This window comes from candidate division WOR-3 bacterium, assembly GCA_039803545.1.
Classification (GTDB): Bacteria; Hydrothermota; Hydrothermia; order UBA1063; family UBA1063; genus UBA1063.
In genome coordinates this window covers 1-115,343 of record JBDRYS010000001.1, presented here as the reverse complement: position 1 = coordinate 115,343, position 115,343 = coordinate 1, and the positions used below count along the sequence as shown (strand labels likewise).

The following is a 115,343-nucleotide window of genomic DNA, read 5'->3' as shown; positions in this document are numbered from 1 at the left end:
CACGATATCTTTTAAAACATAGTAAGTTTCGGTTTCACAGTTTGTCCCTGGGAAAATTACAACTCCTGCTCTCATTGCTCCTCAATCCTTATTTCAAAATCCTCAATAACAGGGTTGGAAAAAATCGATTTTGCCAGGTTCTCAACTACTTTTTTAACCTCTTCCTTACTTTCACCACTGGCATTAAACTCGATAACCTTTCCTACCCTTATTTCTCTTATCTTATCGTAGCCAAGGCGTTTAAGAACTTTTTCTAAGGCCATCCCCTGTGGTTCCGGCAAATCCTCCCTCATCCTCACTATTACCGACACCCTAAAATCCGGCATTAACTTATTCCTCCTTCTTCAGAACTCTTACTTTTAATTCCTTAATCCTCTGCTGCGTCGAATCAATTACCTCAAACTCAAGAGGACCTATAACAAATTTTTCCCCTACTTCCGGAACTCTCTCAAGATTTTCAATGATATATCCTCCAAGGGTATTCACCTCTTCGCTTTCGAGCTCAACCCCAAGTTTTTCCGAAGCCTCATACAGATCAACCTTCGCGTTAACTAAAAAACTCCCATCCTCCAGTTCCCTTATTAACACCTCTTCCTTATCAAACTCTTCGTAAATCTCTCCGACGATTTCCTCCAGTATGTCTTCTAAGGTCACAAGTCCTGCCACCGATCCAAACTCGTCGACCACTATGGCAATAGAAATGTGCTTCTTTTGCATTTCCTTTAAAGTGTCGAGAATTTTTTTAGAGTAAGGGATGTAGTGAACAGGTTTTGCCAAGTCGGCAACCTTTAAGGATTCAAGTTCGTCAAGGTGTTTTAGAAGTTCTTTAATGTAAAGAATTCCAATTACATTGTCAGTCCGCTCTTTTACTACAGGGAGCTTCGAAAAACCCCTCTTCCTGTAGACTTTCACTGCATCTTTCAAAGTGGCGTCGCTACTTATGTAAACCATATCTATCCTCGGAACCATAATCTCCTCAATCTGTCTATCACTTAACTCGAGAATTGACTGGATAATTTCCACAACGCTGCTTTGAAGAATCTCCTGTGCCTTCAATTCTTCGAACAGTTCAACCAGCTCTTCGATTTTTAGTTCTTGCCCTTTAATTTTTCTTATTAACCTTTTCAAATAAGCTCGCAAGCCCATTTTTTAATTTTTCACCTCCTTCACGATCTAAACCAATTCCTGCCGTCATTATGATTTTAAAGGCTTCATTAAAATCCATATCAAGAAAAGCCAACCTTTTCTCTTCCACAATCAAATAAAAACCCGTGGTTGGGTTGGGAACAGTTGGAGAGAACACCATGTAGTACCTTTTCCCATCCTTTTCAAAAGGCTCTTCTTTTGTTAAGAATCCCAGGAGAAATGGTCCTTCATCCCCAATAGTGAACAAAACAACCTTACCCGATGTAACTTTCCTTTCCTGCGAACTACCTATGAATTTCACTAACTCCCTCGAAGCATTGTAAATTGTTCTCACAAGGGGAATTCTACTCATCAGACGGTTGATATAATTCTCAAGTTCGAAGCCAAAAAAGAGTCTCACTGAAAGTCCGGCAAGGTATAGGAGAACTAACCCGATAAAAAGCCCAATCAGGGTCTTTAAAAAGGGTGGTATTTCGCGGACAAAGGGGAGAAGCAAAATAAGCTGGGCAAAAAAGTTCCCGAAAAGTGAGATCACAACCGAAAGAATATATAAAGTCAAAACCAGTGGTCCCAAAACGACAAGACCAGCGATAAAATCCTGCCTTAAGTTTTCCTTTGTGAAAGAATCTTTTAACCTTTGAAGAAATTTTTGGGGCATTTTTATACCTTCTTTAGAATAGAGTTGGCAACCAAAATCCCAGAAACTGCTGCTTGAGAAAGGCCTCTTGTAATCCCAGCCCCATCACCGGCGACAAACAGATTTTGAATGCCTTCAATCTCAAAATCCCTCGTAACCTTAATCCTTGCGGAATAAAACTTAACTTCAACTCCGTAAATGAGGTTCCCGTCGTCAGCCATTCCTGGAACAAGCTTGTCAAGCTGGTCAAGCATCTCCTTTATGCTGGAGAGATACCGGTAGGGCAATGCAAAGCTTAAATCCCCTGGGACAGCACCCAGATATGTGGGTTTTACGATGCTCCTTTTGATCCTCTCCTCCGTAGAACGCCTCCCGAGTTTTAGATCCCCATACCTCTGAATTATCACACTTCCGGTAAGGAGGTTGGCAAGCCGAGCAATGGACTTCCCATAACTTACAGGGTCGTTAAAGGGCTGAGTAAACTTTGTTGAGACAAGGATTGCCAGGTTTGTATTATTAGAAACGGGGTAAGAATAGCTATGGCCGTTCACAGTAACTACATCTTCTGTCATTTCAGGCACTACAACCCCGTAGGGATTTACACAAAAGGTTCTCACTTTGTCGTCAAAGCTTTTGGAATAATAAATAATCTTTGGCTCATAAAAAACATCTGTTAACTTTTTCAAAACTTCGGCAGGTACCTCAATACGTACTCCAATGTCTACAGGGTTTGTGTCTGTCTTAAAACCGTACTTTTTTGACATTTTGAATAGCCACTCTGCACCTGAACGCCCGGGGGCAAGGATTACAAACCTTCCATAATACTCATCCTTAACGGTCTTAACGCCCTCGATTTTTGAATCTTTTATAATCAAGTCCTCTACTGGTTCATTACAGTGAAATTCCACCTTTTCGCTTACTATAGCCTCCCTCATTGCCTTCAAAACGAGAAAGCCTTTATCGGTCCCCATATGGAGAACCTTGGACTTCACAATCTCAAGCCCATATCTCTGCGCCTCATAATAAATTTTATCTACCTGTTCAGAATCTAAACCATAAATCCTACGGGGCGCACCGAATTCTATTAGCTTCTCAATGACGCTCTGGAACAACCTGTCAAGCTCTTCCTGGGACAAAAAATCCTTAAGATTCCCGCCAACGTCTGCACTCAATGTAACTTTACCATCGGAAAAGGCACCAGCACCGCCAAAGCCGGAGGTGATAGAGCAACTTTTACATCTAACGCAGGGGATCTGCTTTTCCAGTGCTGGGCACTTTCGCCTTAAAAGATCATCCCCCTTTTCTAAAATCAAAACCTTCAAACCTTTTTTGGCCAACTCAAGGGCTGAGAAAGTTCCTGCAGGTCCACTACCAACAATAATTACGTCGTAAAATTTGTTTGTCAATTTAGTTTTACTCTCGTTAGTCCTTGTGCCAAATTACCCTTAAAAATTTTTCACTCTCAGAAAATACAAACTCAAGTTCCCCTTGATAGGCTCTATTAACCGCCTTTCCAATCCTTGTTGCTAAGCCCTCCGTAGTCGTTCTGATCTCAATCCTATCATCAAACCTATCTATTTTCATAATCCTTGCCAGTGGGTTACTCACCGACTCTTTTTCAACTTCATGTCTAATAAGATTCTGAACCTCGGCGAGTCTTTTTTCATCATTAATGATTCCACCCTTAATTACCAAAACACCCAAGGGATAATTGTCTTTTATCTTCCTGCACGCTGGGCAATCCTTATATTCAACTCCTTTTACGCTTCTTAATTGCTTGGATAGTTCTTCATCCTTTTTCCACATTTTATTATGGTACACAAGACCACAGGTAGGGCATATTGTTGGATCTTTGTATATATTCTTGTCCATGTAGGGGTCGTGTATCTTAACGTCCAGCATCTTATCTTTTCTCTCCATAGAACCTCCTTCGTGCTAAAGTATATTTTAAATTCAATGCCGCTTAAAGTCAAACCAAGGGCACTACGGCGAAGTCACCAAAGGTAATCGCAAAAGTTCCCTTTTCATGAAATTTTGATGTTGCGACAAATATAAGTTTAAAGACAGCAAATTACACAAATGACTCGATAAACCTTAATTTTTTGTTAGAACCACACTTTTCCCGTATAATTTTACATGGCTGGAGAGGTGGCCGAGCGGTCGAAGGCGGCGGCTTGCTAAGCCGTTGTACCCCGTTGAGGGGTACCGTGGGTTCGAATCCCACCCTCTCCGGTTAAAATTTAAAGATGAAATATCTAAACTCAATCTTAGAAGCGATAGGCAAAACTCCCTTAGTGAAGCTTAATAAAGTAGTGCCTGATAACGGTCAGAATAAGCTCCTCCTTGCTAAGGTTGAATATTTAAATCCCGGTGGAAGCATTAAAGACCGTATGGCTGTTTATGCCGTTGAAAGAGCAATAGAAAGAGGTGATTTAAAACCTGGTGGTACCATAATTGAGGCTACATCAGGAAATACCGGTGTTGCCCTTGCTATGTACGGTGCGATAAAGGGCTTTAAAGTCATCCTGACTGTTACTGAAAAGGTTTCAAGAGAAAAAATTGATCATCTTAGAGCCTTCGGCGCTGAAGTCATAATCTGTCCAGGGAGTGCAAAGCACGGGTCTCCAGAAAGTAGAAACGCAGTAGCCGAAAAGCTTGCTATGACAACACCAAACTCCTTCTATGTGAACCAGCACGATAACGAAGACAACTGGAAGGCCCATTACTACTCAACGGCTCAGGAGATATGGGAAGATACGGAGGGTAAAATAACCCATTTCGTAGCAGGCATTGGGACAGGGGGTACCTTTACAGGTGTCGCCAAATTTCTGAAAGAGAAAAATCCTAATATCAAGTGCATTGCAGTGGACCCAGTTGGGTCTGTATTTTATCCCTACTTTAAAGAAAAGGTGCTCGCTGAACCTAAGGAATATGAGTTGGAAGGACTTGGTGATGACGCGTTAATAAAGAATGTTGACTTTTCAGTGATTGACGATATGTATCAAATAACCGACAAAGATGCCTTTCTTATGGCGCGCAGGCTGGCAAGAGAAGAAGGATTATTTGTAGGAGGTTCCTCAGGCGCTAATGTCTGGGCGGCGCTGAAGGTTTATGAATCTGCACCCCTGGGGTCGGTAATAGTGACGATCTTACCAGATTCCGGTTTCAAATATCTCTCCAAATTTTATAATGACGACTGGATGCGTTCTAAAAACTTTCTATGATTCCCTTTCTCAAATTTAACTCCCAAGGTAACGACTTCGTCTTTATTGAGGAGGTGTTTATTTCTGATTTGGACATTAACAACTTTGCCAGAAAGGTCCTTAACAGACACTTTGGCGTCGGTGGAGATACCCTCGTAATTCACAACGACACAAAACACACCCTTAGATTTTTTAACGCCGATGGTTCTGAAGCCGAAATTTGTGTTAATTCTCTACTCTCCTACGGGCTATACCTTAAAAAATTTAAGAAAGAGAAAGGAAGCGTCAACGTCAAAACCATATCGGGCGAAAGGGTTATTAAAATTGAAGAAGACCAAATTTCGGTAATGATTGAGAAGGCACTTTTTGAATTTAAAGAACTGGAAATTGATTTAGAATCAGTAAGAGTCAAGGGTTATTTTACCCAATCGGCTGGGAATCCGCACTTTGTCCTTTTAGAGGAGGTCCCCTTCGAACTTGCCCCCAAAATTGAAATAAATAGTGCATTTCCAAACAGAACCAATGTGAATTTCTTAAAAATTACCCCGGAAGGCATTTTTTACCGCGTTTGGGAAAGGGGCGTAGGTGAAACACTCTCCTGTGCCTCTGGAGTAATCTCATCCTTTGGTGTTCTAAGGGGATTGAAGCTTGTAAACTCTCAAGCCCTTTTCATTTCAAAGGGCGGAAAAGTTAGCATAAAAGAGGAAGGGAACCACTTCCTTTTAAGTGGTAGCCCATCCTTCGTTTTCTACGGATATTTTAGCGCCACTTCTTTTTAGTCAATAAAAGGTATCCCCTTAAAAATGAAGTGATTAAAGTGACACCACCGAGCCCAACTAAGGCATACTTCCAGCTATGGGTTAATAAATAAAGCAAAAGCCCCAAGAAAACCCCAAAGAGGTCAAAGATCCTGATAAACCCTTCCGGAGTAAAATCTTTCAATTTCACCAAAAACCTCCTCGGGGGTAATTTCCCGCATGCATTTGAAATGCTCCATAGGGCATCTATCAAGCCCGTGTAAACTGCAAGGCCGACAAGGTAGTTTTTTCTCAAAGAGCTTGACAAACCCTTCACCGGCAGGCCTGAAACCGAACTCGGGGATCGTTGGTCCAAAAATAACGAAAAGAGGAGTGCCAATGGCCGCGGCCATGTGTGCAGGACCTGTGTCATTGGAAACGACAAACTTTGCGTTCTTCAAAATATAAAGAAGCTCCCTTAAACTCGTGTTCGCTTGCAAATTGATAAATCCAACGGGGGCTAACTCAATGAGCTTCTCCTTTCCAATAATAATCACAGATAATCCTAATTTCTCGACTATTCTCTTGCCAAGTTCCAGGTAATACCCCACTGGCCATCGTTTCGTCCATTTGCTGGCACCAGGGACGAGTACTGCATATTCCCTGGGCACGTCAAATTCTGGTTCTTTTGTTGCAATTAGTTTTGGCTTCGGTATTTCGTCGACGGGTACATATTTTTGAACTGAAGTTACAAATAGTTTGTAAAGAGGTGTTTCCTGGATTTCCTTCTTAAACAAAACAGCCATTCTCCGCTCCCAGGAATTCTTTCTCGCCCTCACGCGATATTTTGTCCTACTAAAAAGGGTTAAAAGAAAGGGGTAAAGCTTTCCATGGGCATCAACCACTAAGTCGTAGCTCTCTCTGCGAATAGTTTGTAAGCCTTTCCATTTACCTTTAAAAGTTCGTTTAATGGGGATTATCTTCTCAATCCTATTATCACCCTCATAAAGGTCTGCAAATTCTTCGTAAAGTGCAAGGTGTATCCTCTTCCCCTTTCTGTGAAGGAATTCTACAAGAGACGATAGAATAACAAGGTCACCAAGAGAGGAAAGCCTTATTACAAGAACCTTATTTACTTCTGCGGGCATCCTTAACTCCAATTTTGGGGCAGTATTTCTCTATAGGGCAAATATCACAACGGGGGGATACGGGCTTACAAATTGTCTGGCCAAAAGCGACCAGCAGATCATTGTAATCCCTGTGCCATTCCTCGGGCAGAATCTTCTGAAGGGCTTTTTCGGTCTCTTCCGGCGTCTTTGTTTTTACGATTCCCAATCTATTGGATATTCGGTGAACATGGGTATCCACTGCAATTGCAGGCTGTCCATAGGACCTGGAAAGAACAATATTTGCAACCTTCCTCCCTACACCTGGAAGTTTAAGCAATTCCTCCATTTTATCTGGAACTTTTGAATGGTAATCCTTTACAAGGATTTCCGCCAATTTCTTTAGGTTTTTCGCCTTTGTCTTATAAAAGCCGCAAGGGTAAATCAATTGTTCTATTTTCTCCACTGGCAATTTTGCTAAGTCCTCTGGGGTATTAATCTCTTTGAAAAGTCTTTCAACGGCCTCTGCCGTAACCTCATCCTTAGTACGTGTACTTATCACCGAAGCCACAAGAACTTTAAAGGGATCCGTTGTCCTTTTCTTTAATTTTTTAACGGGGGCTTCCCACTTATTGTGTTCTTCCCGTAAAATTTCGAGGATAGTTTGTAAGATGTTTTTATCCAATTTTAAAAGTAGATTTTTGGGGCGACACCCCGAAGGGGTGTCGCCCCATTAAATCAATGCCCGTCTCTATCAATTACCTCAACAAACATATTACTGAGCAGAGTTGGGGTTCCGCTTCCATTGGTACCGCTGTTTTCTGGCAAACTCTCAGGGCCATTCCAGTGGTCGCCACCAGCAACAACAGCTACAACTCTTATCTTTGCAAAGGGCAATACCCTGCTCTGTCCAAGATTGTAAAGAACATCGTAAGGTATCCTTACCTCCATAAACCTCGTTCTTCCCGTGGGATCCGTAGTATCTGGTACATCCGCAATGGAATAATCAGAGCTCGGCACTTCTTGAGTGGTTGAACCCGAAGTTATATGCCTTAAATAAGGGCCATAAGGCGTTGCTGATGCCCACTTGGCAATTATAAATTCTGCGGGTGTAGAATCCGGGAACTGGAAATTCCTGGGGAACCAATCAAGGTTATTTCCATCGAGGGTTCCATCGGTAGTGTCGCCGTTATTTACATTAATATAGATAATAACAGCATTATCCCTTGCAGCATAATGAAGACCTATGTAAAGATTCTGCGCATCATGTCCAACGTAAAGGGCACCGAGATCACCATAAAGGCCCCAGGGGCTGTCTCCAATAGTATCCATAACGGCAGCTGATGGCCAATCACTTAAATTGCCATCTACAGTTATGCTAACAAAGGGGCCGTCTGCAAAGGCATACTCCCCTACTGCCGAAGGAGTCAATACCACAGTACCAGCATTAACTTCATTCCATCCAGAGATCGTAACCGTGAGCGACTCAGGATTATAACCCGTCGCCTGGAAGAATAGTTTGTAAGTCCCATCGTCAAGATTCTTCACCTCATATTTACCGTTAAGGGTATCACTCTTGACCATAGCAACCTGCAAAGTGTCCTTGTAAACCCTCACAGTGGCTTCAGGATAAGGCGGAACCGTATCGTCAGCAAAGGCTACAACCCCATAAATTTTCCCCCGAGGGGTGGAGACTAAGGTGATTTGATATCTTAAGGTTTTTTCATTAAATTGAAATTTCCAGTATCCTGCCTGCCTCAGAGGTCCAGCCGTTATATGATCCCCCAGTCCATTGCAATTCGGTTGTGCATAACCGGAAAGGCCCGTGTCAGGACCCTGAGTCCCGAAGGCATAGTTCCAGTCTCTATTGGCAACAAACTTAAATCTAATGCTATCCTGCGGGGCATTAAAGTAAACGATTTGCTCCCACTGGTAATCAGCCACAAGGGTCATTTTTGTGTTCTCAAAGTCATTAAGGTTCCAACCCTGGAAATCTCCCACCACCTGCATGGAATTGTACTGTGTTCTATAAGCCTGCCCAGGAGGATTGATAAGTGGATTACCTTCCTCCTTGGCGCAGGAGATGATGAAAATTAAAATAGCCAAAGGCAAAAACCTCTTCATAGAAACCTCCTTAATTTCTCCCCTAAAATGGTCCCCTTAAATATTTTAAAAAACCAAGCATTTCGCCCCCTTCAAATCTTTATCAGCACAGGGTAATATCTTATAAGGTGATAGAGCCCTATTACAAAAAACAAGAGATACTCTCCGCCAGATTTCGCTCTATAGGCAAAGATGAACCCTCCAATAGGAATTATTATTGCAGGTAAAAGAGAAATAATCTGGACGAGAAAGGCGCCTATCGAGTCTCGGGCAATCCCTATAAATCTTAAAAAGTAGCGTGTCAAAATTACCATCATAGCACTTCCAATTAGCAAAGTGATCCTTAAAAAGGCGATGTGAACATCCTCCTCTACGCTTTCTCTAAGGTATAAAATTGAGTAAATAAGAAAAGAGATTTGCAAGAGCAATGCAAATCCCGCCATGTATTTTAGGATTGCCCTTTTCATTCCACCCTTAAAAGGGAATTGGTATATGGTCCTGATTGCACTGTCTCGGGGTTGGAAGGATCGAGATACCAGCTGGTTCCATTCACCACGTATTTGTACTGATAAGTTCCGGGTTTCAAAGGTAAAATTATAGTCCAGATCCCATCGCCCGCCTTCTTGTCACCGTTAGTACCATCGTCATACATTCTTCCAATATTTGGATTGAAGGGGCCATCTTGAGTTCCGCACCAGCGGTTGAAGTCACCAGCAAGGTTCACATACATAGCCGATGGAGCATAAAACTGAAAAACCACCCCCTCGGGGGTTTTATGAGGAGCGGGCACCCTTGGCTTGATCTGACTCACTATCACACAACTACTTACAAGCAATATTAGTGCTAAAAGGCTATTTTTAACCATAGTTGAATACCCCTTTCCTTTGATAAAGAAGTCTCAGCCAGGTCAAGAAAAGTACCGAGGCCCCTGAAATTGTTCACCAGCAAGGAGTAATCAACACCTTGCTCAATCAAGTACTCCCTCCTCGCAAAATACTCGTCTTCCAGATTCCACGGCATATAGCCATAATTCAAGGAGAGCATAGCATTTTTACCGATAGGATAAGCGATTTCAGCGAAGTGATCAACATAAGTCTTTGAAAGACCAAGGAAAGAACTCTTCACGGTATAGGTTCTCAACTCATAAGTCAAAATAGGCTTCCAAACTTTCAAATCCACATGGAAAAGGTTTTCAAGGGTATAAGGCTTCTGGTTCAAAGCATAGGCATTCCACTTCAAATCGTACTTAAATCCGATGGCCTTAAACCTATACTTCACGTATGGATTGAAAGTAAGATAATGGGAGTAAGAAATAAGCGGAAATTCGCCATACTCAAGCCTCTGGTTTTCTAAGTCCTCGAAAAGATACTTCCAGTTCATGAAAGAGTCGGCTTTCAAAATGGTATATTTAAAATTAATCCCAAAGTACCCATTGTAAGAGTTGCTATAGCCAAAGCGCCAGTACTTGAAAAACTGGCTTCCTCCCTTTACAAACAAATTGTCATAATAATGCTTTTCATAATTGACCCAGGCCGAATTTATCCACTTACCTGTAAATCCCTTAATCGAGAAAATACCTTTAATGATTTTTGACTTTGGCCAGCTCAGATGAACCGGATATGGCGTATCACCAATGTATTTTTCACCTGCTTCAAGAATCCTGTTTCCGAGTAAACCTCCAGCAGTGAGGACACACCTTTTCGCATCGAAACCCAGATAACCTCCATATAGATTTTCATTTTCATAGGTATTGAAATAGAGAAGGGTGTCATATGATTTCATACTATCGGGAGAAGGAACCCTGTAAAGTTTTTCAAGCCCCCTTTGTCCACGATAAACCATTCCAAGGCTGAAGTTACCCAGTCTTTTACCCATATTGGCATAGAAAAGGTCCCTATCTTGAAGGATATTGTTCGAGTAAGCAAGATGCAAATCGTCAAAAATGAGAAATTTGCTTAAGTTTAGCATCACGCCCTGCTCACCATCACCAAAGTCACGCCTAAACTCCCCTACTTCTCTGAGCAAAGAAAAAGGATCAGGACCAGCAATCTTGTCGGCATTATAGAAGGCATTGAAGTTAAAGGCTCCACCCTTCAAACTGAAAAATCCCCTTTCAAACTTTACAGGAATTAATTGAGTCTGTTGTTCTCTGTCAGTCTTCGTATTGTAACGGATCCTAATCCATAGATCTGCCTTATCCTCGAGGTTCGCATCCATATCAACCTTTACATCCTGCATGTAATCGAAAACCCTGTACCCTAACTTACCTCCATCAACCGTATCCCTGTCCGCCTTTAAGTACCCGCGGGCATCAATATTAAAGTTCACAATGGAGCTAACAGGGGTATTGGTTGCCATTTCAGGCGGTAGAATGGCGTAATTCTCTCCAACACGCACGAGGGAATTGCCATAAACACCTACAGTTACGGGGTTGTCAGGATCAGCAGTCCACTGTCCATCAACGACAAACTTATACTCATACTTGCCTGGTGCCAGTTTAACAACGATCCAGAAGGTACCGTCACTCTCTCGCCTCATAGGATGGGAAGTGGTAGACCAGTTATTGAAGTCGCCAGCTAAGTATACAGTTTTCGCCTGGGGGTTATAATACTCAAATTTGACCCCCTGAGGCGTTGAACTAACCCCTTGAAAAATGAGGGCAAGGATTAAAAGGTTTTGCATATCAATACTCCTTTTTCAGAACCAATATTTTACAAGTAACTTTGCCTTATCCTCTGTCCTGAGGTAAGGATTGTTGGAAAAATCCCAGTCGTTTACAAGGTCCCCGTCCGTGTGTCCAGGTTCCCCATATTCTAAGAATATTTCAGTGTTTTTAATGCCTCTGTAGCCCAATTGCAGGAAAAGGCTTTCCCAGGAACGACCAACTCCCATACCAACTGCAGCCCTGCTGTAAAAGAAGAGATTTTGAGTGAGATTTACCCTCAACTCAGCCCCTATCAAGTGCCTTTCCCCAATGGAATAGTAAACAGACTGGCCATTTCTATTAATGCCAAGGTCCATAATCTTATATTGAAGCCGCAGTTTCATCAGATTATTTTCGCCGCCGATTTCAAAGAAGAGGTGATTCCAGGTCTGGGCAGTATCCTTCAAGGATTCAACATAAAACTTAGAAGAGACCCCTCCGTAATATTCGATGTAAATCTCACCGTAGTTCCACCATTTATTGTACCTGTGGGGTAATAAGAATCCCGGGTATGTTTCATCAAATCTCGATTCCCAATAACGGGTCTTGTAGATCAGGTTAACCGCTTTGTAAGGGACGAGATAGACAAACTCGCCATAGACGCCACGCCTATCAAACTCCCTATCAAAATTAAGATTGAACTTATTAGAGAACTCGTCAATGAAATCGATACCGTAATTGAAGAAACTCCAGGCAATGGATAGATTTCTCAATCTTATTCTTCTAAACTCCAGTTCAAAGGCGTAATCATCACTTTTACGCGGGGTCAGTTGAGAAGGATGAATACTTCTTGCCACCTCGAACCTTAAGTTAAGAGGTCCTTTTATGTGAGTCTTTCCATTTATTGAATAGACACTGTTAAAGGAATTTCCTGGTCCTCTCCAATCCTTTTTTAAGTAGATACTTCCGATCTCGAATCGATCACCGAACTTCTTGGTCAAAGAAGCAAGGTAGGCCTCTCCATCCCAGGTCCTGAATTTTGATGCAATTCCCGTGGCGTAAAACCCCTTCCACTCCCACAAATCCATTCTCACACCTTCAGCCTTCGGACCCCAGGCATCATCCTTTACCCTGTCCGTATTCACTAAAAATAGAAGGGGACTGGATATCCAGAATCTATCCTCCCTTGAGAAAATGGTAGTCTCAGTATTGGAAGTCCTGTAGGAAAGGTGGCCCTGATTCATAAAAAACCGCATCCCATTAGAATTTGAAAGAGCCGAGAGGGAGAAAAAACCATTTAAACCGGGGGAAGGACTAACCGTGAATTTCATTTCAAAATAGTTCTTGGGATTCCACATATCCCAATTCACTGGAAGCCTTGACTTTTGCGCAAGATACTCCCCCTCGAAATACCCATTCAACACTATTGGAGATGAAACAAGCAAAAGTAACGTAACCATAGTGAAAAAAGATTAAAGCAAAACTGCAATAATGTCAAAGTTTAAAGACAAAGAATTAAGTTTCTAAACTAAATCTGGGGGAATCGGATGGGGAACTTGATGCCCTCTTCCTGGAATTTCGTGATAATCTCTTTTAAGAAGACATGCTTCAAAAGAAACTGATCCCTTGGATTAATAACCCTGAAAAAAACATTCACAACCAATCCCCACTCAGATAAACTACTGAAACGAACTATAGGCTCAAAGGTCTTCACAGCACCAGGGACCTCTTGAATTACTTCCTTACCAACTTCAACGCACAACCTTTCAACCTTATTAAGATCTGCCTCTACTGAAACCACAATAGGGACTCCCACAGACATCTCTGCATCCGGTAGGTAGTAATTCTTAAAAATTGACGTCGTCACGCGGGAATTGGGCACCACTATCATATTGTTAGAGAGGTCCCTGATTAAAGTATTACTCCAGGTTATATCTTCAACGTACCCCTCTTCTCCCGTTTCCAGCTTAACATAATCTCCTACCTTGAGCTTTCCACCTGCAATTATCTGAATCCCCGCAACCAAGTTTGTCAGTGTGCTTTGTAAGGCCAATGCTACAGCAACGCCTCCTATCCCAAGACCCGTAAGAATAGGAGCTATAGAAATCCCAAGAGTGTGTAAAAGAACAAGGCCACCAATAATATAAACTGTTATGCGAGCGAGGTTAGTAAGAAGACTAACCCCAGGTAGAGCAGTCTTAAGTTTCGAAATGGATATATCTACCAGTTTTCCCGATAGTCTGGCTAAAACTATAGTAAAGGAAATTATTGCAACTATGCAAAAGAATTGCCTAAAGCCTTTTACCGTAGAAGATTCAAGTTTGATCTGGCCTACAAGGATATCAGAGGCAATTAGAATAGCCCACAGGATCACCCAGTACCGTAGAGACCAAACGACTGCCTCTTCACCTTGCCTTTTCGATTTCTCAAAAACCCTGAGTAATTTCTTTAGAATTAACTGATCTATGAGAAGACCTGTTAAAGTACCAGCAGTCAGAAACAATGCAATTTTCAAGTAATTATGCATCGCAGTTCCCAGATTTTGTCCAATAATATAATGCCAAACAAAGGAAATTCAGAACTGAAGGAACATCAGTGCCAGAATTTACCTTTGAACATCCGCCGCAGCTTAATTAAAATTTTCCCAAAACAGGAGGCATCCAATGGAATGCAAAAAGGACTACAATTTAAAAAATCGTTGCACCTGTTCTTATCCTACCTGCCCGAGGAAGGGTATCTGTTGTGATTGCATAGCTTACCACAGGGCCCATGGAGAGCTTCCTGCTTGCTACTTCCCACCTGAGGCCGAAAGGACCTACGATAGGTCCATCGAGTACTTTATTGAAATCTACAACAAAAAGAAGGGCTAATTAAGCCTTAACTCTACTTTAGTAGCTTTTCAATCTTCTTGCTGAGAATTTCATCCATTTGGGGGAGAGACCCTACAATTCGAGAAGAAATAAACCCGTCTTTGTCTATTATCACGTGGGTAGGAACCGCAGTTACATTGTACTTCTGGTAAACACTATCCACGTCAAAGGCGACTTTATATTTAAACTCGTTACTACTCAGGAAGTTCGCCACTCTTTCTCTTAGGTCGTTGGTGATTGCTACAAAAACCACATCGGTATTATCTTTATATTTTTCAACTAATTTATTAAGTTCTGGAATCTCTCTCCTGCAAGGCCCACACCAGGTCGCCCAAAAGTTTAATACCACTACTTTACCCTTAAGGTTTTTCAAGCTCAATTTTTTGCCATCAATAGTTTCAACAATAAAGTCCGGCGCAGAGATCCGATTTTCATCAATGGTCTTCATCATATTTGAAATAAGAACCCGAGCGGAATCTTCGCCTATTTTAATAGATTTAAGTCTTTCCTCAAGACTTTTAACAATACGATCCTCTTCCGCACCCGTAATTATGGCATAGGCGTAATGCTTAATAGCCTTTTCAAGGTCTCGAGTAGCAAGGAGTAAGTCGCCCAGCTCTTCGTGATCACCATAGTCAGCATAGAGGTCACCCCCCTGAGCCTCTATGGCCTTTTCAAGCACCGCAATAGCCCTTGCTGTATCACCAATGTTTGTAAAGTACCGAGATTCAACCCTGTAAAGGTCAGTGAGATTTCTTCTTACAGCTTTATCCCTCGATTCGGTGTCATAAAAGGGGTAAGTGTAAGAATAAGCAATGGGATTAAAGCACTTTTCTGCAGTAGCAAGAAGACTGTCAATAGTCCTATAATTTATTGTTCCCATTTCCATTCTCAATGAGGCTTCAACCACGTATGGCGATGGATCCATCGGAAAAATTTGCTGTAACTTCCTCAAGTATTCTATCGCCTTTACTGTATCCCCTTGTACAATGTAGGCATAATAGAGGGAATAGTAGTAATTCCTCAAAATATTCTTAATTCTCGAGGATGGCTCCTTAATATAGTCTGCATACTTATTTAACCCTATCTCGAGCCATTTCGCACCTTCTTTGGGGTTTAAATTCCTTGCATACTGATATAAATAGCTCATCGCTACGTCGAGAGCGCCGGGAATGAAAGGATTTTCCGAAAGATACTTGAAGTAATCGTAAGTCTTAGCAGAGGAGAAGAAATAGGCAACGTTAAAAGCGGCTACTTGTGCCATTAAATCTCCTGTGTTGAAAAGGGAATCCGTAACATTTTCGAGCTCCGATAGATATTTTGCCTTGCTCCGTTCGTCCTTGAGCTTAAAGTACTGCAATATTTTTAGCCTTGCAAAACACATTGGACAAGAAGGATAATACTTTAAACCCTTCTTGTAAACTCTTTCGGCCCTTCTTATGATTTTCTTTTGCTCCTCAGGCTTCAATTCAACCAGATATGGAATAGCTTTCTCAGTATGCATGCCTTTATAGTAATAAGCGAGGGGCATCGGCTTCTTACCGTAATAAAACATCAGGCCCTCGCCATCGGGGAAATATACTACATTGCTGTCTACAACCCTCCATATCACATAAGAAGTTAAAGTATCAGGTGTTATAACGAAAGAAATGGCTTTTTGCTCTACCTTAGCGGGTATCACATCAAAGTCAAAGTCGAGATTTTCTTTGAGATAGACCACCTCCACCAGCGGCGACTTAAACTCTCCTCTTACAGTAACTTCAACCTTTTCTCCCATTTGGGGCTTCGTAGGCTTCACTTCATAGGACCTGCATGAAACAAAAAGTAAGAGCAACGACACCATCATAATGGATACACTCCTTTTGTTCTTCATTTTTTAACCCTCCCTCGTGCTAAAAAACCTTATTAACTCATTATCTAAGCCATTTTTTAAGCCCTCTGGCTTCAATTCCTTTACAATCCTACCTTCATGCAAAAGGAGTATTCTATCTGAAAGGGTTGAAGCCACCTCAAGATCGTGGGTCACAATTATGGAGGTGGCTTTTCTCTCTTCGTTTAACTTTTTTATAATATTTACAATCGATCTTCCTGTAGCAAGGTCCAAGCCAGCGGTTGGTTCATCATAGATAACCAGCTTAGGCTCTGTTACAAGGGCCCTTGCAATGGCAGCTCGTTTCTTCATGCCGCCAGAAAGTTCAGAAGGCATCAAATTTTCAGCTCCTTGCATCTCCACAAGTCGAAGAATTTCGAGGACCTTTTCCCTTAACTCCTCGGCTGGAATCTCCCTTTTTAAAAAAGGATAGGCTACATTTTCAAAGACCGTTAAAGAGTCAAACAGAGCAGAATTTTGAAAGACAAATCCTACATTTTCACGGAGTTTAAATAACTCCTCCCTCTTTATTTTAAAGATGTTCTTACCAAACAAATAAACGGTACCTTTGTCAGGCCTCAAAAGTCCGACTATTATTCTGAGCAAAACGGTTTTGCCTGCTCCACTTCTACCAAGAATGCAGACTGTCTCACCCTCATTCACGCTAAAGCTTACCGAGTTTAGAACTTTCTTGTTCATAAATGTTTTGACCACATTCTCGACCCTCACAACCTCAGCCATAAATCAAACTCCCAAGGATATAATCGAAAAACAGAACAAAAACAGAGGAGTAGATCACTGCCCTCATAGTCGCAAGGCCAACTCCCCTTGCACCCTCTCGGCTGGTAATCCCCATGTAGCAGCTGACCGTTGTAATTATAAAACCAAAAACAACCCCCTTTAATAGACCCCCGAGAAAGTCCTTAAGGTAAAAATAATCTTGAAAGGACCTCAAGAAAGTTGAATATTCGACATCGAGCATGACCTTTGAGACTATTGCAGAGCTCAATATCGCCATAAAATCGGCAAAAACCACAAGAAGGGGAGTAACTAAGGTACCTGCAACGACCTTCGGCAGAATTAAATACCTGTAGGGATCGATGCCCATAACTTCCATGGCATCAAGTTGGTCAGTAACATTCATCGTTGCAATTTCTGAAGCGATTGCGGCACCAGCCCTACCAGCGAGAATGAGCGCGGTCAATACAGGTCCAAGTTCAATGGTAACCATTTTACCTACCCCGGCACCAAGAAGGTCGAGGGGTAAAAGGTCCCTGATCTGATAAGCACTCTGAACACTGGTTACCATGCCTGTGAAAGATGCAGCGAGGGCAACGATGAAAAGAGAGCTAATCGCAAAAAACTCCAACTGTTTAAGAATTTCCTCTCTTTTTAAATAGGAAATGCCTAAAATCGAGTAATAAACCATCAAAAAATAGGAGCCTAAATTTCTTAAAATCTCTCTAAAAAAAGGAATTACCACTTGAATCGTTCCAGAAAATGGGTATCTACTTTACCTTGAACAAAATCCTCGTTTTCCAGCAATTTGAGGAAGAAAGGTATAGTAGTCTTTATCCCGTCAACAACTGTTTCTTCCAAGGCCCTCTTCATCCGGGAAATAGCAGAAAGCCTATCCCGGTCATGAACGATAATCTTCATTATCAATGAGTCGTAATAAGGGGGTATGGTATAACCCTGATAAATATGGGTATCGACCCTGACTCCCGGACCACCTGGCAAGTGTAAAAGTTCGATTTTACCAGGTGAAGGGGTGAAGCCCCGCTCCGGATCCTCAGCATTAACCCTAACCTCTATCGCATGCCCTGTAAAATTAATTTCTTCCTGTTTTAAGTTCAATTTCTCACCCATGGCTATTAAAATTTGAAGCTTTACAATATCAATTCCGGTTACCCATTCCGTGACTGGATGCTCCACCTGAATTCGAGTATTCATCTCCATAAAATAGAAATTACCATCCTGGTCAAGCAAAAATTCGAGGGTTCCAGCTGAATAATAACCGATGGAAAGGGCACCCTTAACAGCATATTCACCGATTTTCTTCCTCATCTCCGGCGTTACAGCAGGAGAAGGAGATTCTTCCAGCAATTTCTGATGCCTCCGTTGAATGGAGCATTCCCTTTCACCTAAATGAACCATATTCCCATAGCGATCACCAATTACTTGAACCTCAACATGCCTTGGCCTTTCGATATATTTTTCAATGTAAACCCTTGGGTCTCCAAAGGCAGCCTCCGCCTCCTTTTGAGCCATGTTAAAAGCCCTTTCGAGGGCATCCATATCCCTAACTACTCTCATCCCTTTTCCACCACCGCCCGCTGCAGCCTTGATAATCACAGGTAAACCTATCTCTTTGACTATTTTTATAGCCTCATCGAGGGAGGAAACAGGGGATTCAGTACCTGGAAGTATCGGGACACCAACTTTTTTCATACTCCTCTTTGCCTCAATTTTATCGCCCATAAGCCTGATGCTCGATGAAGAAGGCCCGATAAAAACAAAACCGCTCGCCTCTACAAGTTCCGCAAAGTCCGGATTTTCTGATAAAAATCCATAACCAGGATGGATGGCGTCAACTCCAGCGATCTCCGCAGCGCTAAGAATTCGAGAAAAATTGAGGTAACTCTCTTTGGAAGGAGCAGGACCTATGCAAATAGCATAATCAGCCATTTCCACATGCAGGGAATCCTTGTCTGCTTCGGAATAAACTGCAACAGATTCAATTCCCAGTTCCTTAAGTGCCCTTATTACCCTAACGGCAATCTCTCCCCTATTGGCAACAAGAACTCTCTTAAACATGTTGTTATTTTAAAGTTTTAATGGAAAACCAACAACATCAAGATTTTCTTTGATTTTGGAAATCTCTGCAAATCCAAACCAGGTATGGTTTTTAACCCCCTTTATTTCTATACCAAAATCTATTCCCTTTGCATCGTATTGGGTCCAACCCTCTCCCTTCTCATAAAATGCGAGGATCCTCTTCCCTATTAGCCCCCTCTGCACCTTTCCCATTACCTCATTAGCTACTTGGTAAGCAATTTCATAGCGTTCCTCTTTAATCTCTGGCTCAAGGTCTTTAAGCCTGTATGATGTAGCAGAAGGCTCATGAGAATACTTAAAAATTGCGATTCTTTCAGGCTTTTCCTTTTCCAAAAAGTCAAGCAATAATTCGAAGTCTTCATCCTTTTCTTCGGGATAACCCACCATAATATCGGTTCTAATAAAAAATCCGGGTAGATATTTTCTCACCAGTTCAATGGCTCGCTTTACCGCTCTCTCTCCGCCAGCTCTTTTCATAGATTTCAGAACTTTATCTGACACGTGTTGAATTGGGATGTGGAGATAGGAAAGAATCCCTGGAATGTCTTTTATGATTCCTATGAGCCTTTCATTAATGCCATGGGGATGCAGATACATGAGCCGGTAATAGGGACCTTCTGGAAGTCTCTTAAGAAGGGAACCAAGGTCAAGGCCGATATCTACTCCGTAAAGAGTCAAATCCTGAGCAATCAAAACAAATTCCTTTACCCCTTTGTCCATTAAAAGCCTTATCTCCCTTACAATATCATCAATGGGACGAGAGCGCAAGGGACCCCTTAATTTAGAGATTACACAGTAACTGCACCTTCGAGTGCAACCTTCCTGCACCTTTACATAATGAGATAAAGAAACCCTTGAAAAATCCTGGTTTTCGAAACTCGGTAAAAGTGTTTGTCTCGAAATATCCTTTATTTTCCCTTCTCCGGCGAGATTGTCTATTCTTACAAGTTCTAAATTTCCTCCTTTCAAAAAGCCAGTTCCATATCTCTCAACAGCGCAACCTGTGACAAGAACTTTTTTCCTTCTTTTCTGCCAGTAGGAAATCCTCTCTTTGAGCTCCTCGATCGCTTCTTCCAAAAAGCCACAACTGTTAATGATGATTACATCAGCCTCCTCAGGTTCAACAGGATTTTTCCCCTCGAGTTTAAGTCTTCTCAGGATTATTCTCGAATCTACCTCATTTTTGGGGCATCCTAAGGTCTCAATATAAAAGGAGCTAAAATCCATCGTAAAGTCTTTCAGCAAGAAGGGGATTTAATCCGGCCTTGATAACTTCGGATACAGTTTCAAAAACATCATACTCTACTCTATAGTTTCGATAAATTCCCTCCTCCATATCGAGGATGCCAAAACTGGCTTCAGGGTTTCCATCCCTGGGTTGTCCAACACTACCAGGGTTTATTAAGTAACGCTTCCCTTCTTTGAACCTCACGTATTTTTCAACAGTAATGACTCTATCTTTCTCCTCGTCATACTCGTAAATGACAGGAATGTGGGTATGTCCAAAAAATATCACCCTCTTTGAAGTTAGCCGGAGCTCACGCGCTGCTTGAACGCTGGAGTAAATGTATTCAAAGGCTTCAGGGTCTGAAGGGGTACCGTGCACAAACATAAAACCGTCCATCTCCGCAGTAAAAGGAAGGGATTTCAGAAACTCCAGGGTATTCTTTGAAATTATGCTGATATTGTAAAATAACGCCTCCCTCGCCAAATCGTTAAAGTAAAGGGTAATGGTTTGGGGATGCAAAAGCCCATGATCATGGTTTCCAATGACCGCTATGGCAAGATCTCCTCTCAATAGCTCCACCACCTCATTTGGGCTGGTATAGTATCCTACGAAGTCCCCGAGACAAATTATCTTGTCATAACCCACTCTTTTTGCCCTGGCAAGTACCGCTTTAAGGGCAGGCAAGTTCGAATGGATATCAGAAACCACTAAATATCTCATTGGGCCAATCCTAAGGTTTTAGCAATAGAATCCATTACTGCATTAACTAAAAGAGGCGCTCGATTTGAGGAGAATTTCTTTGCAAGGTTCACCGCTTCAGAAATAGTAACTTTGTAAGTTACATCGCCAATTCCAAGAAGTTCACATACACCCAGTTCGAGAATCGCCAGGTCAAGGTGGTTCATTCTCTCGATTTCCCATCTTTCTAAATGTTGACCTATAAGTTCCAGTGCTTTGTCTTTATGCTCTTCGTAGGCGTCAATAAGCTTTTTATAAAACCTCTTCGCCTCCTCATCCACTTTTGAAATTTGCAAATCTTCCTCATCGAGAAGGGACAACACTTCCTTTTCACAATCCTTTGCCTTTAACCTTTCCTTAACCTTGGAACAATAAACAACCATTAGGGCCAGTTCTCTTGCTACCCTTCGGGACTCAGCTATCCCCATGTCCAAGAAATTCTTTAATAGCCCTTATCAGTTTTTCATTTTGTTCCTGTGTCCCCACCGTTATTCTCAGAGAGGTAGGCAAACCGTAATTTTTCACAGGCCTCACTATAATTCCCTTCCTTAAAAGGTAATTGTAAGGGATGTCAGAGTCCATCCCGAAATCCACCAGTATGAAATTACAGGCAGATTCGTAATATCTTAAATTAAGGGCTTTAAACTCCCTGTAAAGGTATTCAAGACCCTTCCTGTTAACCTCTAAGGATTTTTCTACATGCTCCTTATCATCAAGAGCATAATAAGCTGCTACTTGAGAAAGGCTATTTACATTAAAAGGCAAGCGAGTTCTCCTTAATGCATCAATGATCTCCTTCTTCGCAAAGGCATAACCCACCCTGAGCCCTGCAAGCCCGTAGATCTTTGAAAAAGTCCTCAAAACAATAACATTCTTCCTATCCTTAACATACTCAATAGTCTCCTTGAACTTATCTCCCCTTATGTACTCATAGTAAGCCTCGTCCCAGACCACAATCACATCCTCCGGTACCCGCCTCATGAAATCTTCAACCTCACTCTTCTCACAAAAGGTACCTGTTGGATTGTTTGGGTTTGCGATAAAAATCACCTTAGTATCCTCTTTTATTGCCCTTAGAATCGCCTCAAGGTCGATCTTTCCATCCGACATGGGAGTTTCAATCACGTTGGCACCTATGAGTTCCCCCACTATTTTGTACATTATAAAGGACTTTTCTGATGTGATAATGCTCTCCCCTGGGTTTACAAAGGCAAGGCCTATCATCAGCATTATCTCCACAGAACCATTCCCAAGAATAACTTCATCAATTGTTAAGCCATTTATTCCGGAAAGCTTCTTAACCAGATTGTAAGCTGCATCATCGGGGTAAAGGTTAAGTTCACTGAGCTTTTTAGAGATGGCTTCCACAGCTTTCGGGGAAGGCCCAAGGGGATTCTCATTAGAAGCCAGTTTAATTATCTCGCCTGTAATTCCAAGTTCCCTTGCAAGCTCCTCAATCGGCTTGCCAGGGACATAAGGCTTAACACTTCTCAATTTCCATCGGGCAAGGTTATGCATTTCCCCTCCAAAGGTTTACTAATTAAAACTCTTTTTCCATTTTTCACTGCAATGACAATTTTTGAATCGGGTCTTGAGAATAAAAGCCTAACCCGATTCCTTGAAACAATGCTAATGGGAAAATCTTCCGAATATATTTCAGCTTTGGAAAGCAATTCCGCATCGACGTCATACTCTCGGTGGTAAATTCCCGAGAAGCCATGGTATTCAAGCAAACCTACAAATATTTTAAGTGCTATGAATTTAGAGGCGCTATCTTCCCCTTCAGTCTCTTTTTCAAAAACACCCCTTGAATTAATGGCAATTCGTGGACCAGACAGTTGAATTATGAAATAGTTACCGTAAGGCAAAACCGAGCCTTTAGGGTCATCCCTAAAGAGTTTAACCTTTGAGACATCCTCTGCAAGTTTTTTCGAATCCTCACTCCTTTCGTAGTAAAACACGTAAAAATCGTCCTTTACATGTAATTTTGAGTTGCTGATCTGGAGAGAAGCATCAACACCTTCTCTCACCGCCCTTTTTACTTTAACATAATCGTCGATCTCCTGCCAGGGATAGCTCCTTGTCAACACTGGGATACCACCTGCATGTTTTATAAGTAAAGCAAGATTTTCTGCAATTTTCCAGCTTCTTTTCAGAGAATAAGGTTCTAAGAAATCCCTGTTATCAATGTCAACGAGAATCCTTTTATTCAAAAGGACACCATTGTAAAGGGGCTTCATGTAAATTTTGTCAACGGTCTCTGAAGATAGTTCCGTCTCCAGGTCGTAATATCCATCCTTTTTAAAAACAACCTTCTCCTTTTCCTCTTCCTTGCTCCTCTCCAGTTCAAAAATCCCAAACTTCTCACTAAAGGTTACAAAATCTTCACCCTCAATGAGAACACCTTTCAAAGGCTCCCTGGTAATCTCGTCATAAACAAAACCTGTGATATTGGTCTTTCTCTTTGGCACATTTTCCACGGATAGCCTGCCATCCAGATTACCGATGGAAAAATTAAGCTTAATCTCGTCCTTAACACCTTTTAAAAGGATATAAAAAGAGCCAGTTTTGTCAGATATTTCCTTTTTCGCTTCCACAATCGTTTCCAGCTCACCAGGCCTATAAATTCCCCTCCTTACTGCTCTTACACTGGCCTCAATTTTTTCAACGCTTAAGCGAACACCTTCCGGAATGGGATTTAAATGCTTGTCATAAGCCCTAATTTTTAGGAGTTGATATCCCGCATACGGGAATATCGATGCAGTGAAATACTCGACCTTCGGTTCCAATTCAATAATTTCCATTACGTGAGGTAAACTTCTTCCTGATAAGGTTTCCCCTTTGATTTCTATTAAGTGTTTCCCGCCAAGGAGATACTCCCTGAGGAGGGCAACTTCCTTTCCCTTCACTGTAAAATATCGAAACTCCTCCTCATCTACCAGTACTTCGATTTTATCAACGGAAACTTCCTCGCTGAAAGTAAAAGTTATCGCTTCATCCCTCACCTCAAAGCCTGTATATCGGCAATAGCCAAGCTCACCAAACTTAACAAGCGAATCCGAAATTATCCCTGAAATTTCCTCCAGCCTCTTTTCTTCCACCAACCTCTGCTCTTCTTCAGGGTTTGTAATATAGGAGCATTCAATCAAAACCTTTACGGGTGTTTTTCCCCTCAACACCGTGTACCTCGATGGAATAGGTCCAATACACGGTATATCAAAGCGATTTCTGAACTCTTCACATATCGTTTCTCCGAGGTCCTTTGAAGGTCCACTTTCTTCAAAGGGGAAATAGATTTCCGTGCGATTCAAATTGGGATTTTTTAATGCATCGGCATTAAAATGAATGGAAACAAAAATGTCCGCATCTTTCGATTCCGCAAATTTTACCCTTTCTTCTAATGGGATATCAACATCTTCTTCCCGCGTTAGAAAAACTTGAAATTTAGACTCTAAACGGTCCTTTAAAAGTAAGGCTAATTTTAAATTCAGATCCTTTTCCAAAAGTCCAGATGGTCCGACCGCACCGGCGGATTGTCCACCGTGCCCAGGATCGATAACCACCCTTAGTTTATGAGAGCGCATGTGCTAATTTTAAATGATAAATTGCGAAAGTAAAAGCAAACATTGTCAAAACCCTTCTCGGCACCGTGCTCAAGGTACAGATGAGTAAACCCTTGAAAATCATTCTCCTGATCATAGGACTCCTTTTACTTATCACTGCCATCACAAGATACTGCGGACTTTACAAATTGTTTAACATTTCAACAATGTAAAAGGTCTGCCGTCCAGAGCAAATAAGCAGGGTAAATACTTAGATAGTCAAAATCACTTAAGTATACTCAAATTTTTTCCTTCGGCCGAAGAGAATCACCAAAAAACCTTGAAAGCGAAATATAGTAATTATGTGCGAGAAATTTACACCATTTTGTCTTTATAATTTTACCCATGCCGATACCGGAAAAACTTCTTGAGTTCATTTGTTGTCCAAAATGTAAAGGTGATTTGATTTACGATAAGGAACGAGACCTGCTTATCTGTCCAAGATGCAAGTTGCAGTACCCCGTAATCGATGATATTCCCGTGCTTATAGTGGAGGAGGCAAAGCCTATAAATGATCCTTCTACTCCTAACTCTTAGTTTCCTCTCGGACCTCTTCACGATCAAAAAAAAATTGGATGACAAACTAATATTAAGATTTAAAGGCCCCGACTTTTTCGCCACTTTCATTGACTCAAAGGAAGTTAGATACCTTTTTCCTGTAGGTGACCTTTTGCTCTCCAGCGCTCCCGACGCTCCCTTTTTGCCATACTATGAAGTCAAAGTGGCCCTAAATGCAACGGCAAAATTCACTTGTACCGTAAGACCAATTAGTATTGAAACCTACAGCAATTTCCTTCTACCTACAGTACCAAAGTTCAAAGATGATGGGCTGAGTTTGGAATTTTCAACCTACCAGGGTGAAAAAGTACCTTCAAAAAACATAGTTTACCAGGGCGAAACAGAGATTATCAATGGGGTTCCAACGGCACTCATCTTTTTTACGCCTTACTCCTACGACCCCTCTGCTAAAACTTTCCAGTACATTAAAGAAGCGGAAATAGTAATTTCCATTAACGAAAAAAAACAAACTTTTTCACTGACAAGGGGTTGGTACGATTCCTACCTGGAGCCCAATTTCCTGAACTATTCTGGAGTAATTGTCACTAAGCCAAAATTACAGAAAAGCAACCCCTTTGAAGAAGGCGTGCTCTGGTTCCAGTTTAAAATAGTGGAGGAAGGTTTTTACTCAGTGTCCTATGAAGACCTTGCCAAATCTGGCCTCTCCTATTCCTTTCCAATTCAGGAACTGTCGCTCTTCATAAGGGCGGTGGATACACTGCCATCGTCTCCCAATGATACCAACGAGTATTTCAGAAAAATCCCCTTTGAAATTCTTGATAAAAATGGGGACGGAATATTTAATAGCGGCGATGAGTTGAGATTTTTCTCTCCCGGTCCAAAAGGGTTGAGAAATTACTCAACAGGCAATGAACCCTCGTTAATTGAGATTGTGCGTAAGATAAAGTACTTCAAGAATCCCTACACCGATACGATTTCCGTCTGGTTAGCCTTCGGTATCCCAGGCGAAACCTATAGAGAAAAAAATCCAGTCTCTAACCGTGAAATTAGAGAGCTTTACACCTATTATCACTACGAAAGGGATCTAATAAACATTGCCTGGAAAGGCCTGCTATGGCTTGGGGAAGAAATCTTTAGGCCTTCTTCGTCCGTAGTAGCGGAAATCAGTTACAATTTTGACCTTCCATCGCCTTCTTCAAACTCTGGCTTTTTCAGAATCCAATACGCCGGTGCAACGCGTTCCATTCATCAATTTAAAGCCATCCTTAATGGCAAGGATACTTTAGGGGATATCTCTTCAAACTATGCATTGAGAGAGCTTTTCGGAATTGTCAGTACCATAAGGTCATCAAATACCCTTAAATGCCAGCTTTCCACTACTTCAACAAATACCGAGGACAGGGTTTACATTGACTATTTTACCCTCTACTACAAAAAAGAGACCTCAGCCCTCAGCAATGAAGTTGCTTTTTATGGTGCCCCCGATACAACAGTGGCACGGCTCTTTGTAGGGCAAAAGGTTTTGGCTATCTTCGATATTACAAATCCCTATCAACCCAAAAAGTTAAAAATTAATACCGATGGGCAAGGTCAATATTTTACCGATACCTTAATGCCGGGTAAAATTTACTACTTTGCCTCTTCCATGAAAAAGCCAGTGAAAATTGAACTTTCACCAAAGGCGGGAGCTTTGTACAACTTAAGGAACAACATTGACTACATAATAATCACGCCCAGGGCTTTTGTTTCTTCCCTTCTATCTTACAAAAACTACAGGGAAAAGAACTTACTAAAATACGTAGACGGAAGATGGCAAAAAACCTATGGAGTGGTCGAAATCTGCACCGTCGAAGACATAATGAGGGACTTTGGATATGGGGTTTATGACCCCGTTTCCATCAGAAACTTTTTGAAATACCAATACGAAAAGGAAAACGGCAACCTTATTTACGTTGGACTTTTTGGAGACGCCTGCTACGACTACAAAAACATTAACGGAGCCGGGGGCAACTTAGTCCCCGCCTTTGAGCCATTCCTCTCAACGGATATCGAAGAAGAAAAGGGCGCAAGGGACGATTTTTATGCAGACTTTGACGGAAATGGCTTTGCTGAACTCTTTATTGGGAGGATTCCCTTCAGAACAAAGGAACAGTTGGGAATTTTCTTAAACAAACTATACAAATACGAAAGTAACACTGTTTTTAACAACTGGCGCACCAGAGTCCTTTTCATAGCAGACGATGAATACGGTGAAAGTGGAACCCCAACCGAGATAGGGTTCCATATCCCTCTTGCAAACAGCATCAGAGCTGATACCTCTATAACACCACCTTTCTTAGAGGTAAAACTCCTTTACGAAACCTCTTATGGTGTGGTTGGAAACAGTGTTGACAGAAACAGAAGAGGGCAGGAGGCCAAGAAGGACTTCATCAGAAAATTCAACGAGGGCAACTTCTTGACAACCTTCTTCGGGCACGGCAATCCTGTTCAATTGACCCATGAGCAAATGCTTCTCCTTCAGGATCTGCCTTTACTCAATTCCAATTATAAAAATCCTATCAGCCTTTTCCTCTCCTGTAAGGTAGGGGCCTTTACCAGAGAAAATCCGCCCTTAGGGATTGCAGAGTATATGAGCGTCTACAATCAAAGCATAGGAACTGTCGGTTCGAGCATAGGTCAATTTGTATCCATTAATTACTTCTTCGGACGCAATATCCACAGCATCCTCTCCGACCGAAAGCTCCACCCTCTTGGGGAAATCGTAAACAGGGCAAAAGCCGGCAGTCAATCACTGACCTACTATCACCTATTTGGTGATCCCACTACCATTGTCTATCTTCCACTACCTGATTCTGTTACAAACCTGTTTCCACCTGATACACTCTGGATTGCGAGAAAAAATACCATTGGGTTGACAAACCTGCAAAACAACTCTGAATATTACGCCCTCCTGTTCCATAAGCCTTACATCGAAACCTACACGAACCCCCCAAACCCTACAGTCTCTGTTAGTTACTTAGGTGAAAACAAGGTACTTTACCGGGCGCCCTTCTCCCCAAAAGGCGAAAACGACTCCATTTCCTTTTTCATCGCTGGAACGGCCGACACTGGAACGGGCTTTTGCTTCTCAATCCTTAAAAAGGAAATTGATAATGAGATCTCTGCTCAATACATACCTAATTTAACCACCGCCCTCGGAAATGTTTCAACCCAGGACCGTACGGGACCAGATATTGAGGTATTCATTAATGGCAAAGAAGCAGCTAAAGTCACGGAAGCACCCCTTTCTTTCAACCTTAAAGTTGTCCTGGAAGACAGTTCCGGCATAAACCTATATAATGTTTTCGCTGAGGAGAAAGGGGTTATGCTTCTTATGGACAATAATTTCATCGATTTAACTCCCTACTTTGAATTTTATCCGAATTCCTACACCAAAGGTGAAGTCAATTACCCCTTTTCCGCGGAACAGCCTGGTAAAAGAGAATTCAAAGTTGTTGCCTACGACAATTTAAATAACATGAGCCAGAAAAGTTTTACCTTAGAACTTAAAAGTTCTGCCAACCTATGCAATGAATTTCTCATCTTCCCCAATCCCGTAAGCGAAGGAGATAGGGTTTACTTTACCTTTAGAATCAATAAAAACGCGAGGGCAAAGGTTGAAATCTATACCATATCCGGAAGGAAAATCTACCAAAGCGTTGAAACAGAATACCCCGAAGGTTTTAACCAGGTTACCTGGAACCTCAGGGACCTTTTTGGTGATAGAGTTTCGAATGGCCTTTACGTTGTTAAACTCTCTTTAAAAGCAGAAGATGATCAAAAGCAAGAGATAATAAAAGCCTTTGTCGTTGGAAAATAGGAGGTTAAAATGGCACCAGAAAAAAATTTAGAAGAAAAAATGGACACCATAATCGGCCAGGGGGCCGAAGTTACAGGTAACATATCGGTTCTTGGCAGTGCCAGAATAGATGGAAAATTCAAAGGGAACGTAAAGGTACAGGGAACACTGATAGTCGGAAAGGCAGGCCTTGTTGAAGGTGACGAAATTTCCGCAAAATCGGCAGTAATAGGAGGGACAATTCGTGGAAAACTCCACATTGAAGAAAAAGTGGTCTTTGAATCTACCGCCAGATTCACAGGGGAACTGACCTGTAAAACCTTAGTAGTGGAAGAAGGAGTAATTTTTGAGGGCACTTGCTCGATGCAAAAAGGTACACCTAAGGAGGTAAAATAGCAATAATTTTCGACTCTCACTGCCACCTAAACGACCCGCAATTTAAGAAAGATTTAGAAGAGGTATTATCAAGGGCAAAATCTTTTGGTGTTGAGAAGATCCTTATACCGGGCTATGATTTACCTTCTTCAATTAAAGCAGTAGAATTAGCAGAAAAATACAATCTTTACGCTTCCTGTGGACTTCACCCCCATGATGCAAAAAAGTTCACTCCTGCTACCCTCAAAGAGATAGAAAGGCTTGTAAAATCGAGCTCAAAGGTAGTTGCCATCGGTGAAATCGGCCTCGACTTTTACAAAAATTATTCTCCTCAGGAGGTCCAAAAGGAAGTATTCACACAATTCCTTCAACTTGCTGAAGGCTTAAAAAAGCCCGTTATACTTCACGTCAGGAATGCATACAAAGAGGTTTTTGATATCATTGAAGACTTTAGCTTAGTCTCTGTGATCTTCCACTGCTTTAGCGGTGGCCCCCAAGAAGCAGAAATCATTTTACAAAGGGAAAATTACTACATCTCCTTCTCAGGGACCATTACATACAAGAACGATGCATTAATTAGGGTTGCAAAGTTAGTCCCACCGGAAAAAATCCTCATCGAAACGGATTCCCCTTATTTGACGCCATCCTTAGAGAAAGGCCGAAATGAGCCTGCCTACGTACGACACGTACTCAAGAAGATAAGTGACATCAAGAAAATTGACTATGAGGAACTGGCAAGAATAACCTACGAGAATACCCTAAAAGCCTTTGGAATTTCAGAAAACTCTTAAAAATAAAGAGGCCCCCTTCTGCAAGAAGGGGGCCTCAAAATTTTAAGCTTTTAATACCTTCTCAATCCTCTCAAGTGCCCAGTCGATCTCTTCCTTTGTAATTACCAGTGGTGGTGCAAAACGAATCACCTGGTCGTGGGTCTCCTTCGCAAGGATTCCAAGTTCCATCAGCTTCTCGCAGAATGGCCGTGCAGTTCCATACTCTTTCTTAATTTCAACACCGATAAGAAGGCCTCTCCCCCTCACCTCTTTAACATAGGGACTATTAATCTCTCTAAGCCTCTTCATAAAGTAATTACCAAGTTCTTCGGCTCTTTCCGGCAATCTCTCTTCAATTATCACATCAATGGCTGCCATTCCCACTGCAGCAGCGAGGGGATTTCCACCAAAGGTGGAGCCATGGTCACCAGGCCTGAAGACATCCATCACATCGTTATTAGCAAGAATAGCAGAAACAGGGTAAACACCTCCACCAAGGGCCTTTCCGACAATGAGAATGTCCGGCTTCACCCCTTCCCTGTCCATTGCAAAAAGGGTTCCAGTTCTTCCAAATCCCGTTTGAATCTCGTCGGCCATAAGGAGAACATTATGTTTTTTCGTGATTTCTCTGATAGCCTTGTAGTACCCATCAGGAGGTACAATAACTCCTCCCTCCCCCTGAATAGGTTCCACAAGGAAACCTACAGTATTTGGGGTTATTGCCTTTTCAAGGGCTTCTGCATCTCCAAAGGGAATTACCTTAAATCCGGAAGTAAAGGGACCAAAACCGAACCGGTACTGGGGTTCGGTAGAAAAACTGATTATCGTTATGGTCCTGCCATGGAAATTGTTCTCACAAACTATTATTTCAGCCTTGTCTTCCTCAACCCTCTTTTTTAAATACCCCCATTTCCTCGCAGTCTTTATAGCGGTCTCTACCGCCTCTGCACCTGTATTCATAGGAAGCGCCTTATCAAAGCCAGCAACTTCGCACAACTTTTTCAAAAAAGCACCCATCTTATCATTGTGGAAAGCCCTCGAAGTGAGCGTTATTCTATTTGCCTGTTCAATGAGAGCATTGATAATCTTTGGATGCCTATGCCCCTGGTTCACAGCAGAATAAGCACTTAAGCAGTCAAGATACTTCTTTCCTTCAACGTCCCAAACCCAAACTCCTTCACCTTTGGACAGAACAACAGGAAGAGGATGATAATTATGAGCACTATACCTTTCAGCCTCTTTTATGAATTCTTCTGTAAGGCTCATTCGGTTACCTCCTTTTTTCTTAATTTTAAGCGATTGTGAAAGGAAAAACAAAGGGGCAAGACAACCTATAAGCTTAGGCAAGCCCTAAGGAGCTGACTCATGACCCACTTATATGACCCTATTTCCCACGCCCTAAATAAGGTCTACTCCCGGGTCCTGTTTGCCCCTTGATTTAATGAGGGCTTTAACTTATTATTATTTGAAGACTTAACAGGAGTGAGGTTTATGGTTGAGCGTTTTCTTTCCCGTGAAGAGGCAGAGAAGAGAATTAAGGAGTTAAGAGACCAAATCAATTACCACAATTATCGCTATTACGTTTTAAATAGTCCTGTTATTTCCGATGCCGAATATGATGAACTAATGAGAGAACTACAGGAACTGGAGAGTCTTTACCCTGACCTTGTCACCCCCGACTCACCTACCCAGAGAGTAGGGGCCCCACCTCAGGAAGAATTTGGGACAATTGAACACGAAATACCAATGCTTTCCATTCAGGACGCAAGAAATGAAGATGAAATAAGGGATTTTGATGTGCGTATAAAAAGATTTCTTGGTCTTCCCTTAACAGCGAGTATAGAATACGCTGTTGAACCTAAATTCGACGGACTTTCTTGTGAATTAACATACATAAACGGCACTTACACCACAGCTGCTACAAGGGGAGACGGCTTAAAGGGTGAAGATGTAACTCTCAACGCAAAAACCATAAAGTCAATACCCCTAAAACTCTTACCCCAGTTCCCAATTCCACCAAAGGTACAAATCCGTGGTGAGGTAATAATGAAAAAGAAAGACTTCGAGGCATTAAATGAAGAGCTGGCAAGGAGAGGTGAACCAACCTTTGCAAACCCAAGGAATGCAGCCGCCGGTTCCTTAAGACAGCTTGACCCGAATATCACCGCAAAGAGAAAGCTGGGCTTTATCGCCTGGGGCCTTGGTGTGGTGGAAGGGATCAAGTTCAAAACCCATTCAGAAGCCCTCGAGGCCATCGAGAAGTGGGGATTCAAAGCCTCCAGCCCAAGAAAGGTATGCAAAAATATTGAGGAAGTGATCGAATATTACCGCTATATGGAAAACATTAGGGATTCCTTAGAGTACGAACTGGATGGCATCGTTATAAAAGTCAATGATATGGAGTTGTGGGATAAGCTGGGAACAACGGCGAGGACCCCAAGATACTTCTTAGCGGGAAAATTCAAGCCGAGGCAAAAAACTACTAAAATCATTGACGTTGTATATCAGGTTGGAAGAACTGGACAAATTACACCTGTTGCAATTCTCGAACCTGTCGAGGTGGGAGGAGTCATTGTCCAGAGAGCAACACTCCACAACTTTGACGAAGTCCAGAGACTCGGCGTAAAGATAGGTGACAGGGTAGTCGTCCAGCGTGCAGGGGATGTCATTCCTGATATTGTTCAGGTTATAAAAGAAGCGAGGACCGGAGAGGAAAAGGAAATTCTCCCTCCAGAAAAGTGCCCCGTTTGTGGAGCAAAAGTGGTCAGGGAGGGAGCATATTACCGTTGTGTCAGTATGCAATGTCCTGCAAAGTTGAAGGCACATCTCCGCCACTTTGCCCAGAGAAGAGCGATGGATATTGAGGGACTTGGTGAAAAGGTAGCCGAGCAATTAGTGGATCGTGGATTGGTTAAAGATGTCGCGGACCTTTTCTATCTCAAAAAATCCCAACTCCTTACCCTTGAAGGTTTTGCAGACAAGTCGGCTCAGAATTTAATTGACCAGATCAACAAGGCAAGGAAAACAACGCTTGCTCGTTTCCTATACGCCCTTGGAATTCCCAATGTCGGTGAATTCACCGCGAAGGTTCTCGCCGAAAGATTTAAATCCTTAGACAAATTAATGAACGCAACCTATGACCAGCTTATTTCTATACCCGGCATAGGTCCCGAAACAGCAACCAGTATTATCGAATTTTTCCGGAATGAACAAAACAGGCAAATAATTAAAAAATTCCTGGATGCAGGCATCACCTTTGAAGAAGAAACAGCAAAACCCGTTGCCGAATCCCCCTTCAAGGGAAAAACCGTGGTATTCACCGGAGAGCTTGACAGCATGACCAGGGACGAGGCTAAGGAAAAGGTTGAAGCCCTTGGTGGAAGGGTCTCCAATTCTGTTTCCAGAAACACGGACTTTGTGGTTGTTGGTAGAAACCCCGGATCTAAGTACCAGAAGGCGCTGGAACTTAAAGTAAAAATTTTAAATGAAGAGGAATTTCTCAAACTCCTGAAGGAGGCTGGAGCATTATAAGGAAATACATCCGCTACTTTATCATAATTAACCTTTTCTGGACGCGTCCATCCCAGTGGGTTTATGTAACAAGTGGTAACAAGAATTACCTCTTTGAGGCCAAAGATGGCAAACTCCAGATGGGAGGATACACCTTCGAAGAATACAGAGTTGAGGACGCAAATACAAAATTTGTTAAAACAGCAGAGGATTCTGGATATTTCAACGGTGATCTGGTCTTAAAATGCATTGGAAACTCCATTTATCTTCAGAATATTGCAGAAGAAGAGGATTATGTCCTCTCCTGTACGCAGAATGTCGCAGGAAAAGACACCACAAAAGAGTACATAAAGGCCATAGCGGTGACAATTAGAACCTACCTTTATCACCTGCTTAGCGAAAATATCTATATGTTGCCAGATTCCCTCCCCTACTGGAAATATACCGGCATTGGAAACGTATCCAAAAACGTGAAAAATGCGGTAGAGGAGACAAAGGGAGAGATTTTGACTTACCTTGGCCTCCCAATCTACCCACTTATAACCTATTGCACGGGGGGCTTCACTGTACCATATGAGGAAATATTCGGTGATACTCTCACTTACAGCATTTCGGTGGAGGACACCTTATCCAAAACGTGCTCCTTTTCCCACTGGGAAACTAAAATTCCTTTGAGCGATATCAAATACATTCTGGGAATCGATAAGTTGGACTCTCTAAAAATTGTTAATTTCACAACCCATCTCATCCCTGACACAATAATCTTCAACGGTGAAAAATCCGTAATTTTGCGTGGTCCAGCCCTATACCAAAGCCTTTATCCCCGTCTTCTAAGCCCCTCTTTTCAGTTAGAAATCATGGGAGATACCCTTATATTCCAAGGAAGGGGAAGAGGCATTCTCATTGGATTGCCACTCTGGAGTGCAAAACTCATGGCCATTCAGGGAAAAACCTACAAAGAGATACTTAACTACTATTTCCCTGTATCCGAAATAGAAAAAATCCCATCTTCAAGGTAGTGGAGGGACTACCCGCTTACCGAGCCCTCCTCTTCCAGGGGTGTTGTCAAAGACTTCGACAACATAGTAAATTACCGCAATAAATTCCCTGTCAAAATGGCCATGGAAATAAGAATGAATAAGATTCGCATATTTGACGATATCTTTCTCATATTCACTAAGGATCGGGTCCTCCGGATGTAGAAGCCTCGCCAGGGCTCTCACCTCAAAACTTGGAATATCAAGGAAGACAATAGAAACAGCGGGATTTTCCATCTCATTTAAGAATGTGTGGGTCTCAAACCCAGGATTAGTATAAAGTTCGAGAGATACAAGCCCCTTCCGTGTAAAGTATTCATCTGCATTCTTGTAAAGATTTTCGAGAACATTGAGTTTATACTCATCAGAAGAATCTATCGTTGATTCAAGGAGAGTAATCAACTCCTTTACCTTTTCCGGTTTTGGCAAAAACCCCATACCTTTCACCGCATTATTAATAATAAATTTCGAATCCTTTCTCCTTATACCGTAAGAAGCAACCATCCCGTTGTGGGGACCTGAGAGGGAAGGAGGCTGATTACTTCTTACCCTATCAAGGGTTTCCAGTCTTCTATTGACACTCCAATTCACAAAGGCATCAGGAAGATCAACTATTTGGAAAGTCTGCCACTTGCCATCGACCTTTGCCCTTACCGTCCATTTATTCAAATCGATATCCTTTATCGTTTTCTGCACAAAATAACTTCCTTTCCAGTATTTTTTATTAGCATGTTCAAGATTTGAATGCATTTTGCTCTCCTTTTTACAACTCAGGACCGCCATAAGTAAAAAGAGAAGCAGTCCTAATGCGACATTTTTTGTTTTATTGAGCATACCGCACATACCTCCCCTGAAGTTGGCTCACCGCATATTTTGCAGGGCTTTACCCCTTGGTCCTCTACAACTTGAAGCAAAGGATAAATCTTTCTCAAAAACTCCGAATAGAATCTCAATTTGGTTCCAGGGCTGGTTTTTTCAAGATCCTCAATAAATTTTTTATACTCTAAGCTTGTTGCCCCCTTCGAATATGGGCACTTGTATTCCACATACTCTATCCCATTAACCTCCACATAAATCCTGTTCTCCATCTCCGTGGTTTTACAAAGAGGTTTTACTTTTCTTACAAAGCCATTTCCCTCTTTCAAAACGGGATATTGCCTCCTCAGGTATTCTAAATTCCAGGAGAGGGTGTTAACCAATAGAACCGCCACTTCATCGTCTAAGTTATGACCAGTTGCAACGATTTGATATCCCAGTTTCTTAGCGTAAAGGTTGATAAAATACCTCTTCACGGTGCCACAGAGGGAACAGATGGGCCTGCGGTCTTTTTTCTTAATCTCTTCAATGCTATAAAACTCTTTATTCAAATCCAAAATGTGGAGAGGCCTGTTCAACTTTTCTGCAAGTTTCTTAGAGACATTCAAAGAATCTTCAGAATACTGACCAAAACCAAGGTCAATTATAAAACCATCAGCTTCGTAGCCAAGAGAGACAAGGGCATGCCAGAGGGCAAGGCTATCTTTACCTCCGGACACCGCAACGAGAATGCGGTCTTCCTTTGAAAACATCTTAAACTCTTTGATAGTAGTATCAACCCTTTTTTGATACCATTCAATATAGTGCTCATTACAAAGGGAGAGTCGATGGTGTGGAATAAAAATTTCAGTAAGCCCCTTGCATTTTATACACTTTCTCATGGCCTTTAAGCTTTGCAAGGAACTATTCTCTTATTTCGTAGGAGTAGGTAATTTCCGATTTTCCTCTCAAATTGGCTGAAACACTACAATATTTATCCTGAGAAAGCTGGATGGCTTTCTGGATGTTTTCTTCCTTCAGGTTTTCACCTTTGAAGATATACTTAATGTGAATCTTTGTGTAATATTTTGGATGTTCAGGAGCTCTTTCACCTTCCACTTCAACACTGAACTCTTTCACCTTTTCTCTCATTTTATTCAAAATCGATATAACATCCATAGCTGTGCACCCACCAAGGGCGACCAAAAGAAGTTCCATAGGAGCAGGTCCGGCACTTTTTCCATCCTCTTTGTGAGCAGAATCAAGATAAAGCTCGTGACCCGAAGGGGTTTCAGCTTTAAATTTCAAGCCCTCTTCCCATTTCAAATTTACCTTCATTTTAGTACCTCCTTAATTCTTTTACTTTGACTTTTCGGTCTGCCCTCCCTTCTGGGTGTCAATGGAGGGCTTGAAGGCAACCATCCTTTCGGCGAACTTCTTTGGCATTTTTGGAACTTCAATGCGGAAAATCCTCATCACACTTTCGTTTCGGATCCTCTCCATAAGCTCATCAAACAGTTCAAGGCTCTCTTTTTTATACTCCACCAATGGATCTTTTTGAGCATATGCCCTCAAATAGACCCCCTCTCTCAAATGGTCAAGGGCATAAAGGTGTTCTCTCCAGAGATGATCCAGGGTCGTTAATAAGACAATCCTCTCCATCTCCCTCATCTTTTCATCACCAAAGGCCTCCTCCCGTTCTTTATAAAGGTCCTCAAGCTTATTGAAAACCAGTTCCTTTACTTCCTGTTTACTCTTCACATTCAACATCTCGGAAAAATCATAAAGGAAGAAGTAGGCAAGCTCGTTCCTCAAATCCTGAAGATTCCAGGAATCATCCCTCTCATTATTCCTTAAATATTTCTCTATAAGGTCTTCCGCAATACCCTTTGCGTAATCAAGGACCAATCCCCTTAAATCCTTACCGTCAAGGATGTCGTTTCTGAGGCCATAAATTACTTCCCTTTGCCTATTCATCACATCATCATACTCAAGGAGTCTCTTTCTAATCTGGAAATTCTGCATCTCAACCCGCTTCTGTGCCGTTTCAAGAGCCTTTGTCACCATAGGAGATTCGATAGGCCCCTCATCCTTGCTTCCAAATCTTTCCATAAGTTCCATCACCCTATCGGAACCAAAGAGTCTCAAAAGGTCGTCTTCCAAGGATAGGAAAAATCTCGAAGAGCCAGGATCACCCTGCCTTCCAGCCCTTCCCCTCAGCTGATTATCAATTCTACGGGCTTCGTGTTTCTCGGTGCCAATAATGTAAAGCCCACAGGGAACTCCTTCCTTAATACACTTCTTAGGATCCTCTGTACAGGTAAGACCAGGGGTTGGATTTGGCGTATTTATAGCACACTCCTTTGCCCGAACAACGTTTGGGCCCAATTTAATATCCGTTCCTCTACCTGCCATGTTGGTTGCAATGGTAACTGCCCCAAACTGACCAGCCCTCGCTATGATTTCCGCTTCCTTTTCGTGGTATTTGGCGTTCAAAACCTGATGAGGTATCCCCTTCCTCTTTAACAACCTGGACAGCAGCTCAGAAACTTCCACTGACGTGGTCCCCACGAGAATAGGCCTGCCAACCCTATGCCATTTTTCGATTTCATTTATAATGGCCTCATATTTTTCCTTCTTCGTCTTAAAAATTATATCGGGATAGTCCACCCTGCGAATGGGTTTGTTGGTAGGAATCTGAATCACATCGAGTTTGTAGATCTCCCAGAACTCCTGGGCCTCAGTCATTGCGGTACCTGTCATACCAGCCAGTTTTTCATACATCCTAAAGTAGTTCTGAATGGTAATGGTGGCAAGGGTCTGGGTTTCTCTCTGGATTGTCACGCCCTCTTTTGCTTCGACTGCCTCATGGAGTCCATCAGACCATCTTCTTCCTGGCATCAATCTTCCTGTGAATTCATCCACGATTATAACTTTCCCGTCCATCACCACATAGTCCACATCCTTCTCGAAAAGCATGTAAGCCTTGAGTAACTGTTTCAGGGCATGAATCTTATCACTCTTCTCCGCATATTCTCTGAGAATCCTCTCTTTTTCATAAAAGCGCTCGCGAGCAGATAGATTTTTGTCCTCATCAAGCTTATGAAGTTCTGTAGAAAGATCAGGAAGGGCAAAGAGGCCCTTTTCCCTCTTCTCCACCTCTTCCCTGCCCTTTTCTGTTATTTCAACAGAATGGGACTTCTCATCAACCCAGAAATAAAGTTCTTCCTTAAGCTCTTCAATTCTCTTCGTCTTTTCACCACCTATGTTAACTTCCTTCATCAACTCTAACTCAACCTTATCCACAAGCTTCATAATTCCAGGTTCCTGGAGCATTTTGAATAGCTTCTTTGCCTTAGGCATACCCATCCTCGCTTGAATAATCTTTTCCGCCGCCTCAAATTCCTTACCCTGTTTTAGTAGATTCTCAGCAACAAAGAGAAGCTGGGTAACCAGTTGAGTCTGTTTCCTCACTAAATTCTCTGCAAGGGGTTTCATTTCCCTGTAAATCTCTGCAGAAGAGTATTCGACAGGTCCAGAGATAATTAATGGGGTCCTCGCCTCATCGATCAAAATAGAGTCGACCTCATCCACAATGGCATAGTAGTGACCACGCTGGACCCTGTCCTCTGCCCTGTAAACCATGTTATCCCTCAGGTAGTCGAATCCAAATTCGTTGTTAGTTCCGTAGGTTATATCTTTCTGATATTCAATCTTCCTTCGAGCATTATCCATATCGTTCTGGATCACGCCAACACTTAAGCCAAGGCTTTCATAAACGGGTCCCATCCATTGCCTATCTCTGCGGGCAAGATAATCATTCACTGTGACCAGGTGCACCCCGGTCCCCTTAATCCTTCCTATGATCCCGTGAAGATAAAGGGGCATTGTCGCAACGAGGGTTTTACCTTCACCTGTCTTCATCTCCGCAATCTTTCCCTGGAAAAGTACGATAGCACCGAGTAATTGGACATCAAAGGGGATCATATCCCATTCCCACATATGGCCCGTAACTTCCCATTTCTTTCCGCACAATCTTCTCGTCGCCTCTTTAACAAGGGCAAAAGCCTCAGGCAGTATTTCAAAAGGATCTTCGCCATCCCTGATACGCTTTTCAAACTCCTCAGTTTTCTTTATTAGGTCTTCATCTTTCAATGAATGATAAGTTTCGTAAATCTCATTTATTTTCTCAACAATGGGCCAGAGTTTCTTTATTTCCCGGTCGTTCCTTGAGCCTATTATTTTTTCCATTAAAAATTTAAACATGGCTCCACTCCTCGTTGTAATTATAAACCCGCCAGTGTAAAATTAAAAGGAACAATGGTCTCTGCAATAATTGTAAATTATCGATCAGGGAAATTATTGAAACGCTGTTTGGACTCCATCTACAATCAGGTTGATGAAATAGTTATTGTCAATCACAGCCCCGAAGAGGACCTAAAGGAATTCACTCAAAAATTTCCAAACACCAAGGTAATAAACAGGCAAAACAAAGGCTACGCATCGGGCTGTAACTTTGGTGCCAGAGTGGCCAGGGGAGACTTTCTACTTTTTATGAATCCAGACACTGTTGCCTCTCCCGATACAGTAAGAATTCTCGAAGAAACCACAAGAAAATTTAACTCAGTGGCAGCCCCAAGGTTTTTAAATCCTGATCACTCATTTCAACCTTCCACAAGGATGTTCCCCTCTTTAAAGCACGTCTTAGTCAGCAGAACATCCCCCCTCCGTATTTTCTTCAAAAATTCTAAGATCAAGAAGGAATATTTTGGCTACGAACTGGAGAGGATAGAAGAGCCTATCTTCCTTAAGGAATCTTTTCCCCTCGGCGGTTTCTTTATGACACCACGGCAAATTTTCGAGAACCTGAAGGGATTTGATGAGCAATTTTTCCTCTTCTTCGAAGACGCCGACCTTTTCAAAAGGCTTATAGAATCGGGGTATTCAGTGATTTACGAACCAAGGGCAAAGATTATACACTTTCATGGATCTTCACGAAAAGAGGCACCTTTTAAGTCGGAATTTCAAAAACTCCGCTCCTTTTTTCTCTACACAAAAAAACACTCGAAGAATCCAATCGAAAAACTTATTGTTTTTATCCTATCCCTTACCTACAACTTGATTATCGCTTTTCGGTATTTTATAAATATTCCCGTAAAGGAAAGCCAATGGAAGGCATAAGAAAAGGGTCCATTAGGTTAATCTCTAAATTTATTCTTGTACTTCTGGATCTCTTTCTCATTGCCTTCTCCTTCTATGCGGGCTATTACATTAGAGTTAATGTAATTGGCACAACCAAATATACATTGCCTCCAGCACTGCCCATTGCCCACTATTCAAAATACTTTTTTGCCTTCTTAATCTGGGTCATCACTTTTTATTACGAAGGCCTCTACACAAAATACTTTACCAAAAGTGAAGAACTACTGAAAATAGCAAAAGGCACCACCATAGCCTCCGCCTTCTCAGCCCTTCTCCTTTATACCATTAAAGTAGAGCCGTCGTTCTCGAGGCTTGCTTTCCTAATCTCCTATATTTTAAGCATCTTCCTCCTCTGGGTCGGTAGAATTATCGTAAAAAGAATCCTCTACGAAATCGGACTACTTAGAGATAAAGCTCTCTTCTGGGGTGACTCGGTGGAACTGGAATGGTTCAAAAGGACCATCGAAAGGGAGAAAACCAGTGGCATCAATGTGGTAGCCCATATAAAAAATGGGTCTGCCGAAATAGTAAAACAAGCTATTTTGGAAAAAGAACCCGACCTCCTCATTGTAGGTGGTGTACCGCTTACGGAGGTTAAAAAGATAGAAAACTTAGCATGGGAAAAAAATGTTGAGATATTAATAAACGCCTTCAACCACGCTTTAAACCCTCAGGAGCTGGAAATCGTTGATTTCTTTGGTTTTAAAAGCCTCAAATTGAAATATAATCTTTTAATCCCGAAAAATGCCAAATTGAAAAGGCTACTGGATCTTCTCGCCACCGTTCCCTTAATTATAATTTTATTACCAGTTATTGCACTCATCTCCATCACCATCGTTGCTACATCGAAGGGACCTGTGATCTTCACTCAGCCAAGGCTTGGGAAGAATGGCAAGCTTATTAAAATCTTCAAGTTCCGCACCATGTATCTAAACTCCGAGGAAATCCTACAGGAATTTTTAAGAGAACACCCGGAGATTAAAGATGAATACGAAAAATTTAGAAAAATTGTGAGCGTAAAAGACCCAAGAGTCACTCCCATTGGCAAAATCTTAAGAAAAACCAGTCTTGACGAGCTTCCACAACTATTTAATGTTTTGTTGGGGGATATGAGTCTTGTGGGTCCAAGGCCTTATTTGCCCGAAGAACTAGAGGTCATTGAAGATGTTAAAGACATACTTTTAAGTGTTAAACCCGGTCTTACGGGTTTATGGCAGGTCTCGGGTAGGAACGCCCTGACCTTCGAAGAAAGGATTATGTTAGACCTCTATTACGTCAAAAACTGGAACATCTTTTTGGACTTAGCAATCTTTGTAAAAACAATTTTAGAGATCTTTAAGGGCGAAGGAGCCTACTGAATTTGCTCCACTTCTTCTTTTAAATATGGTAAAAGTTGTAAATCTTCAACGAACCCGTATTTTTTGTACATCTCTTCCAGCTTATCCAATATTTTATAGGCGCCTCTCTTCCTCTTTGTTAAAATGAAGAACTCAAGCAAACCTTCAAAGTAAGAGACTATGTAGTCTGGATCTTTTTTCAAGTTCGCTCTGACTTCTTCATGGGCAGAATGGAGGGCGCGCCCCGTTTCCCTCCTTTCGCCTCTTAAGGCGTAATATTCAGCCAATACAAAATGCGCCCAGAACCTGTAATTCTGGAATCTCTTCTCCTTTAAATGGGGTAATAACTCATTTAGAATTTTACCAGCTTTGTCCAAATCTCCTTTCAGGATGAATAGTTCCGCACCAATCAATAATGAGGCAAACTTTGTTGTATCAAGCTCTCTCTTCTCAAGCAACTTCTCTAACTCTCTGAAATATTCTTCAGCCTTTGCATAATCTTTAAAGCCGTCCTTATAGAGCCTCACAAAATTCCTGGTGATCACTATTTTATGCTCAACGGAATTTATCTCCTCGGCGATTTCCATTGCCCTCCGATAGAAGACCTCTGCCTCATTATATTTACGGGTAATCCTCAAGACTGAACCGATATTATTAAGAGCAAGGCACATGCTATCCTTACTACCTATTAAATGAGCCTCATGGTAGGCATTCTGGAAATTTCGCATTGCTTCGTCGTATTTCCTGCTGGAAAGGTAATACATCCCGATGTCAATGTAAGTTGTAATCAAACCACCTTTGTAGCCTATCTGCTTATAAATTTCTCTTGCCTTTTCATAATATTCAATGGCTTTCTGCATGTCACCGAGGTCATGGTAAACGATAGCAATATCAATATAACTGGCACCCAATCCCTTAAAGTCATTTATACCCTGCCTGATTTCAATTGCCTTTTCGTAATAAGCAATAGCATCCTGAGGCGAAGATACTTCAGCATGAAGCACCCCAAGGACATTATAAAGGGTACCTTCCCAGTATTTAGAGAGGTACTTCTTATTAATTAGTGCCTGTTCCAAAACCACCCTTGCGTCTTCATACTGACCGAGTTTGATTAAAATCCAACCTTTTTCGATATAATACTTATAAAGGGAGTGTTCGGCTAACTTATCACCCTGATTATTATTTTTTTCCTTCATTTCCTGCTGAAAGGCGAGTTCGATGGCTTTATCTATATACTTAAGAGCTTCACTATAGAGTCCTTGCTCACTCAAAACGTCCGAATACCTCGAGTAGAACTCAGCATCGATAAAATCTGAAAACTTCTGCTGCACCTCTTCTAAAAATTCTCTTGCATATCTCAAATCGCCCTTAATCATTAAGCACTCGACAAAATCAAGTGCTTCCTTAACGTACTTTTTCCCATCCTTTTCGTACTCAAAATAATACAACCAGAACTTCTTTGCCTCCTCATAGGCAAATTGTGACATCGCCTTCCTTGCAACTATTGGAGCATACTGCAATATCTTCTCTACATCTCCGCCGTGATACGCATGATAGGCTATAAGTTCCTCTGCATTTGCAATATAACCCTTATTCTCTTCTATCCACCTTGCAATTCTCTGATGATAAAATCTCCTTTTACTCTGAGAAATACCTTGAAGGATAAGCTCCCTCATCACGTCTTCTTTAAACGCAAATATATCTGGCCCACTCTCCTCAAGGATTCCCTTCTTTATAGCTTTCTCAATGGAATCGTAGATTTCTCCCATGTCCATATCAAGAACACCTTTAATTATCGAAGGTGAAAACTCATGCCCAATGCAGGACGCCACTTCAAGGACCTTATCTCCCTCCACCTCCTGAACCCTTTTCCTCATGATATGTTGAATGGTCTGAGGGATAGAGATATTCTCAACATCGGCAAGTACCCAGCGTTTCCCATTGTACAAAAGGTTCCCCTTATCGTAAAGTTCCTTAATTAGCTCCTCAATAAAGAAGGGGTTTCCGCCAGATTTGTTGTAGAGGAACCTAATCACCTCTTCCTCAGCCTCTTCCTGAAGAACGGCAGAAACGAATTCGGATGTTGCAGAATAATCAAAGGGCTTCAGATCCAATACAAAAATAAAACGTTCACGTAAAGCCTGAGATAGGAAGTTTTCAACATAATCGTAAATATGGTCCTCCGTTCTAAAAGTGGCGAAAAACTTTACATCGACGGGGGCATTTCTTATAACATAGTAAAGAAGCTCCATCGATGACTTGTCCGCCCACTGTATATCGTCAATGTAAATTAAAACCCTTTTATGAACTGCAAAATGCTTGAAGAACTTCAGTATAGTATCGTAGAGCTTGTACTTATCTATATTCTTTACACTGCCACTTTTACTTGCTTCTGGAAAAATAGAGTAAAAAGCGGCAAGTTCAAATTGGTCAAAATTAGAGAGAGCCTCCTTTGATTCTATTTTATAGTTGTCGTAACAGTACCGAATCAAATCCTTCAAAAGACTAAAGGGGACTTCGGAAAGGGCTCCGTATGCTACCCCCATAAAAAAGTAGACGCCTTCAACTCTTTTTAGAGTATCTTTCACAAGACGGGTTTTACCTATGCCGGCCCCTCCTCGGACGATTACCAGTTTTTGGTCCTGATTTATAAGATTTATAAGGGTTCTCTTCTCCTCTATTCTGTCAACAAACTGGGATGTTGGAATTACAGGAACCGCTTCTACTTCTTCAACCCAGGCAATACGACCCTTACCTCTCCTTTTCGCTCTGTAAAGGGCTATATCCGCCTTGTTAAAGAGTTCCTGCCACGTCTTGCCATCCCTTGGATATTCGGCGATACCCATGCTGAGGGAGATACTCCTTCCAGCTATCCTCTGAGATTTCACGCTGCTAAGGATTTTTTCGGCAACAAACTTGGCATCCTCAAAATCCGTATTAGGAAGGTAAATAATAAACTCGTCCCCACCATATCTAATGAGAACATCAGACTCTCTTAAAGATTTCATAATGAACTGAGAAAGTTCCTTGAGAACCTTATCACCCTCAAGATGCCCGTAAAGATCGTTAATTTCCTTGAAGTTATCGATATCAAAAAGAATTATGGAAAAATTTGTGCGATATCGCTGGGCCCGTCGTATCTCAAGGTCGGCGAAGGTACTAAGGAACTTTCTATTTCGTGCTCCAGTTAAATCATCAGTATATTGCTCTACTTTCTCCTGTATCATTTGGATAATTTTAAAAGCCTCCCTTTGTTCTGTCAAATATTTAAGCTACCTTTTCCAATGCGAGATGCAAGCTTTAAAATAAAGTTCAATGGAAAAACGATTTGAAGAAGTTTTAAAAACCGTTGAGCTTTTATCAAAGACGGAAAGTGATAAAATAATCCTCTCTGCAGAAATAATTTCCAACGCACTTAAAAAGGGGAAAAAAGTTCTATGGTGCGGAAACGGCGGTAGTGCCGCTCAGGCGATGCATTTCAGCACCGAATTAATGGTAAAATATAAAACCCAAAGAACCCCGCTCCCATCTGTCTCCCTATCCGCCGATACGTCTCTTATTACTGCCACAGGGAACGATTTCGGCTTTGAGGAAATCTTTTCAAGGCAGGTAGAAGGGCTCGGAAAGGAAGGCGATGTTTTGGTAGCCCTTTCTACATCAGGAAGCTCAAAAAATGTGATTAAGGCAATCAAAACGGCAATAGCTAAGAAAATGGCCGTTATCTTCTTAACGGGCGCAGACCCGACAGAAGTAGAAGACCAGGTGGACGTAGTTATCCATGTACCATCAAAAAATACTCCGATAATCCAGGAGTGCCACCAAATTATAGGGCATATAATAATAGAAGAACTGGAGAAAAAACTGGAGGTTTAAAGTGATAAGGAAAATTGCCACTTTCTTACTTTTAACGTTGTCTATCACCCCAACACTTCAAGGCAAGGATGTGTCCATCGCAACCGTTGATATGAATCGCATCTTCTATGAATACATTGAGTTCCAGGATGCAAAGAGAGAACTGGACAGGTTTGTTTTAGAATGGGAAAGGCAGAAGGACAGTCTCAAACAGTATATAGATTCGCTTAAAAATCTTTTAGAAATAGAAAAGCCTGGACTTACAGAGAAAGGCAGAGAAAAAAGAGAACTGGAAATACAGAAGGCCCAAGAAGCATACTCAAATTTTATCAAAAACATCTGGGGAGACAATGGGCTCTTTTATAAAAAATCTTCTGAGCTTTTAGAGCCCTATTACAAGAAAATTCAGGAAACCATCAAAAATGTGGCAGTGGCAAACGGTTTTGACTTAGTGTTAAACAACGATGCAAAGGTGATCCTTTACGTTTCAAATTCTCAGGACATAACGGACAAAGTACTTCAGGAGTTAAACAAAACCTATGCTCAGCAAACAACATCCGGAGGAAAAAGATATAGAATTGCCGTCTTTCCTCTTATGGAAACCGAGCCTGGGGCCCAAAAACTCCAGCTTGGCAATCGCCTTCAAAAGTCCCTTTACCAGGGAATTACCGGTAACGTACTCCTTGAGGTAATTCCTACCGATAATGTAAACAAAGAGATATCCCGAAGCAATCTCACCAACAATAAACTGTTCCCGGAAACCTGCAAACAGATCGCTCTGAGTCTCAACGCAGATTATTTTGTGTGTGGAACTGTTGAAACCTCGGGTGAAAATGTTAACTTTGTTTACCAGTTGTACCGTACCGCAACGGGCGAGAAGCTACAAGAAATAACGGGCTCCGCTACAAACCCAAGAGAAAGTCTCGATGTTGAGTCACTTCAAAAGGCACGACTCTTATCACAACAATTCAAACCTTAGAGGCAATAGCAAAACCATCGATCTTAGAAGGATAATTCTTAAAAGCCTTTGCTAAGTTCTCCATTGTAGCGCCAGTGGTATAAACATCATCCACGAGGAGAATCCTCTTTCCTCTGAACCTTTCCGGATGACTCACGAAAAAAGCCCCGGAGAGATTCTCTAAGCGCTCACTCCTGGTCAAATTCGCCTGCTTAAGGGTATATTTTCTCCTCCTTATGCCCTTTTTCGTTACAGGAATTCCGCATTCCTTTGCCAGCCTTTTCGCTATTACTTCACTCTGGTTGAATCCCCTTTCCCTTAGTCTTGTGGCGTGAAGAGGAACGGGCACAATAAAATCGTAGTCAAGAGGAAGCCCAGAAAAATATTGAGAAAAATAACGTGCAATCTCCTTTCTCTTCCCGTACTTGAATTCTTCAATGAGCCTTCTCACCTCTCCTTCGTACTCAAAAACAATGTAAACTTTAGAGAGGTGATCGGCGTCAGGGAAAAAGATTTTGTTAACCCTCTTTTCCTCAAAATTTTTCTTGCATCCATCACAAAGGATGCCCTTAGAAGGCTTTCCACAAATATAACAGAAAGAAGGGAAAATCGCCTCTAAGAGAAATCTGAACACAGCTACTAATGTTTCTTAAAGGCTTTCCTGCGCAAAATAAAATAAATAACAACGGATGTAACCATTATAGCAATGGAAATCCACTGGTTTATTGTGAGAATATACACATTTTCGGGCTCGTAATACCTGGTGAAATCCACGAGAAACCTTATCAAAGAGGCGAAAAACATGTAGAATAGGAAAATAAACCCATCAAAGGGTTTTTTCTGTTCAATTTTCAGTAAGATAAAAAAGAGTATCAAGTTTGCAAAGGACTCGTAAAGCTGGGAAGGATGAATAGGAAGAGAATCCATTACTTCATAAGCGGGTGAGCCTGGTGGAAATACCACAGCCCAAGGGAGATGGGTCTCTTTACCAAAACAACACCCGTTGAAGAAGCACCCCCACCTTCCAAAAAACATACCAAGGGCAAGGGCTTCAGAAGCAAAATCAGCAATAGGCCAGAAAGGCAAATATTTCTTATTTTTTATCAAATAAACAATCCCGGTAATTAGGGCAAACAAAAAACCGCCAAAAAAGACCGCTCCGCCTTCCCAGAACTTAATAATCTCTGATGGATGTTCTTTAAAATAGGGAATGTGATAAAGGACGTAAAAAATCCTTGCCCCAACAATTCCTGCTAATCCCACCCAGAAGCCAAAATCCCATATCTTTTCAGTACTAACACCTATCACGCGGGCCCTCTTAGCCACATAGCTAATTCCAGCAATAAAACCTATTAACACAAGTACACCCCATGTGCGTACTTCAAGAGGCCCTATCCTGAAAAGAATCGGATGCATCAATCACCTCCTGATTTTCGGCTTATTATAAAATAAAAAAGGGGGAACTCAAAGTTCCCCCTTCTTGTTTTCGGGCTATAAGGCTTTTATGCCTTTTCTACGTGAACAGCCTTCGGTCCCTTATTGGTCTTTTCCACATCGAACTTCACGCGCTGCCCTTCTTCCAGTGTCTTATATCCTTCTCCTTCTATATCGGAGAAGTGGACGAACACATCACCAGATCCATCCTCGAGCTGGATGAATCCATAGCCTTTCCGCGAGTCGAACCACTTGACCCGCCCGTACTTCTTAGTGTTACCCATTTGAAACAACCTCCGTTAAAAATTGTTTGTAAAGAATGGTTTAATTATGCTCCTAAAGGGGGGTCGTGTCAAGTTAATGTGCTCTGACGATATCTTTAATCTTCATCAGGCGTGTAATATCAGATCTTTCCATCTCAGAAAGTTTCATCGAAATAAACTTAATAGTGGATTCAAGCTCCGGAATTAAAATGTACTCGAGGGCATTTACCCTCCTCCTCGTCTTCTCTACCTCGATGGCCAATAGTTCAAGGGACTTTTCCTTTTCCGCAAGTTCAATTAAATCTTTGTACGCCCTCGTTAGAGATTCTAAAGACACATCAAGCTCCGGCGAGGTTCCCGCAAACCCATAACTTAAATAATTGCCCTCAATTCTTGCTTTAAAGGTTGGAACGACAACGGTCATTATCTTCTTCTCACCAATCTCAATACCTGAGGAAACAGAAGGAATCAAGAAAAGCTCCTCCACCTCTTCAGGCTCCATAAAGGCCCTGGCGAGGACGAACCTCCTTACCGACTCCGACAACTCCTCTTCTACCTTCTTCCTAAGCTCTTTAAGGCCCTCAAGAAGCTCAAAGAGAATCCTTACCAGCTCATCCTGCTTGTCTTTGAGAAGTTTGTGGCCCTTTCTTGCAATGGCAATACGCCTTTTGAGCCTCAAGAGCTCCATCCGAGTTGGACTGGCACTTATAAGTGGCATGTTTATATTATACCAGAAAATTCATATTACTCCAAATAGGCTTGCGAGGTGCTAACTAATTTGTTTGACAATGCGTCCCAATGTATATAAAATTAAACAATGTTTCAACATAAAGATTTTTCAGCTGTACTTCAAATCATCTCAAAACCAACCCCGAAGAGCTTCATTAGTTTTCTAAACATATTTTGTAGGAATCTTCACTTTGACGGCGCTGTGATATACCTCAATGTGGGAAACCCAGAAAAATTAATGTTTTTTACAGGAGTTTACAAAGGCAATCCCGTCCGAGAGATTCCACAAAAATTTCCCTATTTGACTCCACAATGTATCGGTTCCAACATCTTTCAAGAAGCCCAAAACAAATTTTTTGAATGTCAAAGGGAAAACCTTCCGGAAGAAGTAAACCAATTCCTTGCAAAATTCAATATAAACAAGGTATTCTTAATGCCCATCCTCACTTCCACCCAAAATTATGGTATTTTAGTGGCCGGCACCGAATCGAGACGTCAACTAACACCCGAGGAGACGGAGAGCTTAAAGGCCCACACTGCTATGTTTTCAATCCTCATCGATATCTATCATACAAAATGGGTTTATGATGTCGTTAGAAATAACCTCAGAGAACATGTAAATCCTTCAAGACCTTGACCACAGAATTTTGGAAGCAAATAGAGCTGCAGCTTTATCCATTGGAATTGAAAATCCAGATGAACTAAAAGGAAAATTCTGCTATGAATTGTGGCATCAGCGTAATACCCCTTGTCCTTTCTGCCCCCTCGAGGTAACAAGAAAGACATTAAAACCTGAAGAAAAGGAGGTTACGACGCCCGACGGTCGATGGTTTTTAATTAGATCCAACCCTATTTTAAACGAGGCAGGGGAACTCGTAGGATTTGTCGAACTAACTCTGGAAACAACGGAAAGGAAAAAAGCAGAACAAGAGGCAAGGCGCTTTCAAGAAATAGTGAAGCATCTCTTTGAACAACCCCTCGTGGGTGTCACCCTTTCAGATTACGATGGAAACACATTAGAGGTCAATGAAACAAGGGCAAAGATGCTCGGTTACACAAGAGAAGAACTATTGAAAATGAACTGGAAGGATTATACCCACCCCGATGATGTCCCCGCGATTCTCGAAAAGGTGAAAGAACTGAAGGACAAAAAGACAGAAAACTTTATAATGGACGTAAGGTGCATAAGTAAAGATGGAAAGATTGTCTGGCAAAGGCTTTTCGTAATGCCCCTCGAGTTCGAAAAGGAAAATCTATTAATTGCTATGATTATGGATATTTCCGAGGATGTCGCCCTTAAAGAGGAGCTGCAAAAACTTCTTAAAGAGAGAACCGCCATCTTAGAAGCAATACCGCAAAGGATTTATAAAGTAACAAAGAATGGTAATGTTTTTCAGGTAATTAAGAAATCGGAAGAGGCTGAAAAACTCTCCGATATAATCCGTAGAACAGATAAAGACGCAAAAGAGTTGATAAAAACTGTACTTGAAAGTGGAGAACCTCATAAAATTTTCTACAACAGGAAGACCGAAAGGGAAGACAGGTACCTTTCCTCTACCCTCACTAAACTGGACGAAGAAACCACTATCCTCGTGGAAAACGACATTACCGAGATAAAAAGACAGGAAATCGAAGCGTTAAAGCAGAGGAACCGTTTTAGAATACTCACAGAGGGCATTATAAAAACCCTCTCCCATATCATTGAACTTAAAGAACCCTATACCGCAGGCCACCAGTCAAGGGTTGCGGAAATTGCTTACTTAGTAGGAAAAGAAATGGGGCTTGATGAGGATAGATTAACAACCCTAAGATACGCAGGGCTTCTCCACGACATCGGAAAGCTAATCATACCCATTGAGATACTCAATAAACCATCTAAATTAACAGAATCGGAATTTAATTTAATAAAGCAACACCCATCTTTCAGCTACGAAATCCTCAAAGATATTGAATTTGAAGGGCCGGTTGCCGAAATCGTTCTTCAGCACCACGAAAGACTCGACGGCAGCGGATATCCAAAAGGGCTAAAAAATGGCGAAATACTCTTAGAGGCAAGGGTCATAGCCTGTGCTGATGTTTACGAAGCAATGACCCCCCACAGGCCCTATAGACCCGCCTTATCACCGGAAGAGGCACTGCGGGAACTCAAAGAAAAGGCAGGAATCCTTTATGACCCGGAAGTCGTAAGAATAATGGAAAAACTCTATTTAGAAGGAAAATTGCCTAAGGCAACTTCAGAAAAATGAGTTAAGCAAAAGGCTAAACAGTTTTTTCACCTAAAAGGTATATTTGTTAATTTTCCTTGAGCGTATTGCATTAAAGCAAGGGGAAATTGTCAATATCAAGCTACATAAGTCATTGCACATCAAAGATTTCCGCACTCTTGACCGTTCAAAGAGACTTACTATTATATAAATGAAGACAAATCAAAAACTTAAAAAGGAGGTGAGAGTATGGTAAGGGATTTAATGAGATGGGATCCTTTCAGAGAAGTCTCTTCCCTAAGGGAAGAGGTTGATAGACTCTTTGATGCCTTCTTCGGCAGACAGGCTGAGAAGATGTTAAGGGAAAGGGAGGCCTTCTGGGTTCCTGCCGTCGACATCGAAGAGACCGAGAATGAATTCATCGTGAAGGCTGAACTCCCAGGGCTCAAAAAGGACGAGGTAAAACTCTCCATCTCCGAGGATACCCTTACCATCAGCGGTGAAAGGAAGATGGAGAAAGAGGAGAAAGGGAAAACCTACCACCGCGTCGAGATGAACTACGGTAAGTTCGAGAGAACCATAAGGTTCCCAACGGAAGTAGTTCCTGATAAGGCAAAGGCCTCCTATAAAGACGGTATCCTGACTATCACCGTACCAAAGAGTGAGAAGGCTAAGGGTAAAGAGATTGAAATAGAAATTGAATAGTTTTATAGCCCTGGGCGCCCCGAAGGGGCGCCCAGTTCTTTTTATTTTAAAAAACTTCCACTTACCTACTTAGAATATCCACTAATTGGAACAGCGGAGCCCCTTAAGTTTTTTTATTTTAACAAACTTCCACTTACTCCTATACCAATCCATTCAGAAAAGTAAATTTTCAACTCTTATAATTTTGAACCTATCTGGGAAGTTTCCGCCCGAACTCCTCTTAAGCGCAATTTTTGGCTCTTAAAATTTTGAACCCAAAAGTTGATTAGTTTTTCTTCGCTCAAAACACGAAAAATAACGCGTTTTCACCCTATAACTTAACAGCAACGCAAAAAATTCTCCGAAATCCCATTTCAAAACCAGCATACCCACTATACCCGTTAAAAACCAAAGAGTTTAAATAAAAGCCTTTATTCTCGAGGTTCAGAGAAAACTTTGAACCCAAAGCGTTCCCTCAAAAATCCTTCGATTCACTTCTCCCACTTCACCTCGACCTTTTTCCCCTGCATTTTCTTGAAGTAGTCCTCGATTTTCTCCCTTAACTCTCCGCTGATCCTTCTCTCCAAAGGGAAAATTACACTATTATCAAGTCTTTCAACAATATTAACCGCCATTTCCAGAACGGGGCTTAGACCGCTTACCCCCGTATAGTTGACCCTGTCATCATGGGAATGGATGTAAAAACTGCCCTTCCCACCAAAACGAGCAAGGTTAATGGAAGGCACCCCATAGAGGGCAAAGGGCATAGAATCGCTGGAATAGATGTCAAGCCTTACCTTGAAGGGGATACCCTTTTCCTTTGAGAGGATGGAAACAAAATTTACCGTGTCTTTATCGGAAATGCACATTGCTCCGTTTTCACCGATGGGGTCTCCAGCCACATCAAGGTTAATAACCATCTTGATCTTCTTTAATTCGTCCTTTATCTCCTCCACATAGGCCTGACTACCCAGAAGCCCCAACTCCTCACCGGAAAACCATACAAATCTGAGTGTCCTTCTTGGTCTTCTTTTGGAAAAATATTTTGCGAGAGCGACCAAAATGGCACTTCCTCCACCGTTATCCGTGGCCCCTGGTGAAATGGCAACGGAGTCATAGTGTCCGCAAAGAAGGATAATCTCATCGGGCTTTTCCGTTCCCTTTATTTCCGTAATTATGTTAACCGCTGTACCCTTGTAATATTCCGTATTTCCCTGAATCCTGACCCTCTTGCCTTCTGACTCCTTCAACTTTAGCCCAGTGTCATAGTCAACTATAAGGGCAGGAATCACTTTTCCCTCTTCCACAAACCGCTGGGATATGGAAGAGAAGGAAAATCCCCTCTCCGGAGGTGAGATGGAAATAAGTCCCTTTACCCCTTTTTCAATGAGTCTTTCGTAGCCTTCGCCCCTAACCCTTCCGTAGGTTACAACAATCTTACCTTTAACCTCCTGAGAGAGGTAATCTACATCCTCCCCATAGATCACTTCGCCTTCCTCATCAAAGGGCTTTGTATTGCCGTAGGGAACAGCCTTGAACACCCTATTTTTGAGAACTACTCTACCATCACCGGGCTTGAAGGTCCAAAGATAAAAAGATTGTTGTGATACAGAAAGTCCGAGTTTTGAGAGTTCGTCAACGATGATTTCCCTGGCCCTTTCTTCTTCGATACTTCCTGCCAGCCGGGGAAAGGCGATCCTCCTCAAAATTTTGTAAGCATAATTGGAAAGGCTTCTCATAAGAAAAATTATAATACCAAGAACGAGAACTAACCTTATTTTAATGGAAGCAAGATGGCGGCCTTATTAAAAACCCTTGACTTCGTACTTTTTTTGGATCGGCGTGGTGCAACTTTTCAGGGAATTGTTCCTCCATAATACTCTGTACAACTATCGATGAGTGAATGCTTTGTAAATAGATAGCCGACATTGAGGTTGTAGTTTACTCAAACATAGAAAAAAACAAGAGAAAAGAGTTCATTGAAGCTCAAAAACTCTCCTAAAAAACTGCCCCCTCCCAAAGGGAGGGGGCAGTTTTTTAGGTCGAAGTCGGACTTGCTACTTCGTGAGTATTATCCTTTCTGTGAAGTTCTTCTTCGGTGTAACCATCTTCACGATGTAAACACCAGAACCAACCTTAGAGCCTCTGTCATCGGTGCCATTCCATCTCACCGTGTAGTAACCAGCATCCTTCGCACCTTTGACAAGGGTAGCAACCCTCTGACCCGTCACAGAGTAAATGGCAATTTCCACATCTGATTTCTCAGGAAGCGCATAGGCAAACTCCATAGCCTTTCCGCTTACATTAGAACCTTTAATATTAAAGGCGTACATACTGGGCTTCTCGCCGGTCACAGAGGTAACAAGGAAGGTGATGTATCCCGTTTCAGGATACCTTGACAGGTTATGCCATGGAGAGTTGTCAAGGGCAACGAAGTAGAGGTCTACATTGTCACCCACATTGAGGCCTGGTATAGTGTAGAAATAGGTGGAACCAACCACACTGTCATGCATTGCAAAAGCGAAATTACCGCCATTGATGGAATAGTAGAGAGTATCGCCATTAATCCCCGATGGATCGGTGATGGCAACACTAACCCAGATATTATTAACACCGCCAGTGTCGTAGGCAAAGGAGGAAAATTCAGGTCCAACCAAATCGGTGGTGATGCTCGCCTCATCGCCATAGGTCATCGTATCGGGTGAGAGGTAGTCCATTCTAACCACATAGTAATATGTATTGCCTGTAGCAAGAGTGAAATCTTCGTAAGTTGTGACTGTTGAAACTCCAATGGAGTCATAAGGTCCACCAGAGGTGGTTGACCTTAAGATCGTGTACTTCTGGATGTACTTTGAGCCCTCGTCTCTCTCTTCTTTGACCGCAACTTGCGGCAGTTCAACTCTCTTCAGATTATGTTCTTTAAGGAGTTTTGCTGTGCTGTAACTTCCTGCATAGGCCTTGCTCTGAGGCAGGTAGGTAACCGCACTTATTATAAACCAGTCGTATCCGGCAGCATACCATTGGGCACTGTTTGCATCATAGTAAAGGCTCCTATTTGTATTTGCACCAGCATCACTAATCGGATAGGGTTGGTCAGCAACGGTCCACTCAAAGCCAATGTGGTACTGCCCGTTAACAACGATGTTCTTATTGGAAAGATTAAGCCTTAGAAGTGTAGGATAAACAGGAACGGTAATAAGGGTATCGAATATTACATTACCGGGAACACCGTTGTTGTCATTGTAAATCTTAAGGTGCATCTGATTGGAAGTTCCGTAGAAGAGGGCAACTACACTATCTATCCTGGCAGGTGTGTATTGAGGTGTGAATCTCACTGAAATGATATCGCCCGGATTAAGGCCTGTGAAGTAATAGGCCTCACCGCCATCGTATCTCAAGATCTGTCTTGGACTGGACCAGGAGAGTCTCACTCCCTTCTGCGGCGTTGTAATCGGTGTAAGGGCAGGGGTGCTGGGCGTATAGGCATAGAGTTTCCACCATGTACCCTGGGTCATCCAGCTGTTTTGATTAGCATCTTCAACATAAATGTAACCATCGTAAACGGTTCCCTGAGGCCTACCAGGAATTTCTACCACCACTGTATCAATCCCTGGACCAAAATCAATGGTCGTGTCTTTGATAATCGTATCATTAACTACGACAAAGGCGTTAACGGAGAAGGGTGAGATGTCACCTACTTCGAAGATCACGGTATCGGGACCGGTATTGTAAGAATCATGGACATCCCTGATCAAATTAACTACAGGTGGCGTAATATCGGGAGCAAAGGTCACAGAGAAGTCGTCAACATACCAGTAGAATTCATCCCTTGCACCGTAATGGAAGGCTATTCTAAAGTATTGAACAGTTCCAACCCTTGGTGCAATGTATGGCGTAAGGTCTATAGACCTCGAGCCACTATCACTCGCATTGGAATACCTTGTAAGTTCAATCCAGGTTGCACCATCGTCAAAGGAAATCAAAACCTGTCCAGAGTCGGGAGATGAGGTCGAGTAGTCCCTATAGTAATGCCAGTAGTTCAATGTATAAGTTCCATAGCCCATTATTTTGAGCCTCGGTGAAATCAGCCAGTCATCCTGATTTTCTATAGGTGAGTAGTAAACCCTGGCCACCGTCCTTGCGGGAGTAGTTACCACATACCTGTGCCAGTCATTGGTATTAACAGCAGGTACTGCCTCATCTCCACCGTCGATAATCTTCCAGCCACCGTAAGGAGGGTTGGTGGAATTGGTCCAGTTCTCATCAAAGTTCTCACTGTAAGGAAGTGCTTGCATATAGGGCCAGACATGAATCGCTGTGGAAATCGTATCATTGTCAGGGTTTGCATCACCAGTGAGTTTCACTCCGGCGTAAAGAGTAAACTCGCCGGTATCGGCAGGCGTAAACGGAGTAGCGAAGGTGTAGACCTGCGAACTTCCACCCGGCAGGTTCCCAGTCCAGGTCTCCCAGGTAGTATCAGCACCGCCAAGGGTATAGTAGAGCTGAATAGAGGTAATGGGGTCAAGGCCACTGTTCTTGAAGGTTATGGTCACGGGACTTCCCTCGTTCTGTATTACCGGCTTAGGAACAGAGACACTTAGAATCTGGGCGTCATTGGCAGGTGCAGTGGGGGTAGTAGTAAATGTTCTTACCGAGTCTATAAACATGTTGTTACCATATCCACTTTGTGCCCTTATGGCCACATAAAGTTCAGTGCCACCAGAAAAATCACCGATCTCTACTTCATGGGGTGTCCAGGTAGGGGTCGTCGCAGCCGAATCATAGCGCTGAAATCCTGCAAGGGTGTAGAAATTGACTCCATCAAGGGAGTATTCAACATAAAGGGAATCGTAGCTTGTCGAATACCCATTGTCATGAACCATATAGAATCTCAGTTTCACCTTCCTCGCTACACTGCCCACATTGATCTTCGGGGATATGAGCCTTGCACCAGAGCCGGAAGTGGCCGAGTAGGATTGATACATCGCCATTGCCGGGGCATCAAGGGGTGAAACGGTAGGGTAAGAGCCGGATGTGACCCTGGTCCAGTTATAACTACCAGAGAGAATTACCCTGTTCCAACCTAAGGGGAATGGAGATTCGGAGAAAGAGGTTGCAGCAACCGTTGAATCATCCCAGATTTCTACATAAAGTTTAGCCGGACCGTTGTTGGCTGTGTTATCATCGGCATCGGCAAGGGAAACAAACAGCGTATCGATGCCGAGGCTTGTACCTATCTGGTAAGGAACTTTAACAAGTGCTATATCACCGGGATTGAGTGTAACCGGCACATTGACTGTCTGGGTAGGTACACGTCCATTGGTGGAAGAAATGTTAAAATTAACAGAAGATACTGGTGTCGTTCCAGGGTTGGAAATTTCCACATTAAGGGTATCATAAACCCCTGCCTTCAAAAGGGAAAGGGTTCTTGTAGCAGAAAGAAGGGCAACATCGTTGGCAAGGATCCTCTGCTCCATCTCCACCAGATTTCCACCGGCGGACATCACCAGTTCGTTACCAGTTCTCCACCTGTTCACATCGGCAATTAGAACACCGTAATCCGCATAAGCTCCAAGCTTTCGCAAAGCTCCTGCATACACTCTACCGTTCGGACTGATGTTAAACCATATAGAGGGGTTCGTAGTAGTAGTACCGGTGTTGGACAATACCACCTCGTTTCCGGGTGTTTCCCTGAGGAAGTCACCAATAGTTATGTCGTTGTTTCCGCTCGTTCCCCAGGAGCTTCCAAGGATATTCCACGCTCTTCCATAAAAGGTTTGTGAGTTCGAATCATAATTCCATACACTAATTTGATAGGATGTAGATCCATGAACAATGGCAATTTCATTACCGGGTAGAGTGGGGTCTATGTCTCCAATCACAAGGTCCCAGCAGGAAGAGAGAGCGGTGGTGATCACTTGAGTTACCCATTGGGTACCGTTCCAGTATGCCATCGCAAAATCTGTCCCACCACAAATGTAAACCTCATTACCAGGAATTTCGGGAATTACATCGCCCACCGCTACGCCTCTATATCTTTGGGTCCTGCCAAAGGTAATCCTGGTCGTATCCCAGCCACTCGATAGGGGATTCCATTTGGCGACCATTATAGCAGAATTAGTATTATTGGCGAGGTTGAAAAGCACCTCTGAAGCGCCATCGTTATCAGCATCGGCAATAACTATATCATTTATGTAATCTGAAGAACCAACCCCAATACTATCAACCCTAACCCAGTTTGTACCATCCCATTTGAACCTTCTGAGCCAGACCTTACCACTTACAGCAGCATTATCACCCGTTAGAATATCCGTTACTCCATCACCATCCACATCCCCAACGGCAATGGACGCTTCAGTGGCACCGGTAGGGAAGGTAATCGTGGTATCGATTCTAAACTTCCTCGTCCCAAACCCAGTAGTTGTGGTATCGGTGGCAATCACTAAGTACCTCGTTCCACCGCTTTGGACAGTCAAAACTCTGAGCGTGTCATCACTTGGGCCCTTGAAATACTTTCCAACGGCAACCTTTCGTGTGAGGTTTGCAGTAGAGCCCGAGTATATCCAGTTTGTATCGATCACCGGAGCGGGAGCCTTCGATTCGCCACCAATCCACATAGGCGTCTCCACAGGTATTGGTGGCATTTCTTCCACTTTTGCCTTCTGGGCCCAAACCATACCCAGCAAGGCGGATATTAGGAGCACACGTTTTAACATAAATACCTCCTGTGTTTAAAAATTATAACCTTAAAAGGATGTGCAAGTCAAGTACTTGTAAAACACTAATTCTCAAGGAGTTAAGAGCGCAACCTTAAAGCCTGAAATACTTTGAGGTAAATTCGAAAATTTTATCTTTTCAAATAGACCAAATTTTCCACATGGAAAGTCTGAGGGAACATATCAAAGGGCTGAACAAACTCAATTTTGTATCCCACATCCACCATCTTTTTCAAATCCCTCGCAAGGGTAGCTGGATTGCAAGAGAAGTAGAGAATATGTGATGGCTTTGAATGAGCGAGAAAGTTCACGATGCCATCACCTACCCCTCTCCTGGGAGGGTCTAAAATAAGGACATCAACCCTATCAAGAGTCGGAAGCAGCGTTTCTGCATCGCCGTTAATTATTTCGATGTTGGGCTTATTATTCACAGCGATGTTCTTATGGGCACAACTTACCGATTCGGGGGAAATTTCAAGGGCGTAGACCTTTCTTGCGTACTTCGCCGACGCAACGGCAAAAAGCCCTACTCCTGAGTAGGCATCGGCAATAACATCCACCTCCCCTATCTCCTGCATAACCTTATCCAGAACCTCCACCATCTTCTCCGCAATCCAGGTGTTCACCTGGAAGAAGGAGGTAGCCGAAATTACAAAGGTATAATTTTTAATCCTCTCATGGAAGAGATGGGTTCCCACAAGAGTCCTGCTCTCCCTACCAAAGATGGTGTTGCCCTTCTCGGGGTTTATGTTTTCCACCACTCCTATAACATTATTACCCATCTTCATTAAATCCATTGCGGTGCCCTTATGGAGATACTCATCCCTGGAAACAATAACGATGAGAGTTTCCTGCATTCGTTCCGAACCCCTCAGGGTAAAATTCCTTATAAATCCCGTATGCTTCGTCTCATCGTAAATAGAAAGACCCTTTTCACCAATGTGCCTTTTTGCCCTTTTGAAAATTTCATTAAACTGAACAAGGTGTAGAGGGCACTCAACCACATCGATGATGTAATGGGTATCCTGCTTGTAAAAGCCCATAATCACCGTATTAGGGGAAACTCTCTTGAGAGGAAAATGGACCTTATTCCTGTAATTAAAGGGCTTCGGAGATGGAATGGTATCCAGCACATCTACCTCATTAAAACCTGATAAATGGCTCAGCGTATCCATCACCAGTTCCTTCTTAAGCTGAGGTTGATACTTGTAATCGATCATCTGCCACTGACACCCACCACATTTTCCAAAGTAGGGACATTTGGGAACAGTCCTCATCGGGCTCGGGGTGATCACCTTTTTAATTGCGCCTATCCAGTAATCCTTTTTCTTCTTAACAATTCGGATTTCTACTTCGTCGCCTTTCACGGCGTAGGGGACCATTACCTTTATGCCCTGCCCCAGCTTTCCGAGGGACAGGCCTTCATGGATCATTTTATCGATGTGAACAATATAGGTTTCCGGCATTTCTACTGAGAAACAGTATTCAAAAATTCCTGAATAATCTTGGTTCCGAGATCATCGGAAAGCTTTTTAAGTCCATCCTCTTCCCTTTCGTTATAAGCATAGGCGCCCCAGGCGGAAATTAACTTATCCTCAAGCACAACTTTTCCTTCTTTGGCATTTGTAATCTTCAAATACCCCATAACGATAATTCGATAGCTCAAAACGGTTCCATCAGGTTTATATTGATAGGGCTCTACCTTGTAGCCCGAAATTGTGAATTTCAATATATACTCAGCCTTTGCCTTTGAAACTACCTTAAAACGGAGATCGGAGTCAAACTGGTCGGTAATCCACCGGGTGAGGTCAATTTCGATCCCCGCCCTTTCCGAAGTATTCTCAAAATTTTCAATGTAAACTTCATAGACCTTCCCTGCTGTGAAACCCTTGAAACTGTATACGCAACTTAAAAACAGAAGGGCAAAAAGGAAGACTAAAATCTTGAAGGTTCTCATTTACTTAAATTTTAAGGGAAATTCCGCGAAACTGGAATCTTATGGCCTTTGGGCCATTGTATTAGTGTCTACACGCAGGCGCAGTGGCGAATTTACCGGGTTTGCCATAAAATTAGAGCGTGAAAAAGGTTGTTTTATTCACCTTGATCCTTGAGTTCTCCCTTGTAGTTATTGTCATTTTTGCAATGGAAAAGTTTTCCTCCCTCGACACCGCTTTCCGAGACTTAGGCCCCTTCTCTGGTGAATTTCCAACATCGCTGCCGAAATGGGTTGAAGACGAAAACTGGAAAGGCTACACCTTTAAAGAAGGGTTGAGACTCTTTTACCATTGCCAAGAAAATCCGATTCAAAACCTTGAAGATATAAAATTTTACAACTTCAGAGGGAACCGATTAATACTCGACTATGTCCCCCTCGGTGACTCTGCCTTTATAGCCTTTAAACCGCTGAGGAAAGGCTATTCAGTAGCCGCGGTAATCGCCCTTGACACCCTCCTTCTGTGGATTGACATCACATCAAGGGATGGTACCATTGACACTAAATTCCAGTACTTTATAAGTTTGCTGGAAAGCCTCAAATATGGGGATAAAAAGGTAGCGAGGCCAGAGTTTTCACACAATATTTCTAACTTTCGCAAAAAGATTTCCCCACTGCAATTGCAAAGCAAAAGGGTGTTTTTCGCTTTTATTCTTGGAGCAATTCTCATTGCAAATCTCCTTACCTTCTTTGCCCTACTTGGGGGAGGTCGCTGTCCAAAGGTTCCTGGAGTTGATTGGGAGATTGTGACACCCAATGTGATGGTTTACGAAAAATTACCCTTTGGTCAGAGGTCCTACTCGGCTTGCCTTGTAAAACGGGGCAATGAAATCCTTATACTTGCCTTTGGAAAAGTGAGAAAAATGTTAAACATCGATGAGATACGGGACTCATTGCGGTTCTTAGGTAAAACCTTAATTGCAGGGAATTCTCTTCGCTTTGAACTCCCCGATGAGGATGCCCTCACTAAGTGGCAGGCTATTTTGTAGTATTTCCTTTTATTGAAAAAACGCCCGCATTATACTAATATAACAATATGACGCTGAAGATTGTGCTTGTAATTCTCATTTTACTTATCCTCTTTGTCCTTTTCGCTTACAACACCTTAGTGAGATGGCGGATAAGGGTCAAAGAGGCCTTTTCCCAACTGGATGTCCAGCTCAAAAGAAGACATGACCTCATTCCTAACCTTGTGGAGGCTGTAAAAGGTTATATGAAACACGAAAGAGAGCTCTTAGAGAGGATAACAGAGTTGCGGAGTAGGGCAATTAGTACCAGCGACCTAAAAGAGAGGGGGGAGATCGAAGGTTCAATCTCAGACAACATAAAGAGATTGCTTCTACTTGTCGAAAATTATCCAGACCTTAAGGCCTCTGAGAACTTCAAAATCCTCCAGGAGGAGATCATAAGCACCGAGAATAGAATCGCCTACGCCAGGCAATTTTTTAACGACACTGTAAGAGAATATAACACCCTTTGCCAGATGTTTCCTTTGAATATTATCGCAGGACTCTTCGGCTTCAAGCCCGCAGAATTTCTCGAATTTCCAGGAGAAAGAGAAAGGGTTGAAATCAAATTTTAAGGAGGCAGGATGAGTGCTTTAGATTTTGTGAAAATCGCTTCCAGAAATAAGAGGAGGACCTTTTTCTTGGTCCTTTTCCTCGTTTTAATGCTCTACTTCATCGGAAGATTGATCGATTATGCTACTGGGGCTGGCGGCTTCTTTACCTTCTTAGCGCTACTCATCGCCCTCCTTCAGAGCCTCATTTCTTACTACTGGGGTGATAAAATTGTCCTCGCTTCTGTAGGAGCAAGAAAGCCCAATTTATCCGATTATGAAGAGAGACAATTCGTAAATGTCGTTGAGGAACTTAGCATAGCTGCAGGTCTTCCAACACCCAAATGTTACATAATGGATGATCCATCACCCAACGCCTTTGCAACGGGCAGAGATCCAAAACACGCGTCGGTTTGTGCCACTACAGGGCTTTTAAAGCTCTTAAATAGGGAAGAACTGGAAGGCGTTATCGGGCATGAGCTTTCCCATATTAAAAACAGGGATATTCTCACGATGACGATGGTGGCAGTCCTTGTGGGTGCCATTGTAATCATTGCTGACCTCTTGAGATTTCAGTTATATTTTGGAGGAGCAAGAAGACGGAGGGATGAGAAAGACAGCGGGGGAGAGCTTCTGGTAATACTTATCCTCTTCTTAATTGTACTATTGGCATCCATCATCGGAAAATTAATGGCCCTTGCCATTTCCCGTGCCAGAGAATATATGGCCGATGCGGGATCTGTTGCCATAACGAGGAATCCCCTTGCCCTTGCCTCAGCCCTTGAAAAGATCGCTACCTACTCAAGACCCATGCAAGTAAGTGATGCGGTTTCTCACCTTTTCATCAGTGACCCCAAGAAGCGCGGACTTTCGGAAAAAGACTCTTTATGGGCAAACCTCTGGAGCACCCATCCACCTATTTGGAAGAGGATTGCCATTTTGAAACAAATGGCAGGCCTTTCTGCGTAGTTGATGGAACTTAGTAGTAAATTCTTGGATTGGCAAACCATAATTAATTTCGGGGTGAGAAAGTGAAATTTCTTTTGCTCCTCTTCCTTACTGAGCCTTTCCCACCTTCCATTCACGAGATAGAATATTACTCCCATCTGAACGAGGCGGCCTTTTCGCCTGTAAGTGACACGCCCATTGTAGTTGAACCTCTAATTGAAGAAAAGGGGCTTAGAAACATCTTTTACGGCTACTGCCCATATTGGATAGACACCACCGAGTACAGTTACATCGACTTTTCTCTCCTTACCCATGTAGCCTATTTTTCCGTTGGAATTGACACCCTGGGGGCGCTTGGAGCTATTCCCTACTCTAACAACTTTATTTCTCTAATAAACAGAGCCCATAAGCGAGGGGTACGAGTCCACATGACCTTTACCATCTTTGGAAGTACTAAAGTTTCTGCGTTCCTAAACAATCGCACAGCCCGATTAAATGCCATTAACAACATTGTACAATTTGTTGAAAACTATGGCATCGAAGGTGTCAACATAGACTTTGAGTTTGTATCCTCTACTGTGAAAGACAGCTTTTCTCGCTTTATAAACGACCTTTACTATGCCCTTCAAAACAACACCTCAAGGAGAAAGGACCTTTTTATTGCAATGCCTGCCGTTCCCGAGTGGTCCCCAGGGTACGATTACACCTACCTTTCCACCCACAGTGATGGACTTTTCATTATGGGATACGACTTTCACTATTCTGGCTCTGACTATGCAGGACCTGTAGCACCAGCGGTTCCTTCTTCAGTTTGGGGGCAATATTGCATCGCAAAAACCATTGGAAGTTATAAGGCCCTTTGCTCACCTTCAAAACTCATCCTCGGTATGCCTTACTATGGGTACCGCTGGCCAACCCAATCGGGAAACCTTAACAGTCCTGCTACGGGCAATGGTTCATCGGTCGTGGCTCCCACCGCAATGCAAGAGGCAGTGAGTTACGGTAGGCTCTGGGATAACTACTCCCTTACCCCCTGGTACCGCTATACTGTCGATTCTCTATGGTATCAGGTCTGGTATGATGACACCGCCTCTATCAGAATTAAAATACAAATGGCTATGGATAGTTCATTAAAAGGAGTTGGATGCTGGGCACTAACCTACGACCGTGGGATCTTTAACAATCTAATTAGGGAAAAATTGAACATCCCAGTTCCTCGTGAACATTTCGTCGTAAGAGTAATCGCTTCCGAACTCAACATAAGAGAAGGGCCTTCAACTTCATACCCCGTCATAACTACTGCATCTTACGGAAGCAAGCTCGTCGCCTTTTACTATGAGGGGAATTGGTACAAGATCTACTTCCCTTCCGCCAGTGGTGGCTATTATGGCTATATTTATGCTGGTGATGGGATTAGTGTAAGATATTTGGAAGGTTCATCAGGAGACACCGTCGCCCTTTGCACCACCGACCTTTTGAACGTACGAACGGGCCCATCCACATCCTACTCCATTATCACGCAAATTACCAGAGGACAGGTTTTTGTTGTCGATTCCATCGTCAACGGATGGGCAAGAATCTACCTTCCCAACATCCAGGGTAATACAAGGGGCTGGATATCCCTCAATTATGCAACCCTCTATTATAACCTTGAAAACTATAATCCACTGTCGGGCGAACTTTTAGAAGTCATATATCCCGATTCCACTCTCACGCCCTATGACACCTTTACCCTTAGTTTAAAAGTAAAAAACACCTCCTACTCCTCCTTTGATTCCCTCACCTCTTTAGTAAGTAGTCGAAACCCCTCAAATTTCTATTATCCTGAATACTGGGCAGGTACTAATAGAGCCAAGCCCCTCGGACATTTTGGCCTTCCTGGCCAGACCTTCTACTTCGACTTCAAAATGAGGGTTTCCACCTATGAAGAAGGACCACTGAGCGAAACCTTCTACCTCGTTAGAAACAACGATACTATTTTGGGACCCATTGTAATAAATGTAACACTGCCCGTTAAGGAACAAAAGGCCTCACCATCTTTGACCCTAAGTGGTAAACTCCTAACAATAAATGGTATCGGGCCTGAAACCGCAACTTTGGAAATCTACGATGCAGCGGGAAGAAGAATAAAAACAAAGGAGGTTGCCGACGGTGTTAAAGTTGAATTAGATTGCCCCCATGGCGTCTATTTTGCAGTGCTTAAAAGGGACAATACAATTTTACTCAGGAAGAAGGTGGCTCTGTTCTACTAAAGGAGGAGATATGGAAAAGGATAGAGAGAAGTTCTTAGAAGCGCTGGTAAATGCAATGAGCCCATCGGGCTTTGAAGAAGAGGCGGTGAAGGTATGGGTAGAAAGGGCAAAACCATACGCTGATAAGGTCTACACCGACTACCATGGAAATGCCATTGCTGTTATCAATGAGGGTAAAGAACCGAGAATTATGCTGGCAGGCCATATCGACGAGATAGGCTATATGATTACCTATGTCGATGAGCAGGGCTACCTCTACTTCAACACCATTGGCGGGGTTGACCCTCAGATTGCCCAGGGACAGAGGGTCTGGATCAAAGGAAAGGATGGCTCAAGGATCCTTGGTGTAATAGGCAAGAAGGCCATTCATCTACTTGATGAAGAGGAAAGGAAAAGGGTTCCGAAATTTAAGGAGATGTGGATCGATATCGGTGCAAAAAATAGGGATGAAGTTTTTGAAAAGATTGACATTGGTACCTGTGCCGTGAACGCTCAATCCTACGAGAAATTGTATAACAACAATGTAGTAGCCCGCGGTTTCGATGACAGAGTTGGTGCCTTTATCGTCCTTGAAACTCTTATCGAACTTTCTAAAATAAAGGACAAACTGAATGCTTCAATCTACGCAGTGGCAACCGTCCAGGAGGAAATTGGTCTGAGGGGGGCCCATACCAGCGCCTTCGGAATAGATCCCCATGTGGGCATTGCCGTTGATGTCACCCATACCGCAGACCAACCCGGTGTGGAAAAGAAGGTCATTGGGGATATTAAACTGGGTGGCGGTCCAGTTATTGCAAGGGGACCCAACATCAGCCCGAAGGTTTTTGAAAAACTGGTAACAACGGCGAAGGAATTGAACCTTCCTTACCAGGTGGAACCTGCCCCAAGGGCCACAGGCACCGACGCCAACGCCATCCAGTTAACAAGGGCAGGAGTGGCCACCGGACTTGTATCCGTCCCTAACCGATACATGCATACACCCTGCGAGGTCGTAAACCTCGATGATTTGGACAACATCATCAAACTCCTCGCAGGCTTCTGCGAAAGGGTAAAGAGCAAGGAAGAGTTTATCCTCTACCAGATTTAAAAACAATGAAAAAATTTACGATAGTTGACTTCTTCAAGCTAAAAGAACGGAAAGAACCCATAGTAATGGTAACTGCTTACGACTACGTTTCGGCAAGGATGGCCGACGAGGCTGGCGTAGACGCCATCCTCGTCGGCGATTCCCTTTCCATGGTGATTCAAGGAAATGAGAACACTCTACCTTGCACCATCGATGATGTAATTTATCACACTAAAATAGTAAAAAAGGGCGTTAAAAACGCCTTTTTGATTGCTGACATGCCCTTCCTTTCCTATCAGGTTAGCGAGGCTGAAGCTATAAGAAACGCCGGCCTTTTGATCAAAGCGGGCGCCGAGGCCGTTAAAATAGAAGGAGGAAGGGAAGTGGCAGAGCTTGTGAAAAAACTAACCGACTATGGCATACCTGTAATGGGTCATCTCGGTATGACGCCCCAACATGTTCACTCCTACGGGGGATACAAACTGCAGGCAAAAACGGAAAAAGAGATAGAGCGTCTACTTGAAAACGCAAAAATTTTGGAAGAAGCGGGGGTGTTTTCCATCGTCCTCGAAATGGTACCTGCTGAGGCAGCAAAAATGGTGACAGATTCTGTTAGAGTTCCCACCATTGGCATAGGAGCAGGACCCTATTGCGATGGTCAAGTTCTTGTTTTCCACGATTTGCTCGGTCTTTACCCCGACTTCAGGCCATCCTTCGCTAAGGCATACAGAGAACTTTATCGGGAAGGCGTAGAAGGGCTAAAGGCCTTCAGGGAAGAGGTAAAAGCAAAGAAATTCCCCGACGAATCCCATTACTTTAAGTTGAAGAGGGAAGAGTAATGGAAGTATTGAAAAAACCGTTAGAAGTTCAAAAAATATCCCAGAAACTCAAAAAAGAAGGGAAAAGGATAGGCTTTGTGCCCACTATGGGCTACCTTCATGAGGGACATCTTTCACTGGTTAGAAGGTCAAAATCAGAATGCGATGTCACCTTTGTTTCCATTTTTGTAAATCCCATTCAGTTTGGTCCCGGTGAGGATTACGAGAGATACCCGCGTGATGAAAAAAGGGACCTTAGTCTCCTGGAAAGAGAAGGGGTTGACTACGTTTTTATTCCCGAAGTGAAGGATATGTATCCAGAAGACTATTCTACCTATGTCGAAGAAACAGAGTTATCTAAATACCTCTGTGGAGCGAAAAGACCGGGACACTTTAAAGGTGTCTGCACCGTTGTTACTAAACTTTTTAACATCGTGATGCCCGATAGGGCCTATTTCGGGAAGAAAGATTACCAACAATTCAGAATCATTGAGCGAATGGCAAGGGATCTGAACATGACCGTCGAGATTGTACCCTGCCCCATTGTAAGAGAACCCGATGGTCTTGCAATGAGTTCCAGAAATGTATACCTTAACCCCGAAGAGAGGAGGGATGCCCTCTGTCTTTACAATGCCCTCCAGCTGGCTTCCAAGATGATAAAAAATGGCGAGAGAAGGGCCGAAAAAATAAAGGCCGAAATGGAAAAATTTATCCTTCAGCACAAATCCGTCAGAAAAATCGATTACATAGAAGTTGTCGATAAATACACATTAACCCCCGTTGAAGAAATAAAGGGGAAAGAGCTCATCGCCTTGGCAGTCTTCGTAGGCAAAGCAAGACTCATAGACAACATGGAAACCTCGGAAATACTGCCGGAATGGAATAATTTGTAATCGAAAGCACCTCACAGAGCAAATTTAGTGAGAATTGACGCTCAAATATGAAACAAAAATAAGTTAATGTCTAAAAATCTCCAGTTAACCTTAATCTTCTCCGAATCTCAAAGATAATCCTAAGCCTTCTTTAAAAACTCTAATGATAGCGACTTAGCTCCAGCGCTCCTTCTTATACCTTTCAAGCACGCTCAAAACATAGTCAATGTCTTCCGGTGTGTGGTCCGCATTGATCTGGAATCTAATAGTTTCATCCCCCTTTGGAACGACAGGGTAATTGAGCCCCGTTGCAAGGATACCGTTCTCAATGAGATATTTAACAATGTCAGAAGTTCTCCAGGTATCCCTTACTAAGAGAGGTACTATGGGATGTTCGCTAACGATAGTTTCATAACCAAGCTTTAAAAGACCATTCCTGAAACGATTAGCAAGGTCTCTGAGATACTTTAACCTTTCCCTGCCCCTCGGACTGTCAAGGATTTCCATCACCTTGAGCACGCAGGCTGCTTCAGCCGGTGTAATGGGGTTTGAATAGATGTAAGTTATAGCCTTTTCCCTCAGGTAAGTTATAACAGCCTCGTTAGAAACCACATATCCACCGTTTACACCGTAAGCCTTACCCATAGTTCCAATAAGAAGGTCAGCCCTTCCACCTGTTACCTCTTCTGTACCGCGACCTGTCTCTCCAAAAGCACCAACGCCATGGGAATCATCAACGATGGTAATGATGTTCTCCTCAAATTCCTTGTCATACTTTTCTGCTATCCTCTGAATCTCTTTAAGGTCAGCATAGTCACCCCTCATACTGAAAACACCGTCGGTAACCACAATTACCCTCTTCGCCTTTCCAATAGCGTCCTTAATTTTATTTTCGAGATCCTTCATATCAAGATGTTTATAAACGGCCTTGTCCTTGGGCCTCGAAAGCCTTATAGCATTGATGATACAGTTGTGGTTCAACTCATCACTAATTATAATGGTTTCCGGTGTAGTAAGGGAGGAAATTACACCGATGACCGTGACATAAGCGGCGCTGTAAATCATTGCATCTTCTCGACCATGGAACTGGGCCAATTTCTTTTCTAACTCCCTATGAGGTGCATAGGTACCACTTATAAACCTTACTGCACCTGGACCAACCCCAAATTTCCTCGCTGTTTCTTCTTCAACCTTAATGATCTCTTCCTCAAATTGCATCCCGAGGTAGGAGTTGGAATTCATTCTTATGAATTCTTTATCGCCAAAGCCCTTAAGGTAGAACCTCGGACCTTTACCGTTCTGGGGTTTTTTCACATCAACTATGATAAACTCCTTACCCTTTGCACGTCCCTCATTTCTTAGCTGTTCCAGCTCATTATTCAAAACCTTTGTTAATCTATCAAGGGCCATGATACCCTCCTTACTTCTTTAAAAGTTTGGCACTTAATTTTTCAATCATATCTTTCACCATAGTTGGAAAATCATAATCCGGCTTCCAGCCCCATTCCTCCCGTGCACAAGAATCGTCAAGACTGTCAGGCCAAGAGTCCGCTATTGCCTGCCTAACCGGGTCAATTTCATACTCTATGACAAAATCCGGGATGTGCTTCTTTATTTCTGCCGCAAGCATCTCAGGATCAAAACTGAAAGCAGTCACATTGAAGGCGTTTCGATGTTTTAGCTTAGATGAATCAGCCTCCATAAGCTGGACTGCCGCCTTAAGGGCATCGGGCATATACATCATATCGAGCATGGTGCCCGGCTTCAAAAAGCACACATATTTTTTCTTAAGGATCGCTTCGTAGAAAATCTCCACTGCGTAATCTGTAGTTCCACCGCCCGGTGGTGTCACATAAGATATAATTCCAGGGTACCTCACACCCCGGGTATCCACACCGTACTTTAGCCAGTAATAATCCGCAAGAAGCTCACCTGCAACCTTAGTTATACCGTATATTGAAGTGGGTCTTTGAATAGTATCCTGAGGTGTTTTTACCTTCGGGGTATTGGGGCCAAAGGCGGCAATGGAACTGGGTATAAATACTGCGAGCTTAAATTCCCTTGCAACTTCAAGAACATTGTAAAGCCCATTAATGTTTATATCCCAAGCAAGTTGGGGATTTTTCTCACCAGCGGCAGAGAGGATCGCCGCAAGATGGTATATGGTACCAACTTCATATTTTTTCACCTTTTCTGCCAAAGCTCTGGCATCTCTAACATCCACATAATCGGATGGACCGGAGCTAACTATCTCCTCAGGTAGCGGCTTGGAATGGCCACAAGCAACCACATTGTCATTCCCGTAGACACTTCTCAAAAAGGGTACAAGCTCTGATCCAATTTGACCCGCCGCTCCTGTAACAAGGATCCTTTTTGCCATTGAACTCCTCCTATTTAAAAGCTCTCATTTTTAAAAGATACCTTTGCGTCTCCTTCTAAAACCATTAAAAGTTCATCCATCCTGTTTATAACAAAATCTGCTCCACTCTTTACAAGGTCTTCAAAGGTGTAGATACTCGTTGCCACGCCGATAGTTTTAAAACCCGCCTTTTTTCCTGCTTCTATATCCAATGGGGTATCACCAACTACATAGACATTAGAAAAAACTTCCCCAGTATACTCCAGGCACCTTTCCCAGGCCTTCCTCACAATTTGCCACCTTTCCCTGTGATCGGAGCCAAACCCTCCACATTTGAAATATTTATTAAGATCACCCCTCTCCAATTTTATCCTTGCGCCTTCTTCAATGTTCCCTGTGGCTAAACCGAGGAAAAAATCCTTTGAAGAGGCGAGAGCTTCAAGAGTTTCGACGACCCCATCGAGAACTTTGTACTTCTCTGCCTTCCAAACCTCCTCCCTCAAATATAAAAGGTAAAATTCAAGAATTTCCTTTACTTCGTCAAAAGTTGGGGTTCTGCCAAGTTTCTTTTGAAAGATTTCTTCAACTATGGCAATATCCGTTTGACCATGGGGATTTACAACAGACATCGCTTCATCAATACTGTACTTTTCCTTAAAGGCAAGGTTTAAAGCCCTCGCACCCGCCCCGCCAGAATATATAAGGGTGCCATCGATATCGAAAAGGACTAAATTCATTGTCTTGATTTCTTAGCTATCCCCCTTAATGGAGAAGGGGCTTTGATGTAATCAGTAAAGGCCTCTGGAGCGTTTTGCAGAACCTCTATTTTTAGCAAAGAGGATTCTGGTACATCTTCTCGCATTCGCAGAGTAAAATCTTCGTGAGGATAATAAAGAGGCTCTACCCCTTCAGTGTCAACCTCTTTGAGTTTTTCAACCATATCGAGAACTTTCTTAAAATGCTCCACTAAGGCTTTCTCTTCCTCTTCTGGGAGTTGAAGTTTTGCAAGATGTAAGACCTTTTTAACAACTTCCTTCATTCTTTAGTTTTCCTCAAGGTCTGAAAGGGAAAAGATTATCGAATTTGCCTTAACCTGTTTGTCCTTGAGGACAATTCCCGGTCCTATAACGGAATTGTCACCGATTTCAGTTTTGCCCAGTAGTGCAACAAAGGGATACAAAGTAACATCCCTTCCGATTTTGACCTCAGCCTCGATATAAACCTTATCGGGGTCAACCATTGAAACTCCATTCTCAAGCATATAGTTGATAATTCTTTTAAGCATTATCCGATTCACAATCCCAAGCTGTTCCCGTGTATTTACTCCGAGAATTTCCTCCCAGTCCTCGATTTTGTGAGCAAAGACATTCCCCATCCTTCTTTGCAGAATTTCGATAATATCTGTTAAATAATACTCACCCTGCCTGTTGTCGGGCCTGATTTCATGAATATACTGGAAGAGAACAGGGACGTAAAAAACATACATTCCTGAATTTACCTCTTTAATGGCCTTTTCTTCTGGGAAGGCATCTGCCTCTTCTACGATCATCAAAATCCGATCTCCGACAGACCTCACTATACGGCCATATCCCGTAGGATCAGGAACCTCGGCAGTTAAAACGGTGGCGTAAGCTCCACGAGACCGGTGAAATTCCACCAATTCCTTTGCGGTTTTCTCAGTAAGGAGGGGCGCATCACCCGGCATCACAAAGAGATCCGCCTCTTCACCACCAATGTGTTTCTCCAATCTTTTTACCGCGTCACCAGTACCTTTCGGCTCCTCCTGGACTACAATCTCCACAGGCTCGTCCTTGAGAAACTCAACGATTTGATCCATAAAGGGACCACCAACAATCACAAAGATCTTTTCAGGGTTAAGGCTCTTAGCAACCTTAATAGGGAAGAAAAGAAGGGGTTTCCCTGCAACCTCGTGCAATACCTTACTCCGGTTTGAATTCATCCTCTTCGCTTTACCCGCCGCAAGGATAGCAACATACAACTTTCTTTGCTCACCCCGTCTCATAACACAGCCTCTTTAGCAAAATCAAATATATCATCGGGCTCAAAAATCTCGCAATCATAGCGGTTCAAAGGAAAGACTTTTTCAGGCCCTAAAATTTCCGAAACCACATGAACATATTGCCCCATATTCATTTCAGGCACGATAACCTTCTTTGCTCTTTCCCTTAGGGTGCTAATTGCCTTTTGGGGTTCAGGCCACAGAATTTTAGGTCTCAAAAGGCCCGCTTTGATACCCTTCTCGTTCAACCTATCAACAACCTCCTTCACTGCCCTCGACACAATTCCGTAAGCAACAAAGAATACGTCCCCTTCCGCCTCACCATAAAATTCAACAGCCTCTTCAGAGATATCCGAAGCCTTCTGCATCTTAACGTGGAACCGTTCAAGCTTCCATTTCATTAGTTCATTTTTATTAGTTGGGAAACCATCAGGACCATGGAATAACCCTGTGATATGATATCTCTTCCCTTCACCAAAGGGTAAAAGGTAAAAACCATATTCTTGACCATCCATAAAGGGTAGAAAATCCTTTGGCTCAACCTTAGCGAGTTCGACTTCCTTAACATCGTCTGGTATGTTAATCTTCTCTCTCATATGAGAAGTAATTTCATCGGTAAGAAGGACCACCGGCACCCTCAAATACTCGGAAATATTTACCCCCTCAACTACAAGATCAAACACCTCCTGAACCGAAGCAGGAGCAAGGACAACCACAGGATGATCACCATGAGTTCCCCATCTCGACTGCATCACGTCACCCTGCATAGGCATGGTTGGAGCACCAGTGGACGGTCCACCCCTCATGGAATTCACAATCAAAACGGGAACTTCAGCCATTGCAGCAAATCCCAAGTGTTCCTGCATTAAAGAAAATCCAGGGCCACTGGTTGCAGTCATCGATTTTAACCCGCCGAGTCTGGCTCCAATACAAGCTGCAAGACTCGCAATCTCGTCCTCAAACTGGATGAAAATGCCTCCGACCTTCGGCAATTCCTTAGCCATTACCTCAGCAATTTCCGAAGACGGTGTTATTGGATACCCTCCGTAGAATCTTACTCCAGCCTTGATCGCTCCTATCGCCGCTGCTTCGTTCCCCTGAAGCAATTCTATACCCATTATAGGTACCCCTCCTCTACCGAAAGGCCAAGGACATCTGTCAAAACAAGTATTGCCCTGTCTACGAGTTCCTCCCTAATAACAATGGATATGGAATCAATGGATGTGCCGATCATTTCAATGTTCACTCCAGCTTCCGCTAGCAAATTAAAAATCTTTGCTGCAACGCCGGGGGTTTTCGAAATTTCCTTTGATCCATAGAAAACCAGCAATGCTACCTTTGGATCGTAAGCAATCCCGCTGGCATCAGATATCTCAATCAATTCATCTTCCATCTCCTGAATTTGAGGCAATTGGCTTTCAAGGACAAGAAAAGCAATATCGGATCTCCCTTTGCTGGAAGGTCCCGAAACGATTAGCTCCACATTTATCCCTTTTGAGGCAAGCTTTTCAAAGATCTCCGCAGCAATTCCAGGCTTATCCTTAACGGCTCTCAAAATAACTTTTACAACCTTCCTATTTACCCAGAGTTCTTCTATTGGAAATGCCATTTTTTACTCCTTTAAAATATTTGAAATAACCTTTACATAATCATCCAGGTCAGAGGCTGAAAGCTTTTCCGTTGTAGCAATACTCATCCAGTTTTCAGGGTAGCCGAACTGCCCGAGTGCCACTCCCGCTAAGATGCCACTATCCATTGCCCTATCAATTAATTTCTCAGCCTTTAAAGGCAACGCTACTACGAACTCATTGAAAATAGGTCCGTCAAAAACCTTCTTTACAGGCGTCTCTTTAACTAATTTATCGAGTAAATAGTGGGCCCGCACCGTATTCTGAAAGGCAATCTCCTTTATGCCATTTTTACCAAGGAGGCTCAAATATATAAGGGCCATGAGGGCGCATAGGTTCTGATTACTACATATGTTGGAAGTAGCCTTTTCTCGCTTAATGTGCTGTTCCCTCGTTTGCAGAGTCATCACAAAACCGCGCTTCCCTTCGAGGTCTCTTGTTTCTCCTATTATTCTACCAGGCATTTGCCTTATGTGTTCCATCCGTGCTGAAAAGAGACCAAGGTATGGACCACCGAAAGAAAGGGGAATTCCAAGGGGTTGTCCCTCTCCTACGGCAATGTCAGCCCCATATTCTCCAGGAGCAGCCAGGAGGCCAAGAGAAATCGGATTATAGACAGATATTAAAAGGGATCCTTTTTCATCAAGGATCTTCCTTATCTCAAAACCATCCTCAATAACACCAAAGAAATTAGGAGTCTGAAAGGCAAAACAGGCAGTGTTTTCATCAATCTTTGACTTGAGATCATTCAAATCAACCTGACCAGTTTTTTGATCATATTTCACCTCTACTAAGGAAACTCCTTCGAGATTCACATAAGTTTTCACCACCGCAAGGTAATTGGGATGTATACTTTCTGCATAGAGAACCTTTTTCCGCTCCGGTTTCAATCTCAAGGCCATTAAAATAGCCTCTGCCAAGGCCGTTGCCCCATCATACATGGATGCGTTAGTCACTTCCATTTTAGTAAGTTCGCAAATTGCAGATTGATACTCAAAAATCGCTTGCAAAGTTCCTTGGGAGACCTCCGCTTGATAAGGTGTATAAGCGGTATAAAATTCAGACCTGCTTATAATGAATGGGATCACCTTCGGTACGTAATGGTCATAGGCACCAGCACCTGCGAAAATTTTGAGGTTATGTAAATTTTCATTAGACAAACTTTCCAATAATTCAACAGCTTCCTCTTCTGAAATTGCAGAGGGGATTTTTAGCTCTCCTTTGTAAAAGTATTCTTCAGGGATATCCTTCAGTAACTCCCTGTAAGATTTAACACCAAGAAAATTTAACATCTCCTCCCTATCTTTATCAGTCAAAGGGAGGAAGGGATGACCCATGATTATTCCTCCGCGATCAGTTTCTTATACTCTTCGGCGCTGAGACACTCATTTAATTCTTCAGGCTTGCTCATTTTAATCTTACAAATCCAACCTTCACCATACGGGTCTTTGTTTATAAGGGAGGGGTCATCTTTAAGCTTTTCATTTACCTCAATTACTTCCCCTGACACGGGTGTATAAACGCTGGCTACAGTCTTTACCGCCTCAACCGAAGCCACCTCTTCTCCTTTATTCACATGTTTTCCCACTGCAGGAAGCTCAACGTAAACCACGTCAGAAAGCTCTGACTGTGCAAAATCGGTAATTCCAATCACCGCAATATTACCATTCTCAACCTTAACCCATTCGTGCTCGCGGGTATATTTCAAATCATCAGGTACAAGCATTTAAAAACCTCCTTTTAAGTTAAGTTTTGGTATAATTTTAAATGCTCACTTTCAATCAGTCAATAAAACAAAGGCTTGACTTTTCAAATTAATGCTCTTATAAGTATAACTGGTGAGGGAGGTCGGGAAGTCGCGTCCCCGTTTTGGGGATGAGGAAAGTCCGAGCTCCAAAGGGCAGGGTGCCACCTAACAGGTGGGCGCGGTAACGCGACGGATAGGGCCACAGAAACCAAACAGCCGATGGCCCGAAAGGGCTCAGGCTAAGGTGAAACCGTGGGGTAAGAGCCCACGATGGTGTCACGCAAGTGGCACCATGGCAACCCCCACCCGGAGCAAGGTCAAGCAGGGGCGATGGAGTGGCCCGCTCCTAGCCACCCGAATGGGTGACTAAGCCCCGGGTAGACCGCTGAAATCCACCGGTGACGGTGGATTAAGAGAAATGACTTCCCTCGACAGAACTCGGCTTACAGACCTCCCTCACCCTTTTCTTTTTGAAGCTTCAAGGGTTAAGCATTATATTTTTAAAAATGTTAACAAAACGCTATTACACCCAAAAAGAGGTCGCTGATCTTGTCGGTGTAAATCCTGGCATAATTTCTTACTGGGAGGAGAAGCTAAGGATTTTTAGACCTAAAAAAAGAGGTGGCAGGAAGCTTTTTACTTCTTCTGACCTCAAGAAGGCTTTACTGGTTAAGAAACTGCTCGATAGCGGAATTTCCTTAAAAGGTGTGAAAAAAAGGCTGGAGGAAGAGTCTGTTGAGGAACTTATGCCCGAAGTTCTCTCTGAAGTGGTACAGGAAATTAAAGAAACGATTGATCAGACATTAAGTGAATTAGAAGAATTAAGGAGGTATCTTGATGAAAAACTTTCTAATTGGCGTAATCCAGGGGATCACTGAATTTTTACCCATCTCCAGTTCAGGACACCTTGTATTAGCGCAAAAACTCTTGGGAATTGAGAAACCGGGCATTGAACTGGAACTCACCTTGCACCTTGCTACGCTCTTTGCGGTACTTTTATTCTTCTGGAACGACATCAAGAAACTTTTTGTAAGAGAAAAACTTATTCGTCACCCAATTTTTTTGCTTTTTATCGGCTCTATTCCGGCAGGATTTGTAGGTATCCTGTTTAAAGATAAGATTGAAACCTATTTCGAAACCGTCGAATATCTTCCGTATTTCTTCATCCTCAACAGTTTTATTTTGCTCTCTACCACCTTAAGAAAAAAATTTGATAAGGAGATTATTACGCCTCTCACCGCATTTATAATCGGCATTGCCCAGGCAATTGCCATCTTGCCAGGGGTTTCCCGCTCGGGAAGCACCGTGAGTGCCGCCCTCCTCTTTGGAATAGTTCCACAAACCGCCTTCTCCTTTTCTTTTTTATTGTCTATCCCTGCCATTGGGGGGGCATTTCTTCTGAACCTAAAAGAGTTTGCAGCTAAAGACTTAAGTACTTTAATTCTACCCTTTTTGAGTGCCTTCCTAACGGGACTTGGAAGTCTTACTATACTTCGAAAAATCGTGAAAATGAAAAAGATCTACTATTTCGGGATCTACACGCTTTTATTAGCGATATCAATCCTCCTCTTCCTTCATTAAAGGGCGGAAAACCTTCACAGGTTTCGACTCACCCGTATTATCCCATATGTCCACTGCCCTTACCTTAATTATTGCTACAGAATCCTGAATATCCTCTAACTTGAGGGGGAGAGTAAAGGGAGGGGCTGAATCCACTCTCACTGCCTTTTCATTTATAATTAAGGCAACCCTCTTGATCTGGGATTCATCATTTATCAGAAAACTTACAGAAGTATCTGTATAAACCGTGTCGCCCTCCTGAGGGTAAGTTATTCGTACCTGGGGAGGATTGATGTCTGGTTTACCCGGTGGGGGAGCTTTATATCCGCAGGAAAGAAGCAGAAAGGCAGAGAAAATAAAAACTAAGCGCTTCATCTTTTACCCTTCCTCTCTTTCAACACCTCTTTTAATAATTTCTCGTAATCACCTTTATCTCTGAGATCGTTGAACCCATCTTTATTCTCGTCTTTAAATTTTTTCTTTTCTATTTTAACCTGGGAATTTTGGGCCTTGGAAGGAGGAGAGGGGATAGTATCCCCTTCTCCCCCGTAGGAAAAGCCTTGTGTAAAGAGAATAAAAATCAAAATTAACACCCGTCTCATTTCTCATCCTCCCCTTTGACATTTTTATGATTATCATCCTCTTCGGCTTTCTTTTCAACTCTCTTTTTAAGTTCCGGTTTATTCTGGGGAATATTATCGGAGGGACTAAGTGCTTTGACTTCAGGAATAACACGACCCTTAGCCTTGTCCTCTACCTTGACCTTTTCCGCCTCCTTGTATCGATACCAACTCCTTCCATCTGAGCCCTCTTCTTTAAAAGTCTTTCTTTCAATAGCAGGGGGCGTATAAGGCCTTACCTCTGTTCTTCTCTCCTCTTTAACGCTACTCTCCCTACGGGTCGGTGTCTCTCCCCTCGGCCTTTCATAATCTTCTTTTTCGAGAAGCTTAGACTTGTAGTCTCTATAAGAAGGCCTTTCTGGATATATTTCGGGCTTCGATTCCTCCTCTTCTACCCTCTTAACAGGTTTTTCAGGTATTACGTTTGTACCTGACTCCTTCTCCAAGGTCTTCTCCTTCGTTAAAGGTTTTTCAACCTCCTTTTCCTTTGGTTTCAACTTTTCCTCTACTTGCACCTCTTTTTCTATCCTCACATCGGCCTTCTTCTCCACCACTGGCCTTTCCGGGTATAACTGGCCCCCTCTATTTTCTCCAAGGTCTTTTTCCACTGTCTTTACCTTTATTAGCTCGCCTTTCCCATGTATTATTGGCTTTTCCTCTTCCTTTACCACATCCACTTTCTTAAAGTAAATCGGCTTTTCCAGCTCCGTCGCCTTATACCTAACAACTTCTTTCACATCAACGCCTTTGTAAGGCTTATAAACCTCTTTATAGACGCCAGATTTTGGTGGCTTATAGCGATAGATAGGTTTATGGAAGTCTTCCTTGCTAACAATATTTACCACCGTTATGTTGTTCACTACAATAATCGGCTTTCCATAATAGTCAATGGGAGCCCACCCTACCCAATCGGGTCCATAATACCACTCTACCCAGGCACCAGCAAAGGTTTCACCTGGGATCCATACCCACCCATAGCCAACAATGTAAGTCCAGCTACCGTATCTATATGGAATCCAACCCCATGGCTCATAAGAAACCCAAACCCAACCGAGCCCCGGTCTATAAACCCAGTATCCATCGTAGTAAGGTCTCCAGGATCTTGGCACCCTCGGAACCCAAACCCAACCATAAGGGCGGATGAAGACCCATCTACCATGTCTATGAAGATGATAAATGCCTATATAGCAACGTACAGGAACATATTCGACCCTCGTAATTACATAATAATTCCTTTCCCTCTCCTCTGCCCATCTGTCTAACCGATCATAACTTCCAGCCCTCCCTGAGTAATACCTACCTCTATCTATAATTACCTCAGACCCCGCATAAATTTTCTTCTTGTCAACTTCGGCACTACCCCTATATACCCTTGCGAGGAAGTAATCACTATCAGATTCCACCCGCACAATAGAACCTTCCTCTACGTAAACTGCATGATCACCGGCAAAAACTCCGAAAACTCTCTCACGAGCATAAACTCTCGCGACCCCTTTGTTCAATGTAAAGTAAGTCCTGTCATCCTCAATGCGATCAAAGTAGACACTGGTGTTATTCCCAAGGGTTAAAACAGAACCGTCACTGAACTCTATTTCAAGGTAAGAATCATCGTAGGTGAGTAATTCATCGCCTTCACCGATTATGTTATTTATGGTTAACCATTCGGAACCTTCTTCACCATATCTCCAAATCTTTGCATCGCCTCTGAGGTCGCCCACCCGGGCGAACTCAGCCCCAGAGTACATCAAAGAGATTAACATCAAAAGCTTAATCATGGGACACCCCCTTGTTTTCTATTAAATTTTTCTTCACCAATTCCCTGTTCCCTACCGCCACCTGATACGCCCAATCAAATACAAGGAAAGTATTATCCAGAACCTTTATTCGAAATTTAGCAAAGTGATTATCCCTTGTCCAAACTACATAGACATGCCCTTGAATTGCATCCAGCACTCCATCGGAATCCCACCCCGTCAAGGGCGCATAGGAGATATCATCCATATTGTAAGCTCCCATATCCTGAATCAAAGTCCCAACACTGGCTACAATCCTGGCAGTACCACTCTGAACATCAAAGTAAAAATCGGCATCTGCAGAGTTATAAGGGACAGGGCTATATTTGTTAAAACAATATCCAGAAAAGGATGGTAAGTAGTCTTTTTCGTAGATTTTCATATTGTACCCCTCGGGGCGCGGGGTATCGAAACAATCTTTTTGAGAAAGTTCACTTTCATTTCCTGCAGAATCATAGGCACTTACTGCGTAATAATAAGTGATGCCATTTTCCACATCCCTGTCCACATAACTATTTTCCCTTACATCTGCAATCATCATAAAGTAACCCGATGGGGCAGTGTTTCTGTAAACCCGATAACCAGCAAGGTCCTTTTCTTTATTAGGATTCCAGTAAAGATATACCGCTCTATCGCCGGTGACACTGGTAAGGCCTGTGGGCGCAGCTGGCGGTGTAGTATCAACATTTTGACAGGAGAGAGCTAAAATTGAGAAAAGAAAAGCTGACTTTAAAAGTAACCTTTGATGGATTCTAAACCTCATTTTGCACCTCCTTTACAATAAAGTGCAAAAAGTGTGCCAAAAGTAAAAGGTGCTTTTGAACAAAAATTATGCAAAAGGGATCTATATTGCACAAAAATTGTGCAAATTAAGGAATCATTATCCTTGGCCCCACCTGTTTAAAATTTCCCCTGAAGACATCCTCTTTTAGCAGAAGGTGGGAATCTAAGTCGTGAAAATCAAAGGCACCAGTACCAAGGGCAAACATAACGCTCTGATTTATTCCGAGACTTGATTCCCCCATACAACCAATCATAAGCCTTATTCCGCTACTTCTCGCCATCTCGACGATTGCCATCGCATCAGAAATCCCCGATTTCATAAGTTTTATATTAACATAATCTACCACTTCATTTTTAAGGAGCCTGTATACATCGAACTTAGTCTTTGCTGACTCGTCGGCTGCGACGGGAAAGGGGGAATGGAACCTGACAAATTTAAGCCCATCCAGATCCTGGTAATGTACTGGTTGCTCAAATACCGCCACATTAACGCCTTCCTGGTAGAGCTTCTTCGCAAAATCAATAGCCTGCTTTGGTGTGTAACCCATATTGGCATCAACGATATAAGTTGCGCCTCTGGTCCTTTCACTTATTTTAAGCACCGCTTCAATGTCTTCCTTGAAATTTTCACCAACCTTTATCTTAATAACTCTGAAACCTTCAGAAAAAATTGTCTCTGCCTCTTTAACTCGATTTTCAACGGTATCAATTCCTACCGTCTTGTCAGTTTCAATTTCCTTTTTTGCACCGCCAAAAAACTCAAAGGGGGTTATTCCGTGTTCAGTGCAAAAAATTGAGATTACCGCCCACTGAAGGGCTGCCTTTAAGCTGGGAGAAGCGATTAATTTATCAGTAAAATCAAAAATTTCTCTCCACCTATCTGTGTTCTTAGAGTTTAAATTTTCGTTTACAAAGGACTCCATTGCCACAAGGGCTTCGGGTTTCTCTCCGTTAACTCTGAAAGAGGGAGAAGCCTCTCCATAACCCTTTATACCTTCTTGGGTCTCTATCAAGACTTCGACATTGGTGGAAGCTGATGATACACTACCCGTTATGTGAAAGGGTTTTTCATAGTAATAGACCCTACTCTCTAAGGAAATTTTTGTTATTTTCGCCATAACTAAACCTCCTCAAAACTTAACACCTCAATACCATGCTCTCCCAAAGCCTTCTCATCCTCATACTCTGCCTCACCCACCTGATTATCGAAAGGGTCCTCCCTTATGAATTTTGTCGGTGGGTCAAAATCTTCCTGAAACTCATCATTGGCAATCATCCTAAAACCATCGAGATTGCCGAAATAGAATGCCTTTCTATTTATGTCAGCCTTATCCTTTCCGCCAAAGGAAAGATCAACGGGCACAAAACCGAATTCAGGGAGATAGATAATTGCCCAGTCATGGGGTGAGGCCCCATAGGGAGTTATATACCAACCCGATTGCCAATGAGCAGGAATACCCGCCATCCGACAAAGGGTAATGAAAAGAAGGGCCTGAAAACCGCAATCGCCCCTCAAATTTTCCACAACAAAATGGGGAATATGGTCATAATAAATGTAAGGCTTCACGTATGAATACCATACCCTCGAGGTCACAAAATCATAAATTGCAAAAACCTTTTCGAAGATACTATCCTTACCCTGAATTATTTCACCAAGAAGACACCTGAGGAGGGGTGTGAAGGTGATGTGGGGTGGTTTCTCTTTCAGGAAGTCAGTAAGATTTTGAATCCCACTCTTTGTCTTCAGCCCTTTAAAAGCATTGAGAGTACCTTCAAAGAGTTTGCGGTTCCAAACTTCTTTTATCACATACTCAAAAGATACAGAAAATTCCTCGGTATCCTTCCCCTCCATATAAATTGTTCTTTGTCCTACCTTTTCCGGGGCGATGTAGGAGGAAGGATGGCTAAAATTCAAAACCTTGACTTTCTCCTGGTAATAAGACTCCTTTGGAATAGGTAGCCAGACCTTCACCCTTTTACCCTTTGGTTCCCTAACGCGAAAAGTTATCTTTGCCTTGACCTTATAGTTTTTAGGCGTATCTCCCTGAATCAGCGCCTTTAATCTTCCCTCAAGGATCTCCCTTTTCTTCTTTTGCCCTTCCTCTTCTTTCATGCGGCGCTTTATATCTGGAAATCTGAATCCCAAATTGTAAGCGAATCTTCTTTCAAAATACCTGACTCCATCAAATTCAATAAAGTCAATTGCGCCTTCCTCTATGTAATTTTTAAACTCATCTTCGGTGAAATTATTTATCAATTTCTTTGCCTCCTCTAAAGCCTCGTTGTAAGTAAACGGATAATAAAGATGCAATCTTTGAAGCCTGATGCCCTCGAACTCGAGCCTTTTCCTATGGATTTCTGGAATGTCTTTAGAAAGCCAGTAGGCAATAAGCTTTCTTGCCAAATTTATATTACCTGAAATTTCGGCCTTTTTAATTTCTTCCGGTAATCCTGCAAGCAAAAATTCTAAGCTCATAAAGAATGTTCTTTTTCATCACCCAATCCAGCCCTGTAGATTCTCTCCCTGATTAAATGGGCATATTTAAGCACTGGCTCCGGGACCAGTGGAGAAATATCCCCTCCAAGGGTCGCTATCTCCTTAACAAGGGTTGATGAAAGGTAGGTATATTCTTCAGAAGGCAAGAGAAAAACCACCTCAATCTCGGGAAACAGTTTTCTGTTCATCCAGGCCATTTTAAACTCGTATTCAAAATCAGAAACCGCCCTCATACCCCTAATCACAATTCCAATATTGTTATCCTTACAGAAATCCATAAGGAGCTTCGATTCCAAGGTTCTAACCTCAACATTGGGGAGATTTGCAACACTTTCTTCCACCATTCTAACCCTTTCTTCGAGGCTAAAGAGAGATTTTTTGTGAACAGGATTTGCAACCACTACAATGACCCTTTCAAAGAGACGGGATGCCCGCTTAACAATATCCACATGCCCAAGGGTTATGGGATCAAAGGTCCCCGGATAGCATGCGGTAGTATACAACTTTTGTCTGTCCAAAGTTTACCTCCTTAACTTTTGAGAGGCCCTCCCAATTATCAGGTAATAAGGTCTTGTTCCTGACTTCCACCAAATAGAGACCGCCAGGCTTTAAAAGCAAAACAACTCTTTTAAAAAGCTCTTCATGATTTGAAAAATCGTAAGGCGGATCTGCAAAGATGAGATCGAATTTCCTTTGCTCCCTTATTAGGTCGTTCAATCCACGGACAAAGTCTGCTTTAATAACCCTTATTTTATTCAAAACGCCGAGCTTTTTTGCATTTTCAATAATAGTTAGCATACCTTCTCTTGACTTTTCTATAAATACACAAGAGGTGGCGCCACGAGAGAGGGCTTCAAAACCAACTGCCCCCGACCCTGCGAAAACTTCGAGTACTTCGCTATCAACCACGTAGTCTCTAAGGGTATCAAATATCGATCGCTTAACAATCGCCCTTGTTGGCCTTATTCCCTTAGGGATTTTCAGCTTTTGTCTTTTGTTTTCACCACCAGTAAGACTTATCTTCCCCATGTTTCAAAACCCGATTTATGCTCAGTCTCTCCTTATCGATAAAAGCAAAGAATTCTTCCCAGAACCTGTTTTCTGATGTGAGATTCTCGGTGTAAAAAGTTACTTTGATCTCGACTTCGTTGATTGCGACGGAAACAAACTCGATGGCAAAACTGGGGGAAACCAACACATAGGTTGAATCTTTAAGAAACTCCTCTAATTTTCTCACGAATTGCAAATAAAGTTCAACCGGAAAGAAAATTGAAAACACAACCTTTCTCGGTAAAACCTTTCTCAACTTTTTAAAACCGCTTTTACTTAAAAGTTCAAGGGGGATGTTTACTTCGCCTTTCTCTGAAACCGCTCTTACAAATTTCTTCCCAAGGTTCCTGACCTCATAAATTTCACCATTCCATTCGATTAGGTCCCTTTCTTTTAGGTCAAGATTATAGTGCTCCATCTCTTCTTTTTTCTTAGCAAGATAAGAAATACCAACGACCTGGGATGATACAACGGTTCCAAAAAGTATAACAACTACCCACGCCGGCAGCCCGATAATGAGCAAAGCCGCACATAAGAAAACCAAGGTAATAAACAAATCAAAATGAAAACGAAATTGTTTTAAGTTTCCGCTTTTCGATATCAAAACCGGTTCAGCAAGAAGCCAGAACATAATATAAAACAGTAAAAGTAAGAGGATAGCCACTACTTTCCAGAGCATTCTACTGCCTCCAATTCAGCATTTCGAAGTCTTTCTTAAGTTGCCTCTTGCGCCCGAGCAACTGGGCGTTTTCCTCTCCAGAACCAACATTTAGACCATCCTCGTAAAAGGGCTTGGCCGTAAAGTAGAGACTTAACTCGTTGCCCTTTTCAACACATTCAACGATTTCTGAAACTATCAGGTTTTTGTGAATATACCAGTCCAGCTGGTAAGCTTCAAGGGGAAGACCCTTAAGGGCCACTATCTTTTTCTCCTGACTCCTCAACCTTATAGGAATATAGTAATAGTAATCATTAAAGGGAGAAAAGTCTGGGGTTACAGAAATGGTGTAGTAGAAATCATCTTCTGGAAAATAATGAGCCTTATAGCCTTTCTTAAGCGGGACCGGGCTCACATGAAAATTTAAATAAACAGGACCCTGCTTTATGACTACCTCTACAGATGGAGGAATAGGGACAAATAATAATTCTCGAAAATTAGGCGAAATAATTATCTCTTCCTCAAAATTAACGAGGAGTGGGAGGTCATACCCGGTGGCTTTCAACTTAACATCGTCTTCCTTTAACTCTCCATAAACAATTGCTTCTTTGACCACAGTTCTATCATACAAAAGAGTAATTTCGCTTTTCGATGAGAAGGCGGAAACCAGAAGCTCAAACTTGCCCAATCTCTTTTCAAATTTCATCGCAATATTATTATAACGCAATCATTAAAGTGTAGGAAATCCAGGCCTTATAATTAAAGCACTATGTTTAAGGACCCAGCCCTTGAGGAACTTTACGGAAGATTTGAAGATGTGAAAAAATATCTCGATGTAACCGAAATGGAAAAAAGAATTTCAGAAATTGAGAAAATGCAGGAAAGTACAGATTTTTGGGCCAATCCAGAAAAGGCACAATCCCTTTTGCAGGAACTTTCCTCTTTAAAGAAACAGCTGGAAGAAGTTGATGAAATTGAAAAAAAGTTCGCCTATTTAGCAGAACTTGAGCCCTTAAAGGATGAAGACCCCGAATTCCTTCAAGAATTTGAGAAAGAAAAGAGGCTGATCAGAGAAGAGATTGAAGATTTAGAGATAAAAACCGTTTTAAAATCTCCGGAGGATAGGAAAAACGCAATAATGACCATTCACCCTGGAGCCGGTGGAACGGAATCTCAAGACTGGGCTGAGATGCTTCTCAGGATGTACCTGAGATTCTTCGAAAGGAAAAAATTCAAATACAAAATCGTTGACCTACAACCCGGGGAAGAGGCAGGGATCAAGGATGCCACTATTCTCGTAGAAGGAGACTACGCCTATGGGCTTCTAAAGGCGGAAAGGGGGGTCCACAGGCTGGTGAGGATTTCTCCCTTTGATGCTTCAAAACGAAGGCACACCTCCTTTGCCTCGGTTTTTGTTTACCCAGAACAGGAAGATGTTGAAATAAACATCTCCGAAGAAGATCTAAAGATAGAGACTTTCAGGTCCTCCGGCCCCGGAGGGCAGCATATGCAAAAAAATGAAACAGCAGTCAGAATAACCCATATTCCCACTGGAATTGTAGTTGCCTGTCAATCGGAAAGATCCCAATACCAAAACAAATTAACTGCTATGAGAATTTTAAAGGCAAGATTATACCAGTATTACAAGGAGAAAGAGAAAGAAAAACTTAGCGATATCGAAAAGGAGAAATCGGAAATCGGCTGGGGAAGGCAGATAAGGTCATACATTTTGCACCCTTACAAACTGGTGAAGGACCACAGGACCGATTACGAAGAACCAAACGCTGATGCAGTCTTAGACGGAGAAATTGATGAGTTTATAAGAAAATTTCTCCTGTCAAAGAAGTAGATTCAATCAAAGAAATACCTGAAGGTTAAGTAAAACTCCAAGGCTACAAGCAAAATTAAAAGGCCCAATATTAAATACCTTATTGTGTTAACCGTTTTGACTACTTCCGGAAGAGGCAAATAGTGGGAACTCAAGCTAACTTCCTGAGCTCGAGAAGTATTTGTCTGTAAAGTGTCAGGCAAAAACAGCGTATCGTTCAAAATTTTCCCTGCCCTTTCTTTTGTAGTAGTATAAGCTATTACAGGCTTAATATTTAGTAGTTGCAAGAAGTAACTCCAGAAATCCGGGCAATATACTGCATCGTTTTTCTCAATGTCCGGAACAAGGCCGACGAACACATACGTAACTCCATTTAAGTTTAACTTAAGAGTGGCTCTCTGTAAGAAACTTCTAACATCGGTAAAACCTTTTGAGGTATCTGACAAAAAAACTTTTCCAAAGTTCCACCCCGAAATTTTAAAAGGACCCGACTCCTTTAAGGAATCGTCAATTACCGATTTTATACCTTCCACGGGCTTATCAAAAAATATTATGACTTCCTTTGTCTTTTTTCCAGGCTTAAGAACCCTGTTAAAGGATATTAGAACGTCAGCACTGTCCAAAGAGGTTTTGATTCCAACAATTTGCATAAAGTTTTCTACACAGAGGTTGAGAGAAGCGAGGTAATATTTCAGTTTCTCAGGGGCTGAGAGTTCAAGGCAGTTATCCAGTAAAATGTCATCCTCTGGCATAAGGCAAATCTTAAGAAGCCTTCCACCTTCAGGTATCTCTTGTTTCCACAAAATTGTTTTAGTCTTAGGTAGAATAAAACTACTTTCCGAAAGTTTTCTGGAGTTCATATAAACTACGATATGAAAAACCGAGTCCTTCTTGTTGTAATTGGTAATTTTCAAGTAGTAAGCTTTGCTCACCGGGTCAAAATTTACGGAATTTATCCCTGCATTTGATATCGAAAGGGTATCAAAGTAAAAACCACCCGAAAATCGTTGATATATGCCAGGATCAGAAAAGTCAGATACTATATAAATTTTCCCATTTAGTTTCTGTTCTGGCTTCAGAGGATCACAAAAGGCATCCACCCTCCCCCCAAAATAACCCATTAGGGAGCGCAAATATTTACGGTTCTTTGCCTCTGCTTTTTGGGAAAAAATACCCGTCTCAAAATAAATCTTCCTAAAGGCATACCGAGAAGGTATGGGCTTTGCCAAAAAAATTAGTAGAAGCGCCAAAATGAGACACCTTAAGATAATGATCAAGTTTCTATGAAATTTTCTTTTCCTGGCAAATTCACTATCTTTTAGTAAAAAGAGCCAGGAGACGAACTTAATTCTTGAACTACGTTTTTTAAGAAAAAGTGAAATTAGGGGTAGAAGGGAAAGTGGCAAAAAATACAAAAAAACCGGGCTCAGGAAGTTCATCCTTCCAAAAAGCTCCTTAATTGCAATGTTAAATCCATCTCCGCCTGGAATTCAAAAAAAGGGATGCCGAAATTTCTTAAGAGAACTTTAAGCTCGGTATAATGCTGATTGATCATTTCTCCATATCGAAAACTCTCGACTCTACTCAAACTGAGCTCATAGCCTGTCTCAATATCTTTTAATCTCGCCTCGTGCATTGACAAACTTTTTTCCCGTTGAGATGAAACTATCAAAGGTATAATTTCATGCCCTTTGCCCTTAAAAAACCTCACGAACTTTTTTATACTTTCAATCTCACTCAAAAAATCGGATATTACCACCAGTAGACTTCTCTTCCTAACCCTCTCATCGAGGCCAAGCATCGCTAAAACAAAATTGGTCCTCCCAGAATCCTCGAATTTATCAAGGCTTTCAAGAAGAAGGAATAGATTTTTATAGGTGGTTGAAGGAGGCAAGAAGAAAACTTCTCCTTCGTTAAAAAGATAAAGGCCAATGGCGTCCCTCGAGTAGTAAGACAAAAGGGCAATCGCCGCCGCGACACCCCTCGCCATCTTTCCTTTATCATATAGAGACATAGAACGAGAAATATCGAGAGCGATAAAAACTCTAACATTGGTTTCCTCTTCAAACTTTTTTACAAAAAATTTTTCACTCCTTCCGTAGAGTCTCCAATCGATGAACTTTAAATCGTCACCCTTTTCATAAGGTCTGAGGTCTTTAAATTCCAGGCTATGGCCATAAAAGGGGCTCCTGTGTCTTCCGCGAAGATACCCTTCCAAAAGGGTCTCTAAGGAGATACCTTTCTTTTTGAGAATTTCGACAATCTTTGCATCAAAAGGGAGGACCACTTTAAGAAATCTTTTCCTCTTTAAGCAACCTGATGATATCAGGAATATACTTTAAAACTACAGAGCGCACTTCCTGAATAGGTGTGTCCCTCGATACAAGGATAAAAACGGCAAAATTGTTTACTGGAAGCGGGAAAAGTACCACGTGATCATTCTTATCAGTGATAATAATTTCCGAGAGCTCCTCCCGCTTCTCTTTTCCCTCTGTCACTATCTCCATTGCTTCCTGGGCAGCCTTTAAAATGGCTCCGTATAAAGTTGCAGAAGCCTGAAAAGTTTTTCCAGGAAGAATTGTATCAAAGGCGATAGGAGTAGCTTCCTCGTAGTCAAAGACCATACCAGCAATAAAACCTGGAATTTCTGCATGAAAGAACCTGACAACGTCATTAAGCGTGAGGGAAGATACTCCAGCTTTCTCCTCCATTGCTTCATCTCTAAGACGGGCAAAATTTAAAAGCAACAAATCCACCGGTGCATTAATTGTCCTCTCAGGCTCTTCTGTATATTTTTTAGTTTCAAAAACCCCGTCTTTCCAACTCAAAATTTCAAAAAGAGCTTCCTCTCCTCGCTTAGAACCAGTTTTAGCATCTACAATCTCCCCATTTTTAAAAACAATTACTCCCTCTTTCCGAGTTTTCAAATCCCTACAGCTTAGCATAACGGATTTACCCATAAGGGCGAGGGCCTGAACCATATCGATAATGTCCACTCCTGTGACGGTGCCCTTAAATCCCTCGACGGCCTCAACCTGCTCCCTTGGTTCTTCTTTCGGAGGAGCAAAGAATATATTTTTAAAATCCTCTCTGAAATTGCCAGTCTTGTTAATGAAAGCATCAGCACCCTTTTTGAGAACCGAACGCTCTATAGTAGCACCCTTTACATCTGTATAGACATAAACCTTGATGGAAGGATTGAGCTGCTTTGTATAAATCAAAAGGTCGATTCCATTCTTGTCCGGTAATATAAGGTCCATGATCATGTAATCAATTTTGTAGAAACTTAAAAAAGATTGCGCCTCATCGTAGGACCCTGCAGTGTAGACTGTCAGACCTATGTCACCAAGGGCATCCTGAATTTCTCTTGCTACCTTTGTATCAGGATCTACAACTAAGACCCTACCTTCCATTTAGCACTCCCATTTCTGTAAAAATTTTAAACCAAAATAAAAAACCTGTAAAGTAAAAGCCAAAATACTCCGTTAAAAATATTGATAAGTAGGCAAAATCTCTTTCAAGCTATATCCCTTATTGTAAGTTGAGGAGTCTTCCAATTACCTCGGAAATTGAAGAAAATCCCTTTGAGAACAAATAATTTTCTAAGTCTGCCTTAATCTTGCAAACAATGTTTGGGTCTATAAAGTTTCCCGAGCCAATTTCTATCAATTTTGCACCCACAAGGAAGTACTGGATTGCTTCTACATAACTTACCACGCCACCCGAGGCTATGATGTTAATCTCCTTATATTTCCTTGCAATTTCATACACAAGTCTCAAAGTTAAAGGAAATATGGCTGGGCCAGAAAGTCCTCCTGATTTTCTAACAAAGTAAAAGTCTAAATTTTCAATGTCCAGCACCATCGCCGGGTAAGTATTCGCAACAGTGATATTCCTGAATCCTTCCGAAAGAAGCAAATCGACCAACTCCTCATAGTTAAAAATATCAGGGGGAATTTTAACTATGTTAACTTTTTCTGAAATTTCTGCTATTTTTCTTAGAAGGGATTTTAAAACCTTTTTATCCTTGAAAAATTCCAAGCCGCCTTTTGACACATTAGGGCAAGAGATATTAATCTCATAGGCAACGATCTCCTTAAAGGGGTTTAATCTTTCGGTCATCAAAAGGAATTCTCTTTCATCGTGCCCTGCCAAATTTACTATTATTGGCTTACCAAAAGAAATCATCTCTGGAAGTATCGATTCGATAAACTCTTCGATTCCAGGATTTTCAAGTCCAATCGAGTTTATTAGCCCACAGGGTGTTTCCTTTATTCGCGGTGGAGGATTTCCTTCCCTTTTTTTATAAGAAAGTCCCTTAGTCACGAGGCCACCAAAACATTGAACTGCCTTAAAGTTCCCGGGTTCAGCTCCATAACCAAAGGTACCGGATGCGGGCAAAAAAGGAGTTTCAAATTCTATACCAGAAAAATTTACCCTTAGAAGACCCCTATTAGCTTCCTTCAAGGGATAATGCCTTTTTTAAAACATACTCCGAGACAAAAATGGGGGCCTTGGCACGGAGTGCAATTGCTATGGAGTCTGACGGTCGGGCATCAATGCTATAAAGAGTCTTATGTTCCTCATCAAAAAGGATAAGCCTTGCATAATAGGTGTTTTCTCTCAAATCATTTATTACAACCCTCTCTAACCTTAATCCGAGGGCTTTGAAAATATCTACAATCAAATCGTGGGTAAGGGGCCTCGGCGTTTTAAAATTACTGAGAGCCATGTTGATCGATTGAGCTTCGTTAATTCCAATCACTATGGGAAGTTCACGATCACCTTCTTTTTCTTTTAAATACACAATAGGGCTCTCTTCTGCAGTTTCCGGGAATTGCACCCTAACCACAACTAATTCAACGACTTGCAATTTCCTTAGGTACTACTCTAATTTTTAAATTTGCCTCAACACCCGGGTATAATTTGATTTTCACATTGTGAGCTCCGATTTCTTTGATATGTTCCATTTGAATCATCTGCTTTTCAACGTGAATTCCGTGCTTTTTGAGTTCTTCCATAACTTCGATACTGCTAACGGAGCCAAAAATTTTCCCCTCCTTAGAGGAGGACTTCTCAAAGACTATCTCGGGAATGCTTTCTATCTTTCTCTTAATTTCCTCAGCCTTAGTTTTCTGATGTTCGACTTTCGATTTTGCGAGCCTTTTCTCGCTTTCGAGTTTTCTTATCAGTGATTCCGTTGCGATTTCGGCTAATCCATTCTTAATGAGGTAATTCCTTGCAAACCCATCACTTACTTCTACGATTTCACCTGCCTTTCCTACCTTAGGCACATCCTTCAGCAAATAAACTTTCATGAAAGATAATAACTTTCAACAAAGGGCAGGAGGGCAATAATCCTGGCTCTTTTTATAGCCTTTGCCAGCTTTCTCTGGTGGAAAGCGCAAGTCCCAGTAGTTTTACGGGGTAATATTTTCCCCTTCTTTGATATATACTTAGACAAAACTTCAACGTTTTTATAATCAATTTCTCTCACCCCGTCCTTACAAAACTCACAGGTACTCTCTCTAACTCTCATCTTTTTGGTCATTTACAAACCTCCTCTCCTAATTTAATTTAAAATGGTAAATCTTCCTCTTCTTCATTAGGCTCTTCCCCAGGTACATCACCGGGTAAAGCCGGTTCTTCAACAATTTCCTCTTCCTCAGGTACGTAAATGGTTTCTTCCTCAGCCTTTTCAAGTAAATGGAGCTTTCTAACAACAATCTCGTATACTGTTCTTCTCTGCCCTTCTCTACTTTCGTAAGTCCTTGACCTCAATGCACCTTCAACAATCAAAGGTGTACCCTTTTTCAACCTTCCCGCACTTCTTTCTGCAATTTCCCTAAATAGAACTAAATTGATGAAAAGAGGCTCTTTTACCCACTGTCCTTGGGCATTTTTAAAGTTTCTATCGCTGGCAAAGCGAACCGTACACACAGCGGTACCCTGAGGAGTATATCTTACAACTCCATCCTCTACAAGGCGACCAGAAAGAACGATCAGATTTATATTGGGAAATCTTAGCTCAGCCATTATTTCCTCACAATCAACTCTCTGAGGTAAGATTTATTCATCCTTATTTCCTGCTTTAACTCATTGATAGTCTCTGGTGGGGCTTCAAAATTGAAAATTACGTAAAATCCTTCCTTCCGATGATTTATCTCGTAAGCCAATTCACGTTTTCCCCAAACTTCCATTGCCTGCAGTTTGCCTTTCTTCTCAATTATGTTTTTCAATTTTCCAATAAGAGAATCCCTGTCTGTGTCTGCAAGAGCAGTATCCAAAATTACCACCATTTCGTAATTCCTCATATTGCCTCCTTAACTTTTTGAGTTTATTAGTATAAAATAAACCCGCGGTATTTTCAAGATTTAGCTTGATTCAGAAATTCTAATAGCTCCTCGTATGTATCGATTGAGAAATAGGGCACTTCTCCAAGGGTTTCCTTAAGAAGTCTACCAAGAACCCGTTTTGGACCGATCTCTACAAAGGTTGCATTCTTAATTCTACTGGCTACCTTTAGGGATTCAACCCATCTTACAGTACCACACAGTTGTTTAATCAGCAATTCCTTTAGCATAATGGGATTTGATTCCAGACCGGGCTCCACATTGGGAATTACTGGAACCCTCGGGGCTTCAAACTTTATGTCCCTTAGAAACTCTGCAAACTCTTCCTGTGCAGGCCGCATCAAAGGAGAATGAAAGGCATTGGAAACCTTAAGTCTGATTATCCTCTTAGCACCTGCCTCTTTGAGTTTCTCTTCAACAAGTTCAAGGTCATCTAAGTAACCGGATATGACAACCTGGGAAGGCGAATTAATATTAGCTATAACCACCCTATTTTTGAATCCTTCAAGAATTTCCTTAATTTTCTCCAATTCGAGACCAATTACGGCTGACATACCACCTCGCTCATACACCCTATCCATTAGTTCTGCCCGTTTCGCAACCACTTTTGCTGCATCATGGAAATTGAGTGCACCTGCTGCAAAGAGGGCTGTTATTTCACCTAAACTGTGTCCCATCGTTACAAAAGGTTCAATTCCATTCTCTCTCAAAATATGAACTATCGCTGCACTATGCGTAAAAATAGCGGGTTGGGTATATAAAGTCCTTGTGAGGACTTCATCAGGTCCATTGAACATTGTATAACCGAGAGGAAACCCGAGGATATCTTCCACTTCCCGCAGAAGATACTTTACCTTATCAAACTTATTATAGATATCCTGCATCATGCCCACATACTGTGAGCCTTGGCCTGGAAACATAAAAATGTAATTTGCCATCTACAAATCCTCCTCTAAAAGAAAACCCCTTAAATATTCTGCTTCGGGAAAATTCACAGGTACTATATGATCCCTGAAATCCTGATTTAAAAGCCTCACTACTCTGAAATTCCTCTGGCTTAACCCAGTGCTTCTCTGGGCTACAGAGTATAAATGCTCCCATTTAATATGATTACTGCAAGAAAAAACAGCTACAACACCACCCTTTTCTAACATGCTAAAAACTCCATTTAGTAGCGTTATATATGATTTTAAGGCATTTTCAAGGTCCGATGCACGCCTAACAACGGAAGGCGGATCAACGATGACAAAGTCAAACTTCATCTTTAAAGTGGCAATTTCTTTATAGAATTCAAAGGCATCCTTCACCTCACAAACTAAATTTTCCTCGGGGAGCCCGTTCAGCTTTACGTTCTCTTTTAATAAAGCGATCGACTCCTCTGAAATATCAATGGCAAATACCTTTTTACCCTTTCTTAGAGCCCTTAGAGAAAAGGCACCTATGTATGAAAAGAGATCCAGAACATAATTTCCCTTCAAACTATCTTCAATTAAGGCGCGATTGTATCTCTGGTCGTAAAAGAAACCAGTCTTTTGACCATTTATAAGGTCTACATAGAATTTAAGGCCGTCCTCCTCCACAATAATTCTTGACAAATTATAAGATGCCTTATTTACAACAACTTCTGTCTTCTCCTTTAGACCTTCGACTTTTCTTGCGTGCCCCTCGCTCTTTTCTACAATGAAAGAAGGGGAAAAGGCATCAAAGATGGCCTTAATAACCTCTTCCCGCCTTACCTCCATCCCGTAAGAATTTATTTGAAAAACAAAGCCATCTCCATATCGATCAACTATTAGACCGGGCAAATCATCGCTCTCACTGAAGGCAACTCTATAATAAGGCTTATTAAAGTGCTTTCTCCGTTTTTTATCAGCCACTATGAGTTTTTCCTTAATGAACAAATAACTGAGTTCTTCCCTTTCCCGGGAATAAAACCTTAGAGCGATAGAAGAATCAGGATTGTAAATAGCCGATCCCAGAAATACACCCTTTCTTGAATAAACCTCCACACAGGCGCCCTTGGGTGCGTTGCATGATAAGATATTGCCTGAGTATACCCACGGATGATTGGACATTTGGATGGGGTTCCCCTTAACTATCGCCCTTTCCATCTTCAATTCCATATAACTTCATTTTATACCTTAGAACACGTTCTGAAATCCCAAGTTTCTTCGCTGCCCTTAATTTTACAAAATTTTCCTCCTTTAGAGCTTCAAGGATCATATTCTTTTCGATCTCCTTTAAGACCTCTGGCAAAGTAGTTACACCGCCTGAAACAAATTTGCTATGAGCAGCACTACTTCTCACAACTTCTTCAGGTAAATCACTCACGTCTATTACGTTTTTGGTAGCCATTACGGTTGCTCTCTCCACAATATTGCTCAACTCTCTAACATTGCCAGGGTAGTGATACCTTAAAAGGTATTTTAGCGCCTCCTTTGAAAAGCCCTTTATTTCTTTTCCTTCTGATTTACTGTATTTCTTGAGAAAATAATCCAATAAAACAGGAATATCCTCCCTCCGCTCCCTTAGGGGTGGAACAGCAATTTCAATCACATTGATTCGATAGTAAAGATCCTCTCGAAAAGTGCCCTGTTTGACTTCTTTTTTAATATCCCTGTTAGTTGCAGTAATTAAACGAAAATCCACCTTTTTGGGCTGCGTTCCACCTACCGGTCTAACCATTTTTTCTTCAATCACCTTAAGCAATTTTACCTGCATTTCTCTTTTGAGCTCCCCGATTTCATCAAGGAAAAGGGTGCCTCCTTGAGCCCTTACTATAAGCCCCTCGTAGCTCTTATCGGCACCGGTAAAGGCTCCCTTTTCATATCCGAAAAGTTCACTTTCAATGAGGGTCTCAGGTATAGATTGTAAATGAACATCCACAAAGGGGCCGTCTCTCCTCGAAGAAAGGGAATGGATAATTCGTGCAAGGGCAGTCTTTCCTGTACCCGTTTCACCTGTTATCAAACAGGGCGCATTGGATCGGGCTGCTCTCACTACATAATAAAGCACTTTCTTCATCTTGTCAGATGCGTATACAAACTCAGGGAGGTGAAGTTCAGAGATATCTTTGATAGCCTTTAATTCCACTTCCTCAATATGTTTGGGCTTTATCTCCTCGATTTTTGCTAACAGTTTTTCAAGGTTTACGGGTTTAACCACGTAATCTGAAGCGCCCATAGACATAGCCCTTACAACCAAATCTACATCACCAAGGGCAGTAACCATTATGACCTTTATAAGGGGATTTGTTTCCTTAAGCTTTGGAATGAGATCTATCCCGCTCACTCCGGGTAGCCTTATATCGAGCAGTGCAAAATCGACAAAATTTTCCCTGCAAAATTGAAGTGCCTCCTCGCCGGTGGCACAGCCAAAAACTTTATATCCGTTATTCCCTAAATATTCCAGAAGGAGTTTACGCGCATTTTCTTCGTCTTCGACGACTAAAATTGTATATTCCTCAGCCATGGGTAAGAATTAACTCCACCTTCGTCCCTTCGCCTTTCTTGCTCACCAACCTGACTTCTCCACCAAGGGCATCCATAATTCTTCGCACCACACTTAAACCCAGTCCCATACCCTGAGATTTGGTCGAGTAAAATAAGTCAAAGGCCCTCTTTACCTCCTCATCAGTCATTCCCGAACCATTATCTTCAATGGATATAATAACCTTCCTTTTTTCTTTTTTGAGGTTGACTTTTACCACTTTCTCTTCTCTAAAAACTCCTTCAAAGGCCTCGATGGCATTTTTAATTATATTAAAAAGAGCCTGTTTTAGCAATAAGGGGTCCGTTTTAACCTTTTGAGAAAACCCATTTGCATTAAATTCTATTTTAACCCCATATGCCGTGGCAAAGACCTTTGCATCAGTGATAACATCACTTACCACTTTCGTCAAATCTACCTCTTCCAAGTGCATCTCTATCCCTTTGGAAACAGAAGAAAAGCGTTTAACTATCGAATTTAACCTGTTTGTTTCATCTTCTATAATTTTCAGCAAATCTCCTGACAAACCTTTCTGTTTGGCAAGCTGTATAGCCATACTTATTGAATTTAAAGGGTTCTTTATCTCATGAGCAACCTGGCTTGAAAATCCTGCAAGTTCCCTGAAATACTTTGCCTTTTCTTCCTCTTTGACGAGGACCAGCTCCCTCTCTTTGAGCTTCCGATTTAAAAAATAAAAGGAAAACGTAGTAATGCCGAATATTATCAACAACACTACCACTAAAAATGCCATACCATACACAGTGATCCTCGTTAATTTGGAAAAAGGTTCATCGGAAAAGCCACAAACAACTATAGTGGAATCTAAATAAAAAGAAAATTCGACTATCGAATAATCTGGAAGTTTAATCAACCTCACTCGACCCGGTTTTATCTCTTCAAAACTCTCGACGGGTAAAAAACCTTCATATTTCGAAGCCCAGTGAAGAAGTTTTCTTCCTCCCAGGAGGGCAACATAATCAAGGTTTGTAGAATCTACTACAACTTTCAAGAGTGAGTCGTCTATTTCTTTTCCACTCTTTACCAGGTGGGAAAACATCTGGCGTACAAGCACAGATCGAAGTTGAGCGTCTCTTTTGCTTTCTTCCCTAAAAATCCTTTGCTGTTCTTGGACTAAATAGACGAAAAAAGAAACTACTAACACAATATCAATGAAGAAAACAAGAACAAGTTTTCTAAAATTCATTAATTACCTTTGCCTTTGCCTCTGCCTATTCTGCCCCCCTTCAGCCCGATCCATAAACCTTTCAGAAGCTCTTTGTCTATACCAGAGAGGAAATCCACTTTCTGTCCTCAGTGACATAGAGGTCTTTGTTCTGCTGTTAAACAGTTTTCTCGCGATTAAGTATATTCCATTTTCTGTCCTAAAAACAGACCCACTTACCACACAGGAATCACCTCTCCTCGGTATCTCCTCAATGAACCAGGCTGGTCCCAATACCACTTTTAAAGTGGTGTCAACGCTTTTAAAAGATAACACAACATGATAAACTTCACTTCCTTCTATCTGCTCCCTTTCAACACTGAGTACTTCTCCCTTAACCGTTGCAGTATCACTAACATTGTAAAAATACTTTGGGATCACCGTTAAAACAACTAAAAGCAAAAAGTGCATAAACACCTCCTATAAGCCCATATAAAGCCCAACGCCACCCTCTTTTCGTGTATAGGAAAATCCTTGCATTGTTGAGGTATTGGATTCGTAACGGAAAAAGCCGGATAAACCAACCTCAAATCTCTTTTTAAAAAGGGAAATACTGCCAGTAATGCTGTGAACCAACACATTGTCATGGCGTGAAACAGGTGATTGGGTAGTATCGACAATACTATAATCCTTAGAACTCAACGCAAAGGTATAATCAATTGCTACCTTGCTAACTATTAAACTTACATTAAAGGTATTGGAAATTCCACTGTACGCAAACTCTTCCTCGTTAAGTGGATCAAGCCTTTGTTTTAGATTATCCACACTTACTAAGTTGCTGGTGGGCAAAAAGTGATAATCAAATTCATAGAATATACCCAGAAGGCCACCAAACCTTTTTCCCAATCTGATACCGGCATTTCCCGCAGAAAGACTTTTTGTAACCCAGGTATAACGGGCCGCGTAAGGCGAATATCCTATCCCTGTTGAAGAGACAACATAGGTTGCACCGTACCTCCATTTTAACATCCCTGTTAGTGCCGCTGAAATTCCAAAGAAATTGCCATTAAGCCTCAATTTTGGAATATTGTCGAAATTATAACTTTCGTCAGCTAACAAGAGATTTAAATCCCAGCTCGGGATAATATTAAACATCTTCTTTTCCCCAAGATAAATTTTAGATGCAACACCGGGCGTTATAGTTAAAGATTTGTACGGTGATATAACATCCCATGTAAAATCGACCCCGCTTTCCATGTAGTTTCCCGCTTCTCCAAAATCCTTAAAATAAGACAGGTTGCCACGAAAAGTTAAAAAGTTCATGCTTGTGTAATTGTCAAAAAAGCTACCACCAAGAGCCAATTCATATCCCCATGGTTTCTCAATGGGGTAGTGACCAAAGGTAAGATCCAGCCCGTTGTAATAATCATGAAGATAACTGGTGTCCAGCATCAAATTCGTATCGAATCCCCTATGGAAACTAAGGTTTAGCTGAGTTAACTGAAACAATATGAAAATTAACATTTGAACCTCCTGTTAAAATTATAAGGGGGCGCACACGGTCTTTGACCGTGTGCGCCCCAAAGAGTTGGCTATTAATTACTTCTTCTACTTCTTCTCTGCGTCGCGCCGGATCCTAAACCAGTCCCAATTCCTTCGCTTCCTGAGGAGCTACCATCCCTTAATCTCAAGTGTTCTCTTTCCCTAATCCTTAACGTGTCTGGAGTTCCATCACAACCAGAATCGTTCCTTATCCTCTGGCGTTCCCTTGTCCTCACAGTATCTCTGCTCGCTGAACCCACTTCCTTTTGAATGGTAATAGTATCCTTTGGCGTGATAACTGTTTTTTCAATCTGAATGAGAGTGTTTCCATCTTTGGATATAGTTTTTTCAACGGTCATTTCACTCTGTACTGCAGGATTTTTAACAGATTTCGTAGTCCGAATTTGTATCGTATCCCCCTGATTCATTATCCTCTCACCCGACATTACCTTAATCGTATCCCCTTGATTCCTGACGTGTTCCTGATACCTGTACTGTTCCCGGTAGCGGTAATTGTTTGTTGAGTCCTTTTGTGTACCTGTATTCTCCTGGGCAAAGGCCAAGCCCAGAAGGAGAGGGAGCCATGCTATTTTTATTATGTTGGTGTACCTCATTTCGCACCTCCTGTTTTGTGCTAAAAATTATTCTGCAAATTTTGTGCCAAACACTTTTTTAGTTCTTCAAAGGCATCTTCCTTGTCCATTCTCGACAAAATTGTCGAAATGGAAAATTTTGTCGAAGCCTTAAAAATCCGTCCGTTTGAAAGATTACAGGAAAAGATTTATCCTTTTAGCAAATGGAAAACCCTGATTTTGCATTGGCTTTTAATTTTTTTGATTTTTTAACTCACTTAGCCCACTTTTCAACAAAAGATTCTCATGTCCACCTTCTCTACTTAGAATACCCACTCATTGGAACAGCCGAGCTCCTTAAACCTTTAATGCAAGTCAGCACATCTTCAGGAAAGGAAGCTATTTTCATCTTCAGCAATTCCTCACTTCTTATATTGACAAGAGATCCTAAAAGTTTTTTAATGAAATTGAGGCAACAGGAAATCTACAAAAAGTTTCTAAGAGGAAAACTAAACAGCGCAACTCTTAACTTGAAAAAGTTTGAAAGCCCTCCTGCCCTTCTGTTTCAAAAGTTTTACGAAAAAATTAGCAATAACAGGAGGCATCTCCATATTCCAAATATTGAAGGTTACAAAAAGGTTGCGGAATTAATAGATTCGGATAATAAGGAGATTTTTGTTGATTTACCTGAAGAAAATCCATTCCTTGCAGTGGAGGCTATACAGATATTTACAAATGGCAAAGTAACCCTTGCTGAAGAAGAAAAGGGGAATTTTTTAACAATACGGAACGAAAAAGGATTCAAAAAAATCAGACTCATAAGCGACCCCAATTCCTCCATTAAAATAGACTCAATAACCATCGAAGATGTCCAGAAGACCTTACAGTCTTTCTTCATAAGTCCCAATGTTAATCGGGAGATTTTAGAACTTCTTTACTACCGAAGTATGAAGAGTTATTCGAAACTCATCTGGATATTAAAAGTCCTCAACTCTAAGAACTTTTTTAGATGGGACGAGAACTCGGGTTGGGTTTTAAACGAGAATTCAGAGTTTCCCTATGAAGAATATTACCCTGAAAAATCGCAAAAATTTTTCGAATCAATGAGCAAAGACGAAAAATTAGTAACTTATGTAATTCTATCTTCCGCAGGGCCGGTGGACAATATAGACCTCATAAAACTATTTCCAAAAGTAAAAACTCAAAACATAGAAAAAATTATCGAAAATTTAAGCAGCAAAGGAATTATTAGAATAATAAAGAACAAAATTCACTCTAACCATCCGGTCGTAGAATTTCATCCTCTCCTGAATTTACCTGAGAGAGAAGTTAAAAAAATCCACGGCCATTATGCCCAGTTACTTCATACTAAAAAAATGAACGGTTTTCCAGTTGCTACCTGGGAAATAGCAAGGCACTTCGAACTTTCGGGAGATTACAAAAACGCCTTTAAATTCTATTACGAGGCCATAAACGAAGAATTAAAGAAAGAACAATACGAGAAAGCATATCAACATGCAAAAAAAGCAAAATTATTTGCAAAAACAAAAAGGCAAAAAACATCCATAAACGAAACCATTATAAATCTTTTTATTAGCATGGGTGAGTACCAAAAGGCACTTGACTACATTAACGGCCTTAAAACAGAGGCAAAGGAACAAAAGCGATTAATTCCAAAAGTAATTGAACTTTTAACTGAGCTTGGAGAAACGAAGACTGTCTCAAGATTTCTCAAGGAATATCTTGCACAACAAAAAAGGCTATCAAAGGAACTACTATTGCTTAAACTCAAAATTGATTACAACGCAGATAAACTTGAATGCAACACTCAGATGGTTCTTGAAAAATTCAAATCTAAGTCTAGTGGCCCTTTTCAAAATGGAAAGGTAAATATTTTTGAAACCTTGGGCGATTGTGAATTTTACAAAAACAAAATTAGCAAAGCTATAGAATATTACACGAAGGCTCTGAAGGCATCCAAAAGTATAGAAAAAACGACATTCCTCGAATTAAAATTGGCGGAAATGTTGCTCCTCGCTTTTAAATTCCACGATGCACTAACCCACATCGAAAACGTGTTGTGGTCGCTGAATGAAATCAAAAACAAGCACTTAAAAGAAACATTGCTCGAAGAGATAGGGAAAATATACCTCTACCTACTGCCACCGCGTAGTGCTGAAAGCTTTATAAGGTTTTCAATCGATGATATTCTAAACATAAACCCCAAAACGAACTACCCCTACCGTTTTTACCTTGGGCTTTTGCAGGTCAAGTCTGGTTCTACAAAAGAGGGCCTAATCTTTACAAAACAAGAGATTAACAACGAAAAAAAGAGAGGGAATATTTACAAAGCCAATTTGATGTTGCTTGCATTAATTCAAAATCTTTTGAAAAACAATGAGGTTGATGAGGCCAGAACCCTTCTGGAAGCAGTTGAGACGAAGAGCGAATATATTTTCACACGGAAGAGGCTATTTGAGATACTACTCAAAATGCTACAAAATGATAATTACCAAGCAGACACAAAAGAGATTAAGGAGTTAGTCAGTATGAATGCCCTCAATGCTTTGGCTTTTTACGAGATTACAAAGAACATAAAAAACAGTGAAATTGGGCACATAAGGAACTCTCTTTTAAGCAAATACGAAGATTTTAAAAACGCCTTGGCAGAAGTCGACCTCTGGAGTTACTACCCCAACTGAAGATGCAGGAATATATTTATACTCTGTATTCGATTCAAGGAGTGGGACCTGTTTATTACAAAAAACTGGTTTCCCATTTTGGATCAGCGAAGAAGGTCTTCGAGGCAAGCCTTAAGGAACTCAAAGAGATAGTTCCGGAAAAATTAGCAGTCCAAATTAAAAGCGCTAATCTCCAACTCTCATTAAAAATTGCTTCACAGCTTAAAGATAGGGGCATAAAATGTATCGATTTCACCTTTCAAGAGTATCCTGAAGAGTTTAAAATAAAAGAAATTTTTCCACCCGTTATATTTTACAAAGGGACTCTCCCACCCCCAAAGGAGAAAAAGATTGCAATCGTTGGAACACGAAACCCTACAAACTACGGAATTCAGGTTACCAGAAAACTATGCGAAGAACTCATAGAAAATAAATTTCACATAGTTTCAGGTGGAGCAAGGGGAATCGATACAGTAGCACACCAAACTGCAATAAAAAAGGACGGTAAGACCACTTCTATCCTCGGCTGTGGAATTGATGTGACATACCCTCCTGAAAATAGCAAACTTTTCGAGAAGATCGCTCAAACGGGGGCTTTAATTTCTGAATTTTTCCCAGGAACAAGACCCTTAAAGGAGAACTTTCCAAAAAGGAACAGGCTAATTGCGGGAATGTCTGACTGCGTCGTTATTGTTGAGGCCGGTGAAAAAAGCGGGGCCTTAATTACGGCCAGATGGGCTGTAGAATTGGGCAAAGAGGTATATGCGGTACCTGGACCCATTAATTCCCCAGCTTCAGCGGGGACCAATAAATTGATTAAAGATGGCGCAAAGCCTGTTACATGCGTTGAAGACATTTTAGAGGACTTTGGAATAGAGTCAACAAAAAAGGCAAAGTCCGAGAGGGGAGACTCCCTTACAGACCTTGAAAAAATTGTTTTTGAGAAGATATATCACGAACCCAAGCACTTCGATGAACTAATTGCTGAAACAGGGCTTTTAGTATCCGATCTTTTATCCATTCTATTCCAGCTCGAAATCAAGGGGCTAATTCAAGAATTACCAGGAAAATTTTATTCGAAGGCTTAAAAGAATTTCATTCCCCTCTAAAATAATTTTTGGCGATTTTATAATTTTGAACATATGACGTTTAAAAAAACATAGAGTTCAAGCATGAAAGAAGTTTTTGCGAAGCAAAAATTGGGTGAGTGCTGCAAATTATTCTAATCAATAGCTTTATCAGGGCAGAGCAGTTTCCAAGATAAAAAAGGCATTCTCAAATCTTTTTCCTTTTATCACTTCTGTGCAAACAAATCCATCGGTTAAACCATACAAACCAATTTACAAAGTTTTAAGTGGAAATTTTTAAGCAACCGCCTATTCGAAAAATAATTAGTCCTTAATTAGCTTATCTACCTTAATCCCATTGATTTCAAGGAAAGTTTTTGAAGTTTCTTTAAATCTTTTATCTTCATAATCCTCTATGTATACAACCCTTTTTATCCCCGACGCCACGATCAACTTGGCACATTCCATACAGGGTAAAAGGGACGAATAAAGGGTAGCCCCCGTGATATTGGTACCTGCCTTAAGAGAAAAGGCGATAGCATTCTGCTCCGCATGGATCTCATATCGTGAGTGTATAAAATTTAAATTGTAGAAATCTTCTGAGCCGGCTTCTCCTTCTACAATCCTCCTTAGCACTTCTTCCAGTTTTTTACCAAAGAATTTGATAAAATCCTTAGAATATTTGTAAAAGTACTTAAATCTGTCAAAGTATTCCCTTGCGAAGGATTCAATCCCCCCACTTTCCAAGCAATTTCTTACACTTTCTTTGTTGTTATAAGCAAATTCAAGGACTTCCTGAAGCTCATCACACTGAGGAAAGCCCGAAGGAGAGCCGTTATAACCCATAGAAACTATACGGTTTTCCTTAACGACCAAGGCGCCTGTTTTGTAATAAACACAGGAACTCTGCCTTTTTATAATATCAAGAATTTCAATGAAGGTTGAATCGTGGAGCATAACGCTATTCTATTCTTATGGTTCTTCCCGAAGACCACAAGCTGTAATTCCCTTCAAAATCCTTAGCCTGAACCGTTACGTAATAATCACCAGGCGCAGTGTATGTCTTTTGGAAGATCACAATCGTTCCCGACTTCACCCATTCCGAGAAATCTGAGACCCTTCCATCCCCAAAGTCCACCCTTACGCTGACATAATCGCCATCGGGATCGGTCGCCCTTACTTTAATAGAAATGGTCTCCTTCGGATGTGCAGAGTCTGGAATTTCTACGATCTCGGGAATAGGAGCGGAATTCTTTTTTAAATTGCAACTACAAAGAATAAACACCACGAGAAAAATCATTTTTTTCATGCGTTAATTATAACCTCTTTTTAAACGAAACTCCACCCTCCACTTTTGTAGGGCTTAAATTGTGGAGTAAAATTTAACTATGAAATTTTACCCTTTTACCGTACGTGATTTTGCTGATATTGTCCTTGTCACGATCATCATTTATTATATCCTGAAGCTATTCAAGGGCACCAGAACAATTTACATTATCATGGGTCTTATTGCAGTCATTGGACTTTCTGCCATATCTACCTTTTTCAACCTGAAAGGGTTGATGTGGTTACTTTCAGCCTTTACAAGATATGGTCTATTAGCGCTAATTGTCATCTTCCAACCCGAGATTCGAAAGGGGCTGGCGGTAATTGGAACTGGCACCTTTATCGGGGAAAGGAAGAGGATCGGAATTGTAGAAATACAAGAGTTAGAGAGGGCAATACGGCAGATGGTTCAAAGGGGAATTGGTGGCCTAATAGTTATAGAAAGGAATATGAGGCTGGATGAGCTGATTACGGAAAGCGGAGTTAAAATATACGCAACTCTCTCAGCACCTCTTATTCTTTCCATCTTCCTCCCTGACAGCCCTTTACACGATGGTGCAATAATAATAAGAGGTAATCACATAATCGGCGCCAGAACCATTTTGCCCCTTTCTCAGGTGGGAATTATCGAAGGAAGCTTAGGTACAAGACACAGGGCTGCTCTTGGCGTCACTGAACACTTTGATTGCTTAGCAATAGTAATTTCAGAGGAAAGAAGATCGATAAGAATAGCACACAAGGGTGTTTTGTCGGAGAGCTTAACTTTTGAAAATCTTAGGAAATACTTAGAAGAGCTATTGATTAAGCAGGCATGAAAAAGCTCAATTTTTTGAAAGAAAACCTTGACCTAAAGATAATTTCTCTAATCCTGGGCATCCTCGTGTGGTTTAATGCAACTACTGATGAAATTTCAGTTTACACCATCCCTTTTAAGGTCTCCTACACCGTTCAAGGACTGGGGGATTCGTTAGTAATTATAAGTGAACTACCTGAATACCTAAACGCTTCCATTAAAACTTCAGGAAAAACTTTCCTCAGAATCAAATTTTCTGAAAAAGTCCTTCACAAAAATCTTTCTAATCTGCGATACGGAGTTAATGAGGTAAAATTTGATTACGATGACCTGCCAATTTCACTAAAAGACATAGAGATTTTTGACGTTAACCCAAGAACGTTTCTTGTTCAGGTGGATAGAATTCAGAGGAGAAAAGTGCCAGTTAAGGCTGTCTCGATTTTACTACAAAATAATGCCCTCTTCGTTAAATCGATTAACGTCATTCCAGAATCAACAAACATAATTGGACCCGCCTCTATAGTAAGTAAAATTCAATTCGTACCTTTAGAGCCCATAAAAATCAAGAAATCCAGCGATACTCTTTTAGTAGCAAGAATAGAAAACCTTAGAAGCAATTTTTTAAAAATCGAGAATAATGTCGATTTCACAGTCAAACTTACTTTGGATACATTGTATCCAGACTCTATCTGGTTGAGAAGCAGGAAGTTCGAGCAGAGAATTAAAATCGCCTTCCTGCGGCCTGCTGATTACAAAATTTCATCAAAAACCTTTATCATAAGAGCAATTCCCGTTGACAGCACAGAAAATCTTTCCTTTTATAAGTTGGAAGTGGATGCACCCCCACCGATAAAAATTGTATCCGTTGAGCCCGAGATGATCCCAATTAAAAAATCAGATTAAACCACCGTCAATGGTTAGAACCTGGCCTGTAATGTAGTTAGCCTCTTCACTCACAAGGAAGGCTACCAACTTTGCCACATCTTCAGGCTTTCCAAATCTTTTTAGAGAAATTTTAGAAAGATAATCCTTCTTTATCTCCTCTGAAAGTTTATCGGTCATTGAAGTTTCAATGAAACCCGGTGCTACGGCGACCACCCGAATGCCCCAGCCTCCAACTTCCTTTGCAAGGGACCTGGTAAAGGCTATAACTCCCGCTTTGGAGGCAGAATAGTTGGTCTGTCCTGCATTTCCAGTTATGCCCACAACGGAGGAAATATTGATTATCACACCTGCTTTAGCATTAACCATATATTTGAGAACAGCGTGGGTCATATTGAAGGTCCCAAAAAGGTTTATTCTTATAACCTCTTCCCAATCAGTGGGAGCCATCCGTATAAACAACTTATCTTTAGTAATTCCCGCATTATTCACAAGGATGTCTATTCTGCCGTATCGATTGTAAATCTCATCCGCCAAATCCCTACAGGCCTTATAATCCGTTACATCCAATACCTTATAACTACTCTCGATGCCCTTGGATTTCAACTCCTCTTGCGCCTTTGCAAGTTCCTCTTCTTTCCTGGCTGTAATAATCGGAATATAGCCTTTCTTCCCGAGTTCCTCGGCTATAGCAAATCCAATACCCCTTGATCCACCTGTCACAACTGCAACTTTACTCATAAGACCTCCTATTTTCTCTTTGGGTGTAATGATGAGCCACCCTCAAGGGCTCTGGAATCTTATAATGCAAAGTGTTTTCAAGAACGACCCTTATGGCCGTGTCAAGGTCAACTAAGTGACCAATGGAGACGTATATTGGTTTAGACCTATCCTTAGTGACAAGGCAAGCCCCAATAATGTTGTTATTTTCATCTCGCAGGTAAGTAAAGTTTCCGCGCACAGGTTCGGGCATTTCACAATGGCCATATAGCCTGCTTTTTGCTACCCCAATTGTGGGGATGTTCAGCAAGACACCAAAATGCGAAGCTACACCAAATCCCCGTGGGTGAGCAATACCCTGCCCATCAACGAGTACTATATCCGGTTTCAACTGAAGCCTATTATAAGAATCAATGAGGAACGGAACCTCTCTGAAGGCCAAATAGCCGGGTATATAGGGAAAATCCACCTTCCTCTTTACGATGGCCACATCGAGCAATTTAAACTGCCTATTAAACACCACGAAAACCCCAACACCTTCATCTCCCCTGTAAGAGACGTCACATCCTCCAATATATTTATAGTCCTGGAGTTTATTTACAGTAATTACAAGATTTCTGAGTTCCTCCTGAACTTTTTTAAGTAGTTGGATTTCTTGAAATTTCTCTTTCATAAATTGCCTTCAATTCATTTTCATCTACCTCAACCTCTTCGCCTGTCTCCATATTTCTGACTCTTACCTTTCCCCGCATTATTTCGTCTTCACCCACAATTACTGCCCTTTGAGCCCTTATCCTATCCGCAATCTTTAACTGCGCCTTCAAACTCTTGAGCTCGTAGCACATGTCCGAAGGAATGTACCACTCCCTCAATTTCTTCAATAGCCTTATTCCGTACCCCCTTTCCATCTCCCCTACCGTGGCGACAAAATAAAATGGCCCTTTAAGCTTTGGAATTTTGTTTTCCATTGCAACCACAACCCTATCAAGGCCTATGGCAAATCCCATTGCAGGAGTTGCAGGACCCCCAAGCTCTTCAACCAGTCTGTCATACCTCCCACCGCCGCAAACAGTATCCTGCGCCCCCAGTTCCTTAACTTTAATTTCAAATACGGTGTGGGTATAGTAATCGAGGCCTCTGACAAGTTTCGGATTTATCGTATATTCAATTCCCCAGCTATTTAAATAGGATTGTACCTCTTCAAAATAACGATAGGATTCACGGGAGAGGAATTCCAGAATCACTGGTGCATCATAAAGTTTTGGAGCATCGATTTCACAATCCAAAATCCTCAAAACATTGGTCGTTTTTCTCCGGTTACACGATTCACACAAGGTGAATTCCTTCATAAGCTCTTTCTCCTCGATATAATCGAGGAGGGTTCTCTTATAGATTTCCCTTTCCTCGGGAGTACCAATGGAATTTATTTCCAGTTGAAAATTCTCAAGGCCCATTTCTTTAAGAACTCTAACAGCCATTTCAATTACTTCTGCATCGAGTAGCGGGTCCCTGATGCCAAGTGCCTCAGCACCAATTTGCCAGAACTCCCTGTACCTTCCCCTTTGAGGTCTCTCGGCTCTAAACATATTCATAACATAAGCAAGCTTCGCAGGAGGATGTATTTGATTCTCCAGAAAGGCCCTGATAATGGAAGCAGTACCTTCAGGTCTTAAAGCCAATAGTCTATCACCCCGATCCTGAAAAACAAACATCTCCTTTTCAACGATATCGGTAGTGGTACCAATACTTCTGGAAAACAGTTCAGCATATTCGAAGGTGGGAGTGATCATGAAGGTATAACCATAACTTTCAAGAACTCTCCTGGCTTTTATAATTAATCCCTCCCTGAACTTTTCCTCCTCAGGGAGGATATCCCTTGTTCCCCTTGGCCTCTGATATTTAATACTCATTTTGCTATCACCACCCTTTTTGTTGAGTTTAAAATTCTAACAAAATAAATCCCATTTTTAACCCCAGTGAGGGGTAAAATCCACTCATTTAAGCCTTCCTTTAAAGCCAGGTTATAACCCTTAACTTCCCTTCCTCCTGCATCAAAAAATTCAACCGTTAAAATTCCAGACCTCTTTGACAATGCAAGCAGCTTTAAGGTTTCACCCCTTAGTGTGTTAGGAAAGTTTAGTACCTTAACCCCTTCAAAGGCAATTTCTTCCCTACTGAAACTGTTGTTATTCACACTATTAACTCTTAAATTGTCAAGCCCCCAATAGGTCTCCGAAGAGCTATCCTTCGTGAAGTTTATTAAGAGTCTCACCGAGTCAGGATCATCATCAATCTCCCCTTCATACTCGTAATAGGCCCAATTCCCATAAATGGACTTTTCGTTAAGGGCTCCACCTGCACCGAGAAAGACAACATCCTGAATTTCACTTCTATAAACTGCACCGCCCCTAAACCACTCCTTCAATAACGAGATCTTAACTCCAGTGGTACCATAGGTCGGGAATCGGTAAGTGAACCATAGGCCAAGATTAAACTTTCCGTTGAGTTTAAACCTCCTCGAGAAAAGCCTTGCCTGTAAGGGAAATGGAGCATATTCGCTTTTATAAGTCAAATATTTTCCATAAGGTCCCGCTGAATCGTAAAGGCAAAAGTAGGACGTGTCTCCTGACCATCCTGAAAGTGTTTCAAAATCACTGCTGAAAAGTGCAGAGTCGAAAGCCAAAGCAATGCTTAACTGTAGGTAAGTGCCACCGAAATCCAGAAATACTCGCAGATTCTTACTGTCTGGTATATCAGTCTTCAAAGTAAACTCGGACCCGCTTTTGGCTAAAATTGAATCAGAATAAAACCTCAATGGCAAAAGCCCTGGTAATTCAAAAACCCCGAGTACTCGGCCTTTAAGGTCCATAAAGGAATTGTTCTGGAAACGTAATATCAACAGGCTATCCTCCACCGTATAAGAAGCAAAATATACCGAAGGCCAGGCAATTTTAAGAGGATAGGAGCCTTTTCCTATTTTCGAACCAATTTCCAAAACCTTTATGGTGTTTGTCTTCAAACTCTCAGGTACTGTACATACTACGTCGAAACTTAAACTTTCTCCAGGTGGAACATCTACGGGAATTCGATTAGGGGCAAAGAGGAGCTCCTTCGACGACAATTGGATCGTATCTACAAACTCCGATCGCCCTTTGTTAAAAACAAGGATACTAACCACGTTGTTCTCGCCCGCCTTAACCCAATCCCTAAACCCACTATCTCCCTTTACTTTTACATTAAAAACTACATTCTTCTCCTTCAGCGGTATCCACTCCCAGTAAAGGTTAAAACCGGGCTTCCACAAGGTGAGAAGAACAGAATCGTAAAGGGTATCCACATTAAAGGAGATAATCCCTGAAATATCGGATTTTTGAATACCGAGAACCGAATCGCCCATCATCAATGTTGCCGTAATACCACTTAAAGGAAGCCCTTCATAGCCTACAGACAGTTTAATGCTACCCCTCTTAACATCCTTTGAGAAAATATCGAAATCTTTTGGCACCCCTCGCCAGGGGTAGAGGGCTGGGTCTCCAAGTAGGTTTATTTCATAGTAACACCAGCGATAAACGTTGGTATCCCTTGCCAGAGGTGCAAAGCCTGCCTTATGGTTCCAGAAAACCTTTCCCAGCTCATCATCTTTGTCTCTAAAAAGTAACTTAAAGAATTCATTATCAAAGAGGTCAGAGTATCCAAATCCAGGATTCCCAGGTGCACCCCAACCGTAACGGGAGTTGGCAACAACTCCAATCGCCCCGCCTCGGGTCTTAATAAGCTCTTCTGCCAGTGAGTTGTAATCCAACGCCCCAACCCAGCAACCGATAGAATAAAGGAAGAAGGGGGCATATATATTGTTTAAATCCTGAGCATCAGAGATCCCAATATAGTCATTTCCAAACCACATGCCTGTGTACCATCCATGCCCATCGTGGTTTACCAGATTCGCGCCGTCATTCAGGGCCCTTATAATGTCGGTTTTTACAGCATTACCATAGCTTTCATAGAACCCCTTAACGGTGAAATCAGCGGGGAGAAATCTTTTGCGGATATATTCCTTGTGTACCGATTGGTCAGTATAAGGCACTTTCCACAAAATTTGAGCCAGAAAGATCGCCTTGTGCAGGGAGGCAGTGTCCGGAAGCATTTCATAATTAAGCAATTTATAAAGGTATCTTTGTAATTCCAAGGTATCCCTTACCGGCAATCTACCGACATAAAAATCGGGGTAAAGTTCAACGGAATCAGCCACTTCACCATAAACTGAGTTTCCATTGGCATCATAGTCACCGTTAATATCTGCATAATAAAGGTCCGAAGGGATGTTATTTTCATTAGGGGCAAAACCTGCCTCACAATCAAAGGCATAAAGATAAACAATGGGGATTACCGTTTCGTCACCCACAAGAAGAAGGAACTTTTCCTTTTCCAACCCCGCATAAGTCTTCAGAAAATTCCTAATCTTTTCCGCATTATTCCTGCCCTGATAATGTGAGTAAATTTCTTCGAGAGATTTAAACTGAACAAAATAACCCTTTTGCTTTCTTAACTTTATGAGAGGGGCAAGGGTATTTCTGAAATCCTGAGGCGCAATTACAAGGTAGAGAGGCTGAGAAGAATCCTGCTTTGCTACCTCACTATCTACGGTTACTATAAACTTTGTAACATACTCTACCAGAGAATCACCGGGATTATAACGTAAAGGGAAGAGCTGAAGTTCAAGGGTAGTATCAGGGCCACTGTGCACCAATCTATATGTATAGTATGAATCAGGGTAAAACGCCTTTCCTTTGTAAAATGTTGTATCAAAAGGCGCTTCCTTTTTCACGGTGCTTAGAGAAAGGATCTGAGGCGGAATGGAGGGGGGAATTAAGCCGTCCACTCTCAGGCTTTCCCTTTCTAAAGGTTTTACTTCAATTCCCTTAAAACCTTTAACAGGAAGAGATAAGGGCTTCACCGGTATATTGGGCCTTCCCTCGAAGTAGAGAGAGGGCAAATCCTGTAAAAGTTGATTAAAAAGGAAATTGGGATTCTTCTGCTCAACACGAGGAAAAATGATCTGCAAAGAGAAGGCAATTATTAAGTTGAGAATCATCGATGTATTCTAAAGCTTCCCTTTCGTATTTTCAAATCTAAATCTCTTTATATCAATAAGATACGTTGAATCGTTAAAGGAAATTAAAGATCTGTGGGAAATCCAATGGCATAACTTTATAATTTACCTATGAAGGCAATAATTGTCCATGGTGGTGTTGGAAAGGTAAAACTAGAAAAATTGGAGCGCGTTAAGGCAGGTTTGAAAAGGGCAGTGGAAGCAGGTTTTAAGGTCCTTCAAGAAAAAAACGATGCCCTTTCTGCCTGCGAAGCCGCAGTCAACGTCCTCGAAGATGACCCCGTCTTTAACGCCGGAACTGGTGCGGTCCTTACCCTCGATGGAAGATGTGAACTTGACGCAGCGATTATGAAAGGTTCAACCCTTGAAGCAGGTGCCGTAGCGGGTGTTGAAAAGGTAAAAAATCCTATTAGCCTTGCTCGTCTTGTAATGGAAAAGACGGACCATGTCCTCCTTATCGGCGACGGTGCGGAAAATTTTGCAAGGATAATGGGATTTCCTGAATACAACCCCATAACTGAAGAGAGACTTGAAGAATGGAAGAACTTAAAGGAAAAACTCTTAAAAGGGGAACCATTGCACTGGAAGAAAATTTACGCACTAATTAAACAGCATCCTGAGCTTCTAAAGGGTACTGTAGGGTGTGTGGCTATCGATGACAACGGAGAAATAGTGGCAGGAACATCGACCGGCGGAGTCTTTCTAAAACTTTTTGGACGCGTAGGAGACACTCCACTCCTCGGTGCTGGAACCTATGCCACCACCTTTGGAGGTGCCTCCTGCACCGGTATTGGAGAGGGAATAATGCGCACCCTTCTTGCCAAAACGGCCTGCGATTTTATGAGGATGGGCATCTCCGCTCAAAAAACGGCAGAGGCTTGTATCGACCTTATAAACAACACGGTAAAAACGGAAACAGGTATCATAACCCTCGATAAGTACGGAAATATTGGCTTTGCTTACAACACAGAAAACATGCCCGTTGCCTTTGTATCATCAAAGGATCCCGAAATAAAAATCAAAGGACTTCCTGAGTAAAAGCATAATTTTTTGAAAATAAAAAGGGGCCCTTGCGGGCCCCTTTTTGTTTTGAGACTATCCCCTTTTATTTCACCAGCAGGAATTTACTCACTTCATCCTTTCCATCCACCCTTAGTCTCACAAAGTAGATTCCTTGAGGTAGCGATTCGCCATCGACCTTGACCCTGTAGTATCCCCTGTCGTATTCGCCCTTCGCGAGGGTCTTCACCACTCTACCCTGAATGTCCAGAACATCAAGGGTTACATTGGATCTCTTCGCAACCTCAAAGGCTACAAAGCCCACTCCCTTAAGTGGATTACTGGATAAACCGAGAAGCCTCGTCCTTTGAGGCAGGTTTTCACTCACGCCGGAGACAAGACCCGTAGTGTCCGTAGTAAAGAGTATCGCCCTTCCCCCCACAATAGAATCGGCACTCTGAGCATAGGTTCCATCGTAGTAGTATTGAATTCCATCGTCACCCGTTGAGTTCTCAATACCACAGGTATAATCCGTCTGGCCAGGTGTTATAAGGAACTGGATCACTATATTACCATCACCCGTAGGTGTCGGATAGTAGGCAGGATCGTAAAGAATTACTTGAGCCTTGGTCGGCGAAGTAGTTCCATAATGATAAACACTGTCATACTCTACTATGAAGATGTGGTTCGCTGCATCATAGTAGTAGTAAATCTTTCCGCTTCCTGTGGCACTTGGATCAAGGTCATCCCATACGATGGCTATGATGTCATTAGGGGCTGAAGAGTTGGGAATACCCACATTGGAAAAGTAAGAGGATGTATAACTTCCAAAACCAACCCATCCATTGGATGAAACCGTTATTGAACTCTTGTTCCGACCAAAGAATTTGAAGGTGAAGGGCAAGGATACCGATTGATATACATCATCACTACTGCTTGCTATCTGGGTACCAATGTTCTTAATCTCAATCCAGTTAAAGGTAGGTCTTATGGAGTATGGTGAAAGGTCTGAAAAGGCCCTGTATCCGTAATTACATGGTCCTACATACCTCCCCGCCACAGGGATGACCACCTCAAGACTCTCAGAATACCCTGTACCTGTTATCCTCAAAAGGTACCTCAAACTTGTGATAGAAGCAGAAGGATGGATATAGACCTGGAATCCGTCTCCACTGGATGAGGTGTATGCCCCTATGTTTCCATAATTCGAGACACTATCGATAACATCCGAATTCCCATCCAACGCCCTTAAGCAACCTACAACATTGTCAACACCCCTCAACCCACCAGTAAGGGTAAGATAGAGGTTTACAAGCTCACCAGGGTCCTGATATCCATTGCCATTGCCGTAAACCTCACTCACACTGTAACCGGTGTAGGAAAGTTGAGGCATAAAGACTACAGGCCCCAGCTTCAAAGAATCGATATACCAGCCATCATAAGTTACAGAACCATCGGAAGTTGCCCTAAATCTTATCCTCAAAGTATCACCTGGATTGCCACTTATTACATACTGGGTCCTCTGCCAGCTTCTCCTGTCTCCCGTCCTGCTTCCAAGCTGGACCCATGAACCACCATTCAAACGGTATTCCACATAACCGTAATCGTAATTATTCTCAAGATAACTCCATTCGTAAAAGCTCAAAGTGCAT

The 115,343-nt window shown here is 41.9% G+C and carries 111 protein-coding genes, 1 tRNA gene and 1 other RNA gene (1 of these 113 running past the window's edge); 34 read left to right on the top strand and 79 right to left on the bottom strand.

The window, feature by feature from the left end; genetic code table 11:
* The 6 genes in view from purQ to ABIM45_00540 are tightly spaced (at most 16 nt apart) and all read right to left on the bottom strand, a layout consistent with a single transcriptional unit that may run on beyond the window.
* On the bottom strand, positions 1-75 hold the 5' end (the start) of the coding sequence (gene purQ / locus ABIM45_00565) for a phosphoribosylformylglycinamidine synthase subunit PurQ (GenBank protein ID MEO0238408.1). The gene continues 600 nt to the left of window position 1, outside the view; only the first 75 of its 675 coding nucleotides appear in the window; its start codon is at positions 73-75; its stop codon lies off the left edge, out of view.
* A complete protein-coding gene (gene purS, locus ABIM45_00560) occupies positions 72-326 on the bottom strand; it encodes a phosphoribosylformylglycinamidine synthase subunit PurS (GenBank protein MEO0238407.1) in 255 nt (84 codons plus the stop codon). The genes purQ and purS overlap by 4 nt, the downstream gene beginning before the upstream one ends.
* A 4-nt stretch (positions 327-330) precedes the next feature.
* A complete protein-coding gene (locus tag ABIM45_00555; protein MEO0238406.1) occupies positions 331-1,146 on the bottom strand; it encodes a hemolysin family protein in 816 nt (271 codons plus the stop codon).
* The gene (locus tag ABIM45_00550; protein ID MEO0238405.1) at positions 1,103-1,804 is read right to left on the bottom strand and encodes a DUF502 domain-containing protein; all 702 of its coding nucleotides are present in this window, start codon (positions 1,802-1,804) and stop codon (positions 1,103-1,105) included. The genes ABIM45_00555 and ABIM45_00550 overlap by 44 nt, the downstream gene beginning before the upstream one ends.
* 2 nt (positions 1,805-1,806) lie before the next feature.
* Positions 1,807-3,189 (bottom strand): NAD(P)/FAD-dependent oxidoreductase, encoded by a 1,383-nt coding sequence (locus ABIM45_00545; GenBank protein MEO0238404.1) that lies wholly within the window; start codon positions 3,187-3,189, stop codon positions 1,807-1,809.
* A gap of 16 nt (positions 3,190-3,205) precedes the next feature.
* Positions 3,206-3,703, bottom strand: a complete 498-nt coding sequence (locus ABIM45_00540) for a BCAM0308 family protein (protein MEO0238403.1) — start codon at positions 3,701-3,703, stop codon at positions 3,206-3,208.
* A 222-nt stretch (positions 3,704-3,925) separates the two neighbouring features.
* Here ABIM45_00540 and ABIM45_00535 point away from each other — a divergent pair.
* From ABIM45_00535 to dapF, 3 genes are all read left to right on the top strand, one after another.
* Positions 3,926-4,015, top strand: a tRNA-Ser gene (locus tag ABIM45_00535).
* Between the two features lie 14 nt (positions 4,016-4,029).
* Positions 4,030-5,007, top strand: coding sequence for a cysteine synthase family protein (locus tag ABIM45_00530; GenBank protein MEO0238402.1), 978 nt, complete (start codon positions 4,030-4,032; stop codon positions 5,005-5,007).
* Entirely contained in the window at positions 5,004-5,765 is a 762-nt protein-coding gene (gene dapF, locus ABIM45_00525; GenBank protein MEO0238401.1) for a diaminopimelate epimerase, read from the top strand. Before ABIM45_00530 ends, dapF begins: the two co-directional genes overlap by 4 nt.
* A 122-nt stretch (positions 5,766-5,887) precedes the next feature.
* On the opposite strand, the gene ABIM45_00520 is transcribed toward dapF, so the two are convergent.
* The 8 genes from ABIM45_00520 to ABIM45_00485 form a co-directional block, all read right to left on the bottom strand.
* Positions 5,888-6,871 carry a glycosyltransferase family 9 protein gene (locus tag ABIM45_00520; protein ID MEO0238400.1) on the bottom strand — a complete coding sequence of 328 codons (984 nt, stop codon included), beginning with the start codon at positions 6,869-6,871 and terminating at the stop codon, positions 5,888-5,890.
* Complete coding sequence (gene nth / locus ABIM45_00515; GenBank protein MEO0238399.1) at positions 6,852-7,514, bottom strand: endonuclease III; 663 nt, start codon at positions 7,512-7,514, stop codon at positions 6,852-6,854. Before nth ends, ABIM45_00520 begins: the two co-directional genes overlap by 20 nt.
* 53 nt (positions 7,515-7,567) lie before the next feature.
* Positions 7,568-8,953, bottom strand: coding sequence for a hypothetical protein (locus ABIM45_00510; GenBank protein MEO0238398.1), 1,386 nt, complete (start codon positions 8,951-8,953; stop codon positions 7,568-7,570).
* Between the two features lie 71 nt (positions 8,954-9,024).
* Positions 9,025-9,399: a hypothetical protein gene (locus ABIM45_00505; GenBank protein ID MEO0238397.1), complete on the bottom strand. Its 375-nt coding sequence runs from the start codon at positions 9,397-9,399 to the stop codon at positions 9,025-9,027.
* Positions 9,396-9,797 (bottom strand): choice-of-anchor X domain-containing protein, encoded by a 402-nt coding sequence (locus ABIM45_00500; protein ID MEO0238396.1) that lies wholly within the window; start codon positions 9,795-9,797, stop codon positions 9,396-9,398. Before ABIM45_00500 ends, ABIM45_00505 begins: the two co-directional genes overlap by 4 nt.
* Positions 9,776-11,614 carry a glycogen-binding domain-containing protein gene (locus ABIM45_00495; protein MEO0238395.1) on the bottom strand — a complete coding sequence of 613 codons (1,839 nt, stop codon included), beginning with the start codon at positions 11,612-11,614 and terminating at the stop codon, positions 9,776-9,778. The genes ABIM45_00500 and ABIM45_00495 overlap by 22 nt, the downstream gene beginning before the upstream one ends.
* A 15-nt stretch (positions 11,615-11,629) precedes the next feature.
* Complete coding sequence (locus ABIM45_00490) at positions 11,630-13,036, bottom strand: hypothetical protein (GenBank protein ID MEO0238394.1); 1,407 nt, start codon at positions 13,034-13,036, stop codon at positions 11,630-11,632.
* Between the two features lie 68 nt (positions 13,037-13,104).
* Positions 13,105-14,103, bottom strand: a complete 999-nt coding sequence (locus tag ABIM45_00485) for a mechanosensitive ion channel family protein (protein MEO0238393.1) — start codon at positions 14,101-14,103, stop codon at positions 13,105-13,107.
* 136 nt (positions 14,104-14,239) lie between these two features.
* Between ABIM45_00485 and ABIM45_00480 the strand changes: the two genes are divergently transcribed.
* A complete protein-coding gene (locus ABIM45_00480; protein ID MEO0238392.1) occupies positions 14,240-14,446 on the top strand; it encodes a DUF6485 family protein in 207 nt (68 codons plus the stop codon).
* Positions 14,447-14,459: 13 nt separating this feature from the next.
* Here the strand turns inward: ABIM45_00480 and ABIM45_00475 are convergent, their stop codons facing one another.
* Genes ABIM45_00475 through ABIM45_00435 form a run of 9 tightly spaced genes read right to left on the bottom strand, consistent with a single transcriptional unit; the run spans position 14,460 to position 24,704 of the window.
* Entirely contained in the window at positions 14,460-16,319 is a 1,860-nt protein-coding gene (locus ABIM45_00475; GenBank protein ID MEO0238391.1) for a redoxin domain-containing protein, read from the bottom strand.
* A gap of 3 nt (positions 16,320-16,322) precedes the next feature.
* Positions 16,323-17,057 (bottom strand): ATP-binding cassette domain-containing protein, encoded by a 735-nt coding sequence (locus tag ABIM45_00470; protein ID MEO0238390.1) that lies wholly within the window; start codon positions 17,055-17,057, stop codon positions 16,323-16,325.
* The gene (locus ABIM45_00465) at positions 17,050-17,799 is read right to left on the bottom strand and encodes an ABC transporter permease (GenBank protein ID MEO0238389.1); all 750 of its coding nucleotides are present in this window, start codon (positions 17,797-17,799) and stop codon (positions 17,050-17,052) included. Before ABIM45_00465 ends, ABIM45_00470 begins: the two co-directional genes overlap by 8 nt.
* The gene (gene accC / locus ABIM45_00460) at positions 17,793-19,133 is read right to left on the bottom strand and encodes an acetyl-CoA carboxylase biotin carboxylase subunit (protein ID MEO0238388.1); all 1,341 of its coding nucleotides are present in this window, start codon (positions 19,131-19,133) and stop codon (positions 17,793-17,795) included. The genes ABIM45_00465 and accC overlap by 7 nt, the downstream gene beginning before the upstream one ends.
* A gap of 9 nt (positions 19,134-19,142) precedes the next feature.
* A complete protein-coding gene (locus ABIM45_00455) occupies positions 19,143-20,399 on the bottom strand; it encodes a MiaB/RimO family radical SAM methylthiotransferase (protein ID MEO0238387.1) in 1,257 nt (418 codons plus the stop codon).
* Positions 20,371-21,102: a metallophosphoesterase family protein gene (locus ABIM45_00450; protein MEO0238386.1), complete on the bottom strand. Its 732-nt coding sequence runs from the start codon at positions 21,100-21,102 to the stop codon at positions 20,371-20,373. Before ABIM45_00450 ends, ABIM45_00455 begins: the two co-directional genes overlap by 29 nt.
* Positions 21,099-21,548, bottom strand: coding sequence for a transcription antitermination factor NusB (gene nusB, locus ABIM45_00445; GenBank protein ID MEO0238385.1), 450 nt, complete (start codon positions 21,546-21,548; stop codon positions 21,099-21,101). The genes ABIM45_00450 and nusB overlap by 4 nt, the downstream gene beginning before the upstream one ends.
* Positions 21,535-22,638, bottom strand: a complete 1,104-nt coding sequence (hisC, locus tag ABIM45_00440; GenBank protein ID MEO0238384.1) for a histidinol-phosphate transaminase — start codon at positions 22,636-22,638, stop codon at positions 21,535-21,537. Before hisC ends, nusB begins: the two co-directional genes overlap by 14 nt.
* Positions 22,611-24,704, bottom strand: coding sequence for an N-acetylmuramoyl-L-alanine amidase (locus tag ABIM45_00435; GenBank protein ID MEO0238383.1), 2,094 nt, complete (start codon positions 24,702-24,704; stop codon positions 22,611-22,613). Before ABIM45_00435 ends, hisC begins: the two co-directional genes overlap by 28 nt.
* A gap of 65 nt (positions 24,705-24,769) precedes the next feature.
* On the opposite strand from ABIM45_00435, the gene ABIM45_00430 reads away from it, so the two are divergent.
* From ABIM45_00430 to ABIM45_00410, 5 genes are all read left to right on the top strand, one after another.
* On the top strand, positions 24,770-24,895 hold the full coding sequence (locus tag ABIM45_00430) for a YgaP-like transmembrane domain (protein MEO0238382.1): 126 nt from the start codon (positions 24,770-24,772) through the stop codon (positions 24,893-24,895).
* Between the two features lie 172 nt (positions 24,896-25,067).
* The gene (locus ABIM45_00425; GenBank protein MEO0238381.1) at positions 25,068-25,259 is read left to right on the top strand and encodes a Trm112 family protein; all 192 of its coding nucleotides are present in this window, start codon (positions 25,068-25,070) and stop codon (positions 25,257-25,259) included.
* Positions 25,234-29,100 carry a C25 family cysteine peptidase gene (locus ABIM45_00420; protein ID MEO0238380.1) on the top strand — a complete coding sequence of 1,289 codons (3,867 nt, stop codon included), beginning with the start codon at positions 25,234-25,236 and terminating at the stop codon, positions 29,098-29,100. The genes ABIM45_00425 and ABIM45_00420 overlap by 26 nt, the downstream gene beginning before the upstream one ends.
* 9 nt (positions 29,101-29,109) lie before the next feature.
* Positions 29,110-29,475 carry a polymer-forming cytoskeletal protein gene (locus ABIM45_00415; GenBank protein MEO0238379.1) on the top strand — a complete coding sequence of 122 codons (366 nt, stop codon included), beginning with the start codon at positions 29,110-29,112 and terminating at the stop codon, positions 29,473-29,475.
* Positions 29,472-30,245, top strand: coding sequence for a TatD family hydrolase (locus ABIM45_00410; protein ID MEO0238378.1), 774 nt, complete (start codon positions 29,472-29,474; stop codon positions 30,243-30,245). Before ABIM45_00415 ends, ABIM45_00410 begins: the two co-directional genes overlap by 4 nt.
* Positions 30,246-30,287: 42 nt before the next feature.
* Here the strand turns inward: ABIM45_00410 and rocD are convergent, their stop codons facing one another.
* The gene (gene rocD, locus ABIM45_00405) at positions 30,288-31,490 is read right to left on the bottom strand and encodes an ornithine--oxo-acid transaminase (protein ID MEO0238377.1); all 1,203 of its coding nucleotides are present in this window, start codon (positions 31,488-31,490) and stop codon (positions 30,288-30,290) included.
* A gap of 225 nt (positions 31,491-31,715) precedes the next feature.
* Between rocD and ligA the strand changes: the two genes are divergently transcribed.
* Together ligA and ABIM45_00395 are read left to right on the top strand one after the other, a co-directional pair.
* Positions 31,716-33,755, top strand: coding sequence for an NAD-dependent DNA ligase LigA (ligA, locus tag ABIM45_00400; protein MEO0238376.1), 2,040 nt, complete (start codon positions 31,716-31,718; stop codon positions 33,753-33,755).
* A 119-nt stretch (positions 33,756-33,874) separates the two neighbouring features.
* The gene (locus ABIM45_00395; GenBank protein MEO0238375.1) at positions 33,875-34,753 is read left to right on the top strand and encodes a SpoIID/LytB domain-containing protein; all 879 of its coding nucleotides are present in this window, start codon (positions 33,875-33,877) and stop codon (positions 34,751-34,753) included.
* On the opposite strand, the gene ABIM45_00390 is transcribed toward ABIM45_00395, so the two are convergent.
* Genes ABIM45_00390 through secA form a run of 4 tightly spaced genes read right to left on the bottom strand, consistent with a single transcriptional unit; the run spans position 34,745 to position 39,832 of the window.
* Positions 34,745-35,521 carry a hypothetical protein gene (locus ABIM45_00390; protein ID MEO0238374.1) on the bottom strand — a complete coding sequence of 259 codons (777 nt, stop codon included), beginning with the start codon at positions 35,519-35,521 and terminating at the stop codon, positions 34,745-34,747. The genes ABIM45_00395 and ABIM45_00390 overlap by 9 nt on opposite strands.
* A gap of 53 nt (positions 35,522-35,574) precedes the next feature.
* A complete protein-coding gene (locus tag ABIM45_00385) occupies positions 35,575-36,468 on the bottom strand; it encodes a TIGR00269 family protein (GenBank protein ID MEO0238373.1) in 894 nt (297 codons plus the stop codon).
* Positions 36,469-36,490: 22 nt separating this feature from the next.
* Positions 36,491-36,904: an OsmC family protein gene (locus ABIM45_00380; protein MEO0238372.1), complete on the bottom strand. Its 414-nt coding sequence runs from the start codon at positions 36,902-36,904 to the stop codon at positions 36,491-36,493.
* 21 nt (positions 36,905-36,925) lie between these two features.
* On the bottom strand, positions 36,926-39,832 hold the full coding sequence (secA, locus tag ABIM45_00375) for a preprotein translocase subunit SecA (GenBank protein MEO0238371.1): 2,907 nt from the start codon (positions 39,830-39,832) through the stop codon (positions 36,926-36,928).
* Between the two features lie 54 nt (positions 39,833-39,886).
* On the opposite strand from secA, the gene ABIM45_00370 reads away from it, so the two are divergent.
* Together ABIM45_00370 and ABIM45_00365 are read left to right on the top strand one after the other, a co-directional pair.
* A complete protein-coding gene (locus tag ABIM45_00370) occupies positions 39,887-40,747 on the top strand; it encodes a glycosyltransferase family 2 protein (protein MEO0238370.1) in 861 nt (286 codons plus the stop codon).
* The gene (locus ABIM45_00365) at positions 40,735-42,126 is read left to right on the top strand and encodes an exopolysaccharide biosynthesis polyprenyl glycosylphosphotransferase (protein MEO0238369.1); all 1,392 of its coding nucleotides are present in this window, start codon (positions 40,735-40,737) and stop codon (positions 42,124-42,126) included. Before ABIM45_00370 ends, ABIM45_00365 begins: the two co-directional genes overlap by 13 nt.
* On the opposite strand, the gene ABIM45_00360 is transcribed toward ABIM45_00365, so the two are convergent.
* Positions 42,120-45,332 (bottom strand): diguanylate cyclase, encoded by a 3,213-nt coding sequence (locus tag ABIM45_00360; protein ID MEO0238368.1) that lies wholly within the window; start codon positions 45,330-45,332, stop codon positions 42,120-42,122. The genes ABIM45_00365 and ABIM45_00360 overlap by 7 nt on opposite strands.
* An 88-nt stretch (positions 45,333-45,420) precedes the next feature.
* Here ABIM45_00360 and ABIM45_00355 point away from each other — a divergent pair, with 88 nt between their 5' ends.
* Together ABIM45_00355 and ABIM45_00350 are read left to right on the top strand one after the other, a co-directional pair.
* Positions 45,421-45,978, top strand: coding sequence for an SIS domain-containing protein (locus ABIM45_00355; GenBank protein MEO0238367.1), 558 nt, complete (start codon positions 45,421-45,423; stop codon positions 45,976-45,978).
* Position 45,979: 1 nt separating this feature from the next.
* On the top strand, positions 45,980-46,936 hold the full coding sequence (locus tag ABIM45_00350) for an OmpH family outer membrane protein (protein ID MEO0238366.1): 957 nt from the start codon (positions 45,980-45,982) through the stop codon (positions 46,934-46,936).
* Here the strand turns inward: ABIM45_00350 and ABIM45_00345 are convergent.
* From ABIM45_00345 to ABIM45_00330, 4 genes are all read right to left on the bottom strand, one after another.
* Complete coding sequence (locus ABIM45_00345; protein MEO0238365.1) at positions 46,926-47,549, bottom strand: ComF family protein; 624 nt, start codon at positions 47,547-47,549, stop codon at positions 46,926-46,928. The genes ABIM45_00350 and ABIM45_00345 overlap by 11 nt on opposite strands.
* Positions 47,550-47,554: 5 nt before the next feature.
* Positions 47,555-48,331 (bottom strand): prolipoprotein diacylglyceryl transferase, encoded by a 777-nt coding sequence (lgt, locus tag ABIM45_00340; protein MEO0238364.1) that lies wholly within the window; start codon positions 48,329-48,331, stop codon positions 47,555-47,557.
* 86 nt (positions 48,332-48,417) lie between these two features.
* Complete coding sequence (locus ABIM45_00335; GenBank protein ID MEO0238363.1) at positions 48,418-48,633, bottom strand: cold-shock protein; 216 nt, start codon at positions 48,631-48,633, stop codon at positions 48,418-48,420.
* A gap of 73 nt (positions 48,634-48,706) precedes the next feature.
* On the bottom strand, positions 48,707-49,330 hold the full coding sequence (locus ABIM45_00330; protein MEO0238362.1) for a V-type ATP synthase subunit D: 624 nt from the start codon (positions 49,328-49,330) through the stop codon (positions 48,707-48,709).
* A 99-nt stretch (positions 49,331-49,429) separates the two neighbouring features.
* Here ABIM45_00330 and ABIM45_00325 point away from each other — a divergent pair, with 99 nt between their 5' ends.
* The 3 genes from ABIM45_00325 to ABIM45_00315 all read left to right on the top strand — a co-directional run bounded on the left by ABIM45_00325 (position 49,430) and on the right by ABIM45_00315 (position 52,250).
* Positions 49,430-49,978, top strand: coding sequence for a hypothetical protein (locus ABIM45_00325; protein ID MEO0238361.1), 549 nt, complete (start codon positions 49,430-49,432; stop codon positions 49,976-49,978).
* A 10-nt stretch (positions 49,979-49,988) separates the two neighbouring features.
* Positions 49,989-51,587 carry an HD domain-containing phosphohydrolase gene (locus ABIM45_00320; GenBank protein MEO0238360.1) on the top strand — a complete coding sequence of 533 codons (1,599 nt, stop codon included), beginning with the start codon at positions 49,989-49,991 and terminating at the stop codon, positions 51,585-51,587.
* 207 nt (positions 51,588-51,794) lie between these two features.
* Positions 51,795-52,250 carry an Hsp20/alpha crystallin family protein gene (locus ABIM45_00315; protein ID MEO0238359.1) on the top strand — a complete coding sequence of 152 codons (456 nt, stop codon included), beginning with the start codon at positions 51,795-51,797 and terminating at the stop codon, positions 52,248-52,250.
* Positions 52,251-52,720: 470 nt separating this feature from the next.
* Here ABIM45_00315 and ABIM45_00310 read toward each other — a convergent pair whose 3' ends face one another.
* The 4 genes from ABIM45_00310 to lptE form a co-directional block, all read right to left on the bottom strand.
* On the bottom strand, positions 52,721-53,968 hold the full coding sequence (locus ABIM45_00310) for a M28 family metallopeptidase (GenBank protein MEO0238358.1): 1,248 nt from the start codon (positions 53,966-53,968) through the stop codon (positions 52,721-52,723).
* A 318-nt stretch (positions 53,969-54,286) separates the two neighbouring features.
* Positions 54,287-58,945, bottom strand: a complete 4,659-nt coding sequence (locus ABIM45_00305) for a FlgD immunoglobulin-like domain containing protein (GenBank protein MEO0238357.1) — start codon at positions 58,943-58,945, stop codon at positions 54,287-54,289.
* 131 nt (positions 58,946-59,076) lie between these two features.
* Complete coding sequence (gene rlmD / locus ABIM45_00300; protein ID MEO0238356.1) at positions 59,077-60,411, bottom strand: 23S rRNA (uracil(1939)-C(5))-methyltransferase RlmD; 1,335 nt, start codon at positions 60,409-60,411, stop codon at positions 59,077-59,079.
* Between the two features lie 2 nt (positions 60,412-60,413).
* Positions 60,414-60,902, bottom strand: coding sequence for an LPS assembly lipoprotein LptE (gene lptE / locus ABIM45_00295; GenBank protein MEO0238355.1), 489 nt, complete (start codon positions 60,900-60,902; stop codon positions 60,414-60,416).
* A gap of 119 nt (positions 60,903-61,021) precedes the next feature.
* Here lptE and ABIM45_00290 point away from each other — a divergent pair, with 119 nt between their 5' ends.
* From ABIM45_00290 to panC, 7 genes are all read left to right on the top strand, one after another.
* Complete coding sequence (locus tag ABIM45_00290) at positions 61,022-61,927, top strand: hypothetical protein (GenBank protein MEO0238354.1); 906 nt, start codon at positions 61,022-61,024, stop codon at positions 61,925-61,927.
* 47 nt (positions 61,928-61,974) lie between these two features.
* Positions 61,975-62,520 carry a LemA family protein gene (locus tag ABIM45_00285; protein ID MEO0238353.1) on the top strand — a complete coding sequence of 182 codons (546 nt, stop codon included), beginning with the start codon at positions 61,975-61,977 and terminating at the stop codon, positions 62,518-62,520.
* 9 nt (positions 62,521-62,529) lie between these two features.
* The gene (locus ABIM45_00280; GenBank protein MEO0238352.1) at positions 62,530-63,465 is read left to right on the top strand and encodes a M48 family metallopeptidase; all 936 of its coding nucleotides are present in this window, start codon (positions 62,530-62,532) and stop codon (positions 63,463-63,465) included.
* A gap of 62 nt (positions 63,466-63,527) precedes the next feature.
* Entirely contained in the window at positions 63,528-65,696 is a 2,169-nt protein-coding gene (locus tag ABIM45_00275) for a glycosyl hydrolase family 18 protein (protein MEO0238351.1), read from the top strand.
* 10 nt (positions 65,697-65,706) lie between these two features.
* Entirely contained in the window at positions 65,707-66,783 is a 1,077-nt protein-coding gene (locus tag ABIM45_00270; protein ID MEO0238350.1) for a M42 family metallopeptidase, read from the top strand.
* A gap of 5 nt (positions 66,784-66,788) precedes the next feature.
* Positions 66,789-67,601, top strand: a complete 813-nt coding sequence (gene panB / locus ABIM45_00265; protein ID MEO0238349.1) for a 3-methyl-2-oxobutanoate hydroxymethyltransferase — start codon at positions 66,789-66,791, stop codon at positions 67,599-67,601.
* Positions 67,601-68,473: a pantoate--beta-alanine ligase gene (panC, locus tag ABIM45_00260; GenBank protein ID MEO0238348.1), complete on the top strand. Its 873-nt coding sequence runs from the start codon at positions 67,601-67,603 to the stop codon at positions 68,471-68,473. Before panB ends, panC begins: the two co-directional genes overlap by 1 nt.
* A gap of 153 nt (positions 68,474-68,626) precedes the next feature.
* Here panC and ABIM45_00255 read toward each other — a convergent pair whose 3' ends face one another.
* From ABIM45_00255 to gcvH, 9 genes are read right to left on the bottom strand one after another with little or no spacing between them, the layout of a single operon-like run.
* Positions 68,627-69,862: an aminotransferase class I/II-fold pyridoxal phosphate-dependent enzyme gene (locus ABIM45_00255; protein MEO0238347.1), complete on the bottom strand. Its 1,236-nt coding sequence runs from the start codon at positions 69,860-69,862 to the stop codon at positions 68,627-68,629.
* Between the two features lie 10 nt (positions 69,863-69,872).
* A complete protein-coding gene (locus tag ABIM45_00250) occupies positions 69,873-70,832 on the bottom strand; it encodes an L-threonine 3-dehydrogenase (GenBank protein ID MEO0238346.1) in 960 nt (319 codons plus the stop codon).
* 14 nt (positions 70,833-70,846) lie between these two features.
* The gene (locus ABIM45_00245; GenBank protein MEO0238345.1) at positions 70,847-71,548 is read right to left on the bottom strand and encodes an HAD family hydrolase; all 702 of its coding nucleotides are present in this window, start codon (positions 71,546-71,548) and stop codon (positions 70,847-70,849) included.
* Positions 71,545-71,850 carry an Asp-tRNA(Asn)/Glu-tRNA(Gln) amidotransferase subunit GatC gene (gene gatC / locus ABIM45_00240; GenBank protein MEO0238344.1) on the bottom strand — a complete coding sequence of 102 codons (306 nt, stop codon included), beginning with the start codon at positions 71,848-71,850 and terminating at the stop codon, positions 71,545-71,547. The genes ABIM45_00245 and gatC overlap by 4 nt, the downstream gene beginning before the upstream one ends.
* A gap of 3 nt (positions 71,851-71,853) precedes the next feature.
* Positions 71,854-72,834, bottom strand: a complete 981-nt coding sequence (locus tag ABIM45_00235; protein MEO0238343.1) for a sugar phosphate nucleotidyltransferase — start codon at positions 72,832-72,834, stop codon at positions 71,854-71,856.
* Positions 72,831-73,949 carry a 2-oxoacid:acceptor oxidoreductase subunit alpha gene (locus tag ABIM45_00230; GenBank protein MEO0238342.1) on the bottom strand — a complete coding sequence of 373 codons (1,119 nt, stop codon included), beginning with the start codon at positions 73,947-73,949 and terminating at the stop codon, positions 72,831-72,833. Before ABIM45_00230 ends, ABIM45_00235 begins: the two co-directional genes overlap by 4 nt.
* On the bottom strand, positions 73,949-74,440 hold the full coding sequence (locus ABIM45_00225) for an ACT domain-containing protein (protein MEO0238341.1): 492 nt from the start codon (positions 74,438-74,440) through the stop codon (positions 73,949-73,951). Before ABIM45_00225 ends, ABIM45_00230 begins: the two co-directional genes overlap by 1 nt.
* Before the next feature lie 3 nt (positions 74,441-74,443).
* On the bottom strand, positions 74,444-75,796 hold the full coding sequence (gene gcvPA / locus ABIM45_00220) for an aminomethyl-transferring glycine dehydrogenase subunit GcvPA (GenBank protein MEO0238340.1): 1,353 nt from the start codon (positions 75,794-75,796) through the stop codon (positions 74,444-74,446).
* 2 nt (positions 75,797-75,798) lie between these two features.
* A complete protein-coding gene (gcvH, locus tag ABIM45_00215) occupies positions 75,799-76,185 on the bottom strand; it encodes a glycine cleavage system protein GcvH (GenBank protein ID MEO0238339.1) in 387 nt (128 codons plus the stop codon).
* 114 nt (positions 76,186-76,299) lie between these two features.
* On the opposite strand from gcvH, the gene rnpB reads away from it, so the two are divergent.
* The 3 genes from rnpB (at position 76,300) to ABIM45_00200 (ending at position 77,787) form a co-directional block, all read left to right on the top strand.
* Positions 76,300-76,668, top strand: an RNA gene (gene rnpB / locus ABIM45_00210) — RNase P RNA component class A.
* Positions 76,669-76,712: 44 nt separating this feature from the next.
* Positions 76,713-77,084, top strand: coding sequence for a MerR family transcriptional regulator (locus ABIM45_00205; protein ID MEO0238338.1), 372 nt, complete (start codon positions 76,713-76,715; stop codon positions 77,082-77,084).
* Complete coding sequence (locus tag ABIM45_00200; protein ID MEO0238337.1) at positions 77,044-77,787, top strand: undecaprenyl-diphosphate phosphatase; 744 nt, start codon at positions 77,044-77,046, stop codon at positions 77,785-77,787. Before ABIM45_00205 ends, ABIM45_00200 begins: the two co-directional genes overlap by 41 nt.
* Here ABIM45_00200 and ABIM45_00195 read toward each other — a convergent pair.
* The 10 genes from ABIM45_00195 to ABIM45_00150 all read right to left on the bottom strand — a co-directional run bounded on the left by ABIM45_00195 (position 77,764) and on the right by ABIM45_00150 (position 85,873).
* Complete coding sequence (locus ABIM45_00195; GenBank protein MEO0238336.1) at positions 77,764-78,141, bottom strand: Ig-like domain-containing protein; 378 nt, start codon at positions 78,139-78,141, stop codon at positions 77,764-77,766. The genes ABIM45_00200 and ABIM45_00195 overlap by 24 nt on opposite strands.
* The gene (locus ABIM45_00190; GenBank protein ID MEO0238335.1) at positions 78,138-78,368 is read right to left on the bottom strand and encodes a hypothetical protein; all 231 of its coding nucleotides are present in this window, start codon (positions 78,366-78,368) and stop codon (positions 78,138-78,140) included. The genes ABIM45_00195 and ABIM45_00190 overlap by 4 nt, the downstream gene beginning before the upstream one ends.
* Entirely contained in the window at positions 78,365-80,161 is a 1,797-nt protein-coding gene (locus ABIM45_00185) for a DUF6600 domain-containing protein (GenBank protein MEO0238334.1), read from the bottom strand. Before ABIM45_00185 ends, ABIM45_00190 begins: the two co-directional genes overlap by 4 nt.
* Positions 80,154-80,942 carry a hypothetical protein gene (locus ABIM45_00180; protein ID MEO0238333.1) on the bottom strand — a complete coding sequence of 263 codons (789 nt, stop codon included), beginning with the start codon at positions 80,940-80,942 and terminating at the stop codon, positions 80,154-80,156. Before ABIM45_00180 ends, ABIM45_00185 begins: the two co-directional genes overlap by 8 nt.
* Positions 80,943-81,048: 106 nt before the next feature.
* On the bottom strand, positions 81,049-82,080 hold the full coding sequence (locus ABIM45_00175; GenBank protein ID MEO0238332.1) for an L-Ala-D/L-Glu epimerase: 1,032 nt from the start codon (positions 82,078-82,080) through the stop codon (positions 81,049-81,051).
* A 2-nt stretch (positions 82,081-82,082) separates the two neighbouring features.
* Positions 82,083-83,438, bottom strand: a complete 1,356-nt coding sequence (locus ABIM45_00170; GenBank protein ID MEO0238331.1) for a transglutaminase-like domain-containing protein — start codon at positions 83,436-83,438, stop codon at positions 82,083-82,085.
* Positions 83,435-83,977: a pantetheine-phosphate adenylyltransferase gene (gene coaD, locus ABIM45_00165; protein ID MEO0238330.1), complete on the bottom strand. Its 543-nt coding sequence runs from the start codon at positions 83,975-83,977 to the stop codon at positions 83,435-83,437. The genes ABIM45_00170 and coaD overlap by 4 nt, the downstream gene beginning before the upstream one ends.
* Positions 83,928-84,488, bottom strand: a complete 561-nt coding sequence (rsmD, locus tag ABIM45_00160) for a 16S rRNA (guanine(966)-N(2))-methyltransferase RsmD (GenBank protein ID MEO0238329.1) — start codon at positions 84,486-84,488, stop codon at positions 83,928-83,930. Before rsmD ends, coaD begins: the two co-directional genes overlap by 50 nt.
* Positions 84,460-85,188 (bottom strand): hypothetical protein, encoded by a 729-nt coding sequence (locus ABIM45_00155; GenBank protein ID MEO0238328.1) that lies wholly within the window; start codon positions 85,186-85,188, stop codon positions 84,460-84,462. The genes rsmD and ABIM45_00155 overlap by 29 nt, the downstream gene beginning before the upstream one ends.
* 1 nt (position 85,189) lies before the next feature.
* Positions 85,190-85,873: a hypothetical protein gene (locus tag ABIM45_00150; GenBank protein ID MEO0238327.1), complete on the bottom strand. Its 684-nt coding sequence runs from the start codon at positions 85,871-85,873 to the stop codon at positions 85,190-85,192.
* 63 nt (positions 85,874-85,936) lie between these two features.
* Between ABIM45_00150 and prfB the strand changes: the two genes are divergently transcribed.
* Positions 85,937-87,016, top strand: coding sequence for a peptide chain release factor 2 (gene prfB / locus ABIM45_00145; protein ID MEO0238326.1), 1,080 nt, complete (start codon positions 85,937-85,939; stop codon positions 87,014-87,016).
* A gap of 2 nt (positions 87,017-87,018) precedes the next feature.
* Here prfB and ABIM45_00140 read toward each other — a convergent pair whose 3' ends face one another.
* From ABIM45_00140 to ABIM45_00065, 16 genes are all read right to left on the bottom strand, one after another.
* Positions 87,019-88,224 carry a hypothetical protein gene (locus tag ABIM45_00140; GenBank protein ID MEO0238325.1) on the bottom strand — a complete coding sequence of 402 codons (1,206 nt, stop codon included), beginning with the start codon at positions 88,222-88,224 and terminating at the stop codon, positions 87,019-87,021.
* A gap of 206 nt (positions 88,225-88,430) precedes the next feature.
* The gene (locus ABIM45_00135) at positions 88,431-89,282 is read right to left on the bottom strand and encodes a DUF58 domain-containing protein (protein MEO0238324.1); all 852 of its coding nucleotides are present in this window, start codon (positions 89,280-89,282) and stop codon (positions 88,431-88,433) included.
* Position 89,283: 1 nt separating this feature from the next.
* Positions 89,284-90,408, bottom strand: a complete 1,125-nt coding sequence (locus ABIM45_00130; GenBank protein MEO0238323.1) for a response regulator — start codon at positions 90,406-90,408, stop codon at positions 89,284-89,286.
* Between the two features lie 118 nt (positions 90,409-90,526).
* A complete protein-coding gene (locus tag ABIM45_00125) occupies positions 90,527-91,462 on the bottom strand; it encodes a dihydroorotate dehydrogenase (protein ID MEO0238322.1) in 936 nt (311 codons plus the stop codon).
* Positions 91,449-91,868 carry a bifunctional nuclease family protein gene (locus ABIM45_00120; GenBank protein MEO0238321.1) on the bottom strand — a complete coding sequence of 140 codons (420 nt, stop codon included), beginning with the start codon at positions 91,866-91,868 and terminating at the stop codon, positions 91,449-91,451. The genes ABIM45_00125 and ABIM45_00120 overlap by 14 nt, the downstream gene beginning before the upstream one ends.
* Positions 91,855-92,313, bottom strand: coding sequence for a 50S ribosomal protein L9 (rplI, locus tag ABIM45_00115; GenBank protein ID MEO0238320.1), 459 nt, complete (start codon positions 92,311-92,313; stop codon positions 91,855-91,857). Before rplI ends, ABIM45_00120 begins: the two co-directional genes overlap by 14 nt.
* Positions 92,310-92,546, bottom strand: coding sequence for a 30S ribosomal protein S18 (gene rpsR / locus ABIM45_00110; protein ID MEO0238319.1), 237 nt, complete (start codon positions 92,544-92,546; stop codon positions 92,310-92,312). The genes rplI and rpsR overlap by 4 nt, the downstream gene beginning before the upstream one ends.
* A gap of 26 nt (positions 92,547-92,572) precedes the next feature.
* Entirely contained in the window at positions 92,573-93,031 is a 459-nt protein-coding gene (ssb, locus tag ABIM45_00105) for a single-stranded DNA-binding protein (protein ID MEO0238318.1), read from the bottom strand.
* Entirely contained in the window at positions 93,031-93,309 is a 279-nt protein-coding gene (gene rpsF, locus ABIM45_00100; protein ID MEO0238317.1) for a 30S ribosomal protein S6, read from the bottom strand. Before rpsF ends, ssb begins: the two co-directional genes overlap by 1 nt.
* A 53-nt stretch (positions 93,310-93,362) precedes the next feature.
* Positions 93,363-94,286 carry an ACP S-malonyltransferase gene (gene fabD / locus ABIM45_00095; protein ID MEO0238316.1) on the bottom strand — a complete coding sequence of 308 codons (924 nt, stop codon included), beginning with the start codon at positions 94,284-94,286 and terminating at the stop codon, positions 93,363-93,365.
* Complete coding sequence (locus ABIM45_00090; protein MEO0238315.1) at positions 94,287-95,471, bottom strand: class I SAM-dependent rRNA methyltransferase; 1,185 nt, start codon at positions 95,469-95,471, stop codon at positions 94,287-94,289.
* Positions 95,440-96,819 carry a sigma-54 dependent transcriptional regulator gene (locus ABIM45_00085; protein MEO0238314.1) on the bottom strand — a complete coding sequence of 460 codons (1,380 nt, stop codon included), beginning with the start codon at positions 96,817-96,819 and terminating at the stop codon, positions 95,440-95,442. The genes ABIM45_00090 and ABIM45_00085 overlap by 32 nt, the downstream gene beginning before the upstream one ends.
* The gene (locus ABIM45_00080; protein ID MEO0238313.1) at positions 96,812-98,041 is read right to left on the bottom strand and encodes a HAMP domain-containing sensor histidine kinase; all 1,230 of its coding nucleotides are present in this window, start codon (positions 98,039-98,041) and stop codon (positions 96,812-96,814) included. The genes ABIM45_00085 and ABIM45_00080 overlap by 8 nt, the downstream gene beginning before the upstream one ends.
* 3 nt (positions 98,042-98,044) lie before the next feature.
* Positions 98,045-98,470, bottom strand: coding sequence for a hypothetical protein (locus ABIM45_00075; protein ID MEO0238312.1), 426 nt, complete (start codon positions 98,468-98,470; stop codon positions 98,045-98,047).
* Positions 98,471-98,479: 9 nt separating this feature from the next.
* The gene (locus tag ABIM45_00070; GenBank protein MEO0238311.1) at positions 98,480-99,523 is read right to left on the bottom strand and encodes a hypothetical protein; all 1,044 of its coding nucleotides are present in this window, start codon (positions 99,521-99,523) and stop codon (positions 98,480-98,482) included.
* A gap of 71 nt (positions 99,524-99,594) precedes the next feature.
* The gene (locus ABIM45_00065; GenBank protein MEO0238310.1) at positions 99,595-100,155 is read right to left on the bottom strand and encodes a hypothetical protein; all 561 of its coding nucleotides are present in this window, start codon (positions 100,153-100,155) and stop codon (positions 99,595-99,597) included.
* A gap of 182 nt (positions 100,156-100,337) precedes the next feature.
* On the opposite strand from ABIM45_00065, the gene ABIM45_00060 reads away from it, so the two are divergent.
* Together ABIM45_00060 and dprA are read left to right on the top strand one after the other, a co-directional pair.
* Positions 100,338-102,815, top strand: coding sequence for a hypothetical protein (locus tag ABIM45_00060; protein MEO0238309.1), 2,478 nt, complete (start codon positions 100,338-100,340; stop codon positions 102,813-102,815).
* Between the two features lie 2 nt (positions 102,816-102,817).
* Entirely contained in the window at positions 102,818-103,882 is a 1,065-nt protein-coding gene (dprA, locus tag ABIM45_00055) for a DNA-processing protein DprA (protein ID MEO0238308.1), read from the top strand.
* Positions 103,883-104,185: 303 nt separating this feature from the next.
* On the opposite strand, the gene ABIM45_00050 is transcribed toward dprA, so the two are convergent.
* Positions 104,186-104,818, bottom strand: coding sequence for a deaminase (locus tag ABIM45_00050; GenBank protein ID MEO0238307.1), 633 nt, complete (start codon positions 104,816-104,818; stop codon positions 104,186-104,188).
* A 4-nt stretch (positions 104,819-104,822) separates the two neighbouring features.
* A complete protein-coding gene (locus ABIM45_00045) occupies positions 104,823-105,170 on the bottom strand; it encodes a PKD domain-containing protein (protein ID MEO0238306.1) in 348 nt (115 codons plus the stop codon).
* 79 nt (positions 105,171-105,249) lie between these two features.
* On the opposite strand from ABIM45_00045, the gene cdaA reads away from it, so the two are divergent.
* Together cdaA and ABIM45_00035 are read left to right on the top strand one after the other, a co-directional pair.
* A complete protein-coding gene (gene cdaA / locus ABIM45_00040; protein ID MEO0238305.1) occupies positions 105,250-106,002 on the top strand; it encodes a diadenylate cyclase CdaA in 753 nt (250 codons plus the stop codon).
* Positions 105,999-106,883, top strand: coding sequence for a hypothetical protein (locus ABIM45_00035; GenBank protein ID MEO0238304.1), 885 nt, complete (start codon positions 105,999-106,001; stop codon positions 106,881-106,883). Before cdaA ends, ABIM45_00035 begins: the two co-directional genes overlap by 4 nt.
* Here ABIM45_00035 and fabG read toward each other — a convergent pair.
* From fabG to ABIM45_00015, 4 genes are read right to left on the bottom strand one after another with little or no spacing between them, the layout of a single operon-like run.
* Positions 106,875-107,603, bottom strand: a complete 729-nt coding sequence (gene fabG / locus ABIM45_00030; GenBank protein ID MEO0238303.1) for a 3-oxoacyl-[acyl-carrier-protein] reductase — start codon at positions 107,601-107,603, stop codon at positions 106,875-106,877. The two genes, ABIM45_00035 and fabG, sit on opposite strands and share 9 nt — an antisense overlap.
* Positions 107,596-108,255: an endonuclease V gene (locus tag ABIM45_00025; protein ID MEO0238302.1), complete on the bottom strand. Its 660-nt coding sequence runs from the start codon at positions 108,253-108,255 to the stop codon at positions 107,596-107,598. Before ABIM45_00025 ends, fabG begins: the two co-directional genes overlap by 8 nt.
* Positions 108,221-109,492: a histidine--tRNA ligase gene (gene hisS / locus ABIM45_00020; protein ID MEO0238301.1), complete on the bottom strand. Its 1,272-nt coding sequence runs from the start codon at positions 109,490-109,492 to the stop codon at positions 108,221-108,223. The genes ABIM45_00025 and hisS overlap by 35 nt, the downstream gene beginning before the upstream one ends.
* Positions 109,489-112,674 (bottom strand): C25 family cysteine peptidase, encoded by a 3,186-nt coding sequence (locus ABIM45_00015; GenBank protein ID MEO0238300.1) that lies wholly within the window; start codon positions 112,672-112,674, stop codon positions 109,489-109,491. Before ABIM45_00015 ends, hisS begins: the two co-directional genes overlap by 4 nt.
* A gap of 129 nt (positions 112,675-112,803) precedes the next feature.
* On the opposite strand from ABIM45_00015, the gene ABIM45_00010 reads away from it, so the two are divergent.
* Positions 112,804-113,730 carry an isoaspartyl peptidase/L-asparaginase family protein gene (locus ABIM45_00010; GenBank protein MEO0238299.1) on the top strand — a complete coding sequence of 309 codons (927 nt, stop codon included), beginning with the start codon at positions 112,804-112,806 and terminating at the stop codon, positions 113,728-113,730.
* 67 nt (positions 113,731-113,797) lie between these two features.
* Here the strand turns inward: ABIM45_00010 and ABIM45_00005 are convergent.
* A partial coding sequence (locus ABIM45_00005) for a T9SS type A sorting domain-containing protein (GenBank protein ID MEO0238298.1) occupies positions 113,798-115,343 on the bottom strand: 1,546 nt, incomplete at its 5' end.

Bases quoted from the DNA above. Each gene is read 5' to 3' on its own strand.
- purS (MEO0238407.1), bottom strand. From the start codon at position 326: ATGCCGGATTTTAGGGTGTCGGTAATAGTGAGGATGAGGGAGGATTTG.
- ABIM45_00555 (MEO0238406.1), bottom strand. From the start codon at position 1,146: ATGGGCTTGCGAGCTTATTTGAAAAGGTTAATAAGAAAAATTAAAGGG.
- ABIM45_00550 (MEO0238405.1), bottom strand. From the start codon at position 1,804: ATGCCCCAAAAATTTCTTCAAAGGTTAAAAGATTCTTTCACAAAGGAA.
- ABIM45_00540 (MEO0238403.1), bottom strand. From the start codon at position 3,703: ATGGAGAGAAAAGATAAGATGCTGGACGTTAAGATACACGACCCCTAC.
- ABIM45_00530 (MEO0238402.1), top strand. From the start codon at position 4,030: ATGAAATATCTAAACTCAATCTTAGAAGCGATAGGCAAAACTCCCTTA.
- dapF (MEO0238401.1), top strand. From the start codon at position 5,004: ATGATTCCCTTTCTCAAATTTAACTCCCAAGGTAACGACTTCGTCTTT.
- ABIM45_00520 (MEO0238400.1), bottom strand. From the start codon at position 6,871: ATGCCCGCAGAAGTAAATAAGGTTCTTGTAATAAGGCTTTCCTCTCTT.
- ABIM45_00510 (MEO0238398.1), bottom strand. From the start codon at position 8,953: ATGAAGAGGTTTTTGCCTTTGGCTATTTTAATTTTCATCATCTCCTGC.
- ABIM45_00505 (MEO0238397.1), bottom strand. From the start codon at position 9,399: ATGAAAAGGGCAATCCTAAAATACATGGCGGGATTTGCATTGCTCTTG.
- ABIM45_00500 (MEO0238396.1), bottom strand. From the start codon at position 9,797: ATGGTTAAAAATAGCCTTTTAGCACTAATATTGCTTGTAAGTAGTTGT.
- ABIM45_00495 (MEO0238395.1), bottom strand. From the start codon at position 11,614: ATGCAAAACCTTTTAATCCTTGCCCTCATTTTTCAAGGGGTTAGTTCA.
- ABIM45_00490 (MEO0238394.1), bottom strand. From the start codon at position 13,036: ATGGTTACGTTACTTTTGCTTGTTTCATCTCCAATAGTGTTGAATGGG.
- ABIM45_00485 (MEO0238393.1), bottom strand. From the start codon at position 14,103: ATGCATAATTACTTGAAAATTGCATTGTTTCTGACTGCTGGTACTTTA.
- ABIM45_00480 (MEO0238392.1), top strand. From the start codon at position 14,240: ATGGAATGCAAAAAGGACTACAATTTAAAAAATCGTTGCACCTGTTCT.
- ABIM45_00475 (MEO0238391.1), bottom strand. From the start codon at position 16,319: ATGAAGAACAAAAGGAGTGTATCCATTATGATGGTGTCGTTGCTCTTA.
- ABIM45_00470 (MEO0238390.1), bottom strand. From the start codon at position 17,057: ATGGCTGAGGTTGTGAGGGTCGAGAATGTGGTCAAAACATTTATGAAC.
- accC (MEO0238388.1), bottom strand. From the start codon at position 19,133: ATGTTTAAGAGAGTTCTTGTTGCCAATAGGGGAGAGATTGCCGTTAGG.
- ABIM45_00450 (MEO0238386.1), bottom strand. From the start codon at position 21,102: ATGAGATATTTAGTGGTTTCTGATATCCATTCGAACTTGCCTGCCCTT.
- nusB (MEO0238385.1), bottom strand. From the start codon at position 21,548: ATGGGGATAGCTGAGTCCCGAAGGGTAGCAAGAGAACTGGCCCTAATG.
- hisC (MEO0238384.1), bottom strand. From the start codon at position 22,638: ATGCATAACCTTGCCCGATGGAAATTGAGAAGTGTTAAGCCTTATGTC.
- ABIM45_00435 (MEO0238383.1), bottom strand. From the start codon at position 24,704: ATGCGCTCTCATAAACTAAGGGTGGTTATCGATCCTGGGCACGGTGGA.
- ABIM45_00425 (MEO0238381.1), top strand. From the start codon at position 25,068: ATGCCGATACCGGAAAAACTTCTTGAGTTCATTTGTTGTCCAAAATGT.
- ABIM45_00420 (MEO0238380.1), top strand. From the start codon at position 25,234: ATGATCCTTCTACTCCTAACTCTTAGTTTCCTCTCGGACCTCTTCACG.
- ABIM45_00415 (MEO0238379.1), top strand. From the start codon at position 29,110: ATGGCACCAGAAAAAAATTTAGAAGAAAAAATGGACACCATAATCGGC.
- rocD (MEO0238377.1), bottom strand. From the start codon at position 31,490: ATGAGCCTTACAGAAGAATTCATAAAAGAGGCTGAAAGGTATAGTGCT.
- ligA (MEO0238376.1), top strand. From the start codon at position 31,716: ATGGTTGAGCGTTTTCTTTCCCGTGAAGAGGCAGAGAAGAGAATTAAG.
- ABIM45_00395 (MEO0238375.1), top strand. From the start codon at position 33,875: ATGGGAGGATACACCTTCGAAGAATACAGAGTTGAGGACGCAAATACA.
- ABIM45_00390 (MEO0238374.1), bottom strand. From the start codon at position 35,521: ATGCATTCAAATCTTGAACATGCTAATAAAAAATACTGGAAAGGAAGT.
- ABIM45_00385 (MEO0238373.1), bottom strand. From the start codon at position 36,468: ATGAGAAAGTGTATAAAATGCAAGGGGCTTACTGAAATTTTTATTCCA.
- ABIM45_00380 (MEO0238372.1), bottom strand. From the start codon at position 36,904: ATGAAGGTAAATTTGAAATGGGAAGAGGGCTTGAAATTTAAAGCTGAA.
- secA (MEO0238371.1), bottom strand. From the start codon at position 39,832: ATGTTTAAATTTTTAATGGAAAAAATAATAGGCTCAAGGAACGACCGG.
- ABIM45_00370 (MEO0238370.1), top strand. From the start codon at position 39,887: ATGGTCTCTGCAATAATTGTAAATTATCGATCAGGGAAATTATTGAAA.
- ABIM45_00365 (MEO0238369.1), top strand. From the start codon at position 40,735: ATGGAAGGCATAAGAAAAGGGTCCATTAGGTTAATCTCTAAATTTATT.
- ABIM45_00360 (MEO0238368.1), bottom strand. From the start codon at position 45,332: ATGATACAGGAGAAAGTAGAGCAATATACTGATGATTTAACTGGAGCA.
- ABIM45_00355 (MEO0238367.1), top strand. From the start codon at position 45,421: ATGGAAAAACGATTTGAAGAAGTTTTAAAAACCGTTGAGCTTTTATCA.
- lgt (MEO0238364.1), bottom strand. From the start codon at position 48,331: ATGCATCCGATTCTTTTCAGGATAGGGCCTCTTGAAGTACGCACATGG.
- ABIM45_00335 (MEO0238363.1), bottom strand. From the start codon at position 48,633: ATGGGTAACACTAAGAAGTACGGGCGGGTCAAGTGGTTCGACTCGCGG.
- ABIM45_00330 (MEO0238362.1), bottom strand. From the start codon at position 49,330: ATGCCACTTATAAGTGCCAGTCCAACTCGGATGGAGCTCTTGAGGCTC.
- ABIM45_00325 (MEO0238361.1), top strand. From the start codon at position 49,430: ATGTTTCAACATAAAGATTTTTCAGCTGTACTTCAAATCATCTCAAAA.
- ABIM45_00315 (MEO0238359.1), top strand. From the start codon at position 51,795: ATGGTAAGGGATTTAATGAGATGGGATCCTTTCAGAGAAGTCTCTTCC.
- ABIM45_00310 (MEO0238358.1), bottom strand. From the start codon at position 53,968: ATGAGAAGCCTTTCCAATTATGCTTACAAAATTTTGAGGAGGATCGCC.
- ABIM45_00305 (MEO0238357.1), bottom strand. From the start codon at position 58,945: ATGTTAAAACGTGTGCTCCTAATATCCGCCTTGCTGGGTATGGTTTGG.
- rlmD (MEO0238356.1), bottom strand. From the start codon at position 60,411: ATGCCGGAAACCTATATTGTTCACATCGATAAAATGATCCATGAAGGC.
- lptE (MEO0238355.1), bottom strand. From the start codon at position 60,902: ATGAGAACCTTCAAGATTTTAGTCTTCCTTTTTGCCCTTCTGTTTTTA.
- ABIM45_00285 (MEO0238353.1), top strand. From the start codon at position 61,975: ATGACGCTGAAGATTGTGCTTGTAATTCTCATTTTACTTATCCTCTTT.
- ABIM45_00280 (MEO0238352.1), top strand. From the start codon at position 62,530: ATGAGTGCTTTAGATTTTGTGAAAATCGCTTCCAGAAATAAGAGGAGG.
- ABIM45_00270 (MEO0238350.1), top strand. From the start codon at position 65,707: ATGGAAAAGGATAGAGAGAAGTTCTTAGAAGCGCTGGTAAATGCAATG.
- panB (MEO0238349.1), top strand. From the start codon at position 66,789: ATGAAAAAATTTACGATAGTTGACTTCTTCAAGCTAAAAGAACGGAAA.
- panC (MEO0238348.1), top strand. From the start codon at position 67,601: ATGGAAGTATTGAAAAAACCGTTAGAAGTTCAAAAAATATCCCAGAAA.
- ABIM45_00255 (MEO0238347.1), bottom strand. From the start codon at position 69,862: ATGGCCCTTGATAGATTAACAAAGGTTTTGAATAATGAGCTGGAACAG.
- ABIM45_00250 (MEO0238346.1), bottom strand. From the start codon at position 70,832: ATGGCAAAAAGGATCCTTGTTACAGGAGCGGCGGGTCAAATTGGATCA.
- ABIM45_00245 (MEO0238345.1), bottom strand. From the start codon at position 71,548: ATGAATTTAGTCCTTTTCGATATCGATGGCACCCTTATATATTCTGGC.
- gatC (MEO0238344.1), bottom strand. From the start codon at position 71,850: ATGAAGGAAGTTGTTAAAAAGGTCTTACATCTTGCAAAACTTCAACTC.
- ABIM45_00235 (MEO0238343.1), bottom strand. From the start codon at position 72,834: ATGAGACGGGGTGAGCAAAGAAAGTTGTATGTTGCTATCCTTGCGGCG.
- ABIM45_00230 (MEO0238342.1), bottom strand. From the start codon at position 73,949: ATGGGTATAGAATTGCTTCAGGGGAACGAAGCAGCGGCGATAGGAGCG.
- ABIM45_00225 (MEO0238341.1), bottom strand. From the start codon at position 74,440: ATGGCATTTCCAATAGAAGAACTCTGGGTAAATAGGAAGGTTGTAAAA.
- gcvPA (MEO0238340.1), bottom strand. From the start codon at position 75,796: ATGGGTCATCCCTTCCTCCCTTTGACTGATAAAGATAGGGAGGAGATG.
- gcvH (MEO0238339.1), bottom strand. From the start codon at position 76,185: ATGCTTGTACCTGATGATTTGAAATATACCCGCGAGCACGAATGGGTT.
- ABIM45_00205 (MEO0238338.1), top strand. From the start codon at position 76,713: ATGTTAACAAAACGCTATTACACCCAAAAAGAGGTCGCTGATCTTGTC.
- ABIM45_00200 (MEO0238337.1), top strand. From the start codon at position 77,044: ATGAAAAACTTTCTAATTGGCGTAATCCAGGGGATCACTGAATTTTTA.
- ABIM45_00195 (MEO0238336.1), bottom strand. From the start codon at position 78,141: ATGAAGCGCTTAGTTTTTATTTTCTCTGCCTTTCTGCTTCTTTCCTGC.
- ABIM45_00190 (MEO0238335.1), bottom strand. From the start codon at position 78,368: ATGAGACGGGTGTTAATTTTGATTTTTATTCTCTTTACACAAGGCTTT.
- ABIM45_00185 (MEO0238334.1), bottom strand. From the start codon at position 80,161: ATGATTAAGCTTTTGATGTTAATCTCTTTGATGTACTCTGGGGCTGAG.
- ABIM45_00180 (MEO0238333.1), bottom strand. From the start codon at position 80,942: ATGAGGTTTAGAATCCATCAAAGGTTACTTTTAAAGTCAGCTTTTCTT.
- ABIM45_00175 (MEO0238332.1), bottom strand. From the start codon at position 82,080: ATGGCGAAAATAACAAAAATTTCCTTAGAGAGTAGGGTCTATTACTAT.
- ABIM45_00170 (MEO0238331.1), bottom strand. From the start codon at position 83,438: ATGAGCTTAGAATTTTTGCTTGCAGGATTACCGGAAGAAATTAAAAAG.
- rsmD (MEO0238329.1), bottom strand. From the start codon at position 84,488: ATGGGGAAGATAAGTCTTACTGGTGGTGAAAACAAAAGACAAAAGCTG.
- ABIM45_00155 (MEO0238328.1), bottom strand. From the start codon at position 85,188: ATGCTCTGGAAAGTAGTGGCTATCCTCTTACTTTTACTGTTTTATATT.
- ABIM45_00150 (MEO0238327.1), bottom strand. From the start codon at position 85,873: ATGAAATTTGAAAAGAGATTGGGCAAGTTTGAGCTTCTGGTTTCCGCC.
- prfB (MEO0238326.1), top strand. From the start codon at position 85,937: ATGTTTAAGGACCCAGCCCTTGAGGAACTTTACGGAAGATTTGAAGAT.
- ABIM45_00130 (MEO0238323.1), bottom strand. From the start codon at position 90,408: ATGGAAGGTAGGGTCTTAGTTGTAGATCCTGATACAAAGGTAGCAAGA.
- rplI (MEO0238320.1), bottom strand. From the start codon at position 92,313: ATGAAAGTTTATTTGCTGAAGGATGTGCCTAAGGTAGGAAAGGCAGGT.
- rpsR (MEO0238319.1), bottom strand. From the start codon at position 92,546: ATGACCAAAAAGATGAGAGTTAGAGAGAGTACCTGTGAGTTTTGTAAG.
- ssb (MEO0238318.1), bottom strand. From the start codon at position 93,031: ATGGCTGAGCTAAGATTTCCCAATATAAATCTGATCGTTCTTTCTGGT.
- rpsF (MEO0238317.1), bottom strand. From the start codon at position 93,309: ATGAGGAATTACGAAATGGTGGTAATTTTGGATACTGCTCTTGCAGAC.
- fabD (MEO0238316.1), bottom strand. From the start codon at position 94,286: ATGGCAAATTACATTTTTATGTTTCCAGGCCAAGGCTCACAGTATGTG.
- ABIM45_00090 (MEO0238315.1), bottom strand. From the start codon at position 95,471: ATGGAATTGAAGATGGAAAGGGCGATAGTTAAGGGGAACCCCATCCAA.
- ABIM45_00085 (MEO0238314.1), bottom strand. From the start codon at position 96,819: ATGGCTGAGGAATATACAATTTTAGTCGTCGAAGACGAAGAAAATGCG.
- ABIM45_00080 (MEO0238313.1), bottom strand. From the start codon at position 98,041: ATGAATTTTAGAAAACTTGTTCTTGTTTTCTTCATTGATATTGTGTTA.
- ABIM45_00075 (MEO0238312.1), bottom strand. From the start codon at position 98,470: ATGCACTTTTTGCTTTTAGTTGTTTTAACGGTGATCCCAAAGTATTTT.
- ABIM45_00070 (MEO0238311.1), bottom strand. From the start codon at position 99,523: ATGTTAATTTTCATATTGTTTCAGTTAACTCAGCTAAACCTTAGTTTC.
- ABIM45_00065 (MEO0238310.1), bottom strand. From the start codon at position 100,155: ATGAGGTACACCAACATAATAAAAATAGCATGGCTCCCTCTCCTTCTG.
- ABIM45_00060 (MEO0238309.1), top strand. From the start codon at position 100,338: ATGGAAAACCCTGATTTTGCATTGGCTTTTAATTTTTTTGATTTTTTA.
- dprA (MEO0238308.1), top strand. From the start codon at position 102,818: ATGCAGGAATATATTTATACTCTGTATTCGATTCAAGGAGTGGGACCT.
- ABIM45_00050 (MEO0238307.1), bottom strand. From the start codon at position 104,818: ATGCTCCACGATTCAACCTTCATTGAAATTCTTGATATTATAAAAAGG.
- ABIM45_00045 (MEO0238306.1), bottom strand. From the start codon at position 105,170: ATGAAAAAAATGATTTTTCTCGTGGTGTTTATTCTTTGTAGTTGCAAT.
- cdaA (MEO0238305.1), top strand. From the start codon at position 105,250: ATGAAATTTTACCCTTTTACCGTACGTGATTTTGCTGATATTGTCCTT.
- ABIM45_00035 (MEO0238304.1), top strand. From the start codon at position 105,999: ATGAAAAAGCTCAATTTTTTGAAAGAAAACCTTGACCTAAAGATAATT.
- fabG (MEO0238303.1), bottom strand. From the start codon at position 107,603: ATGAGTAAAGTTGCAGTTGTGACAGGTGGATCAAGGGGTATTGGATTT.
- ABIM45_00025 (MEO0238302.1), bottom strand. From the start codon at position 108,255: ATGAAAGAGAAATTTCAAGAAATCCAACTACTTAAAAAAGTTCAGGAG.
- hisS (MEO0238301.1), bottom strand. From the start codon at position 109,492: ATGAGTATTAAATATCAGAGGCCAAGGGGAACAAGGGATATCCTCCCT.
- ABIM45_00015 (MEO0238300.1), bottom strand. From the start codon at position 112,674: ATGATTCTCAACTTAATAATTGCCTTCTCTTTGCAGATCATTTTTCCT.
- ABIM45_00010 (MEO0238299.1), top strand. From the start codon at position 112,804: ATGAAGGCAATAATTGTCCATGGTGGTGTTGGAAAGGTAAAACTAGAA.